Origin of the sequence: Luteimonas terrae, from assembly GCF_031457535.1 — a bacterium.
Taxonomy (GTDB): Bacteria; Pseudomonadota; Gammaproteobacteria; order Xanthomonadales; family Xanthomonadaceae; genus Luteimonas; species Luteimonas terrae_A.
Map to the genome: position 1 here is coordinate 115,343 of NZ_JAVDWO010000006.1, position 115,343 is coordinate 230,685.

At 67.4% G+C, this 115,343-nt stretch carries 97 protein-coding genes, 1 tRNA gene, 1 pseudogene and 1 riboswitch (2 of these 100 running past the window's edge); of the genes and pseudogenes, 59 read left to right on the top strand and 40 right to left on the bottom strand.

The features are described from left to right. Positions 1 to 2,359 carry the 3' portion of a transcription-repair coupling factor gene (mfd, locus tag J2W68_RS08685; protein WP_310234667.1) on the top strand. It extends 1,160 nt beyond the left edge of the window, so only the last 2,359 of its 3,519 coding nucleotides appear in the window; its start codon lies beyond the left edge, outside the window; its stop codon occupies positions 2,357 to 2,359. Positions 2,360 to 2,481: 122 nt separating this feature from the next. On the opposite strand, the gene J2W68_RS08690 is transcribed toward mfd, so the two are convergent. The 5 genes from J2W68_RS08690 to J2W68_RS08710 all read right to left on the bottom strand — a co-directional run bounded on the left by J2W68_RS08690 (position 2,482) and on the right by J2W68_RS08710 (position 13,003). Next, positions 2,482 to 3,840 carry an AcvB/VirJ family lysyl-phosphatidylglycerol hydrolase gene (locus tag J2W68_RS08690; RefSeq protein ID WP_310234670.1) on the bottom strand — a complete coding sequence of 453 codons (1,359 nt, stop codon included), beginning with the start codon at positions 3,838 to 3,840 and terminating at the stop codon, positions 2,482 to 2,484. After that, complete coding sequence (gene mprF / locus J2W68_RS08695) at positions 3,837 to 6,416, bottom strand: bifunctional lysylphosphatidylglycerol flippase/synthetase MprF (RefSeq protein ID WP_310234673.1); 2,580 nt, start codon at positions 6,414 to 6,416, stop codon at positions 3,837 to 3,839. The genes J2W68_RS08690 and mprF overlap by 4 nt, the downstream gene beginning before the upstream one ends. Before the next feature lie 267 nt (positions 6,417 to 6,683). After that, positions 6,684 to 7,172 (bottom strand): NUDIX hydrolase, encoded by a 489-nt coding sequence (locus tag J2W68_RS08700; protein ID WP_310234675.1) that lies wholly within the window; start codon positions 7,170 to 7,172, stop codon positions 6,684 to 6,686. A 60-nt stretch (positions 7,173 to 7,232) separates the two neighbouring features. After that, on the bottom strand, positions 7,233 to 10,568 hold the full coding sequence (locus J2W68_RS08705) for a PAS-domain containing protein (protein WP_310234677.1): 3,336 nt from the start codon (positions 10,566 to 10,568) through the stop codon (positions 7,233 to 7,235). A gap of 179 nt (positions 10,569 to 10,747) precedes the next feature. Continuing rightward, positions 10,748 to 13,003, bottom strand: a complete 2,256-nt coding sequence (locus J2W68_RS08710; RefSeq protein ID WP_310234679.1) for a TonB-dependent receptor — start codon at positions 13,001 to 13,003, stop codon at positions 10,748 to 10,750. 168 nt (positions 13,004 to 13,171) lie between these two features. On the opposite strand from J2W68_RS08710, the gene J2W68_RS08715 reads away from it, so the two are divergent. Next, positions 13,172 to 14,569 (top strand): GntP family permease, encoded by a 1,398-nt coding sequence (locus J2W68_RS08715; protein ID WP_310234682.1) that lies wholly within the window; start codon positions 13,172 to 13,174, stop codon positions 14,567 to 14,569. 12 nt (positions 14,570 to 14,581) lie between these two features. Here the strand turns inward: J2W68_RS08715 and trxC are convergent, their stop codons facing one another. From trxC to map, 6 genes are all read right to left on the bottom strand, one after another. After that, entirely contained in the window at positions 14,582 to 15,016 is a 435-nt protein-coding gene (gene trxC, locus J2W68_RS08720; RefSeq protein WP_310234684.1) for a thioredoxin TrxC, read from the bottom strand. 65 nt (positions 15,017 to 15,081) lie between these two features. Beyond that, entirely contained in the window at positions 15,082 to 16,218 is a 1,137-nt protein-coding gene (gene dapE, locus J2W68_RS08725) for a succinyl-diaminopimelate desuccinylase (RefSeq protein WP_310234685.1), read from the bottom strand. 107 nt (positions 16,219 to 16,325) lie between these two features. Then, entirely contained in the window at positions 16,326 to 16,685 is a 360-nt protein-coding gene (locus J2W68_RS08730; protein ID WP_310234688.1) for an arsenate reductase, read from the bottom strand. A gap of 5 nt (positions 16,686 to 16,690) precedes the next feature. After that, positions 16,691 to 17,620, bottom strand: a complete 930-nt coding sequence (gene dapD, locus J2W68_RS08735) for a 2,3,4,5-tetrahydropyridine-2,6-dicarboxylate N-succinyltransferase (RefSeq protein WP_310234691.1) — start codon at positions 17,618 to 17,620, stop codon at positions 16,691 to 16,693. Beyond that, on the bottom strand, positions 17,553 to 20,135 hold the full coding sequence (glnD, locus tag J2W68_RS08740) for a [protein-PII] uridylyltransferase (RefSeq protein WP_310234973.1): 2,583 nt from the start codon (positions 20,133 to 20,135) through the stop codon (positions 17,553 to 17,555). Before glnD ends, dapD begins: the two co-directional genes overlap by 68 nt. 49 nt (positions 20,136 to 20,184) lie before the next feature. Beyond that, complete coding sequence (gene map, locus J2W68_RS08745; protein ID WP_310234694.1) at positions 20,185 to 20,967, bottom strand: type I methionyl aminopeptidase; 783 nt, start codon at positions 20,965 to 20,967, stop codon at positions 20,185 to 20,187. Positions 20,968 to 21,529: 562 nt separating this feature from the next. On the opposite strand from map, the gene rpsB reads away from it, so the two are divergent. Together rpsB and tsf are read left to right on the top strand one after the other, a co-directional pair. Further along, positions 21,530 to 22,342 (top strand): 30S ribosomal protein S2, encoded by an 813-nt coding sequence (rpsB, locus tag J2W68_RS08750; RefSeq protein ID WP_310234697.1) that lies wholly within the window; start codon positions 21,530 to 21,532, stop codon positions 22,340 to 22,342. A 131-nt stretch (positions 22,343 to 22,473) separates the two neighbouring features. After that, positions 22,474 to 23,352 carry a translation elongation factor Ts gene (tsf, locus tag J2W68_RS08755; protein ID WP_310234700.1) on the top strand — a complete coding sequence of 293 codons (879 nt, stop codon included), beginning with the start codon at positions 22,474 to 22,476 and terminating at the stop codon, positions 23,350 to 23,352. 346 nt (positions 23,353 to 23,698) lie between these two features. Here the strand turns inward: tsf and galU are convergent, their stop codons facing one another. The 7 genes from galU to cmk form a co-directional block, all read right to left on the bottom strand. Beyond that, positions 23,699 to 24,601 (bottom strand): UTP--glucose-1-phosphate uridylyltransferase GalU, encoded by a 903-nt coding sequence (gene galU, locus J2W68_RS08760; protein WP_310234702.1) that lies wholly within the window; start codon positions 24,599 to 24,601, stop codon positions 23,699 to 23,701. Beyond that, positions 24,598 to 26,508, bottom strand: a complete 1,911-nt coding sequence (locus J2W68_RS08765; RefSeq protein ID WP_310234704.1) for a polysaccharide biosynthesis protein — start codon at positions 26,506 to 26,508, stop codon at positions 24,598 to 24,600. Before J2W68_RS08765 ends, galU begins: the two co-directional genes overlap by 4 nt. Before the next feature lie 12 nt (positions 26,509 to 26,520). Continuing rightward, entirely contained in the window at positions 26,521 to 27,498 is a 978-nt protein-coding gene (locus J2W68_RS08770) for an MraY family glycosyltransferase (protein WP_310234706.1), read from the bottom strand. A 24-nt stretch (positions 27,499 to 27,522) separates the two neighbouring features. Next, entirely contained in the window at positions 27,523 to 28,701 is a 1,179-nt protein-coding gene (gene lapB / locus J2W68_RS08775) for a lipopolysaccharide assembly protein LapB (RefSeq protein WP_310234709.1), read from the bottom strand. Positions 28,702 to 28,884: 183 nt separating this feature from the next. Then, positions 28,885 to 29,187, bottom strand: a complete 303-nt coding sequence (locus J2W68_RS08780) for an integration host factor subunit beta (protein WP_096009334.1) — start codon at positions 29,185 to 29,187, stop codon at positions 28,885 to 28,887. A gap of 63 nt (positions 29,188 to 29,250) precedes the next feature. After that, positions 29,251 to 30,939 (bottom strand): 30S ribosomal protein S1, encoded by a 1,689-nt coding sequence (gene rpsA, locus J2W68_RS08785; protein WP_310234711.1) that lies wholly within the window; start codon positions 30,937 to 30,939, stop codon positions 29,251 to 29,253. Between the two features lie 256 nt (positions 30,940 to 31,195). Continuing rightward, positions 31,196 to 31,873: a (d)CMP kinase gene (cmk, locus tag J2W68_RS08790; RefSeq protein WP_310154848.1), complete on the bottom strand. Its 678-nt coding sequence runs from the start codon at positions 31,871 to 31,873 to the stop codon at positions 31,196 to 31,198. A gap of 118 nt (positions 31,874 to 31,991) precedes the next feature. Between cmk and ykgO the strand changes: the two genes are divergently transcribed. The 6 genes from ykgO to J2W68_RS08820 all read left to right on the top strand — a co-directional run bounded on the left by ykgO (position 31,992) and on the right by J2W68_RS08820 (position 36,588). Continuing rightward, a complete protein-coding gene (gene ykgO / locus J2W68_RS08795; protein WP_005913193.1) occupies positions 31,992 to 32,117 on the top strand; it encodes a type B 50S ribosomal protein L36 in 126 nt (41 codons plus the stop codon). A gap of 181 nt (positions 32,118 to 32,298) precedes the next feature. After that, positions 32,299 to 32,640: a hypothetical protein gene (locus J2W68_RS08800; RefSeq protein WP_310234715.1), complete on the top strand. Its 342-nt coding sequence runs from the start codon at positions 32,299 to 32,301 to the stop codon at positions 32,638 to 32,640. Between the two features lie 4 nt (positions 32,641 to 32,644). Further along, positions 32,645 to 33,700 (top strand): agmatine deiminase family protein, encoded by a 1,056-nt coding sequence (locus J2W68_RS08805; protein WP_310234719.1) that lies wholly within the window; start codon positions 32,645 to 32,647, stop codon positions 33,698 to 33,700. Positions 33,701 to 33,914: 214 nt separating this feature from the next. Next, positions 33,915 to 34,817, top strand: a complete 903-nt coding sequence (locus tag J2W68_RS08810; protein ID WP_310154838.1) for a carbon-nitrogen hydrolase — start codon at positions 33,915 to 33,917, stop codon at positions 34,815 to 34,817. Between the two features lie 3 nt (positions 34,818 to 34,820). Further along, positions 34,821 to 35,351, top strand: a complete 531-nt coding sequence (locus J2W68_RS08815; RefSeq protein ID WP_310234722.1) for a GNAT family N-acetyltransferase — start codon at positions 34,821 to 34,823, stop codon at positions 35,349 to 35,351. Positions 35,352 to 35,355: 4 nt separating this feature from the next. Then, a complete protein-coding gene (locus J2W68_RS08820) occupies positions 35,356 to 36,588 on the top strand; it encodes a TraB/GumN family protein (RefSeq protein ID WP_310234724.1) in 1,233 nt (410 codons plus the stop codon). Between the two features lie 799 nt (positions 36,589 to 37,387). Here J2W68_RS08820 and J2W68_RS08825 read toward each other — a convergent pair. Genes J2W68_RS08825 through J2W68_RS08835 form a run of 3 tightly spaced genes read right to left on the bottom strand, consistent with a single transcriptional unit; the run spans position 37,388 to position 45,101 of the window. After that, positions 37,388 to 40,477 (bottom strand): efflux RND transporter permease subunit, encoded by a 3,090-nt coding sequence (locus J2W68_RS08825; protein WP_310234726.1) that lies wholly within the window; start codon positions 40,475 to 40,477, stop codon positions 37,388 to 37,390. After that, the gene (locus J2W68_RS08830) at positions 40,474 to 43,980 is read right to left on the bottom strand and encodes an efflux RND transporter permease subunit (protein ID WP_310234729.1); all 3,507 of its coding nucleotides are present in this window, start codon (positions 43,978 to 43,980) and stop codon (positions 40,474 to 40,476) included. Before J2W68_RS08830 ends, J2W68_RS08825 begins: the two co-directional genes overlap by 4 nt. After that, a complete protein-coding gene (locus J2W68_RS08835) occupies positions 43,980 to 45,101 on the bottom strand; it encodes an efflux RND transporter periplasmic adaptor subunit (protein WP_310234731.1) in 1,122 nt (373 codons plus the stop codon). Before J2W68_RS08835 ends, J2W68_RS08830 begins: the two co-directional genes overlap by 1 nt. Positions 45,102 to 45,364: 263 nt before the next feature. Here J2W68_RS08835 and J2W68_RS08840 point away from each other — a divergent pair, with 263 nt between their 5' ends. Continuing rightward, entirely contained in the window at positions 45,365 to 45,739 is a 375-nt protein-coding gene (locus J2W68_RS08840) for a c-type cytochrome (RefSeq protein WP_430539701.1), read from the top strand. Between the two features lie 8 nt (positions 45,740 to 45,747). Continuing rightward, positions 45,748 to 46,173, top strand: a complete 426-nt coding sequence (locus J2W68_RS08845; RefSeq protein WP_310234736.1) for a c-type cytochrome — start codon at positions 45,748 to 45,750, stop codon at positions 46,171 to 46,173. 960 nt (positions 46,174 to 47,133) lie between these two features. Here the strand turns inward: J2W68_RS08845 and J2W68_RS08850 are convergent. Next, complete coding sequence (locus J2W68_RS08850; protein WP_310234739.1) at positions 47,134 to 48,726, bottom strand: hypothetical protein; 1,593 nt, start codon at positions 48,724 to 48,726, stop codon at positions 47,134 to 47,136. A 28-nt stretch (positions 48,727 to 48,754) separates the two neighbouring features. Next, the gene (locus J2W68_RS08855; protein ID WP_310152951.1) at positions 48,755 to 49,348 is read right to left on the bottom strand and encodes an NfuA family Fe-S biogenesis protein; all 594 of its coding nucleotides are present in this window, start codon (positions 49,346 to 49,348) and stop codon (positions 48,755 to 48,757) included. 83 nt (positions 49,349 to 49,431) lie between these two features. Here J2W68_RS08855 and J2W68_RS08860 point away from each other — a divergent pair, with 83 nt between their 5' ends. Both J2W68_RS08860 and J2W68_RS08865 read left to right on the top strand, forming a co-directional pair. Next, positions 49,432 to 49,773 (top strand): 4a-hydroxytetrahydrobiopterin dehydratase, encoded by a 342-nt coding sequence (locus J2W68_RS08860; RefSeq protein WP_310234743.1) that lies wholly within the window; start codon positions 49,432 to 49,434, stop codon positions 49,771 to 49,773. Beyond that, positions 49,773 to 50,225, top strand: a complete 453-nt coding sequence (locus J2W68_RS08865; RefSeq protein WP_310234746.1) for an energy transducer TonB — start codon at positions 49,773 to 49,775, stop codon at positions 50,223 to 50,225. The genes J2W68_RS08860 and J2W68_RS08865 overlap by 1 nt, the downstream gene beginning before the upstream one ends. A gap of 18 nt (positions 50,226 to 50,243) precedes the next feature. On the opposite strand, the gene J2W68_RS08870 is transcribed toward J2W68_RS08865, so the two are convergent. Next, positions 50,244 to 51,209 (bottom strand): RluA family pseudouridine synthase, encoded by a 966-nt coding sequence (locus J2W68_RS08870; protein ID WP_310234749.1) that lies wholly within the window; start codon positions 51,207 to 51,209, stop codon positions 50,244 to 50,246. Positions 51,210 to 51,610: 401 nt separating this feature from the next. On the opposite strand from J2W68_RS08870, the gene J2W68_RS08875 reads away from it, so the two are divergent. Further along, entirely contained in the window at positions 51,611 to 54,859 is a 3,249-nt protein-coding gene (locus J2W68_RS08875; RefSeq protein ID WP_310234752.1) for an Rne/Rng family ribonuclease, read from the top strand. A 97-nt stretch (positions 54,860 to 54,956) separates the two neighbouring features. Here the strand turns inward: J2W68_RS08875 and J2W68_RS08880 are convergent, their stop codons facing one another. The 3 genes from J2W68_RS08880 to J2W68_RS08890 form a co-directional block, all read right to left on the bottom strand. Continuing rightward, entirely contained in the window at positions 54,957 to 55,604 is a 648-nt protein-coding gene (locus tag J2W68_RS08880; protein ID WP_310234754.1) for a response regulator, read from the bottom strand. Positions 55,605 to 55,694: 90 nt separating this feature from the next. After that, positions 55,695 to 56,288 carry an SCO family protein gene (locus J2W68_RS08885; RefSeq protein ID WP_310234757.1) on the bottom strand — a complete coding sequence of 198 codons (594 nt, stop codon included), beginning with the start codon at positions 56,286 to 56,288 and terminating at the stop codon, positions 55,695 to 55,697. Between the two features lie 95 nt (positions 56,289 to 56,383). Next, entirely contained in the window at positions 56,384 to 57,529 is a 1,146-nt protein-coding gene (locus tag J2W68_RS08890) for a pyridoxal phosphate-dependent aminotransferase (protein WP_310234759.1), read from the bottom strand. A 72-nt stretch (positions 57,530 to 57,601) separates the two neighbouring features. On the opposite strand from J2W68_RS08890, the gene J2W68_RS08895 reads away from it, so the two are divergent. From J2W68_RS08895 to J2W68_RS08955, 13 genes are all read left to right on the top strand, one after another. Next, positions 57,602 to 58,084, top strand: coding sequence for a DUF3293 domain-containing protein (locus tag J2W68_RS08895; RefSeq protein ID WP_310234761.1), 483 nt, complete (start codon positions 57,602 to 57,604; stop codon positions 58,082 to 58,084). Positions 58,085 to 58,159: 75 nt separating this feature from the next. Then, positions 58,160 to 58,801, top strand: coding sequence for a heme ABC exporter ATP-binding protein CcmA (gene ccmA / locus J2W68_RS08900; RefSeq protein WP_310234763.1), 642 nt, complete (start codon positions 58,160 to 58,162; stop codon positions 58,799 to 58,801). Continuing rightward, positions 58,798 to 59,484, top strand: a complete 687-nt coding sequence (gene ccmB, locus J2W68_RS08905) for a heme exporter protein CcmB (protein ID WP_232115139.1) — start codon at positions 58,798 to 58,800, stop codon at positions 59,482 to 59,484. The genes ccmA and ccmB overlap by 4 nt, the downstream gene beginning before the upstream one ends. Before the next feature lie 136 nt (positions 59,485 to 59,620). Continuing rightward, positions 59,621 to 60,379, top strand: coding sequence for a heme ABC transporter permease (locus tag J2W68_RS08910; RefSeq protein ID WP_310234767.1), 759 nt, complete (start codon positions 59,621 to 59,623; stop codon positions 60,377 to 60,379). Continuing rightward, positions 60,376 to 60,555 (top strand): heme exporter protein CcmD, encoded by a 180-nt coding sequence (gene ccmD / locus J2W68_RS08915; protein WP_310234770.1) that lies wholly within the window; start codon positions 60,376 to 60,378, stop codon positions 60,553 to 60,555. The genes J2W68_RS08910 and ccmD overlap by 4 nt, the downstream gene beginning before the upstream one ends. Beyond that, positions 60,552 to 61,034, top strand: coding sequence for a cytochrome c maturation protein CcmE (gene ccmE / locus J2W68_RS08920; protein WP_310152918.1), 483 nt, complete (start codon positions 60,552 to 60,554; stop codon positions 61,032 to 61,034). The genes ccmD and ccmE overlap by 4 nt, the downstream gene beginning before the upstream one ends. 36 nt (positions 61,035 to 61,070) lie before the next feature. After that, positions 61,071 to 62,996, top strand: a complete 1,926-nt coding sequence (locus J2W68_RS08925; RefSeq protein WP_310234772.1) for a heme lyase CcmF/NrfE family subunit — start codon at positions 61,071 to 61,073, stop codon at positions 62,994 to 62,996. Then, on the top strand, positions 62,993 to 63,550 hold the full coding sequence (locus tag J2W68_RS08930; RefSeq protein ID WP_310234774.1) for a DsbE family thiol:disulfide interchange protein: 558 nt from the start codon (positions 62,993 to 62,995) through the stop codon (positions 63,548 to 63,550). Before J2W68_RS08925 ends, J2W68_RS08930 begins: the two co-directional genes overlap by 4 nt. Further along, on the top strand, positions 63,547 to 63,990 hold the full coding sequence (locus tag J2W68_RS08935; RefSeq protein ID WP_310234776.1) for a cytochrome c-type biogenesis protein: 444 nt from the start codon (positions 63,547 to 63,549) through the stop codon (positions 63,988 to 63,990). The genes J2W68_RS08930 and J2W68_RS08935 overlap by 4 nt, the downstream gene beginning before the upstream one ends. Then, positions 63,990 to 65,000, top strand: a complete 1,011-nt coding sequence (locus J2W68_RS08940; RefSeq protein ID WP_310234778.1) for a tetratricopeptide repeat protein — start codon at positions 63,990 to 63,992, stop codon at positions 64,998 to 65,000. The genes J2W68_RS08935 and J2W68_RS08940 overlap by 1 nt, the downstream gene beginning before the upstream one ends. Positions 65,001 to 65,103: 103 nt before the next feature. Beyond that, a complete protein-coding gene (gene metX, locus J2W68_RS08945; protein ID WP_310234781.1) occupies positions 65,104 to 66,246 on the top strand; it encodes a homoserine O-acetyltransferase MetX in 1,143 nt (380 codons plus the stop codon). A gap of 27 nt (positions 66,247 to 66,273) precedes the next feature. Beyond that, positions 66,274 to 66,861, top strand: a complete 588-nt coding sequence (locus J2W68_RS08950; RefSeq protein ID WP_310234784.1) for a cysteine dioxygenase family protein — start codon at positions 66,274 to 66,276, stop codon at positions 66,859 to 66,861. A gap of 105 nt (positions 66,862 to 66,966) precedes the next feature. Then, positions 66,967 to 68,817, top strand: a complete 1,851-nt coding sequence (locus J2W68_RS08955; protein ID WP_310234785.1) for a DUF885 domain-containing protein — start codon at positions 66,967 to 66,969, stop codon at positions 68,815 to 68,817. A gap of 13 nt (positions 68,818 to 68,830) precedes the next feature. Here J2W68_RS08955 and J2W68_RS08960 read toward each other — a convergent pair whose 3' ends face one another. After that, a complete protein-coding gene (locus J2W68_RS08960) occupies positions 68,831 to 69,292 on the bottom strand; it encodes a hypothetical protein (RefSeq protein ID WP_310234787.1) in 462 nt (153 codons plus the stop codon). 202 nt (positions 69,293 to 69,494) lie between these two features. Here J2W68_RS08960 and J2W68_RS08965 point away from each other — a divergent pair. Both J2W68_RS08965 and J2W68_RS08970 read left to right on the top strand, forming a co-directional pair. Then, positions 69,495 to 69,580, top strand: a tRNA-Leu gene (locus J2W68_RS08965). Between the two features lie 107 nt (positions 69,581 to 69,687). After that, complete coding sequence (locus J2W68_RS08970) at positions 69,688 to 70,488, top strand: NRDE family protein (protein WP_310234789.1); 801 nt, start codon at positions 69,688 to 69,690, stop codon at positions 70,486 to 70,488. A gap of 144 nt (positions 70,489 to 70,632) precedes the next feature. Here J2W68_RS08970 and J2W68_RS08975 read toward each other — a convergent pair whose 3' ends face one another. The 6 genes from J2W68_RS08975 to J2W68_RS09000 form a co-directional block, all read right to left on the bottom strand. Further along, complete coding sequence (locus J2W68_RS08975) at positions 70,633 to 71,115, bottom strand: hypothetical protein (protein WP_310234791.1); 483 nt, start codon at positions 71,113 to 71,115, stop codon at positions 70,633 to 70,635. A gap of 212 nt (positions 71,116 to 71,327) precedes the next feature. Continuing rightward, positions 71,328 to 71,774: a hypothetical protein gene (locus tag J2W68_RS08980; protein ID WP_310234793.1), complete on the bottom strand. Its 447-nt coding sequence runs from the start codon at positions 71,772 to 71,774 to the stop codon at positions 71,328 to 71,330. Positions 71,775 to 71,776: 2 nt separating this feature from the next. Next, the gene (locus J2W68_RS08985) at positions 71,777 to 71,974 is read right to left on the bottom strand and encodes a PspC domain-containing protein (protein WP_310234795.1); all 198 of its coding nucleotides are present in this window, start codon (positions 71,972 to 71,974) and stop codon (positions 71,777 to 71,779) included. Between the two features lie 28 nt (positions 71,975 to 72,002). Further along, entirely contained in the window at positions 72,003 to 73,070 is a 1,068-nt protein-coding gene (phaC, locus tag J2W68_RS08990) for a class III poly(R)-hydroxyalkanoic acid synthase subunit PhaC (RefSeq protein WP_310234797.1), read from the bottom strand. Between the two features lie 2 nt (positions 73,071 to 73,072). Next, entirely contained in the window at positions 73,073 to 74,614 is a 1,542-nt protein-coding gene (phaE, locus tag J2W68_RS08995) for a class III poly(R)-hydroxyalkanoic acid synthase subunit PhaE (RefSeq protein ID WP_310234800.1), read from the bottom strand. A gap of 56 nt (positions 74,615 to 74,670) precedes the next feature. Continuing rightward, positions 74,671 to 75,291 (bottom strand): CDP-alcohol phosphatidyltransferase family protein, encoded by a 621-nt coding sequence (locus J2W68_RS09000; RefSeq protein WP_310152881.1) that lies wholly within the window; start codon positions 75,289 to 75,291, stop codon positions 74,671 to 74,673. A 119-nt stretch (positions 75,292 to 75,410) separates the two neighbouring features. Here J2W68_RS09000 and J2W68_RS09005 point away from each other — a divergent pair, with 119 nt between their 5' ends. The 7 genes from J2W68_RS09005 to J2W68_RS09035 are packed head-to-tail and all read left to right on the top strand — an operon-like array spanning position 75,411 to position 79,075. Continuing rightward, positions 75,411 to 76,265: an SPFH domain-containing protein gene (locus tag J2W68_RS09005; protein ID WP_310152878.1), complete on the top strand. Its 855-nt coding sequence runs from the start codon at positions 75,411 to 75,413 to the stop codon at positions 76,263 to 76,265. Further along, on the top strand, positions 76,265 to 76,606 hold the full coding sequence (locus J2W68_RS09010) for a hypothetical protein (protein WP_310234802.1): 342 nt from the start codon (positions 76,265 to 76,267) through the stop codon (positions 76,604 to 76,606). The genes J2W68_RS09005 and J2W68_RS09010 overlap by 1 nt, the downstream gene beginning before the upstream one ends. Continuing rightward, on the top strand, positions 76,603 to 76,794 hold the full coding sequence (locus tag J2W68_RS09015) for an Arc family DNA binding domain-containing protein (protein ID WP_310152873.1): 192 nt from the start codon (positions 76,603 to 76,605) through the stop codon (positions 76,792 to 76,794). Before J2W68_RS09010 ends, J2W68_RS09015 begins: the two co-directional genes overlap by 4 nt. Further along, positions 76,787 to 76,966: a DUF4177 domain-containing protein gene (locus J2W68_RS09020; RefSeq protein ID WP_310152870.1), complete on the top strand. Its 180-nt coding sequence runs from the start codon at positions 76,787 to 76,789 to the stop codon at positions 76,964 to 76,966. The genes J2W68_RS09015 and J2W68_RS09020 overlap by 8 nt, the downstream gene beginning before the upstream one ends. Continuing rightward, positions 76,963 to 77,790 carry a CPBP family glutamic-type intramembrane protease gene (locus tag J2W68_RS09025; protein ID WP_310234803.1) on the top strand — a complete coding sequence of 276 codons (828 nt, stop codon included), beginning with the start codon at positions 76,963 to 76,965 and terminating at the stop codon, positions 77,788 to 77,790. Before J2W68_RS09020 ends, J2W68_RS09025 begins: the two co-directional genes overlap by 4 nt. A gap of 54 nt (positions 77,791 to 77,844) precedes the next feature. Next, entirely contained in the window at positions 77,845 to 78,255 is a 411-nt protein-coding gene (locus J2W68_RS09030; protein ID WP_310234805.1) for a hypothetical protein, read from the top strand. 10 nt (positions 78,256 to 78,265) lie between these two features. Then, a complete protein-coding gene (locus tag J2W68_RS09035; RefSeq protein ID WP_310234807.1) occupies positions 78,266 to 79,075 on the top strand; it encodes a M15 family metallopeptidase in 810 nt (269 codons plus the stop codon). Positions 79,076 to 79,095: 20 nt separating this feature from the next. Here the strand turns inward: J2W68_RS09035 and J2W68_RS09040 are convergent, their stop codons facing one another. The 4 genes and pseudogenes from J2W68_RS09040 to J2W68_RS09055 form a co-directional block, all read right to left on the bottom strand. Beyond that, complete coding sequence (locus tag J2W68_RS09040) at positions 79,096 to 79,467, bottom strand: DUF423 domain-containing protein (RefSeq protein ID WP_310234810.1); 372 nt, start codon at positions 79,465 to 79,467, stop codon at positions 79,096 to 79,098. 242 nt (positions 79,468 to 79,709) lie between these two features. Next, positions 79,710 to 80,864: pseudogene (locus tag J2W68_RS09045) on the bottom strand (SRPBCC family protein); the annotation flags it as partial. A gap of 440 nt (positions 80,865 to 81,304) precedes the next feature. Beyond that, positions 81,305 to 81,946 carry a response regulator transcription factor gene (locus J2W68_RS09050; RefSeq protein ID WP_310234812.1) on the bottom strand — a complete coding sequence of 214 codons (642 nt, stop codon included), beginning with the start codon at positions 81,944 to 81,946 and terminating at the stop codon, positions 81,305 to 81,307. A 22-nt stretch (positions 81,947 to 81,968) separates the two neighbouring features. Continuing rightward, positions 81,969 to 83,168, bottom strand: coding sequence for a sensor histidine kinase (locus J2W68_RS09055; RefSeq protein WP_310234814.1), 1,200 nt, complete (start codon positions 83,166 to 83,168; stop codon positions 81,969 to 81,971). Positions 83,169 to 83,346: 178 nt separating this feature from the next. Between J2W68_RS09055 and J2W68_RS09060 the strand changes: the two genes are divergently transcribed. The 6 genes from J2W68_RS09060 (at position 83,347) to J2W68_RS09085 (ending at position 88,508) form a co-directional block, all read left to right on the top strand. After that, positions 83,347 to 83,940 (top strand): GNAT family N-acetyltransferase, encoded by a 594-nt coding sequence (locus J2W68_RS09060; RefSeq protein ID WP_310234816.1) that lies wholly within the window; start codon positions 83,347 to 83,349, stop codon positions 83,938 to 83,940. Continuing rightward, positions 83,940 to 84,725, top strand: coding sequence for a septum site-determining protein MinC (minC, locus tag J2W68_RS09065; RefSeq protein WP_310234820.1), 786 nt, complete (start codon positions 83,940 to 83,942; stop codon positions 84,723 to 84,725). Before J2W68_RS09060 ends, minC begins: the two co-directional genes overlap by 1 nt. A gap of 24 nt (positions 84,726 to 84,749) precedes the next feature. Continuing rightward, positions 84,750 to 85,559, top strand: coding sequence for a septum site-determining protein MinD (minD, locus tag J2W68_RS09070; protein ID WP_232137697.1), 810 nt, complete (start codon positions 84,750 to 84,752; stop codon positions 85,557 to 85,559). A gap of 2 nt (positions 85,560 to 85,561) precedes the next feature. After that, positions 85,562 to 85,825: a cell division topological specificity factor MinE gene (gene minE, locus J2W68_RS09075; RefSeq protein ID WP_310234822.1), complete on the top strand. Its 264-nt coding sequence runs from the start codon at positions 85,562 to 85,564 to the stop codon at positions 85,823 to 85,825. Positions 85,826 to 85,852: 27 nt separating this feature from the next. Further along, complete coding sequence (locus J2W68_RS09080; protein ID WP_310234976.1) at positions 85,853 to 86,332, top strand: hypothetical protein; 480 nt, start codon at positions 85,853 to 85,855, stop codon at positions 86,330 to 86,332. A gap of 148 nt (positions 86,333 to 86,480) precedes the next feature. Next, positions 86,481 to 88,508 carry a M2 family metallopeptidase gene (locus J2W68_RS09085; protein WP_310234825.1) on the top strand — a complete coding sequence of 676 codons (2,028 nt, stop codon included), beginning with the start codon at positions 86,481 to 86,483 and terminating at the stop codon, positions 88,506 to 88,508. A gap of 699 nt (positions 88,509 to 89,207) precedes the next feature. On the opposite strand, the gene J2W68_RS09090 is transcribed toward J2W68_RS09085, so the two are convergent. Next, entirely contained in the window at positions 89,208 to 90,443 is a 1,236-nt protein-coding gene (locus J2W68_RS09090) for a multidrug effflux MFS transporter (protein WP_310234827.1), read from the bottom strand. A gap of 363 nt (positions 90,444 to 90,806) precedes the next feature. Continuing rightward, positions 90,807 to 90,914: riboswitch (glycine riboswitch) on the top strand. A gap of 88 nt (positions 90,915 to 91,002) precedes the next feature. On the opposite strand from J2W68_RS09090, the gene gcvP reads away from it, so the two are divergent. Together gcvP and J2W68_RS09100 are read left to right on the top strand one after the other, a co-directional pair. Next, a complete protein-coding gene (gene gcvP, locus J2W68_RS09095) occupies positions 91,003 to 93,891 on the top strand; it encodes an aminomethyl-transferring glycine dehydrogenase (protein WP_430539697.1) in 2,889 nt (962 codons plus the stop codon). 195 nt (positions 93,892 to 94,086) lie between these two features. Then, entirely contained in the window at positions 94,087 to 96,144 is a 2,058-nt protein-coding gene (locus J2W68_RS09100) for a putative bifunctional diguanylate cyclase/phosphodiesterase (RefSeq protein WP_310234834.1), read from the top strand. Positions 96,145 to 96,548: 404 nt separating this feature from the next. Here the strand turns inward: J2W68_RS09100 and J2W68_RS09105 are convergent, their stop codons facing one another. After that, on the bottom strand, positions 96,549 to 99,509 hold the full coding sequence (locus J2W68_RS09105) for a bifunctional diguanylate cyclase/phosphodiesterase (RefSeq protein ID WP_310234837.1): 2,961 nt from the start codon (positions 99,507 to 99,509) through the stop codon (positions 96,549 to 96,551). Between the two features lie 227 nt (positions 99,510 to 99,736). On the opposite strand from J2W68_RS09105, the gene J2W68_RS09110 reads away from it, so the two are divergent. The 14 genes from J2W68_RS09110 to dnaE form a co-directional block, all read left to right on the top strand. Next, positions 99,737 to 100,018: a hypothetical protein gene (locus J2W68_RS09110; RefSeq protein ID WP_310234840.1), complete on the top strand. Its 282-nt coding sequence runs from the start codon at positions 99,737 to 99,739 to the stop codon at positions 100,016 to 100,018. 335 nt (positions 100,019 to 100,353) lie between these two features. Next, positions 100,354 to 101,082, top strand: coding sequence for a UMP kinase (gene pyrH / locus J2W68_RS09115; protein WP_310234843.1), 729 nt, complete (start codon positions 100,354 to 100,356; stop codon positions 101,080 to 101,082). A gap of 103 nt (positions 101,083 to 101,185) precedes the next feature. Next, entirely contained in the window at positions 101,186 to 101,743 is a 558-nt protein-coding gene (gene frr, locus J2W68_RS09120) for a ribosome recycling factor (protein ID WP_310234845.1), read from the top strand. A 19-nt stretch (positions 101,744 to 101,762) separates the two neighbouring features. Next, entirely contained in the window at positions 101,763 to 102,533 is a 771-nt protein-coding gene (gene uppS, locus J2W68_RS09125; protein ID WP_310234848.1) for a polyprenyl diphosphate synthase, read from the top strand. After that, positions 102,530 to 103,369, top strand: a complete 840-nt coding sequence (locus tag J2W68_RS09130; RefSeq protein WP_310234850.1) for a phosphatidate cytidylyltransferase — start codon at positions 102,530 to 102,532, stop codon at positions 103,367 to 103,369. Before uppS ends, J2W68_RS09130 begins: the two co-directional genes overlap by 4 nt. 43 nt (positions 103,370 to 103,412) lie before the next feature. Further along, positions 103,413 to 104,591 carry a 1-deoxy-D-xylulose-5-phosphate reductoisomerase gene (dxr, locus tag J2W68_RS09135; protein ID WP_310234853.1) on the top strand — a complete coding sequence of 393 codons (1,179 nt, stop codon included), beginning with the start codon at positions 103,413 to 103,415 and terminating at the stop codon, positions 104,589 to 104,591. A 9-nt stretch (positions 104,592 to 104,600) separates the two neighbouring features. Beyond that, on the top strand, positions 104,601 to 105,965 hold the full coding sequence (gene rseP / locus J2W68_RS09140) for an RIP metalloprotease RseP (protein WP_310234856.1): 1,365 nt from the start codon (positions 104,601 to 104,603) through the stop codon (positions 105,963 to 105,965). Positions 105,966 to 106,031: 66 nt separating this feature from the next. Next, positions 106,032 to 108,590, top strand: coding sequence for an outer membrane protein assembly factor BamA (gene bamA / locus J2W68_RS09145; protein WP_310234859.1), 2,559 nt, complete (start codon positions 106,032 to 106,034; stop codon positions 108,588 to 108,590). Between the two features lie 13 nt (positions 108,591 to 108,603). Continuing rightward, a complete protein-coding gene (lpxD, locus tag J2W68_RS09150) occupies positions 108,604 to 109,635 on the top strand; it encodes a UDP-3-O-(3-hydroxymyristoyl)glucosamine N-acyltransferase (RefSeq protein WP_310234861.1) in 1,032 nt (343 codons plus the stop codon). Then, the gene (gene fabZ, locus J2W68_RS09155; RefSeq protein WP_310234863.1) at positions 109,632 to 110,087 is read left to right on the top strand and encodes a 3-hydroxyacyl-ACP dehydratase FabZ; all 456 of its coding nucleotides are present in this window, start codon (positions 109,632 to 109,634) and stop codon (positions 110,085 to 110,087) included. The genes lpxD and fabZ overlap by 4 nt, the downstream gene beginning before the upstream one ends. Before the next feature lies 1 nt (position 110,088). Beyond that, positions 110,089 to 110,874 carry an acyl-ACP--UDP-N-acetylglucosamine O-acyltransferase gene (lpxA, locus tag J2W68_RS09160; protein ID WP_310234866.1) on the top strand — a complete coding sequence of 262 codons (786 nt, stop codon included), beginning with the start codon at positions 110,089 to 110,091 and terminating at the stop codon, positions 110,872 to 110,874. Positions 110,875 to 110,917: 43 nt separating this feature from the next. Continuing rightward, complete coding sequence (lpxB, locus tag J2W68_RS09165) at positions 110,918 to 112,177, top strand: lipid-A-disaccharide synthase (RefSeq protein ID WP_430539698.1); 1,260 nt, start codon at positions 110,918 to 110,920, stop codon at positions 112,175 to 112,177. Then, on the top strand, positions 112,174 to 112,815 hold the full coding sequence (gene rnhB / locus J2W68_RS09170) for a ribonuclease HII (RefSeq protein WP_310234873.1): 642 nt from the start codon (positions 112,174 to 112,176) through the stop codon (positions 112,813 to 112,815). The genes lpxB and rnhB overlap by 4 nt, the downstream gene beginning before the upstream one ends. Positions 112,816 to 113,043: 228 nt before the next feature. Further along, a protein-coding gene (gene dnaE, locus J2W68_RS09175; protein ID WP_310234876.1) for a DNA polymerase III subunit alpha crosses the window boundary here: on the top strand, positions 113,044 to 115,343 show its 5' portion. The gene runs 1,231 nt beyond the window's last position; the window shows 2,300 of its 3,531 coding nt (coding positions 1-2,300); its start codon is at positions 113,044 to 113,046; its stop codon lies off the right edge, out of view.

The following is a 115,343-nucleotide window of genomic DNA, read 5'->3' on the forward strand; positions in this document are numbered from 1 at the left end:
CGACCACACGCCGGCCGATGCGCTGGTGCGCTTCCTCGGCAGCTATCCGGGCCGCGTGCTGATCGCCGCCGATTCGGCGGGCCGCCGCGAAGCGCTGCTGGAAATCCTGCACGCGGGCAAGTTGCGGCCGTCGGTCCTGCAGGACTTCCCGACGTTCGTCGCCGATCGCGACGCGAAATTCGCGGTCGCGATCGCGCCGCTCGATAACGGCTTTGCGATCGATGCGCCGCAGCTGACGGCACTGACCGAGCGCCAGCTGTTTCCCGAGCGCGCCGCACAGCCGCGTCGCCGCAAACGTGCCGCGCGCGATCCGGAAAGCATCATCCGCGACCTCGGCGAACTCAGCGAAGGCGCGCCGATCGTGCACGAGGACCACGGCGTCGGCCGGTATCGCGGCCTCGTCGTGCTCGAAGCCGGCGGCCAGCCGGGCGAGTACCTCGACATCGAGTACGCCAAGGGCGACCGCCTGTACGTGCCGGTGTCGCAGCTGCATCTGGTCAACCGCTACTCGGGCGCGTCGCCGGAAACCGCGCCGCTGCATTCGCTCGGTGGCGAGGCCTGGACCAAGGCGCGCAAGAAGGCCACCGACAAGGTCCGCGACGTGGCTGCGGAACTGCTGGAAATCCAGGCCAAGCGCCAGGCGCGCGCCGGACTCGCGCTGGAAGTCGATCGCACGATGTACGAGCCATTCGCGGCCGCGTTCCCGTTCGAGGAAACGCCGGACCAGCACGCTGCGATCGAGGCAATGATCCGCGACCTCGGCTCCAGCCAGCCGATGGACCGCGTGGTCTGCGGCGACGTGGGCTTCGGCAAGACCGAAGTCGCGGTGCGCGCCGCGTTCGTCGCCGCCGCGGCCGGCAAGCAGGTCGCGGTGCTGGTGCCGACCACCCTGCTCGCCGAACAGCACTACCGCACGATGGCCGACCGCTTCGCCGACTGGCCGATCCGCGTCGAGGTGCTGTCACGCTTCAAGAGCACCAAGGAGATCAAGACCGAGATCGGCAAGATCGCCGACGGCACGCTCGACATCATCGTCGGTACGCACCGCTTGCTGCAGCCCGACGTGAAGTTCAAGGATCTGGGCCTGGTCATCGTCGACGAGGAGCAGCGCTTCGGCGTGCGCCAGAAGGAAGCGCTGAAAGCGCTGCGCGCGAACGTGCATCTGCTCACCCTGACCGCGACGCCGATCCCGCGCACGCTCAACATGGCGATGGCCGGCCTGCGCGATCTGTCGATCATCGCGACCCCGCCCGCGCATCGCCTCGCGGTGCAGACCTTCGTCGTGCCCTGGGACGACGCGCAGCTGCGCGAAGCCTTCCAGCGCGAACTCAGCCGCGGCGGCCAGGTGTATTTCCTGCACAACGATGTCGAGAGCATCGGCCGCATGCAGCGCGAGCTGGAAGAACTCGTGCCGGAAGCGCGCATCGGCATCGCCCATGGCCAGATGCCCGAGCGCGAGCTCGAGAAGGTGATGCTGGATTTCAACAAGCAGCGCTTCAACGTGCTGCTGTGTTCGACGATCATCGAGTCGGGCATCGACATCCCCAACGCCAATACCATCATCATCAATCGCGCCGACAAGTTCGGTCTCGCCCAGCTGCACCAGCTGCGTGGCCGCGTCGGTCGCTCGCACCATCGCGCCTACGCGTATCTGGTGATCCCCGACCAGCGTTCGATCAGCAGCGATGCGAAGAAGCGTCTGGAAGCGATCGCGTCGATGGACGAACTCGGCGCGGGCTTCACCCTGTCGACCCACGATCTGGAAATCCGCGGCGCCGGCGAACTGCTGGGCGAAGGCCAGAGCGGGCAGATGGCCGAGGTCGGTTTCAGCCTCTACACGGAGCTGCTGGAACGCGCGGTGCGCAGCATCAAGCAGGGCAAGCTGCCGGACATCGACGATGTGGACGCACGTGGCGCCGACATCGAGCTGCACGTGCCGGCCCTGATTCCCGAGGATTATCTGCCCGACGTGCACACGCGCCTGATGCTCTACAAGCGCATCAGCAGCGCGCGCGACATCGACAAGCTGCGCGAGCTGCAGGTCGAGATGATCGACCGCTTCGGCCTGCTGCCCGACCCCGCCAAGCATCTGTTCCAGATCGCCGACCTCAAGCTGCAGGCGACCGCGCTCGGCCTGCGCAAGCTGGATCTCGGCGACAAGGGTGGCCGCGTGCAGTTCGTCGAGAAGCCGAAGGTCGATCCGATGGCGGTGATCCGCCTGATCCAGGGGCAGCCAAAGCACTACAAGATGGATGGGCCCGACAAGCTGCGCATCACCCTGGAGTTGCCGGATGCGGAGACGCGCATCCAGGCCGCTCGCGGGTTACTGATCGCGCTGGCGCCTTCGAGCGCTGCCTGATCGGCGCGTGATCGGTTTCTGTAGGAGCGCGCTCGCGCGCGATCGGGCGCTACCGTTAATGCCGGATCGCGCGCAAGCGCGCTCCTACAGGTTCGTATCGAGCACTACTGGCTACGTGGCGCTCAGCGCGTCGATTCTTCTGCTGCCGACGCGCGGACACCCTCGCCGATCAGATCGGCAAGCCGCGCGTAGTCGCCGCCGAAGTGATGACCACCAGGCAAGGTGCGCACCGTGACGTGGCCCGGCGGCAACGAGGCGCAGGTCGCGTCGCTGTCGCCCTCGCCTTCGATGCACAACGTGCGGTCGGCCGACAGACGCAGCACTTCCGGCGCGATCTCCAGCGCATCGTCGTCGCCGGCCGACAGCCAGTTGCCGAGGTGGAACTCGAACGAGGCGCGCTTTCCCAGCCCCATCAACACGGTGTGTGCGACGGTCGCGCGCGTCGAGATCGGCAAGCGGTTGACCGCGAACGGCAACACGTCCGCGCCCTGCGAGTAGCCGATCAGCAGCACCCGCGGGCGCTGCCAGCGCATGGCGTACGCACGCACCACGCGGTCGAGATCACGGGCCAGTCCGTCGGGCGTCCGCGCAGACCAGAAATAGCGCAGTGAATCGAAACCGACGACCGGAATGCCGCGCGCGGCGAGCGCGGCAGCAACTTCTGCATCGAGGCCCGCCCAGCCACCGTCGCCGCTGAGCAGTACCGCGAACACCGGTTGCGCCGTGCCGGTTGTGGGCACTTCGACCAGCGGCAGATCACGCACGTCAGCCGGCGGCGGCGCAAGCTGCGTGCGTGCCGACGCGGTGGCGAATGCGCGCACGGCAGCGACCAGTGGCGGCACTTCATGACCATGCGCACGCACCGCGGCGCCGTTGATGGCGGCGACGAACGCCTGCAATTCCGGCAGTTCGCGCACATCGCCCAGTGCCAGCCACGGCGTCGCCAACGTTTGAACCGCCTGCAGTGCCACGGTTTTCTGCACCGGCGTCGATGCATTGAACAACGTGCCCGCACCCTTGCATGGCGGCTTACCGAGCGCGAGCGGCGGCAGCGCACCGCGTGTGATCACGCCGGCAAAGACGCCGCGATCCGCCTGCGCGGCCATCGCATAGCCGATCGCGGCGCCGTCGCCCTGCCCGACCAGCACAGGCGGCCGGTAATCCGGCAAGCGCGCGTAGCCCTGCAGCCAGTGCGACAGATTCTCGAGGTCGCCATCGGGAAATGCGCAGACGCCGGCGTCCTTGGCGAATGCGGCCTGCAGATGTTTCACGTCGATGGAGGCCACCAGCGCGCCTTCGCGCGCGAGCGCAGAAGCGGTCGCGGCGTCATGTCCTGTGCCGAGCAGCAGCACGGTATGCGTCGCCGGCTGCGCCGGGCGGGTCAGCGCGATGTCATGGAAGAAACCGTGACTGACCCGCTCCTGCGCAGCCGCAGGAAACCCGAACGACAACGCGAACACGCAGATCCACACCAGTCTCATTTCGACAGCACGCCGCGATAGCCACCGGCGATCAACGCCGCGGCATCGGCCAGCACCAGCAACGGCGCAACGCCACCGGGCGTGGCCAGATAGCGCGCATTCCACTGCGGATCGAACTTGTCCTTGAACGCGCGCAGACCGCGGAAGTTGTAGAAGTGCTCGCCGCGTGCGAACAGCAGCCGGCCCATGCGATGCCAGTTAGGCGCCAGTGCATGCGCGGCCATGCCCGACAGCGGCGCCATGCCGAGACCGAACTGCACATAGCCGGCGTCCGACAGGTACTGCAACACGCGCGCGAACAGGAAATCCATCGTGCCGGGCGGCGCATCGGGGAGATGCCGCATCAGGTCGATGCTGGCCTCGGCCTCGCCAGTCGCGGGATCGCCGGCAACGAGCAGGCTCGCGAAGGCGATGATCCGCTCGCCGTCACCCACCACCGCCACCGGATTACGCGCGATGTAGGCCGGATCGAACGCGCCGATCGAGAAGCGCTTCTCTGCAGCGCGATGTTCGCCGAGCCAGGCATCGGACACCGCGCGCATCGCCGGCAGCGCGGCCGGCACATCGACGGCGTCGATGATCGCGAAGGTCAGCCCTTCGCGCTCGGCGCGGTTCACCGCGGTGCGCAGATTGCCGCGGCGCTTGCCCTGCAGCGAGAAGCCTTTCAGCGGCACGCTGGCATACTCGCCGAGCTTGAACAGCCGCAGGCCGGCGTCGAGATACAGCGGCAGCGCGTCCTGACCGACCTGATAGAAACAGCCGCGCGCACCGGCATCGCGCGCGTGCTCGAGAAACCGCCAGACCAGCTCGGGCCAGGATTCGCGCGGGCCCACCGGATCGAACAGCGCGATCCACGAGCGGCCCTGGCGGCCGTACATCAGGAACGCATCACCGGCTTCCGAGAACAGCAGGTGCTTGTCACCGGTCAACACCAGACCCGCGTCGGCCTGCGACTGCATGCGCAGAATCGCCTGCGCCCGCGCGAGCTGCGCGGCATCGGGCAAGGGCGGTGCGGGCATGCCCGGCCGCACCAGCTGGCGCAGCGCCAGCACCAGGGCGACCACCGCGACCGCCACCATCGCGCGCAGCGAACGCGGCGCCTCGCCCGACACCGCGAACTGCCACCACAACTGGTGGCCGTAGGCGACATCGCGATAGGCGAAGAACAGCAGACCCGTGACCGCAACACAGATCACCGCCATCGCCAGCAGCCAGCCACCGGTGAACGGCACGGCGAGCAGCGACGCCCGACGCTTGAACGAACGCCGCGACGCCAGCAGTGCGAGCAGCAGGGCCGACAGCACGACGGCTTCGGTCAGTGCCAGTCCCTTGGGCAAGGCGAACAGCAGCGCGAGTGCGACCAGCACCACCGCGGCCCACCACGCCGCATCGAGCCGACGCAGCAACGCGCGGGCGACGAACAGCAGCAGCACGCCGATGATCGAACTCAGGAAATGCGCCGCCTCGACCAGCGGCAGCGGCAGCACCTGCAGGGCCTGCAACGCGCGACCGGTCGCCGGCGTCGCGCCGGAGACCAGCAGCATCACCGCCGCGACCAGCGTGGCGGCGGCGAGCACGCGTGGCGCGAGGCCGGACAGGAACCGTCGTGCCGGCGTCGCCAGCTGCCCGGTTTCGTGGGCGATCAGCACGCCCAGCGCGATCACCAGCGGCAATACGTAATAGACAAGCCGGTACAGCACCAGCGCACCCGCGAGTTCGCCCGCCGGCACGCTGCTGCCGAGCGCGACCAGCATTACCGCCTCGAACACGCCCAGGCCGCCGGGCACATGGCTGATGACGCCGATCACGACGGCCGCCGCATAAAAGCCGAGGAAGGTCGCAAAGCCGACCGCGCCCTCGGGCAGCAGCAGCCACAGCACGGCCGCCGCAGCGGTGATGTCGAGCACCGACAGCGCCAGCTGCGTCCACGCGAGCCTGGGCGACGGCAGCCGCAGACGCCCGATGCGATCGCGCACGTGGCACAGCGCCAGCACCACCAGCACCGCACCCATGGCCGACGCGCCGCAAATGGCGACTGCCCATGCCGGGAGATACAGCAGCGGCGCGAGCGCGGCGGCGTCCCACCACAGACCGGCGCCGCCGACTGCGCAGGCGCCGAGTCCGAACACCAGCGCATTGAAGACGATGGCCCGCGACACGGCGGCCGGCTCCACCCCGGCCGCGCCATAGAGCCGCATCCGCACTGCGCCACCGGTGAACACGCCGAGTCCGATGGTGTTGCTCAGCGCATAGCCGACGAAGGCGGTCTTGGCGATGGTGCGCGGCGGCACGCGGGCGCCGACATAGCGCAGCGCACTGGCGTCGTAACCGACCAGCGCGGCGAAGCTGACGGCGGTCGCCAGGACCGCGAGCGCGATCCGCACGCCGGGCGTGGCTTCCATCGCGGCGACGATGTCGTCATAGCGCAACCCGTGCCAGAAACTGCGCAGCGCGAACACCAGTAGCGTGCCGATGCCCAGCACGCCGGCGACGATCACGATCCGACGCAAGGCGTCGGCATGCGCGAGCACGCAGGCAGTCACTGCCTGCAGCGAACGTCGGGACGACACCGCCATGCGAACCCCTCGCCTGCGCCCCGGCACGATTGCGGGGCACGATGGCGGCGGAGCATACACCCAGCCGTGCTGGCGTCAGAGCGACCGCCATACGGCATTCAACGTGGAGATGGGGGATGCCGGCATGCCTGCGCCGTGGCCGCGGCCGCGGCGGTGGGCGCCCCCGTCACGCCGCATCACGCGCAAACGCACTCCCGCAGCGCCGGCCCCGCTACGGCGTGAGCGCTCAACCGACGTGCCGCACCGATTTCGGCGCGAAGCCGCGTCCTACAGCCGTGAGAACGACCACGACTGCATGCGTCCGCCGCGATAGGGCATCACCCCATGGAACGCGCGCGGATCTGCATCGAATACCAACGGCAGGAACTGGCGATCGCCTTCCCACAGCGGCAGATCGAGGATGCGGTCGACGTCGATCCACTCCAGCGTGCCTTCGGGGTTCGAGGTCATCGGCGTGCCCTGCCAGGCTTCGATGACGAACAGGAAGCCCAGCCAGTCCTCGCCGTGCTTGCCGAAACCCGGCCAGCTGATCGTGCCGCGCAGCGTCATCGCCTCGCAGGTGATGCCGGCCTCTTCCATGATTTCGCGGCGCATGCCGGCGACGACGTCCTCGTCCGGCTCGACCTTGCCGCCAAGGCCGTTGTACTTGCCGAGGTGATGATCACCGGGTCGCGCATTGCGATGGATCATCAGCACCTGACGGCGATCGGGCGAGAGCACGTAGCCGAGGGTGGCGACGATCGGGGTGTAAGGCATCGGGATGCGGTCGAGGACTTCGGAAGCCCACCATTGTAGCGAGCCGATCGTCTGCGGCCGTCAGCCGCGCATCGCGCGCATGCGATCCAGCACCGACTTCAACGCCAGCGGACGCACCGGCTTGGGCAGCAGTGACAGTCCGGTGGCGAGCGCATCGCTGCGCACCGCACCGGTGTCGTCGGCGCTGACGATCAACGTCGGACGCGCGCCGAAGCGCGCCGCCAGTCGCGCGTGCAGTGCGATGCCGGTGTCGCCATCGTCGAGGTGGTAGTCGAACACCCACAGGTCGGCCGCCGTCTGCGCCAGGGCACGCGCGGCCGCGTCGCCATCGGCGACCGCATCGACGCTGCAGCCCCAGCCGCGCAGCAACGTCGCCAGGGCCGCGAGCGCGGCGGCATCGTTGTCGACGACCAGCACGCGCGCGCCGGCCAGTCCCGCCCGGGTCGGCGGCGGTGCGACGCGATCGGCATGCGCGCCCGCGCCCGTGATCGCGAACACCGTCCCGTGCCCGGTGCGGCTGCGCAGCGCGATCGGTGCATGCAGGAGGTGCGCGATGCGGTCCGCGATCGCCAGCCCCAGACCGAGCCCCTGCCCCGCTGCGCCTTCGCCACGCCGGAACTCCTCGAAGATCATGGCCTGCTGCGCATCGGGAATGCCCGGGCCGGTGTCGTGCACCTCGACGCGCACCTGCCCGCCTACGCGCCGGACACCGATCAGCACGCCACCGCGCGGCGTATAGCGGACCGCATTGCCGAGGAAGTTCTGCAGCACGCGCCGCAGCAGTTGCGGATCGCTGTCGACCCAGGCGCGGCTGCGCACGTGGCGGAACGACAATCCGCGCTCGGCAGCGAGCGCGGCGAACTCGGAGGCCAGCGGTTCGAGCACCTCGGCCAGCGGAAACGCACGCGGTTGCGGCACGAGGCCGCCGGCCTCCAGCCGCGACATGTCGAACAGGCCGGTCAACAGATCGCTGGTCGAATCGAGCGCGCCGCGAATCTGCCGCAAGCGCGGTTCGACATCGCCCGGCAACTGCTGCGACAGCGCATCGGTGAACAGCTGCGCGGCGTGCAAGGGTTGCATCAGGTCGTGACCGACGGCGGTCAGGAAACGGGTCTTGGCGAGGTTTGCGCGCTCGGCTTCGCGGCGTGCCTGGTCGAGGCTGTCGGTGCGCTCGGCGACGCGCTGCTCCAGCGTCTCGTTCGACAGACGCAGTGCGTGTTCGGTGCGCCGGAACGCGGTGACGTCGGTGAAGGTCGCGACGAAGCCACCACCGGGCATCGTATTGCCGCGGATCTCGATGACCTGCCCAGCCGCAAGCGTGCGCTCGGCGACGTAGGGCGTGCCGGCGCGCATGTGGCGCAGGCGTTTGCCGACCTCGGCCTCGACGTCGACCGCCCCGATCAAGCCGCTGCCGACGTTGTGCCGTACCAGCGTCGCCACTTCAACGCCCACGCGCAGCAGCGAGGCCGGATAGCCGAACAGTTCCGCGTAGCGCGCATTCCAGGCGACGAGGCGCAACTGTTCGTCGACGACACTGATGCCCTGGGTCATGTTCTCCAGTGCGGCTTCGAGCACGCGCTGGTTGAAGCGCAGGTCCTGCGAGGCCTCGCCGACGATCGCGGCGACGGTGTCGAAATCTGGGCCGGCATCTCGGCGCGCGGCGTCCAGCAGCAGCCGCGCCGACGCTGCACCCAGCACTGCGGAAAGTTCGCGCTCCATCCGCGCCTGCACGCGTCGCGGTACCGGGCCCTGGGCGGGCGCGTCCTGCAGCAGCTCGTCGACGCGCGCGCTCGCCAGAAAACGCCGGCCGGCGCTCGCCAGGGTCTGCCGGCTCGCGCCGGGACGACGCCGACGCGCGGCCGCAGTGTCGGGCGAGTGGCGCAGCGACAGCAGCAGGGTCAGCGCGACGCCGACGAACAGGCTCGCACCGACCGCGCGCCCGAGCCGGCTCCAGCCGGTCAGTCCGAACAGGCCATCGGGCGACAACCACGCGAGCGTGACCGGCCAGGCCTGCAGCCAGGTCGACGCGTCGCCGACGAGCATGGGGACAAGCATCACCCAGGCCCAGGCGGCGAACGCCGCCAGCACGCCGACCAGCGCGGCGAACGGCGGCGTCTGTGGGCGCAGCACCGCGAAGCCGAGCGCCGGCACCAGCGTGGCCAGCGCCGAGAACGAGACCGCGCCGACATCGGCCAGCGCATCGTTGCCGCTGACCATGCGGCTATAGATCCAGCCGAGCAGCATGATCGCGACGATCACCCCACGCCGCAGCATCAGCAGCGCGCCGCGATGATCGTCGCCGTCCCCGCGCGACCATGCGCCGCGCAACAGGCCTGGCGCGAACCAGTGGTTGCCGATCATCAGGCTCAGCGTCAGCGTGCTGACGATGACCATGCCGGTCGCCGCACTCAGGCCGCCGAGGAATACCACCAGCGCGAGCCCTTCCTGCCCCATCGCCAGTGGCAGCGCGAGCGCGTACATGTCCGACGACACCGAATCGCCGAGCAACGCACTGCCCGCGCGCGCCAGCGGCAGCATCGGCAGCGCGATCAGCAGCAGGTACAGCGGAAAGCGCCAGCGCGCCGCACGCACATGCGATTCGTCGCGGCATTCCACGACACCGACATGGAACTGGTGCGGCATGATGCACATTGCCGCGGCGCCCAGCACCACGAGGGGCACGAATCCACTGGCGCCACCGACCGGCGGCGTGACGACAGGCGACGACGCGAGTTCGGGTAGACCGCGCAATCCGAACCAGACGAACAGGCCCAGCGCGAGCATCGCCGCGAGCTTGAACACCGACTCGAAGGCCATCGCCAGCACAAGGCCACGGTTGTGTCCCGCGGCGCTCGCGCGGCGCGTGCCGAACAGCATCGTGAACAGCGCCATCGCCAGCGCGACGTACAGCGCACTGTCCTGCCACGGCGCGACCACGTCCGCCAGCGCCTGCGGACGGCCGAGTAGCGTGGCGTAGCTCATCGCCACCGCCTTGAGCTGCAGCGCGATGTAGGGCACCAGACCCAAGGCGACGACCAGTGTCACCGTCGCCGCCAGCCAGGCATCACGCCCGAGTCGCGAGGCGATCAGATCCGCCAGTGAGGTCGCGTTGCTGTCGCGCGCCAGCCGCACCAAACGCAGCAGCACCGGCCAGGCCATCACGTGGAACAGGATGGCGCCGAGGAAGGTCGGCGGTAACGGCCAGCCGTAGCGGGCGGCCTGGGTGACCGTGCCGTAGAAGGTCCACGAGGTGCAGTGCACCGCGAGCGACAGCACGTAGATATCGCGCCAGCGCGAGCCGAGCGCATGGGGATGCCGCTCGCCGTACACGGCGACAGCGAACATCACGGCCAGCCACAGGGCGACCGCTGCGACAACGACGCCGACACTCAACACGTGCGTGCGTCCCCGATCGTGACCTGCGGAAGCTTCATGGTGCGTCTATCCCCCGGATCGCGGCGAGGATAGCGCAGCTTCCCCACGCATCACCCCGTAGGAGCGCCCTCGGGCGCGATGGGCACCGCGTAGCACCGCGTAGCACCCGATCGCGCGCAAGCGCGCTCCTGCAGAGGGGATCAGAAGTTGTAGCGCACCGACACATACCAGTTGCGCGGCCAACCGTAGTACGCGGTCTGGATGTTGCCGACGCTGGCGAACTCCTGGCCTTCGACCTTGTAGGTCTTGTCGGTCAGGTTGCGCACGCCGGCGCGCACCTGCCACACGTACTGCGGCGAATCCCAGACGCCGTAGGCGCCGACCAGGGTGTAGGCGTCCTGGCTGAGGTTGACGCGGTTGTCGACCGACAGCCAGGTATCGCTGCGATAGGACACGTCACCGCCCACGCTGATCTGGCCGCCGTTGGCGAGTGGAAAGCCGTGCTGCAGGGCCACGCGCGCGGTCCATTCCGGCGAGAACGGCACGTGGTCGTGATTGACGCTGGGATCGAAGCCCGGGAACGACGGATCGAGGCGGAAATCCTCGAAGGATTTGTACTGCGCATCGAGATAGCCGACCTGCGCGCTGAGCGTCGTGGTCTCGCCGAGCAGCGCCGTGCCTTCGAACTCGATGCCCTTGATCTCGAGCTCGGCGGCATTGAGCACCGGGAACGTGCCGACGTCCTGCGACACGCGCGCCTGGAAATCCTTGTACTCGCTCCAGAACGCGGCGACGCTGCCGCGCAGGCGGTTGTCGGACGAGCTGCCTTTCATGCCGAGCTCGTAGGTCCAGACAAACTCGGGATCGAAGTCAGGTGCAGCAGCGTCCGCGGCGCTGTTCGCACGGCCGTTGAAGCCGCCCGACTTGAAGCCGCGGTTCGCCGACACGTAGCCCATCAGATTGTCGGAGAATGCCTTCTGCAGGCTCACCGACGGTGTCCATGCGGTCCAGCTCTTCTTCGCGCTGAAGGCCACTGTTTCGCCGAGCGCGGTGAACGGCACGCCCCAGAATGTGCTGGTGCTGCGGTCGTAGTCCTTGGTGTCGCGCGTCCAGCGCAGGCCGGCGGCCAGCGTCCAGGTCGGCACGAATTCCCAGTTGGCATGGGCGAACGCGGCGATGCTCTCGGTGCTGAGGTCGTCGCCGATCGTGCGCAGGAACGAGATCGGCACGCCGGCGAACGCGAACAGGTCGTCGGCGTAGGCCTCCTGGTAGGACGGCACGTCCTCCTTCATGTAGTACACGCCGAACGTCGTCTGCAGGCTGCGGCCGTTGTCGAGCTGCAGCTGGAATTCCTGGCTGAACTGGTTCTGGTCCAGCGCGACCAGCACGTCGCCGAGTTCGAACTCGGACGCGTCGATGTCGATGAAGGAATTCGTTTCCAGCTCGCGGTACGAGGTGATGCTCTTGAACAGCGCGGCATCGCTGAGGTCCCACTCGGCGGCGAGCGATACACCGGAGTGCTTCAGCTCCTGGCCCTGGTCGGGGCGGAACGAGGTGCGCGCGGTGAAGTCGAACTCGCCGGTCGGCGCGGGCAGCAGGGTCACCGTGCCCAGCGCGAGGTCGGTCCGGCGCAGCGGCGCGGTCGGCTGGCCGAGCGACAGCGCGGCATCCTGCTTGGTGTGGTCGATCGACAACGTCGCGCGGAACGCGTCGGTCGGCTGGAACGCGATCTTGGCGCGCAGCGCGCGGGTGTCGTCGTCGTTGTAGTGGCGGCCGCTGTCGCGGTCGCGGATGAAGCCGTCGTGGTTGAGCCAGGCGCCGGCGATGCTCGCCGCGACGGTGTCGCTGAGCTGGCCGGACACGTAGAAACGGCCCTCGGCGCGGCCGTGGTCACCGCCGGTCAGCTCGACCGCGCCGCCGCTGTCGTCGAAGGGATTCTTGGTCGTGACCTTGATCGCGCCGCCGGTCGAGTTCTTGCCGTACAGCGTGCCTTGCGGGCCGCGCAGCACTTCGACCTGCTGCACGTCGAACAGCGAGAACAGTGCGCCGTTGATGCGCGAGTAGTAGACGTCGTCGACGTACAGGCCCACGCCGGGATCGAAGGTCTGCAGCGCGTCGGGCTGGCCGATACCGCGGATGAAGGCGTTGACGCTGTTGGCCGAGCCGCGGCCCTGCACGATGTTGAGGTTCGGTACGGCGCCCTGCAAGCCGTCGATGTTGTTGGCCTGCAGGTCTTTCAGCTGTTCCTCGCCGAAGGCGCTGACCGCAACCGGCACGTCCTGGATCGATTCGCTGCGGCGACGCGCGGTCACGGTGATCGCATCGAGCGTCGTGGCCGCGTTCGATTGCGCGGCGGTCGTCTGCGGCGCCGCCTGCTGGGCGTGGACCGTCGGCATTGCAAGACCGAGGCCGATGGCCAGACCGAGTGTCGAATACCGAGTCATGTTGCGCTTCATGTGTCCCCTCCCACGGGTCGCCAGGTCGTGCGGCACGCTGCCGCCCGACGGCAAGACTAGGGAGCGCACGCCGCGGGCGGCATCGTACCTTCGGCCAATAGCTGCGGCCGGCGGCGCTGCCGACACTGCCCACCCATCGGCCATCGGGCCGCCGCACCGTGGAAAGACATGGATTTCGTGATCGTGCTGGGCGCGCTGGTATTCCTGATGGTGGTCGCCTACCGCGGCTACAGCGTGATCCTGTTCGCACCGATCGCTGCAATGGGAGCAGTGCTGCTGACCGACCCCAGCCTGGTGGCGCCGATGTTCACCGGCCTGTTCATGGACAAGATGGTCGGCTTCCTGAAGCTGTATTTCCCTGTATTCCTGCTCGGCGCGGTGTTCGGCAAGCTGATCGAGATCTCGGGATTCTCGAAATCGATCGTCGCCGCGACCATCCGGCTGTTCGGGCCGAAGCAGGCGCTGATGTCGATCGTCGTGGTCTGCGCGCTGCTGACCTACGGCGGGGTCTCGCTGTTCGTGGTCGTGTTCGCGGTCTACCCCTTCGCCGCCGAGCTGTTCCGGCAGGGCGACATTCCCAAACGCCTGATCCCGGGCACGATCGCGCTCGGTGCGTTCACCTTCACGATGATGGCGCTGCCGGGGACGCCGCAGATCCAGAACATCATCCCGACCGCATTTTTCGGCACAGACTCCTGGGCCGCCCCTGTGCTGGGCACGCTCGGGTCGGTACTGATCTTCGCCACCGGCATGCTCTATCTGGAATGGCGCCGCCGCGCGGCGGCCGCTGCGGGCGAAGGCTACGGGGTGGACCTGCGCAACGAACCCGAACCATTCATCGGTGATCGCCTGGCACATCCCCTGGTCGCATTGCTGCCACTGCTGCTGGTGGGCATCGCCAATAAAGTGTTCACCATGGCGATTCCGCAGCTCTACGGCAGCAGCCATGCGTTCCCGTCGTCGGCCATGCAGGATGCGGTCCCGGTGGTGCAGGAGATCTCCCGCGTCGCGGCGATCTGGGCGGTCCAGGGGGCCTTGCTGGTGGGCATCGTCGCGGTGCTCGTGCTGGCATGGCGTCCGGTGCGGGCGAAGTTTGCCGAAGGCAGCCGCACGGCCGTGGCTGGGGCGCTGCTGGCATCGATGAACACCGCATCCGAGTACGGTTTCGGCGCCGTCATCGCGGCTCTGCCCGGCTTCCTGCTGGTCGCCAACTCGCTCAACTCGATCCCCGACCCGCTGGTCAACGAGGCGGTCACGGTCACCGCGCTGGCCGGCATCACCGGCTCGGCGTCGGGCGGCATGAGCATCGCGCTGGCCGCGATGGCCGAAAGTTTCATCGCCAACGCGCAGGCGGCGGGCATTCCGATGGAGGTGCTGCACCGGGTGGCGGCGATGGCCTCGGGCGGTATGGACACGCTGCCGCACAACGGCGCGGTGATCACCCTGCTCGCGGTCACCGGTCTCACGCATCGCCAGTCCTACAAGGACATCTTCGCGATCACGTTGATCAGCACCGCTGCGGTGTTCGCGGTGATCGCGCTGCACTACCTCACCGGCTGGGTCTGACGGCCGATCCGATCACCGCACCTGACGCGCGAACTGCACGATCGCCTGCTGCGACAGCGCGCCGGACTGGCGGGCGATCTCGCGCCCGCCCGCAAACAGCACCAGAGTCGGAATGCTGCGGATATGGAAGCGTCCGCCCAGCACCGGCTCGGCTTCGGTATCGACCTTGGCCAGCACGATCTGCGGCGTGAGCTGCGCAGCGGCCTGCTCGAACGCAGGCGCCATCGTCCGGCACGGCCCGCACCACGGCGCCCAGAAGTCCACCAGCACTGGCAGGTCCGACTGCAGCGCATGTGCGTCGAAGCTGCCCGCAGTCAACGCGATCGGGTGCGCCGGCAGCAACGCGGCATGGCAACGGCCGCAGGTCGGCGCTTCCGACAGACGTGCCTGCGGCACGCGATTGCGGGTGTGGCACTGCGGGCAGGCGACGATGGCGGTATCGGTCATGGGACGCTCCTCTGCACGCAGCTGCGCGCGGCGATGTCGACGTGGGAATGCCGCCTTCGGATCGCTCAGGCGGCGCCGGCCAGCAAACGCGTGACCAGCGCTTCATAGAGATCGGGCAGCGCCTCGAGATCGGCGACGCGGACGTGTTCGTCGACCTGGTGAATGCTGGCATTGACAGGTCCAATCTCGATGCACTGCGCGCCCAGCGGCGCGATGAAGCGTGCATCCGACGTGCCGCCGCCGGTGCTTTCCTCGGGCGGTACGCCGGCGAACGTGGTCAGCACTTCGCGTGCCGCGGCGCGCAGCGTGCCTTCCGGCGTGTAGAAGGGCTCACCGCTTCGGTGCCAGGCGAGCGTGTAGTCCAGACCGTGGCGATCCAGCAGCGCCGCAATCTCCGCTTCCAGCTTCGGCGCGTCCCAATGCGGCGTGTAACGCAGATTGAACTGCACGGTCGCAGTGCCGGGAATGACGTTGGTCGCGCCGGTGCCGGCGGCGATGTTGCTGATCTGCAGGCTGGTCGGTGGAAAGGATTCGAAGCCCTCGTCCCAGCGCCAGGCGACGAGTTCGGCCAACGCGGGCGCCGCGTCGTGGATCGGGTTGCGCGCCTTCTCCGGATACGCCACATGCCCCTGCACGCCACGCACCGTCAGCGTCGCCGACAGACTGCCGCGCCGACCCACGCGCAGCAGATCGCCGAGCGTCGCGGTCGAAGACGGCTCGCCCGTGATGCACCAGTCGATGCGCGTGCCGCGCTCGGCAAACGTCCGCGCGACGCGGCGCACACCGTCGATCGCCTCGCCTTCTTCGTCGGAGGTCAGCAGCAATGCGAGCGTGCCCACGTGGTCGGGATGCGCGGCGACGAATCGTTCGGCCGCGACTACGAACGCCGCGACGCCGCTTTTCATGTCCGCCGCGCCGCGCCCGTACAGCACGCCGTCGCGGATCTCGGGTTCAAAGGGCTTCGATGTCCACGCCTCGACGGGCCCGCTCGGCACGACATCCGTGTGGCCCAGCAGCACCAGCACCGGCGCGCCCTGCCCGTGCGTGGCCCAGAGATTGTCGACCTCGCCGTAGCGCAGCGACTCGATCGAAAAACCCGCCGCCTGCAGACGCGCGGCGATCAGCGCCTGGCAGCCGGCGTCGTCGGGCGTGACCGACTTGCGTGCGATCAGGTCGCGGGTGAGATCGAGGACGTCGGACATGGAACTCTCGTGTGGGGCCGCGCTCGCGCGCGAAGAGGCTTTGCCGGGAACGCACCCTCGCGCGCAAGCGCGCTCCTACAGGGCGACTCTGCCGCACGCCATCTGCATCAATCGATACCGAAGCGTTTCTTGAAGCCGTTGTCGCTGAAGCCCTGGCTGATCTCGCCGTCGTCGGTCACCACCAGCGGACGCCGGATCAGCTGCGGATACTCGCGCAGCAGCAGCTTCCACTCCGCATCGCTGGCCGCGGCCTTGCGGTTGTCCGGCAGCTGGCGCCAGGTCGTCGAGGACTTGTTGACCATCGCCTCGAAGCCACCGAGCTTGCCGGCCCATTCGATCAGCGTCTCCGGCGTCGGCTTGGCATCGCGATAGTCGATGAAGATGTATGCAACGCCGAAGCGGTCAAGCCACTTCAAGGCTTTCTTGCAGGTGTCGCAGTTCTTCAGGCCGTAGACGGTCGCGGGCATCGCGCTCAGTCCGCCAGGCCGCGCAGTAGCACGTTGACCGAGGTCTTGCTGCGCGTCTTCTCGTCGACCTGCTTGACGATCACCGCGCAATACAGCGAATGCGAACCGTCCTGGGCCGGCAGCTGGCCAGAGACGACGACACTGCCCGGCGGCACGTAGCCGTAGCTGACTTCGCCGGTCGCGCGGTTGTAGATCCGGGTCGACTGGCCGAGGAACACGCCCATGCCGATCACGCTGTGGTGGCCGACGACCACGCCTTCGACGACTTCCGAGCGCGCGCCGATAAAGCAGTGGTCCTCGATGATCGTCGGGCTGGCCTGCAGCGGTTCCAGCACGCCGCCGATACCGGCGCCGCCCGACAGATGCACGTGTTTGCCGATCTGCGCGCAACTGCCGACCGTCGCCCAGGTGTCGACCATCGTGCCCTCGCCGACGTAGGCGCCGATGTTGACGAAGCTCGGCATCAATACGACGTCGCGGCCGAAATACGTGCCGCGACGAACGGCAGCGCCCGGCACCACGCGGACGCCAGCGGCCTTGAATTTCGCTTCGTCGAAGCCGGCGAAACGCGGCTCGACCTTGTCCCAGAACGGCGCCGGCTGCGCGTCGACGATGGCCATGTCGTTGGTACGGAAATACAGCAGCACCGCCTTCTTCAGCCACTCGTTGACCTGCCAGCCGCCGTTGCCATCGGGCTGCGCGACGCGCAGTTCGCCCGACTCCAGCCCCTGCATCGCCTGCTCGACCGCCGGTTTGACGACATCAAAGATCTCGGCGGCGGTCAGTTCGGCGCGACGCGCGAACGCGTCCTCGATGGTGGTCTGCAGGGCTTGGGTCATGACGGGACTTCGTGGGGAAAACGGGGCGTTATCGTGCCACGTCGCCGTCGATCGAGGCGAGCAGCGCGGTGCGCAGCGCGTCGCGCGCATCTTCATCGAGCAGACGACCGGCGTTGTCGCTGAGACGGAACACGTCCTCGACGCGTTCGCCGAACGTCGCCACGCGCGCGTCGTGGACGCGCACGCCGTGCTGGCGCAGCTCGTGCGCAACGTCGGCCAACAGGCCGGGACGATCCGTGCAGACGAGACTGAAGACCGTATGGCGGCCATCCGCGCTGGTATTGAATTCGATGCGCGGCGGCACCCGGAAATGCCGCAGATGCCGCGGCTGCGCGCGGCGTGCGGGGCGCAGGTCCAGCGAGCCGGTCAATACCGTGGTGAGCGTGCGCTCGATCGCAGTGAGCTCGAGGCTCTGCCGCGTATCGGCCGGCAGCACCTGGAACACGTCGAAGATCGTGCCGCCCGGCCCGTCCAGCGCGCGCGCCTGCTGGATCACCAGACCGAGACGGTCGAGGGTGATGACGATGGCCGAGAACAGGCCGTCGCGATCCGGCGAATGTACGAAGACTTCCAGCGCCTGCGCGCCCGCGGCGAGCCGGCGTACGCGCACGACGACATCGCCGTCGATCGTGTCGCGCAGGCCCAGCGCCTGCCAGACCACCTGGTCGGCACGGCCGCGCAGGAAACTCTCCTGCGGAATCCGCGTGAACAACGCATCGGCCTCACTGTCGTTGACGCCATGCGCCGACAGCAGGCCGCGCGCGCGATCGCGCGCCTCGGCGATGCGCTCGACGGCGGCGACCGGATTCTCCAGACCGCGCCGCAGGGCCAGCCGTGTTGCGCTGCGCAGATCGGTCAGCAGCCGGTCCTTCCACGCATTCCAGAGTTTTGGCGAAGTGCCGGCGATGTCGGCGCAGGTCAGCAGGTAGAGGTAATCGAGGCGCTCGCGGTCGGCGACCTCGGTCGCAAATTTGTGGATCACTGCAGGATCGGAGATGTCGAGCTTCTGCGCGCTGGTCGACATCAGAAGATGACGCTTGACCAGCCATTCGACGAGCGCGGTATCGGGATCGCCCAGGCCGTGGCCTTCGCAGAACTCGCGCGCATCGACCGCGCCGAGTTCGGAATGGTCGCCGCCGCGGCCCTTGGCGATGTCATGGAACAGGCCGGCGATCAGCAGCAGTTCCGGCTTGCGCAGCTGCGGCCAGACTTCGTGCGCGCTGGAGAAGCGCTCGTCCGGTGCCTCCGACGCGAAACTGGCGATGTTGCGCAGCACCGCGAGCGTGTGCTGATCGACCGTGTAGACGTGAAATAGGTCGAACTGCATGCGCCCCGTGACGTTGGCGAACTCGGGAATCCACACACCCAGCACGCCCAGCCGCGCCATGCGTTCGAGCGTGCGCACCGGAATCGGCCCGCGTAGCAGGCCGAGGAACTGATCGCGCAGCTCGGTCGACGCATTGCGCCACGAGGGCAGCGCATGCAGCGATTCGGCCAGCGCGCGCGCGGTTTGCGAATGCAGACCCCGCAGTTCCTGATGATCGGCCCACATCGCGAACAGGTCGAACACGCGGGCGATGTCGCCGCCCGGCCAGACATCGTCGCGCGCGACCAGATAGCCGCGCTGGCTGCCGAACTCGGCATCGAGCGGCCGCAGCGTGCCCTCGCCTTCGATCTGCTCCTCGAACCGCTGCAGCAGGCGTTCGCTGATCCGCTGCACCACCGAGGCGCTGCGGTAGAACTCCTGCATCATCTTTTCGACCAGCCGGTTCTCGACAGGCGCGTCGTCCGCGGCCTCGACGTGATGCAACCGCGCGGCGAGCGCCTTCTGGTAGTCGAAACGCAGGCGCTCTTCGGCCTTACCGGCGACCAGATGCAGACCGAAACGCAGGCGCGACAGCGTGCGCCGTTCGCGCTCCAGCGTGGCGTGTTCGTCGACGCCGAGCTGGCCCAACGCGATCAGCTCTTCGGTGCCGTAGACGCCGAGCACGCGCCGCGCCATCCAGCGCAGGTTGTGCACGTCGCGCAGGCCGCCAGGCCCGTCCTTGATGTTGGGTTCGAGATTGTCGGCCGTGTCGCCGAAGCGCGCATGACGCATCTCGAGTTCGCGGCGCTTGGCGTGGAAGAAATCGTCCGCCGGCCAGACCCTGGTATCGGCGATCGCGTCCATCAACGCGCGGACCTCGCCGATATTGGCCAGCAGCGGCCGCGCTTCCAGCAGCGCCGTCAGCACGGTCACATCGTCGGCGGCGCGCGTGCATTCTTCGAAACTGCGCACCGCGTGGCCAACCGGCAGGCCGAAGTCCCACAGCAGCGCGAGCATGCGGCCCAGTGCTTCGGCGTGCTCGGTCTGCGCCTGCGATGTGGCAATAACCAGCAGATCGATGTCGGAATGCGGAAACAGCTCGCCACGGCCATATCCGCCGACCGCGAACAGCGCCAACGGCGCATCGCCCGGAATGCAGCGCGCCCAGGCCTTGCGCACCCAGCCATCGACCGCATTCGCCCGCGCAGCGAGCAAACGGTCGATGTGCTGGCCGGCGTCGAAGCCCTGGGCCAGGCGCGCGTCATGCGCGGCAAGCGCGGCACGCGCCTCCGCCACCCATGTCATGTCGTCGCTGTCGGCGCCGGGGACCTGGGGGGCGGTGCGCTCGGCCACGTCAGAGGAACGCGTCGTTGTCGTCGCCGGGGATACGGGTCAGCACGTCCACGCCATCGGCGGTGACGGCCACCGTGTGCTCCCACTGCGCCGACAGCTTCCGGTCCTTGGTGACGACGGTCCAGCCATCGGGCAGCACCTTGGTGAAGCGCGTGCCTTCGTTGATCATGGGCTCGATCGTGAAGGTCATGCCCTCCTTGAGCACGACGCCGGCGCCTGGCGTGCCGTAGTGCAGCACCTGCGGCTCGTCATGGTAGACCTTGCCGATGCCGTGGCCGCAGTACTCGCGCACCACGCTGAAACGCTCGCCTTCCGCGTATTTCTGGATCGCGTGACCGACGTCGCCGAGTGTCGCGCCCGGCTTGACCTCGCGGATCCCGCGCCACATCGCCTCGCGCGTCACCTCGACCAGGCGCCGCGCCATCACCGACGGCGTGCCGACGAAGTACATCCGGCTCGTATCACCATGCCAACCGTCCTTGATGACGGTGACGTCGATATTGATGATGTCGCCGTCCTTGAGGACCTTGGCGTCGTTCGGAATACCGTGGCAGATGACGTTGTTGGCCGAGATGCACGTCGTCTTGGGATAGCCCTTGTAGCCGACGTTCGCGGGAATCGCGCCCTGCACCCGGATGATGTGGTCGTAGCAGATGCGGTCCAGTTCCTCGGTCGTCACGCCCGGCTTCACATGCGGGGCGACGATCTGCAGCACCTCGGCCGCGAGCCGGCCGGCCACGCGCATCTTCTCGATTTCTTCGGGCGTCTTGGTGTGGATACTCATGACGGCATTATCGCCGAATTGAGTGCACGGGGGGCGACTGAGCGGTCAACATCCGCGATCTCCAGCAGAGCTTCGATCGCCTCAAACGGAAGGCCTCCGTATGACGCCCTCGTCAGCAGGCTCAAATCGCGCCGGCCCACCGTACGCATTTACTGCATGAATTTCCGGATGTACGCATCAATGGGGAGCTGTAGACGCGAGGCCTGCGGTCCGACATACGCAGTCCTCTTGCTGGAGCCACCCGCCCACCTCGTGCCGCATGCACGTTTCGCAAAGCAACAGTCCGGGCCGCGTCCGCATGCGCCCCCGGCACCAGGGGCCTGTCGCACCCACCCGCGATGACTGCTACACTTCCGCTGCTGTGCGGGGTGACCCGCCGCCGATGCCGGGCGTCACCGGCAAATACACACCTGCTGCAATGTCCCGTGCCGGGGTGCCTCGAATGAGGTTCGGTCACGGAGGCGGCAGGGAGGCCCAACCCCGGAACCATCGCCCCGCCCCCGTGCGGTGCAACCGCCCATACCCGACCGTGGCGGCCGGTTCCAATGCCAGGAGTTTCACCATGCCCCAGATCACCATGCGCCAGATGCTGGAAGCCGGCGTCCATTTCGGCCACCAGACGCGCTACTGGAATCCCAAGATGTCGCCGTACATCTTCGGTGCCCGCGGCAAGATCCACATCATCAACCTCGAGAAGACCGTTCCGCTGTTCAACGACGCGATGAACTTCATCTCGGGTATCGCGCAGAAGCGCGGCATGATCCTGTTCATCGGCACCAAGCGCAGCGCGCGCGAAGCGATCAAGGAAGAAGCCGAGCGTTGCGGCATGCCGTTCATGACCCAGCGCTGGCTCGGCGGCACGCTGACCAACTTCGCCACGGTGAAGAAGTCGGTGTCGCGCCTGAAGGAGCTGGAAGCGGCTGAAACCGACGGCACGTTCGAAAAGCTGGTCAAGCACGAAGTGCTGGGCCTGCGTCGCGAGCGCGACAAGCTGGAAGCCTCGCTCGGCGGCATCAAGGACATGAACCGCCTGCCCGACGCGCTGTTCGTCATCGACATCGGTCATGAAGACATCGCCATCAAGGAAGCCAAGAAGCTCGGCATTCCGGTGATCGCGGTCGTCGACACGAACTACGATCCGGCCCTGGTCGACTACGCCATTCCGGGTAACGACGACGCCATCCGCGCCGTGCAGTTGTACGCGAACGCCGCGGCCGACGCCGTGCTGGAAGGCAAGGCTGCGACGCCGAGCGCGGCGACCGTGCGTGAGGAAGAGTTCGTCGAAGGCGGCGAGAAGCCGGGCCGCGCACCGCGTGGCAAGAAAGCCGAAGAGGCTGCCCCGGCCGAAGCACCTGCAGCACCTGCGGCCGAGTAACCGCCGCGACATGCGGCCGTCCCATGCTGGACGGCCGCGCATCACGCCGTGCGCGGATGTTCGCGCTGTCAGCGTCGATCCCCTGAGGCGAGCCCTGGCTCGCCCGACAATCCCCGAATTCAGAGGTCCCAATGGAAATTACCGCTTCCCTGGTCAAGGAACTGCGCGAGCGCACCGGCGCCGGCATGATGGAGTGCAAGAAAGCGCTCAGCGAAACCGCAGGCAACATCGATGCCGCAGCCGAGGCGCTGCGCAAGTCGGGTCTGGCCAAGGCCGACAAGAAGGCTGATCGCGTCGCCGCCGAAGGCCGCATTGCGGCTGCCCAGAGCGACAGCGTCGCCGTGCTGGTCGAAATCAACTCCGAGACCGACTTCGTCGCCAAGGATGACAACTTCCTGCGCTTCACCGACGTCGTCGCCCAGACCGCACTGGCCTCCGGCGCAGCCGATGCCGACGCGCTGAAGGCCGCCAAGGTCGAGTCCGGCGAGACGATCGAGGAAACCCGCGCCGCGGTGATCTCCAAGGTCGGCGAGAACGTGCAGATCCGTCGCCTAGTCCGCGTCGAGAGCGCGAACAACGTCGCTGCGTACGTGCACGGTGGCCGCATCGGCGTGCTGGTCGAGCTCAAGGGCGGCGATGCCGACCTCGCCCGCGGCCTGGCGATGCACGTTGCCGCGATGAACCCGCCCTACAACAAGGCGAGCGACGTCCCGACGGATTTCGTTGAGAAGGAAAAGGAAATCGAACTGGCCAAGATGTCCGAGAAGGACAAGAGCAAGCCGGCCGACATCCTCGAGAAGATCATCAGCGGCAAGATGAGCAAGATCGTCAACGAGGTCACGCTGTACGGCCAGCCCTATGTGCTCGACACCGACAAGACCGTCGAAGCCGTGCTGAAGGCCGCAGGCGCCGAAGTCATCGGCTTCCAGCGCCTGGCCGTCGGCGAAGGCATCGAGAAGGTGGTCGAGGATTACGCCGCCGAAGTGATGAAGCAGGCCGGTCTGGCCTGATTCTCCTCGTCTGTCGACGCTGCGGCGTCGACAACGTCGGCTGATTGAAGAAGCGCGCCCGCAGGGGCGCGTTTTCTTTTTGGGCGTCGTCGAAACAGGGCTATGTAGATACGGGATCAGTCCGCACGTGGACTGCACGCCGTCCTCCCTCGTACTGACTGCCTTTGGTGCGCCACAACGTGACCCCAGCAGGGATATTTTCGCCCTTGCGAATCCAGGGCAACGCCAGCCAACAGACACGTTGGGCTCTTGTAGATAATTTCTCGCCGCACTCAGGCGCCCGCACAGACAGATACGAAAACGCCCGGCCAAAGCCGGGCGTTTCAAGCAACTCACGGAGCTTGCCCTACTCCAGTTCGCGAACTCCGAGCTCCTGAAGCGCGTTGCGCATCAGCACTGCGGCTGGCTCGCTGAGCTTCTCGTTATCGAGCGCGTAGCGGATCGTCGCCTCGATCAGTCCGAGATGCGTACCACAATCGAAGCGGACACCCTTGAACCGGTAGGCATGCACAGGTTGCTCGGCGAGCAGCGCCGCGATCGCGTCGGTCAACTGGATCTCCCCACCCGCGCCAGGCTTGGTGTTCTCGAGCAGTTCGAAGATGCGCCCGTCGAGCACGTATCGACCCACGACTGCCAGCGTACTCGGCGCGTCCTCCGGTCTGGGCTTCTCGACCATCGCATTGATGCGCCCATGGCGCCCCTCGAACGCATCCGTCGCAACGATGCCGTAGCTGGCCGTCTGTTCGCGCGCGACATCCTGCACGGCGATCATGCTCGCACCGGTCGCCTCGTGCGCATCCGCCATCTGTCGCAGCGCACCGGCGCCATTGCGGTTCCACAGCAGGTCGTCGGGCAGCATCACCGCAAACGGCTCGTCGCCGATGACCGCGCGCGCGCAGAGCACCGCGTGACCGAGACCACGCGCCTCGGGCTGCGTCACGAAGATCGCCTGCACCCCATCAGGCAGCGGGCGCCGGACCTTTTCCAGAAGTTCATGCTTGCCCGCCGCTTCCAGCCGGTCCTCAAGCTCATAGGCCTTGTCGAAGTAGTCGCCGATTGCGTGCTTGTAGCGATTGGTGACGAACACCAGCGTGTCGCAGCCTGCCTCGATCGCCTCGTCCACCGCGTACTGGATCAGGGGCCGGTCGACGATCGGCAGCATTTCCTTGGGGACTGTCTTGGTCGCCGGCAGGAAGCGCGTCCCGAGTCCTGCAACGGGAAACACTGCCTTGCGGATCCTCTGCGTCATGGTTGTCTCGCGTGTCGTGGTGGGAACGCGACAATCGTCGCACCTTCGTTGTGTGTAGATCGCGATTGCAACGGCGCGAATTCCGGCACTGCCTCCCGCAGCGCCGATGCCAGCTGCTCCAGGTCGTACCGGGCCACGCCATCGGACAGCTTTGTCAGCGCAGCCGCGAGTCGCTCCGCGTGCACCGTGCGCGCTTCTGCAAGCAGGATCTTGGGGTGCGTGGTGGGCCGATACCGCTCGTCCGCATGAAACAGCGTCTCATGCAACTTTTCGCCCGGACGCAGGCCCGAATACACGATGGCGATATCCTGATCGGGATGCTTGCCAGCGAGGCGGATCATCTGCTCGGCCAATAGGCGGATCGAGACGGGCTCGCCCATGTCCAGGGTGTAGACCGCCTGCGCCGAGCCGATGGCGACCGACTGCATGATCAGCTGGCAGGCCTCGGGAATCGTCATGAAGTAACGCGTGACTTCGGGATCGGTCACGGTCACTGGACCGCCGCGGCGGATCTGCTCCCGGAAAAGCGGGACCACGCTGCCAGCCGAATCGAGCACGTTGCCGAATCGCACGGTAATGAAATCGGTGGACGAACCGCCAGCCAGATCCTGACAGACCATTTCGGCGAGGCGCTTGGTCGCACCGAGCACGTTGACCGGGTCGACCGCCTTGTCGGTGGAGATCAAGACGAAGGTACCAACCGCATGCGCGATCGCCGCATTCGCAACCGCACGCGTCGAGAGCACGTTGTTGCGCACACCCTCGCGCAGCTGCGCCTCGAGCACCGGCACCTGCTTGTACGCCGCGGCATGGAAGACGGCGTCAGGCGCGGACAGGCGCATCGCATGGTCGATCACAGCCATATCGCCGCAATCACCAAGCACCGGAACCAGCGTGATTCTCGGAAAGTCGCGGCGTAGTTCGCTCTCGATCCTGGTCAGCGCCAGTTCGTCCATCTCCACCAGCGCAATCTGCGCAGTGCCATTGCGCGCGCACTGGCGGCACAACTCCGAACCGATCGATCCACCGGCGCCCGTCACCAGCACACTGCGCCCTCGGAAGCACGCACGGATCGCCTTCCAGTCCGGCATGACCGGCTTGCGACCGAGCAAGTCCTCGATCGCAACTTCTTTGAGCTCGCCGGGCAAGGAACGCCCTTCGAGCAGATCGTCGAGCTTGGGCACGGTGCGGAACGGGAGGCTCGTCCGCTCACACGCCTCGACGACCTTGCGCATCGCCGCAGCGTCGGCGGACGGCATCGCGATCACCAGCAGCTTGGCCGCTGTTTCCGGCGCGACCTGTTCGACATCGCGGATGCGACCCAGCACCGGCACGCCCTGCAGTTGGCTGCCGCGCAGCTTGGGCGCGTCATCGAGGAAGCCGACGGGATCGTAAGCGCCCGTGCGGCGCAGGTCGCGCACCAGCGTTTCGCCGGCCTGTCCGGCGCCCAGAATCAGAACCCGCACGGCGGACTGGCTGGTCCGCGTCATGCCGTGGTCCTTCCACGCGCGATACAGCAGCCGGGGCATGCCCAGCAACGCCGCCAGCAGCAATGGATAGGTGATCAGGACCGTCCGCGGGACCAAATCGAGCCGGTTATAGACAAACAGCACCAGCATGATTGTGAGCAGGCCCAGCACAGCAGCCTTCACGATGTTCATTAGATCGGGCACGCTGGCGAATCGCCACACACCGCGATACAGGCCGACGCGCCAGAAGATCAGGCCTTGCGCCAGCAGGATCAGCGCGATTTCGGCCGACCAGAACGTGAAGGGGGGCGCATTCTCCATGACCGAATGACGGAACTGGTGCAGGCCGATCCAGCACAGCCACACCATGGTCAAATCGTGCAGCACGACCGCCACACGCGGGCCCATCACGCCGATCCTGGCCTTGAGGTCAATCATCCAGTCGCTTCCCTACGACACGCGCATACGGCGCGCATGCCGGATACGGAAGGTGAGCCAGATGGTGACACCGAGCAGATACCACGTGGCGAAGGCTCCAATGATAACGGGGTGCGTCGCACCTGCCATCCAGATAGCGACAAGCGTCGAAGACAACGTCCAGGCGGCATAGCCACCTGTCACAACGGCATGGGCGTGCCCCGCCTGCACACACCGCTGGTACATATGCTGTACGTGCGGCGTCCACCACCGTTCGCCGCGGATGATGCGGGACAGCAATGTCAACGTCGCGTCAATCAAGAAGGGGCTGATCGGCAGAAGCCATACTAGTCCGCCAACGGGATCCGTCGCCGGCGACAGCGCAATCAGGCAGGCCACCAGGTATCCCAGAGCGCCGCTGCCAACGTCGCCGAGAAAGATCCGGCCCCTGGGAAAGTTGAACGGCAGGAAGCCCGCGCAGGCAGCTGCGGCAACGCAGGCCAGGAACGCGCCTTCGCCATGCATCCCGAGCAACAGAAAGCCCATCGCCACGAGGATCAACTGACTGGCTGCAAGTCCGTTGATCCCGTCCATGAAGTTCCAGACGTTGACCAGACCCAGCGCGAGCGCGAAAACCACGATCGCCCACCACAGGGGCTGCCCTGCCCACGCGACGCCGCACGCCAGGAGCGCGGCTGCGAAGATATGTATGGCCAGCCGGCCCCAAGGCGACAGTGGACGGTGATCGTCGATCCAGCCGATGGCCGCCACCAAGGCGAGGCCACAGGCGCCGAACAGGACGACCGGCGACAAGCGGGCGCCCGCGCAGCCCGACCAGATCATCAGCGGCAACACCACCGCTACGATGGCGATGCCGCCGCCGCGAGGGGTGGCGACCGTATGACTGCGCCGTTCGCCAGGCGCGTCGACCAGCTGACGGGAGAGCGCATAGCGTCGCGCGAGCGCGGTGAGCGCAACGGCCGCCAGAAATGCAGCAGCACACAAGGCCACTACAAGGTACGGAGATGCCGCCACTCAGACCACGGCGTAGTTGAGCAACGGCTTGATCGTGCCCCACTCCTTGCAACTTGGACACTGCCAATGGTGGCTGCGCGCGCCGAAGCCGCACTGCTTGCAGCGATAGCTGGGATTGCGCACCAGCAACTGCTCGGTGATCAGACGCAACTCCTGCAGTGTGCCGACGTGATCGACACCGTCGGCCAGCGTCAGATCGATCAGCGCCGCTTCGCCGCGCACGGAGGGTCGATCCTTGAGTTGCCGCGCGAGATAGGTCCGTGCCGCGCGCACGCCCTCTTCCTGCTCGACCAGCCGCGTCAGTGCCAGCACCGGCGCGACACCCTTGTAATGCTCGGTCATCTGCGACAGGAAGTTGCGCGCGCCTGGCACGTCGCCCACACGTTCATAGGCAGCCAGCAACGGCGCGAGAATCTCGGGCAGAAAATCAGTGTCGTGACGCGCGGCGCGTTCGAACGCACGGATCGCCGCGGCGTCGTTGCCGGCATCGATCTCGATACGCCCTTCCAGGATGCCGGCACGTACCGAGCCCGAATCCGCGGCGTACGCGCGCTGCACGGCGCTACGTGCGCCATCGATATCGCCGGCCGAACGCAGGCGGTCCGCAAGTTCGCATTCGAACTGCGAGATCAGTTTGCCCATCGGCTCGCCAGTCGCCGCCTCATAGCGCGTGGCGTTTTCGATCGCCTTCTGCCAGTCGCGCTCGGACTGGTAGATGCCGATCAGATGCCGCAATGCCTGAGGTGCCCGTTGATCGATCTGCGCCAGATCGGCGAACACCGTTTCTGCGCGATCAAGCAGGCCGGACTTCATGTAGTCCTCGCCCAGCGCAAGCAGCGCCTGCACCTTCTGCTGGTCGTTGAGGTCGGGGCGCTGCACCAGGCCCTGATGCAGGCGGATCGCACGATCGACTTCGCCGCGACGCCGGAACAGATGTCCGAGCGCGACTTGGGTTTCGAATGTGTCCTTGTCGAGTTCCGCGATATGCAGGAACAGTTCGATAGCCTTGTCGGGCTGCTCGTTGAGCAGGTAGTTCAGGCCGCGGAAATAGGTCGTCGACAGGCGGCTGACCTGGGTATCGCTGTGGCGCTCGCCGCCGCGGCGACCGATCACCCAGCCGCTCAGGGCCGCGATCGGCAGCAGCAGGAAGAACCAGAACCACTCGGTCACAAACGCCATGGATCACGCTCCATCGATGGATCGGCCGCGTACGCGCGACCCGGGCCGGCGATGGACATCAAAGCGCAGTGCGCGCCCCGCCGACGGTGCGTCGACGATCCTACCCGCTTGCCGATCCTGCACGCCAACCGTGCGGCAATCCGCACCGGGCGTGGAAAAAGAAAATGGGACCGCGGTGGGCGGTCAGTCTTCGGCCGGCATCGGCTGTACGTCGCTGACGCGATCGCGCAGTTCCTTGCCCGGCTTGAAATGCGGCACATGCTTGCCCGGAAGCGCGACGGCATCGCCGGTCTTCGGGTTGCGTCCGGTCCGCGGCGGACGGAAATGCAGCGAGAAGCTGCCGAAACCACGGACCTCGATCCGATCGCCGGCCGCCAATGCGCCGCCCATCATTTCGAGCATGGCCTTGACCGCTAGGTCGACGTCCTCGCCCTTGAGATGCGCCTGGCGCTGGGTCAGCAGTTCGATGAGTTCCGACTTCGTCATGTCTCGTTCTTGCGAATGCGACAACGCCGGCCCGGGACGAGCCCGGACCGGCGCCGCATGGGCTTACTCGCCCTTGTTGCCAAGCTGCTCGCGCAGCAGCGCGCCCAGCTTCGTGGTGCCGCTCGACGCTTCCGATGCCTGCTTGTTGTACTCAGCCAGGGTCTCGGCGGTTTCCGCCTCGTCCTTCGCCTTGATCGACAGCTGCAGGACGCGGGTCTTGCGATCGACGCCGAAGTACTTGGCCTCGATCTCCTGACCGACCTTCAGATGCTGGCTGGCGTCGTCGACGCGCTGGTCGCTGATGTCACGCGCCTGCACATAGCCTTCCACGCCTTCACCCAGATCGATCACGGCGCCCTTGGCATCGACTTCCTTGACGGTACCGGTGACCTTCGAACCGCGCGGCGTGGTCGCCATGAACTGACCCATCGGGTCCTGCTCAAGCTGCTTGACGCCCAGCGAGATGCGCTCGCGTTCCGGATCGACCGCCAGCACGACGGCCTCGACGGTGTCGCCCTTCTTGAACGCACGTGCCACGTCTTCGCCGGTGGAGTTCCACGCGATGTCCGACAGGTGGATCAGGCCGTCGATACCGCCGTCCAGGCCGATGAAGATGCCGAAGTCGGTGATCGACTTGATCTGGCCGTCGACCTTGTCGCCCTTCTTGTGGATGGCCGCGAAGGTCTCCCACGGGTTCGACGTGACCTGCTTGATACCGAGCGAGATGCGGCGACGCTCCTCGTCGACGTCGAGCACCATGACCTCGAGTTCGTCACCGACCTGCACCACCTTGGACGGGTTGACGTTCTTGTTGGTCCAGTCCATTTCGGACACGTGCACCAGGCCTTCGACGCCCGGCTCGATCTCGACGAACGCGCCGTAATCGGTGACGTTGGAGACCTTGCCGAACACGCGGGTGTTGGACGGGTAACGGCGGGCGATGTTGTCCCACGGATCCTCGCCCAGCTGCTTCAGGCCGAGGCTGACGCGGTTGCGCTCGCGGTCGTACTTCAGCACGCGTACGTCGAGCTCTGCGCCCACTTCCACGACTTCGGACGGATGGCGCACGCGCTTCCAGGCCATGTCGGTGATGTGCAGCAGGCCGTCGATGCCGCCGAGGTCCACGAACGCGCCGTAATCGGTCAGGTTCTTGACGACGCCCTTGAGCACCGCGCCCTCGACCAGCTTCTCCATCAACTGCTCGCGCTCTTCCGAATGCTCGCTCTCGACCACTGCGCGGCGCGAGACGACAACGTTGTTGCGCTTGCGGTCCAGCTTGATCAGCTTGAACTCGAGTTCCTTGCCTTCCAGGTACACCGGGTCGCGCACCGGGCGCACGTCCACCAGCGAACCCGGCAGGAACGCGCGGACGTCCTTGATGTCGACGGTGAAGCCGCCCTTGACCTTGCCACTGATGCGGCCGGTGATGGTCTCGTTCTTCTCGAGGGCTTCCTCGAGTTCGTCCCACACCATCGAGCGCTTGGCCTTCTCGCGCGACAGCACGGTCTCGCCGAAGCCGTTCTCGAGGGAATCCAGCGCCACCTTGACGGAGTCGCCGATGGCGATGTCGATCTCGCCGGCGTCGTTACGGAACTGCTCGATCGGCACGATGCCTTCCGACTTCAGGCCGGCGTTGATCACCACCACGTCGGTGCGCACGTCGACAACGATGCCGGTGACGATGGAGCCTGGCTTGAGCTTGGCCAGATTGGTCTGACTGGCTTCGAACAGTTCTGCGAATGATTCGGTCATTGGTAAATACCTGGTTGACTCAGACTGCGTGGCGGCGCCTTGTCAGCGCGGAGTGCCGGCAGTCCACCCGTTGGTCGGCCGTCGCGGGATTGCAGGGCCGTGAGTGTTGAGGTGAACGGACCGCCGGCTGGAAGGATCTCCGGACGGCGACATGGGTGCAGCGGTACAGCGATAAAACGTCACACTTTTCAACAACGCCGAAGCAGCCCGAAACGGACCACCCCGGCTTGCAACAAACGCCCGACCCCGGATCGGATCAGGCGTTGCGTGCAGGCAGTAATGAGAGCACCCGTTCGACGACAGCTTCGATGCCCTGACCAGTGGTGTCGATGCGGACGGCGTCTTCGGCCGGCCGCAACGGCGCCACCGCACGGTTGGCATCGCGGGCGTCGCGGGCGAGGATCTCGCGCAGCAGACCGTCCATTGTCACCGAAACCCCCTTGTTCTTCAACTGTTTATAGCGACGGTCCGCCCGCTCCTCCGCGCTCGCGGTGAGGAACACCTTCCAGCCTGCGTCGGGGAAGATCACCGTGCCCATGTCACGACCGTCGGCGACGAGGCCCGGGGCGACCCTGAATGCCCGTTGCCGGTCCTTGAGTGCAGCGCGGACCTCGGGAATCGCAGCGATAGCCGAGGCAGCCGCGCCGGCGGTTTCGGTCCGGAGTTCATCCGTGGCGTCGTGGCCGTTGACGAGCACGCGCAGCTCCTCGCCCCCTTCATCGAAGCCGATGGTCGTATCGAAGGTGCAGCGCACCAGCGCGCCGGCATCGTCGAGATCGAGGTCCGCCCAGCCGGCCGCGACGCCCACCGCGCGATAGAGCGCGCCTGAATCCAGATAATGCCAACCCAGCCGCTGCGCCACCGCACGGCTGATCGTGCCCTTGCCGGAACCCGAAGGCCCGTCGATCGTCAAAACCGGCACCGTCGCCGTCATCTGCATCTCCTGCGCCGGGGGCCATGTTCGCGAGCGAACGCCCAAGCGCTTGAATCGTGTGGGAAAGAGCAGCTAGAATAGCCGGCTTGCTGTTTGTATCCCATCCCAGAGGTTCACCATGAAGGTCCTGTCGTCCCTGAAGTCGGCGAAGACCCGCCACCGCGATTGCAAGGTTGTGCGTCGCCGCGGCAAGGTCTTCGTGATCTGCAAGTCCAACCCGCGCTTCAAGGCGCGTCAGCGCTAAGACGCGCTGCTGCCGCGCATGCGGCATGCACGCGAGAAAGGCCGCAGCGATGCGGCCTTTCTTCGTTTGCGGCGCTTCTCGTACCGCGTCGGCATCGTCGTCGCGCGAATTCTGATAAACAGGCGCGTGCGCCCTGTCGGCGCCCTCACCTCCATCGCTGTCCTGCCCAGGAGTCACCGCCATGTCGCGTTCCTTCGCTTCGATCCTCGCAGGCGCCGCGCTGAGCTGCGCACTGCTCGCCAGCCTGCCCGCCGCTGCGGACACCCTGCTCGTGGACCGCAGCAAACAGCCCGCAGGCGCTAACGTACCGACACGCGGCATGTCGATGGCGGATGTCGAAGCCCGCTTTGGCGTGCCGAGCGAGCGCTTGGACGCGCGTGGTGGCCAGAAGCGCCAGTGGCCGACGATTAACCGCTGGGTCTACCCCGCCTTCACCGTCTATTTCGAGCGGAACCGGGTCATCGACACCGTGGCCAACCGTGCCACGGCGTCGGAGATCGGCCCCAAGCCCGCCATTCGCTGAGCCCATGACCGAACACGCATTGCGCTTCCCCGCGGAGTGGGAACCCCAGTCCGCGATCCTGATCGCCTGGCCGAACGAAGACACCGACTGGGCCGCGCGCCTGGGCGAGGTCGAAGACACGTACATCGCACTGGTCGCGGCGATCACCCGTTTCCAGCCCGTCGTGATCTGCGTGCCGGACGAGGACATCCAGAGCTATGCCTACGTGCGCCTGGCATCGAATCGCATCGACATGGCGCGCGTGCGTTTCGTCGAAGCAGCGTACGACGACACCTGGCTGCGCGATTCCGGCCCGATCTCGCTGCGCCGTGGGGATGCCGCGTTTCTGCTCAACGATTTCCGCTTCACCGGCTGGGGCGGCAAGTTCGACGCAAGCCAGGACGATCTGCTGGTCGGTCATCTGCATGCTGCCGGGGTGTTCGCCGACGACGCGCGGCGACGCGAGATCGACTTCGCGCTCGAAGGCGGCGCGATTGAAACCGACGGTGCGGGCACGCTGCTGACGACCTGGCGCTGCCTGCACGAGCGGCATCCGGACGCATCGCGTGAAGTGTTGACCGCGAAGCTGTCCGACTGGCTCGCGCAGGATCGCGTGCTGTGGCTGGACCACGGCTATCTCGAAGGCGACGACACCGACGCGCATATCGACACCCTCGCCCGCTTCGCGCCGGGTGATGCGATCGTGTTCCAGGCCTGCGACGACGCCACCGATCCGCACTACGCCGAGCTCCAGGCGATGGCCGATGAAATCGCCGCGCTGCGCACCCGCGAGGGCGCGCCGTATCGGCTGTTCCCGCTGCCGTGGGCGCAGCCGGTGCTCGACAATGGGCGTCGTCTCGCCGCGAGCTATGCGAATTACTTGATCCTCAACGGCGCGGTGTTGATGCCGGCCTATGGCGATCCGGCAGACGACGCCGCAGCGGCCGTGCTCGCGCAAGCGCATCCGGGCCGCGAAATCGTGCAGGTGCCGTGCCGACCGCTGATCTGGCAGAACGGCAGTCTGCACTGCATCACCATGCAGTTGCCCGCCGGCCTGCTGCGGGACGCGCTGCCCGGCTGACGCCGGAAAAACGCCCGGCGTCGCGAGTCGGACCTCGGGTGTCGGCTCCGTCCATCCAGTGCCCGTCAGCGACTCCGGCGCGAGCTCCTGGCCCGAGGGCTGGCGTCGTACACGATGGATTGCATCGCGTGCGACGCCGCGTGGATCACCTCGTTTATCTGCCCGCACGCAGCGGCGCGTTAGCATTGTCGCAATCCTCCGAGGGTTCGAATCCATGTCCCGCAAGACCACGTTGCCTGTCGCGCTGATCCAGGAGCGCGCCGTCATCGACCAGGGCGCCGGCAATGCCGACGCCAACCTGTCGGTCATCGAAGCGCGCGTCGCCGAGGCCGCAAAACAGGGGGCGAGGCTTGTGCTGCTGCAGGAGCTGCACAACGGTGCCTACTTCTGCCAGCACGAATCCGTCGACGAATTCGATCTTGCAGAACCCATCCCCGGCCCGAGCACCGAGCGTCTCGCCGCGCTGGCGAAGCAGCACAAGGTGGTGCTGGTCAGCTCGCTGTTCGAGCGCCGCGCAGCGGGGCTGTACCACAACACCGGCGTGGTCTTCGACGCAGACGGCAGCACGGCGGGCAAGTACCGCAAGATGCACATCCCCGACGACCCTGGCTTCTACGAGAAGTTCTACTTCACGCCGGGCGACATCGGCTTCAAGCCGATCGACACCTCGGTCGGCCGGCTCGGCCTGCTGGTCTGCTGGGACCAGTGGTATCCCGAAGCTGCGCGGCTGATGGCGCTGGCAGGCGCGGACCTGCTGTTGTATCCGACCGCGATCGGCTGGGATCCGACCGACGTCGATGACGAGAAAAAGCGCCAGCGCGATGCCTGGATCCTCAGCCATCGCGGTCACGCGGTCGCGAACGGATTGCCGGTGCTGTCATGCAATCGCGTCGGCCACGAGCCGTCACCGATCGGCGCGTCAGGCATCGACTTCTGGGGCAACAGCCATGTGCTCGGCCCGCAGGGCGAGTTCCTCGCCGAGGCAGGGACCGACCCGACCATACTGAGCTGCGAAGTGGATCTGGGCCGCAGCGAACATGTGCGTCGCATCTGGCCGTTCCTGCGCGACCGTCGCATCGACGCCTATGGCGATCTGCTCAAGCGCTACATCGACTGACCCATGCCCCTCGAACTCCGCGACGCGGTCGAAACCGATTTCGACACCATCACCGCGCTCTACGCCCGCGAAGTCGCGGACGGCGTGGCGACCTACGAATACGACGCGCCCGATGTCGACGAGATGCGGCGCCGCTGGTTGACGATCACGTCGGCCGGCTATCCGTACATCGTCGCGATCCGCGATGGCGTGTTCGCCGGCTATGCCTACGCCGGCGGATTCCGCACCCGCATCGGCTACCGTTTCACGGTCGAGAGTTCGGTCTATGTCGAGCATGCACAGCATGGCCACGGCATCGGACGCGTGCTGATGGAACGGCTGATCGAGCTGTGCACGCAGCGTGGCTACCGGCAGATGATGGCGGTGATCGGCCCGCCGCTCGATGGCCCATCGGTGCAGTTCCACCAGAGGCTCGGTTTCGAGACCGTCGGCGTGCTGCCCGGCTCCGGCCGCAAGCACGGACGCTGGCTCGACACCATCCTGATGCAGCGCGCCCTCGGCGATGGCGCCGCCACTCCTCCCGAAGACGAATGATCCGATGACCGAACCGATGACCGGCGCGACGACGCCTACTGGCGCCACGTCCTGGCAGTCGCAGCCGCATGCGATCGTCGAGCGCGACGGTGTGCGCTACACCCTGCTCGGTACCGCACATGTGTCGCGGGTCAGCGTGGAGGCGGTCGAGGATGCGATCGGCAGCGGCGCGTTCGATGCGGTTGCGGTGGAACTCGACGCGCAGCGCTTGCAAGCGATCAGCGATCCCGACGCACTGGCCAAACTCAATCTGGTCGACGTGATCCGCAAGGGCCGCGTTGCGCTGTTCGCCGCCAATCTCGCGCTGGCCGCCTACCAGCGCCGCCTTGCCGAGCAACTCGGTATTGAACCCGGCGCTGAGCTCAAGCGCGCAGTCGCGCTGGCGAACGAACGCGATCTGCCGGTTGCGCTGATCGATCGCGATGTCGGCCTGACATTCAAGCGCGCGTCGAAGAAGCTCGGCTTCTTCGGCCGCTTGAAGCTGATCGGCAGCCTGCTCGGCGGACTGATGGCATCCGACGAACTCGGCGAAGACGAGATCGAGAAGCTCAAACAGGGCGACATGCTCGAATCAAGCTTCGGCGAATTCGCCAAGAGCAGCCCGCAGCTCTACGAGGCAATCATCGCCGAGCGCGATCGCTACATGGCCGCGAAGCTGCGCGAGCAGGCCGGGGATGCGCGCGAAGTGCTGGCCGTGGTCGGCGCCGGCCATCTCGCCGGTCTGGCGCGCCATCTCGCCAACGATGCCCAGGACCCCGCGGCGACACGTGCGGAACTCGAACACGCCCCCAAGGGCCAGAGCGTCCGCTGGGTCATGACCGCGATCACGCTGGCGATCGTGGCGATGATCGGCTGGGGCTATTACCAGGGCGGCGCCGAACTCGGCCGCCAGCTGGTGAAAGAATGGATCGTCATCACCGCCGGCTTCGCCGCACTCGGCGCACTGGCGGCGCTGTCGCATCCGCTCGGCATCCTCGGCGCCGCGATCATGGCGCCGCTGAAGCCGATCCGTCCGCCCGGGATCAACCCCGGACTGGTCAGCGGATTGATCGAGGCCTACATACGCAAGCCCGCGTACAACGATTTCCTTTCGCTGCGCGACGATGCCGGCACAGTGCGAGGCTGGTACCGCAACCGCGTCTCGCGCACGCTGTTGAGCTTCCTGCTCGCCAACGTCGGGTCGAGCATCGGGGTGTGGGTGGCGGGTTTGCGGATCGCCGGCAAGGTGCTTAGCTGACGCGCGATTTTGGCGATTGAGTGACGGCGGAAGGTTTAGGCGCCGCTCTATCGGAGCGCCTGGTCTTTGCAGGCGTGGGTTTGGTTTTTGGCTTCGCTGTTGCTGTTGCTGTTGCTGTTGCTTTGGCTTTGGCTTTGGCACTGGCACTGGCTCTTGATCTGAATCGAGCCGTAGAGCGAGCCGAGCACCGGAGCCTGGCGTGGCCGAAGAGCAGCCCATGTCTGAGCGCAGCGAGTTTGGGCTGCGTGCCGCGTCAGGCGAGGAGCACAGGGAACCGATGCGGCTCCATCGCATCGGCTCGCGTCCGGCGAAGGGACCTTTTGGTTCCTTTTGGGTCCATCCAAAAGGGACTCGCACGCGCAGCGGGCGAAAGCTCTGCACTTGCTGTTCGCTTCGAACCTTCGGCTTTGCCTCGACTTTAAATCGTTGGATTCGAGGCGATCCGACGAACTCGCCCGAAGGGCTGGAGATCAAGGACAGGGCTTCCGCGCTGTCGCGCGGCTTACTTTTGTCTTGGCAAAAGTAAGCAAAACCGTCTTCGCCGGACGCGATCCGCCGCGATACAGCCGCGGCGGTCCCCTGCGCTTCTCGGGCGACGGGGCACGCAGCCCAAACTCGCTGCGCTCAGACATGGGCTGCTCTTCGACCCCGCCGCCCTGCGATGCTCGGCTCGCTTTACGGCTCGATTGACGTCAACGGCTGAAAGCCAGAGCGAAATCAAAAACTAGAGCTAGATCAAAATCCAGAGCGAGGGTCAAAAAGATCCGGCGCCCGAGGGCGCCGGATACTGGAAGGCGTCTCAGCCTGCCGCAGCAGCAGGCTCGGCGTGCACACCCCGCGCCCGCCGGATCAGCCGTGCGGTGCCATGCCGCAGGTCGTCGAGGATCGCGTAGATCGTCGGCAGGAACAGCAGGCTGACCACGGTGGAGAACGCCAGACCGCCGGCCACCGCCCGCGCCATCGGCGAATACGCCAGGCCGCCGAGCACCACGGTGTCGCTGAGCGAGATCGGGATCATCGCCAGGATTGCCGTGCCCATCGTCATCAGGATCGGGCGCAGACGCTCGCGGCTGCCCTCGACCAGCGCCTCAAGACGCGGCATGCCGCGTCGCCTGAGATTGTTGATGTGCTCGACCATGATGATGCCGTTGTTCACCACGACGCCCATCAGCACCAGGATCCCGATGAAGGCCATCACTGTGAACGACGTGCCGGTGAGCCAGAACAGCCAGAACACGCCGAACACCGAGAACACCACGCAGCTCATGATCGCCGCCGGGAACAGCAGCGATTCGAACACTGCCGCCATCACCACGTAGATCATGATCACGGCGATCAGCAGGTTGAACACCATCTGCCGGCTGGCCTCGGCGTCATCCTCGAATCCGCTGCCGGAGAACGTGTAGCCGTAGCCAGCGGGAAACGCGACCGTCTCGAGTGTCTGCTCCAGCGCCTTGCGTGCATCAGGCATCGTGGTGTCGCCGGCGAGGTTAGCCTGCAGCGTCAGCGAGGTCTGGCGGTCGGCGCGGGTGATCCGGCTGGCCGACGGCTCCACGCGCATGTCGACCAGACTCGTCAGCGGCACGCTGCGCCCGTCGGGCGACCGCACCATGAAGCTGGCGATATCGGCTTCGTTGAACTGCTCGGCGCCCGCGAAGCGCACCCAGACCGGCACTTCTTCCTCACCACGGCGGAACTCGCGCAGCTGGCTGCCGCGCAGCGCCAGCCCGACGAAGCTCGACACCTGCTCGGCGCTGAAACCGAACGCGGCCGCGCGGTCGCGGTCGACGCGGATGGTGAGCTCCTGGTTGAGATCGCCGGCATCCACACGCACATCGCGCAGGGCTGGATTGGCGGCAAGCATCGGGATCACCCCGTCGGCGATCTCGCGCAGCACCTGGGTCGAGTCGCCGACGAGTTGCACCTGCACGCCCTGGCTGGCGCCACCGCCGCCACCGCCGCCCTGGCCCGAGCTCCCGCGGATGCCCACTTCCGCGCGCGCTGATTTGGGTAGCGCCGCACTGATCGCCTCGGTGAGCAGCTTGGTATCGCCGACCGAATCCTCGAAGGTGATCATCGTGCCCGAATCGCCGCCCTCGCCGAACCAGGAGTAGAGCTGCCGGATCCGGTAGGTTTCGCGGTTCTCGTCAAGAAAGGTTTCGAAACGGCGGACTTCGTCGGACCGCTGCTGCAGGTTATAGCTGCCCTTCCACTGGTAGTAGAGCTGGATCTCCTTGCCGCCGCTGCCGTCGCCGAACATGTCGAACTTGGTCTGGGTCATCGGCACCAGGCTGACCGCGACCATCAGCAGGATGCCGAATACGCTCCAGCCGCGGTGTTCCAGCGACCAGCGCAGCACGCGCGCATACCGGCGCTGCATGCGCGGGATCAGGCCATCGGGACGCGCCACGGCGGGCGGCGTCTTCATCCGCGCCGCCATCATCGGGATCAGGCTCACCGCGACCAGCCACGAGGCCAGCAGCGACACCGAGATGGTGATCGCCAGCTGGGACATGAAGATACTGATCTGGTTGGTTTCGCCGAGCAGATTGGGCACGAACACGATGCAGTGGCTCAGCGTGCCGGCCGACAGCGCGATCGCGACATGGCGCGTGCCCAGCACCGAGGCCAGCCAGGGCTGGTCGGGCATGCGCTCGCGTTCCTGGTAGATGCTCTCCACCACCACCACCGCGTTGTCGACCAGCATGCCGACTGCGAGCAGCAGCCCCATCAGCGACAGCACGTTGAGCGTGACGCCGAAGAAGTGCATGAAGCCGAGCGTGATGATGAAGCAGATCGGAATCGCCAGCGTCACCATCAGCGTCGATGGCCAGTGGCGCAGGAAGAAGTACAGCACGATGATCGACAGCACCAGGCCGATTGCGCCCGCCTCCACCAGTTCCGTCAACGACGAGGTGACCTCCTCGCCCATGTTCTGGGTGACCTTGACGTCGATGTCCTCGAGCCCCGGTTCGCTGCGCGCGCTGTCGACTTCCGCCAGTACGTTGCGTGCGACCTCGACGAGGTTCGCGTCGCGTTCCTTGTAGATTTCCAGCCCCACTGCCGCGCGTCCGTCGAGGCGACGGCCGTAATCCATGCGTTGCGGTCGCAGGCGGACATCAGCGACGTCCGACAGGCGCAGACCCTGCTGGTTGATGACCAGATCGCGCAACTGCTGCAGGTCGTCGACCTCGCCAATCGGCTGCACGCGCAGCCGCTGTCCGCCGTCGAGGATCTGCCCGGCAGAAACCGAGAAGTTCATCGCACGCAGACGGGTCGCCAGCGCGTTGAGTTCGATCCCGTGCGCGGTCAGCCGGTCGGGCTGGACCGCGATCTCGACCTCGTTCGGTGCCGCGCCGCTGATCTCCACGCGCGCCACGCCGGGCACGCGCTCGAGCCTGCGCTTGAGCTGGCGGTCGATGAGCTCGTAGCTGCCGGAGAGGTCGACGTTGGCCGCGAGCCGCAGCCGCAGCACCGGCTGATCGCTGGTCGAGAACTTCTGCACGAAATAGCGACGGAAATCGTCGGGCAGATCGCTGCGAATCGCGTCGATGCGCTCGCGTGCTTCCGACGCGCTGATCGTGATATCCCGGTCCCAGTCGCTGAACTCGAGAATCACGAACGCGCCATCCGCTGCCGCCTGCCCGCGCATGCGCTTGATGCCGCTCATCGTCGCCAGCGTCTCCTCTGCCGGCCGCAGCAGATTCTGCTCTGCCTCGGCCGGCGTGGCGCCGGTATAGGGCAACTGCACGAACAGGAACGGCGCCGAAATATCCGGCAGCGCTTCCAGCGGCAGGCGCACCGAGGCGATCAGCCCGATGACGACCATCGATACGAAACACATGATGGTCGTGACCGGACGCCGCAGACTCAGCTCGGCGATGCTCATATCGCGCTGACCTCCGCGTCGGGACGATCGGCAGCGGCGCCGAGGCGCGCGCGGCGGCCGCGTTCGGCGTAGTACGCATCGGACTTGCGGTCCAGCAGGTCGTAGACGACCGGGATCACCAGCAGCGTCAGGACGGTCGACACCGCGAGGCCGCCCATCACCACGATCGCCATCGGCGAGCGCACCTCGGCGCCATCACCGAAGGCGAGTGCCAGCGGGAGGAAGCCGAACAGCGTCGACAGCGTGGTCATGATGATCGGCCGCAGGCGCGAGCGTGCACCGTCGACCAACGCATCGCGCTTGGCCACGCCGGCCTCGCGCAGCTGGTTGACCTTGTCGATCAGGATGATCGCGTTTTTCACCACCAGACCGACCATCAGGATCAATCCGATGAAGGCCACGACGGAGATCGTGTTGCCGGTCAGCAGCAGTGCGCCGATCGCGCCGACCATCGCCAGCGGGATGGTGAACAGGATCACGAAGGGATGCAGCAGCGATTCGAACTGCGAGGCCATCACCAGATAGACCAGGAAGATCGCCAGCGCGAACGCCATCAGCAGAGACCGCATCGAGTCCGCGAGCTCCTCGCCCTGGCCGCCGATGTGCAGGCCGACTTCGGGGCCGAGCGGATTCTCCGCCACCATCTGCCGCACCTCATCCATCGCGGTGCCCAGATCGATCCCGCGCAGATTCGCCGAGACCACCGCCACACGCACCTGGTCGGCGCGATGGATCTCGCTCGGGCCCACGGTCGCCACCACATCGGCCACCGAATCGAGGCGCACCGGCGATGCGCTGCCCGGGTTGACGATCAGGTTGCGGATGCGGTCGACCGAATCGCGTTCGTTCTCCTGCGCGCGCACCAGCACGTCGATCTTGCGGTCGCGGAAGTTGTAGCGCGTGGCGACTTCGCCGCGCACCGCGCGCACCACCGCATCGGCGATCTGACGCGTGGTCAGGCCGAACGCGCCAGCGCGTTCCTGATCGAACACGATCTGGATCTCGGGAAAGCCCTGCTCCACGGTGCTCTTGACGTCGGCATAGTGCGGATTGGCCCGCAGCAGTTCGGTCATGCGCTGGCCGGCCCTGGCCAGACCTTCCAGATCCTGCCCGCGCAATTCGATTTCCAGCGGTGTCGAGAAACTGAAGACCTGCGGGCGGGCGAAGTCCACTGCGACACCGGGATACTGCTGCATCGTTTCGCGCAGGCGCTCGGTCTGCTGCGCTTCGAACTCGCGACTGCCGCCACCGCTCATCACGATGCTCAGCTTGCCGATGTTCTCCCCGCTCTCGGTCGGATTCGCGTCCAGCCGCGTACCGCTGCCGCTCACGCCGAACAGCAGTTCGACGCCGTCGTCGCCGGCGTGCGCCTGCTGCACCTCACGCATGATGCGATCGGTCTCGCGCAGCGGCGTGCCAGGCGGCAATTTGGCCGTCATCTCGAAGCGGTCCTGCGCCAGCTGCGGGATCAGATCGGTACCGAGCAGCGGCACCGCCAGTATGCTGACCAGGAACACCGCGGTCGCGATGCCCAGCACCAGCCATGGGCGCGCCAGCGCGGCCGGCAGCATTTTCAGATACCGGCGCTCGGCGCGGTTGTAGGGCGACATCGCCAGATCGCTGGCCCGGCCCATGACACGCCCGGTACCTCCCGATACGAAGCGCCACGCACGCACTACCGCCCAGGCGATGCCGAACAGTGCGCCGCGGACACCGGCGCCGATGCCACGACCGGTCGCCGCAATCGGCTTCTGCCAACGGCTTTCAGGATGCCACTGCGGATGCGGCGCTTCTTCCGGAAATGCCAGCGGCGGACGGCCCTTGAGCGAGGCCATCATCGGAATCAGCGTCAACGCCACGAACATCGACACACCGACCGCGATCGCGATCGTCATCGCCTGGTCGCGGAACAGCTGGCCGGCGATCCCTTCGACGAACACCAGCGGCAGGAACACCGCGATGATCGTCAACGTCGACGCAACGACGGCCATGCCGACTTCACGGGTGCCGGAGATCGCGGCCTCCAGAATTCCCAGCCCACGCTCGCGCGCCTTGGCGATGCTCTCGAGCACGACGATCGAATCGTCAATGACCAGGCCGGTCGCCAACGCCAGCCCGCCCAGCGACATGACATTGAGGCTCAGTCCCAGCTGATCCATGAAGAAGAACGTGGTGATGATCGAGATCGGCAGCGAGAGGCTGACCACCAGCGTGCTCCAGCCGTTGCGCAGGAACAGGAAGATGATCAGCACCGCTAGCGTGCCGCCGATCAACGCGTCGGTGCGCACGTCGTGGATCGCGGCCCGCACGAACTTCGACTGGTCGTCGACCACCGTCAGGGTCATGTCCGGCGGCAGTTCCTTGCGGATGACGTCCAGCCGCGCCTGTACCGCATCCGCGGTCGCCACAGTGTTCGCGTCGCCTTCCTTGTAGATCGCCAGCTCCACCGCTTCGGCGCCGCCGAGGCGGATGATGCTTTCGCGTTCTTTGAAGCCCTGCCGCACGGTGGCGACATCGCGCAGACGGATCGCGCGGCCAGCGCCGATCGTCGAACTGTCCGCGCCCGACGCGCTCTGCACCGATGCTGCTGCCGCCAGCACCGCCTGCGAACCGCTCGCGGCAGCGATCGCGGCCATCTGCTGCGCAGCGCTTGCGGCGCCGTCGTCACCGCCTGACTGCGTGGCGACGAGCATCTCGCCGATCTGCTCGACGCTCGAGAACTGGTTGACCGTACGCACGAGATAACGCTGCGTGCCCTGGTCGAGCCGCCCACCGGAGAGGTTGATGTTCTCCTGCTGCAGACGCTGGATGACGTTCTCGATCGGCAGACCGATCCGCGCCATCTGCTGCAGGTCGAGATCGACCTGCACCTCGTCCTCGAAACCACCGCCGACCTTGACCGCGGCCACACCGACGACGGGCTCGATCTTCTTCTTCAGATCGTCATCTGCGTAGCGACGCATGCGCGTCAGTTCGTCGACGGCGTCGCCCTTGTCGCCGGCGGTCAGCGCGAGGCGCAGGATCGGCTCGGTTGAGGGATTGAAACGCAGCAGCACAGGCGGCGTGACTTCGAGCGGCAACTGCAGCGTCTCGAGCTTGTCGCGCACTTCCAGACTCGCCTGGTCCATGTCGGTGCCCCAGGCGAACTCCAGCACCACGTCGCTCTGGCCGGTACGCGAGATCGAGCGCAGCTTGCGCACGCCCTTGACCACGCCGACGGCTTCTTCCACCGGCTCGCTGACCAGCGTCTCGATCTCCGACGGCGCCGCGCCGGTGTATTCGGTGCGCACGGTCAGCGTGGGATAGCTGAGGTCGGGCAGAAGGTTGACCTTGAGATTGGTCAGCGCGATCAGGCCGAACAGCATCATGCTGATCGCGACCATCCATACCGTCACCCGGCGACGCGTGGAGAACTCGACCAGATCGAACCGGCCGGACGGCGCGGCGTGCGGATCCAAGGCCGGGCCGTCGCCGGCAGGGCCGTCGTGCGGCGCGCCGGCCATTATTTCGCGTCGCTCTGGGCGTCGGCTGCCGCAGGCGCAGCCGCAACCGGCGCCTCACCGATCACCTGCACCGGGCTGCCCTCGCGCAGCGCGACCTTGCCGGCGGTGACCACCGGATCGCCGTCTTCCAGGCCGCTGCGGACTTCGATCAGGTTGCCGTCGACGTAGCCCAGCACCACCGGCACGCGCACCGCCTTGCCGTCGCGCACGGTGTACACCGCGGTCTCGTCACCCTCGTCGAGCAGCGCGCTGCGCGGGATCACCAGTGCATCGGTGCGCTGGTCGTAATCGATATGGATGCGGCCGAACATGCCGGCGCGCAGTGAATCGTTGCCGGCGAACGCGGTCACCACGCGAAACGTGCCGCTGCGCGATTCCACGATCGGCGCGACACGCTCGACCACACCTTCAAAGCTCTCGCCCGGCAGCGCATCGACTTGCAGACGCACCGGCTGGCCGCGCTTGAGCACGCGCAGCTCGCGTTCGGGCACGTTGAGCGTGGCCTCGATGCGCGCGTTGTCGACAATGCTGAAGATCGGCGTGTTGATCTGCACGAAATTGCCGGTGCGGATCATGCGCTGCGAGATCACGCCGGCGATCGGCGCGGTCACGGTGGTGTAGGACAGCTCAAGTTCCGCCATCTGGTGCTGGGCGCGCGCGGTGTCGAGATCGAACTTGATCTGGTCGAGATCATTGGCGCTGATCATCTGCTGGTCCACCAGCTGCTGCGCGCGGCGGTAGCTGTTCTCGAGCTTGCCCATCGTGGCGCGGCTCTGCAGCACGGCCAGGCGGGCGCGGTCCGGGTCAAGCCGCACCAGCGGCTGGCCGGCGCGGATGGTGTCGCCCTCTTCGACCAGCACCTCGAGCGCGATGCCCGAGGTCTTGGCGACCACATCGGCGCCGCGCGGCACTTCCAGCGCGGCCGTGCCGACGTAGCTGGCCGCCACACTGCGGCGCGCGACCGCCTCGGTCTCCACCGGGACGGGGGCCGGCGCGCTGTCGCCGGGCTTGGCCTGGGCATCGCCCCCGCCCTTGCATGCGGACAGACCAAGGGCGGCGGATACAAGGATGACGCCAGTCAGGACGCGTCCCGCGGACGCGAAAGCATGCAGTGTGGACATGTGGATTCGATTGACCCCTACGGTGTTGTAGCAAGGTATATCACCAGTGCATGACGTTGAATGCGCCATAGGTCATGGTGACCTCCGGTGGAGAGCGCCGCGGATGTTACGGCCCATTGGGTTTGCGCCCCGCCCGTGGCTATACTGGCCCGGTTGTGCACCGGTTCATGCAGGATGTTCTGCCTGCTACCGGTGCAGTCACGCTTCCCAGACAGCACTTTCAGCCATTCAGGATTGCGGATAACTCGATGACGCGACTGCTGATGCTCGCCGCCTGCTTTGCCCTCGCCACGCCCGCCCTGAGTGCGTCCGCGCAGGATGCGGCTGCGCCTGCTGCACCTGCTGCGCCTGCCGCCGATGCGCCGACCACCAATGCGCCGCTGACCGGCAATGCCGAAACCGGCCGGGCACTGACCTATACCTGTCAGGGGTGCCACGGCGTCGACGGCTACCGCAACGTCTATCCGCACTACCACGTGCCGAAGATCGGCGGCCAATCGCCCGAATACCTGGTCAACGCCCTGCACGAATACAAGCGCGGTACCCGCCGTCACCCGACGATGCAGGCACAGGCGCAGAGCTTCACCGACCAGGACATCGCCGATATCGCCGCCTTCCTTTCGGAGCTGACCAAGTGAGCGGCGCGATGATCCGGCAGATCCGCGCCCTGCCCGTGCTCGTGCTCGCCGGCCTGCTGGCCGCCTGCGACGGCCAGTCGCACGATCCCGAAGCCCAGCCCGCACGCAGCTCGTCCGCAGGTCTGCCGTCCGGCACCACCGAAGCCGGCGAACAGGCTGCCAACGTCAAGAGCGCAGCCACCGGCCAGACCTGCATCGACTGCCACGGCGCCGGCGGCAACGAACCGATCGATCCGACCTATCCCAAGATCGGTGGCCAGTTCCGCGACTACCTCGCCCATTCGCTGCAGGCCTACCGCGACGGCGACCGCGAACACGCGCTGATGTCGCAGCAGGCGACGGGTCTGAGCGATCAGCAGATCGCCGATCTCGCCGCGTACTTTGCGGCGCAGCCGAGCCAGCTGCGCGATCTGCGCGGGGCGCACGACCGCTGAGCAGGTTTGGCGGCGCGTGCGCGCGCCGCCCGAAGACCCATGCCCGCTGTTTCGGCGGACGAGCAACTGTAGTTCTCTAAGGCCTAACTCTTCTTTCAAATCAATTTGCTCCGGCTAGGCTTCGGCCTGGCCTGCGCGTCGTGCCTCGGTTTTGTGCGTCCGGTTTTTGCTGTTGCCTCGACTTCGACTTCGACTTCGACTTCGACTTCGGCTCTGGCTCTGGCTCTGGCTCTGGCTTTGGCTTTGGCTTTGGCTTTGGCTTTGGCTTTGGCTTTCAGCCTTTGACGTCAATCGAGCCGTAAAGCGAGCCGAGCACCGGAGCCTGGCGCGGCCGAAGAGCAGCCCATGTCTGAGCGCAGCGAGTTTGGGCTGCGTGCCGCGTCAGGTGAGGAGCACAGGGAACCGATGCGGCTTCATCGCATCGGCTCGCGTCCGGCGAAGGGACCTTTTGGTTCCTTTTGGGTCCATCCAAAAGGGACTCGCACGCGCAGCGGGCGAAAGCCCTGCACTTGCTTACGCTTCTTCGCTCGTCGCTTTGCGACCTTGATGTTCCGAGAAAAAAAGAATCAACCGCAGCAGCGAAGATCAAAGACAGGGCTTCCGCGCTGTCGCGCGGCTTACTTTTGTCTTGGCAAAAGTAAGCAAAACCGTCTTCGCCGGACGCGATCCACCGCGATACAGCCGCGGCGGTCCCCTGCGCTTCTCGGTCGACGGGGCACGCAGCCCAAACTCGCTGCGCTCAGACATGGGCTGCTCTTCGACCCCGCCGCCCTGCGATGCTCGGCTCGCTTTACGGCTCGATTGACGTCAAAAGCTGGAGTCAAGCCAAGCCAAAGCCGCGGCAAAAGCAGAAACGAACGGCGGAGCAAAGTCCATGGACTCTCGCCTACGCGGGAGTGGCGATGGCAGAGCGACACGCGCACAGGAGGCACGACTACACAGGCGCCGCGCCTGGATCAATCAGCCGCCAAGACTCTCCTGATCTTCTTGAAGCTCCGGCTTCCATGGCACATCCGGCGGTGGCCGGCCGTCGGTCTCCACATCCTGCATGTTCGGATCGGTGATGCCGCAGCCGCCGCCGAATGCCAGCAGCGCGACATTGCACTGGATGGTCTTGCTCGTCCCTGGAATCGGGATCAGTACGGTCTTGATGCTACGCCGCACCCACTCCTCGAGCAGGGTTTCGCTGGGCGTCCAGAAACGGTCGAAACTCGTGGGCTCATAGTCGGTCGGCGGTCGCTTGAGCCAGGTCCCTTCGCGATCGATGCGGGCGAAATCTTCGGTGATCGTGCCCGGTGGCAGGCCGCCGCCCACGCGGCCGTCGCCGGCGAGGCGTGGGCGGCCATCGGCGCCGATCAGGCCGGATGGACTGCCAGGCGGGCCACCCGCACGCGCGCTCGTCCCATCGCCCCAGTCGTCGCCGGCGCGCGCCGACGGCGCAGCGCCCGGCGGCATGCCCGGACGCGAACCTGCACCCGCGGTTGTGCTCGGGGTGGGCGTCCGCGCGCCAGGCGGAGACGGCGTCGGTGGCCGTGGCGACGGCGTCGCCGCGACGGGGGGTGCGGGGACCGGTGACTCGGGTGCCTCTGCCTGGGCCGGCGCTTCGCGCATCGGCACCGCGCGTTCGCGGGCAACCACGTCCGCGACTTGCCGGGTCGGCACCTCGGGTGCATCGACCGCGATCGAAGGCAAGGCGCGCGTCGGCAGGCGCAGCGACTCGCTCGGCTGCGGCACGCTGCGGTCGCGGACTTCGACCTCGACCTCGCGCCGCTGCGCGGTGACTTCAGCCAGAGGCGCAGGGGCGCGCAGCGCCGGAATCTCGACGGCCTGCAACTGCGCCTCGGGCACCTGGCGGTCGCGCAACGCGACCTCGGGCGCGGCGCCTGGACGTGGTGGCGGCAGGGTGAAGTCGATGTCCGGTACCGGTGTCTGCGTAACCTGCAGCACCTGCGCCGTTGGCTCGACCGGCTCGGTCGCGACCACGGCGTCCTGGACGGCGGAGGTGTCCTGGGGCGCGGACGGTTCCGCCGGCGTGGGTGTCGATGTCGAAGCAGGTGGCACCTGCAGGGCCGCTGCCGGAACCGGCTCGCCGGCGTCGCCGGCGCCCGCATCCTCTGGCGTGCCGTCCCCGATGAAAACGGCCTGCACCACATGCGCCTCGCCCTGCGCCGCTGGCGCCGGCGCAAGAAAGTGAGCCTGGGTCAGCAACAGCAGTCCGCCGACCCAAAGCACCTGCACCAGCAACGCGAGCGCCATCGACACGCGCTTCGGGCCGCGATGCTCGCGCGGCTCGGGCTCCCAACGTGGATGCAACAGGCTGGCCCAAGCAGCCAGCGCACTCGCTGGCACAAGACCCTTGCGCCGCGGTGGCACCGGTCGCGCGACGAGCACGGCGACAATCGCCTCGGCGGTCGCGCCACGCACGGCACCGACACGTACGCGCATGGTGTCGAACCAGCGCGTCCAACCGGCGGGAAATCCTTCGGGCGCGTCCTCCGGCCGGATCGAACGGCGCCGGCGCAGCACGTCGATCAGGTCGGCAGCAGTGAACATCCGGGGACGGCCGCCGGCTGCGGTGGGATCAGGCCGCGTCGCGCGGCATGTAGGGCGCGTCGCCAGTGTCGTGATCGGTCGCATCGCGAACCGCGGTCACGCCCGGCGCCTTTTCCATCAGCGTCTTTTCGATGCCCTGCTTGAGCGTGACATCGACCAGACCGCAGCCGTGGCAACCGCCGCCAAACCGCAGCACGACGACACCTTCGGCCGTCACTTCCTGCACGCTGACGTGGCCACGGTGCTGGGCGAGCTGCGGATTGACCTCCTGCTCGACCACCCAGCGCACGCGCTCGACCAGCGACGCGGCTTCCGGTGGCGCCTCGCCCTTGATCTTGGGGGCGCGGATCTGCAGTTGCCCGCCGGTGGCGCGCGCCTCGTAATCGATCTCGGCGCCGTCGAGATACGGCACGCTCGGCGCATCGAGCCACAGCGTAAAGCCTTCGCAATCGATCGCCCACTCGTCGCCCTGCAGGTCATCGCTGCCCGCGAACTCCAGGCGTACATCCGCGCGCGGCGTGCCGGCATGCACGGCCGACAGCCGCACACCGAGGCCGGGTAGCGTCTCGCGCTCGATCAGCTTGCGGAAATGCGTCTGCGCGGTTTCGGAGATGTTGATCATGCGGCGTATTCTAGCGGGCCTGCGACCGCGCAAGCGCCGGTCGCCGTCTGCCGCATGAACGGCCCTCGACAGGAGATTCCACGATGTCCGACCTCATTCCACTCAGCGATGCCCACTGCGTTCCCCGCCGCGGCGACGAGCACCGTCTGGCCGAAGCCCGCGTCCGCGAACTGCTGCCGCAGGTGGCCGGCTGGACGCTGGCCGAAGACGGCCAGGCGCTGACCCGCACCTTCCGCTTCGACGACTACCACCGCACGATGGCCTTCGTGAACGCACTGGCCTTCATCGCCCACCGCGAAGACCACCACCCGGACCTCGGCGTGCACTACGACCGGGTCGAAGTCCGGTATTCGACCCACGACGTCGGCGGCCTGTCCGAGAACGACTTCATCTGCGCGGCCAAGGCCGATCGGCTGGTGGCCTGATGCCGCCTCTGCCGACCACCGCCCCTGTCCGCTCGACGCCGCAGGCCCAGGCCTCCCGGTCGGCGAGGTGGCGTACTGTCGGAGTCGCCGCCGCGCTGTGCCTGACGAGCGCGGCATCCGCCAACGGGGGCGCAGTGCCCGCCTCCGGCACGCATGCAGGGCCGGCCGCGGCGAGCTACGGCGCCTCGATCGACATCCGGAGCAAGAACACCCAGCCGGCGCGCTATCCGCGGGAGGCGGCGCAGGCAGGTATCACCGGCACGGTGATCGTGCAGGTCGAGGTGGATGCCCAAGGCGCACTGCAGACCGTCTCGGTCGAGAAGAGCAGCGGCAGTCCCGCGCTCGATACCGCCGCGATCGAGGCTGCGCGCCGCTGGACCTATGGCCCCGCCATGCATGAAGGCGCACCAACGGCCGGCCGGGTGCGCATACCGGTGGACTTTCACCTGTGACGGCCTGATCGGACCGGCTCAGCGGAGCCGGTCGAGCGCCTCGCGCAGGTCATCGGCCAGCGGCGCATTGAGCACATAGGCTTCGCCGTCGTCGAGCGTGAACTCCAGTGACGCGGCGTGCAGAAACAGGCGTCGCAGGCCGATCTGCTCGCGCATGCGCTTGTTGACCTCGACATCGCCGTATTTGTCGTCGCCGGCGACCGGATGGCCGATGTGCTGGGCGTGGACGCGGATTTGATGGGTCCGGCCTGTTTCGATCCGGACCTCGCAGTAGGACTGCCCGCCGCGCCGCTCGAGTACGCCGAAATGGCTCAGCGAGACCTTGCCCTGCGGATTGACCTGGACATGGCGCTCGCCGCCCTGGCGCAAACCGACGTGCAGCGGCGCGTCGACGCTCATGGTGCCGTCGGGCATGCGCCCGGCCAGCAACGTGAGGTAGCGCTTGCGGATGCCGGCGCCGTGGTCCTCGCGCAACAACGCCTGCAGTTGGGTCAGCGCCGACCGCTTCTTCGACAGCACCATCAGGCCCGAAGTGTCGCGATCCAGCCGGTGGACGAGTTCCAGCGACTGGTTCGGCCGCAGCGCGCGCAGGGTTTCGATGACTCCGAAGCTGATGCCACTGCCGCCGTGACTGGCGATGCCGCTGGGCTTGCTGATCGCCAGCAGGCGGGCGTCCTCGAACACGATGCTCGCGTCCATCGCCGCCAGCAGGCCCTTCGAGGGGGTGCCGGCCTCGCCCGGCACCTCCAGCCGCACGGGTGGCACACGCACCTCGTCCCCGGCCTCGAGCTTGCGCTCGGCCTTGGCGCGGCCGCCGTTCACGCGGACCTGCCCGCTGCGCACGACCTTGTAGATGATCGACCTCGGCGCGCCCTTGAGCAGGCCGAGGAGAAAATTGTCGAGGCGTTGGCCGTCACGATCGTCCGGAACCCGGACCAGTCGCACGCCACCGCCGCCGGCTGGGCCGGGGCTGTTGTCAGTCATCGTCGCCTGTTTATCTGGTACACTCGGGCCGCGATCTAAGGTGCTGATTTCTTTGGAAGAACACGGGCCAAAAGCCCACCTTGCAAAGGCTTCCGGACAGTGCGCGGCCACCGCCCCAGGGGCGGCCATGTTAGCGGCTGTACGGCAGCACCGGCCATCGCCCGATGCCTGGCATCGGCGCTGAACACGTCCCGCGTGACGTCCGCGACCGCCAAACCACCGGTCGCGAGCGGTCCGCGGCCTGCAATACCCAGACAATTTAAGAGCGCTCCCGCGGCCCACCGTGGTGTCGTAGCGCTGGACAATCCGGTTCGTCGCTGCGCGTGCGCGGCGGCTTCAGGCTTCATCCAGGCGAAACGCCCCGGCGTTCCGCGCGTGAGAGCGCGCAAGGAAACGCAACCATGAAGCGCATGCTGATCAACGCGACGCAGGCAGAAGAACTGCGCGTCGCCATCGTTGATGGCCAGTCCCTGTACGACATCGACATCGAACAGCCGTCCAGGGAACAGAAGAAGTCCAACATCTACAAGGGCCGCATCACCCGCATCGAGCCCTCTCTCGAAGCCGCGTTCGTCGAGTACGGCGCCGCCCGCCACGGCTTCCTGCCGCTGAAGGAAGTTTCCCGCGACTACTTCCAGGCCGGGGTCGACCCGAACAAGGGCACGATCAAGGAACTGCTGCGTGAAGGCCAGGAAGTGGTCGTGCAGGTCGACAAGGAAGAGCGTGGCAACAAGGGCGCGGCCCTGACCACGTTCATCTCGCTGGCCGGCCGCTATATGGTGCTGATGCCGAACTCGCCGACCGCCGGTGGCGTGTCGCGCCGGATCGAAGGCGAGGACCGCGCCGAGTTGAAGAAGGCGATGGACGCGCTCGACATCCCGGACGAGATGGGCGTGATCATCCGCACCGCCGGCGTCGGCCGTGACGCCGAAGAACTGCAGTGGGATCTCGACTATCTGCTGAGCATCTGGCGCGCGATCGCCGAAGCCGCGCTGAGCAAGCCCTCGCCATTCCTGATCTACCAGGAATCGCGGCTGATCACCCGCGCGCTGCGTGACTACATGCGCGCCGACATCACCGAGATCCTGATCGATACCCCGGAGATGTATGCCGAGGCGAAGGAGTTCGTCGAGCAGGTGATGCCGCACAACCTGCGCAAGCTCAAGCACTACACCGACGACGTGCCGCTGTTCAACCGCTACCAGATCGAGTCGCAGATCGAGAGCGCCTACGAGCGCACCGTGCGTTTGCCGTCCGGCGGCGCGCTGGTCATTGACCAGACCGAAGCCCTGACCGCGATCGACGTGAACTCCGCCCGCGCCACCAAGGGCGGCGACATCGAAGAGACCGCGTTCAACACCAACCTCGAAGCGGCCGAGGAAGTGGCCCGGCAGCTGCGCCTGCGTGACCTGGGCGGCCTGGTGGTCATCGACTTCATCGACATGTCGTCGAACAAGCACCAGCGCGACGTCGAGAACAAGCTGCAGAACGCGCTCAAGTACGATCGCGCCCGCGTCCAGCAGAACAAGATCTCGAAATTCGGCCTGCTGGAGATGTCGCGCCAGCGCCTGCGCGCCTCGCTCGGCGAGTCCAGCCAGATCGTCTGCCCGCGTTGCGAAGGCCACGGCCGCATGCGCAGCATCGAGTCGCTGTCGCTGTCGATCATCCGCGTCGCCGAAGAGCACGCGATGAAGGACAACACCGGTCAGGTGCTGGTGCAGGCCCCGGTCGAGATCGCGAACTACCTGCTCAACGAGAAGCGCAGCGCGCTCGAGGAAATCGAGAAGCGCCACACCGCGCCGATCATCATCGTCGCCGACGAGCAGCTGCACACGCCGCATTACGAGGTCTCTCGCATCCGCGAGAACGAGCTTGGCGAGGAGACCGCCCGTCCGAGCTACCAGCGCGGCACGCCGCGTCGCGTCGCCACGATCGCACTGAGCAAGAACAACCTCAACGTGCCGCCGCCGGCCGTCACCAATGTGCGCCCGACGCAGCCTGCGCCGGTGCGTGAGCCGAAGCCGGAAGCCGCAGCGCCTGCACCGGCGCCGGTGGCCGCGCCGCCGCCGGCACCAGCGCCCGTGGCACCGGTCGCGACCGGTGGCGTCATGGGTTGGCTGAAAGCCCTGTTCGCACCGCCTGCGCCTGCAAAGCCGGCCGCGCCCGCGCAGCACGAGCGCGCGTCGCGCACCGATGGCGGTCCGCGTGGCGAGAACCGCGGCGACCGCAATGACCGGGGCGGCCGCAACGGTGGCCAGCGCCGCGATCGTCGCGGTGGCCGTCAGGGTCAGAGTGGATCGAACGCGGCACCCGTCGCCAACGAGACGAAGGCTGCAGCGGCTGCACAACCGGGCCGCGACGATACGCAGCGTGAGACGCGTCGCGAGCCTGCGGCTGTCGCCGATACCGGCGCCCGCAAGGAGCGCCAGCAGGAACGTCGCCAGCGTCAGAAGCAACGTGGGCCGCGCCAGAAGACCGAAGGTGAAGTGACCGAGGCACAGGCGGCGATCGCCGTCGCTGCGCCAGTCGCTGGAGCGTCGATCGATGCGCCCCGCCCCTCCCAGCCCGACGCCGAGCAGACGGCGCCAGCGACCGCGACCGACAACACGTCTGTCGTGGCCGCCCCGCAGACTGCTCCGCGGCATGAGGCAGCGGCTCGGCATGTCGACGCGGATGCGGACGACGCCAGCGACCTGAGCGACGTCAACGCGTCCGATGCGGACGGCAATGGCGACGCGGGTGACGATGACGGCAGCAATGCCCGTCGCCGTCGCGGTCGTCGCGGTGGTCGCCGCCGTCGTCGTGGCAAGGCCGGTGACGGCACTGCCGGCGACGAGACCTCGCTCGACAGTGATGAGGCGGGCGATGACGACACGGTGCCTGCGACCGGTCACGGCCAGCCGGAGTTCGACTTCGACGACCTGCCCGCACCTGCGGCGAAGCCGGCGAACGAACCGCGCGCGGCCACGCCGCAGGACACCCGCCCTGCCGTGGCAGCCGCCGGAGTCGTCGCGAGCACGATGACGCAGGCCTCGAGCGAACCTGCGTCGCCCGCCGTTGAAACGGCTGCGCCTGCGCAGCAGTTCGACAGCGCTCCCGTTGCGCCGGCACCTGTCGCCGCCGAGGCACCGAGGCCCGCGTTCGAAAGCGCGCCACCTGCGGAGCTGCAGCATGTGCCGCCGCCGGCCGCTGAGCCGCCCCACGCGGTGATGCAGTCGGTGCAGGATCCGGCGCCCGCCGAACTCGCAGCGGACGATGCCCGGAGCGCGGTGGATGCGATCGAGGCGGTGGACCAGCCGTCCCGTGCCGAGCCCAGCGTCGCGGCCCAGGCCCCGGCAGCGTCGGTGATCGACGAGGACCCCGCAGCCGCGCAGGCCGACGCCACCCCGCGTGCGCCCGTATCGCAGGGTCTCTTCGACACGCCTGCACCTGCTGTCGCGCAGGTCGACGAAGTGCCTGCGGCCGAGCATGAAGCGGCCAGCGTCACGGCGCCGGAGAATGCACCCGTGACGGACGAAACGGTCGCGCAAGCCGACTCGGCTTTCGATGACGCCGCGCCGGAAGAGTCCGACCTTGTGGACGACGAGGACGAACCGGAGTCGGACTACAGGACCGACCCACGCGCGCGGCCGCGTCCCACCGACGCCTGAGGCTTTCCGCCACGTCATCACGAAAAACCCCGGCCTCGGCCGGGGTTTTTTCTTGGACGTTGTGGCCGGTTGTCCTGCCAAGCCGGCGGGCCCGGCGCTAGATCGCGAGCTCCACCGGCGCGACGCGGTACTGGCTCGCCAGTCGCGCCAGCGCGATGGAATCCTGGATCTGCAGTTTTTCGAACAGGCGCGACTTGTGCGTATTGACGGTCTTCGCACTGAGACTCAGGCGCCGCGCAATATCCTCCTGCCGCAACCCCTGCAGCAGCAGCATCGCCACTTCCATCTCCCGCGGCGACAGCGCATCGAAGGGCGTCTCGTTACCACCGATGCCCGACAGCGCCAGGTTCTGCGCGATGTTGCTCGCCAGATACCGGCGCCCCCGGGCCACGTCGCGCACCGCGCGTACCAGTTCGGCGGCGTTGCCGCCCTTGCCCACATAGCCTGAGGCGCCAGCTTCGATCATCCGGCGCGGCATCGGCCCGTCTTCGAGGATCGAGACCACGATCACCCGCGTTTCAGGCTGCCCGCGCACAACGCGCTCGGTGACCTCAAGGCCACTCACCCCCGGCAGATGCAGGTCGCACAACACGATATCGGGCTTGAGCCTGCGGATCAGCGGCAAGGCCTCCTCGCCGCTCTCGGCTTCCCCCACCACTTCGATGTCCGCTTCGCTGGCAAGAATCATGCGCATGCCGGTGCGGACAAGTGCATGGTCATCGACCATGAACACGCGAATCGTCATCCCTGTCTTCTCCCTTCCCATGCCACCCCTGCGCCTGAGGCTACGCTGCGCGGGAGATGAATCGCAAGTCGGAAAAAGCTGACTCCGCGGTCAGCCCGCGGCCTGCGCGGGCGTCATCGCCAGGCGGATGTCGTCGACCATCGCATCGACGGGCTGGTCGTACTGGAATGCGAGGCGCAAACGGCCGTCGGGACCGATGAGGTAGTTCACCATCGTGTGGTCCATCGCATACGACGAACTCGTCGGCACTTCCCGATAGGTCACGCGGAACGACTGCGCCGCGAGCCGGGTCTGCATGTCGTCGCCACGCAGGGCGACGATGTCGCCGCCGAACGCGCCGACGTATTGCGCGAGGATTTCGCCGGTATCGCGTTTCGGGTCGACGGTGACGAACACGATCTGCAGCCGCTCGCCGTCCTCGCCCAGTGCACGGCGGATCTGCGAGGCCTTCAGCAGGCTGGTCGGACAGACCTCGGGACAATGGGTATAGCCGAATGACAGCAGCACGTAACGCCCGCGAAAATCACCCAGGCCGCGCGGCTGGCCCTGCGTGTCCTCCAGATCGAGACTGCGGCCGTAGGACACGCCCGTCAGATCGGTGCCGGTATACGGACCTGCCGGCGGCGCGCTGCAAGCTGCAAGCAACATGGCGGACACGGCGATGGTGGCGAGGCGGAAGGACACGTCGGACAGTCGGTCGGATGCAAGGCGCCGGATGCGCAGCTGACAAGTCTAGCGACCCGTCGCTGAAGGTCCGCCGCGACCGAACGTCGCAGTGCTCAGAGCGTCTGCAGGCGCTCGATCGCTGCAGCCAGGGTCGCCTCGTTCTTCGCAAAACACAGCCGCGCGAGGCGCTGGCCGGCCGGCGGCGTTGCATAGAACGGCGACAGCGGGATCGCGGCGACGCCCTTCTCGATCGTCAGCCAGCGACAGAACTCGGCATCGTCGAGATCGCTGACCGCCGAATAGTCGACCAACTGGAAGTAACCTCCCGGCACCGGCAGACACTTCAGCCGCGTGGTCGCGAGCTGCGCGGCGAACGCGTCGCGCTTGGCCTGGTAGAACGCGCCAAGCTGCTCGTAGTGCTCGGGTTCCGCCCGCAGCATCTGGGCGAACGCATGCTGCGCCGGCGCGAACGTGCAGAACACGTTGTACTGGTGCACCTTGCGGAACTCCGCGCTCAGTGCGGGCGGCGCGATGCAGTAGCCGAGCTTCCAGCCGGTGCAGTGGTAGGTCTTGCCGAAACTCGACACGACGAACGTCCGCTCGCGCAGTTCCGGCCAGCACAGCGCCGATTCGTGACGCGCGCCGTCGAACACGATGTGCTCGTAGACCTCGTCCGACAACAGGTAGATGCCGGTGCCCCGCAGCAGTTCGGCGATCGCCTGCATGTCGGCCGCAGCGAACATCGCGCCGGACGGGTTGTGCGGGCTGTTGACGATCAACATCCGCGTCTTCGGGGTGACCGCATCGCGCACGCGCTGCCAGTCGGGGGCGAATGTCGCCGGATCCAGCGGCACGTGCACAGCCACCGCGCCGGCCAGTTCGATCGCCGGCTCGTAGCTGTCGTAGGCGGGGTCGAGCACGATGACCTCCTCACCCGCGCGCACCACCGCGTGGATCGCATTGAACACCGCCTCGGTGGCGCCGCTCGTGACGGTGATCTCCGCGTCGGCGTCGGGCAGATGTCCGTAGACGCGTTCGGTCTTCTCCGCGATCGCCTGCCGCAGCGCCGGGATCCCCGTCATCGGCGCATACTGGTTGTGGCCGGCCTGCATCGCTGCTGCGAGCACGTCGACCAGGCGTTGCGGCACGGGGAAATCCGGAAAGCCCTGCCCGAGGTTGACGGCGCCGTGTTCGGCCGCCAGCTGCGACATGACGGTGAAGATCGTGGTGCCGACCCTGGGGAGTTTGGTCCGGATCATCGCCTGCATGCCGTTGGGGGATCTAAGGGGCCACGAGTGTACGGACGCGGACAACGGGGATAAACCGCCGCCATGAACAACCAGCATCCCATCGACGACACCCGCCTGATCGCGCTGTTGCATGCCTATCTCGACGCCCGGTATCGCTGGCAGCATCGCGACGACTGGCACGACATCGTGATCGGACTGCCGACGCCGGGCCTGGACCTGCGCTATCCCGACGCCGCCGGCTATGGCCTCGTGTCGGCATGGAATCCGAAGTCGGTACCGCGTTCGCCGACCGAGAACCGCCGCTCGGACAAGGCCCTTGAAGCGGAGCTGAGCGCACTCGGCCTGCCGCACATGCCCGCCTTCGCCAGTGCCACCGACCGCAGCTGGCGCGAGCCGAGCTGGATCGTGTTCGGCATGGAAGCCGACGCCTTCGACGCACTCGCCCAGCGCTACGGCCAGCTCGGCACGCTGTGGTGGCCGCGCGAGACCTCGGTACGCCTGCGCATGTACGCCACGCGGCCAGCGGGCCTCGAAGGCGACCAGCACGTCGACTGGCTGCGCTGACGCAAACCCGGCCGCTGCGGATAGGATGACCGCGCGGTCGTCCGGGCCGCGCACCCACGGGCCCATCGCCGCCGCATGTCCGAATCCGCTGCCGTCCCACCGCTGCTCGCCGCACGCGGTCTGTGCTTCCTGCGCGACGAGCGGCCGGTATTCGGACCGCTCGATTTCGATGTCGCATCCGGCGAAGCCTTGCTCGTGCAGGGCGGCAACGGCGCGGGCAAGACCACACTGCTGCGCGTGCTGGCCGGTCTGCTGGAAGCCGACAGCGGCACGGTCGAAGTCAGCGGGACGCCGGTCGCGCGTGCGATGCGCGCCGGCGTGATGGCCTATCTGGGCCACCTGCCCGGGCTGAAGGCCGATCTCGACGCAGTCGAGAATCTCGATTTCCTCGCCCATCTGCAGGGACGGCGCGTCAGCCAGAGCGCCGAACGCGCGCTGGCGCTGGTCGGACTCGCCGCGCAGGCGCACCTGCTGGTGCGGCAGATGTCGGCCGGACAGAAGAAGCGCCTGTCGCTGGCGCGGCTGTGGATGTCGCCGGCGCCGTTGTGGCTGCTCGACGAGCCCTACGCCAACCTCGACCTGCAGGGCATCGAACTGGTCAACCGCATGGTCCGTGCCCAGCTCGAAGACGGTGGCGCGGCCCTTGTGACCACGCACGGCGCCTACGCCGCGCCGCCGGTACGCACCCGCGAACTGCGGCTGGACGCGGCCGCATGAGCGCGACACCGACCCTACCCGGCAGCGCGGCGGCGCTGATCGCCCGCGATCTGCGCCTGCTGTGGCGCAGGCGCGGCGATGCGCTGCAGCCCGCGCTGTTCGCGTTGCTGGTCGTGGTGCTATTCGCACTGGCGCTTGGCAACGAGCCTGCAACGTTGCGGGCAGTAGCACCCGGCGTGCTGTGGGTCGCGGCGGTGCTGGCGGGCCTGCTCGCCCTCGACACGCTGTTCCGCGGCGACGCCGAGGACGGCTCACTCGAACAGTGGATGCTCAGCCCCGTGCCGTTGGCCTGGCTGGTGCTGGTGCGTACCGCGGTGCACTGGGCGACGACGACGCTGCCATTGCTGGTTGCCACCCCGCTGCTGGCCGAACTGCTGGGTCTGCCGCGCGCGCAGTTGCCGGTGCTGCTGGCCGGCCTCGCGCTGGGCACGCCGCTGCTGAGCCTGCTCGGCGCGGTGGTCGCGGCGCTGACCATCGGCATGCGCCGTTCCGGTATCCTGCTGGCACTGTTGGCCCTGCCCCTGTACGTTCCGGTGCTGGTGTTCGGTGCCGGCAGCGTCGCGATCGCGGCGCAGGGGCATGATCCCTCCGGCGGGCTGTTGCTGCTCGCCGCGGGCCTTGCCGCCGCGCTCGTGCTGGCGCCCGTCGCTGCGGCGACCGCCATCCGCATCGCACTCAATTGACCGGCCCCGCGACGGGTCTGGAGGGCCCCGTCGCCGACGTGCAATCCGTCCCGCAACGCCGCGCCACGCCCGCGACCGCATGTCCGTCATGCGCGCGCCGAGACCGCAAGCCCGCCACGCCCGCACGCCTCGCCGAATGAATCCTGTCCTTCGCTGGTTCCATCAACTCGGATCGCCCCCCACCTTCGACCGCTTCGCGCGGCGCTGGGCGCCGTGGGCCTTCGGCCTCGGCTTGGCAACGATGGCCGTCGGCCTGTACGGCGCGCTGTACGTGGTGCCGGCCGATTACCAGCAGGGCGACAGCTTTCGCATCCTCTACATCCATGTGCCGAGCGCGTGGATGAGCCTGGCCGTGTTCGCGGCCATGGCGATCTACGCCGCGATCGCACTCGTCTGGCGGATCAAGCTCTGCGAAATCCTCGCGATGGCCTGCGCGCCGATCGGCGCCGCGTTCACCGTGATCACGCTCGCCACCGGGTCGATCTGGGGCCGGCCGATGTGGGGCACCTGGTGGGACTGGGACCCGCGCCTGACCACCGAGCTGATCCTGCTGTTCCTGTATCTGGGCGTGATCGGCCTGTATCACGCGATCGAGGACCGCCGCACCGCTGCACGCGCGGCCGGGCTGCTGGCGATCGTCGGTGTCGTGCTGCTGCCGGTGATCCGCTATTCCGTGGTGTGGTGGGACTCGCTGCACCAGGGCCAGACGATCCGCGTGTTCGGCGAATCGAGCATCGACGGCAGCATGCTGTGGCCGCTGTTGTGGATGGTAGTCGGCACCAAGTTCTGGTTCGTCGGCTCGCTGCTGGCGCGCGCGCGGGCCGACAACCTGCGCCGCGAAGCCGGCAAGGACTGGGTGCGGGCGCTGGCCGCACCGATCGGAGACCGTGCATGACCTATATCGAATACGTCGTCGCCGCCTACGCGGTGTTCGCCGCCGTGCTGGCCTGGGATTTCGTGGCGCCGCGCATCCGCACCGCGCACCTGCTGCGCGCGGTGCGTCTGGTGGCCGCGCGTCGGGCCGCGGCGATCACCGTGGCAGCTGATGACGCCGCGGAGCTGCGCCGATGAATCCGGTCCGTCGCCGCCGCCTGCTGTTCGTGGTCGCGATCGTCGCGGCCAGCGCGCTGTCGATGACGCTGATCGCGTTCGCCCTGCAGCGCAATGTGTCCTATCTCTACACGCCGCACGAAGTGCTGGGCGGCATCGCCGGCGCCGCGGTGTCCTCGGGCGAAGCGCGGTTCCGGCTGGGCGGCATGGTGGCCGGCGACTCGTTCTCGCGCGCCGAAGGCTCGATGGAAGCGCGCTTCCGGGTCACCGACGGCGATGCCGAACTGCCGGTGCGTTACACCGGTCTGCTGCCGGATCTGTTCCGGGAACACCAGGCGGTGATCGCGACCGGGCGCATGGACGGCGACACGTTCGTCGCCGAGCAGGTGCTCGCGCGTCACGATGAGACCTATGTGCCCAAGGAAGTCGCCGACAAGATGGGCTTGGCGCACGACCGGCACGGCATCGTGACGCCAGCCGACACGGACGCCGCGCAGTGATCGAAGTGGTGCGTGGCGCGCATGCCGGAGTCGCCGATGCTGCCTGAGATCGGCCAGATCGCCCTGCTGCTGGCGCTGGTCGCAGCCTTGCTGCAGACGGTGCTGCCGTTGCTGGGCGCGCATCGCGGTCTCGCGCCCTGGATGGCAACCGCGCGTCCCGCCGCGTACGCGCACTGGGCGCTGACGTTGATCGCGTGGGCGATCCTGACGGCCGCATTCGTGCAACAGGATTTCTCGGTGCGCTACGTCGCCGAGAACTCCAACTCGCTGTTGCCGATGGTCTACCGCTTCACCGCGGTCTGGGGCGGCCACGAAGGTTCGCTGCTGCTGTGGGTGTTCGTGCTGGCGTGCTGGAACGCAGCGGTCGCGTGGTTCTCGCGCTCGCTGCCGGATGTGGTGCTGGCGCGCGTGCTTAGCGTAATGGGCATGGTGTGCCTGGGCTTTCTCGCCTTCCTGATCTTCACCAGCAACCCGTTTGAACGCATCCTGCCGATGCCGCTCGAAGGTCGAGATCTGAACCCGCTGCTGCAGGATCCGGGGATGATCGTGCACCCGCCGATGCTCTACATCGGCTACTCGGGTTTCATGGTGCCGTTCGCGTTCGCGATCGCCGCGTTGCTCGACGGCAAGGTCGACGCGCACTGGCTGCGCTGGACGCGGCCCTGGACCAACGTGTCGTGGGCGTTCCTGACGATCGGCATCGCGCTCGGTTCGTGGTGGGCGTACTACGAACTCGGCTGGGGCGGCTGGTGGTTCTGGGATCCGGTCGAGAACGCGAGCTTCATGCCGTGGCTCGCAGGCGCGGCGCTGATCCATTCCCAGGCCGTCACCGAAAAACGCGGCAGCTTCCACGGCTGGACGCTGCTGCTAGCGATCGCGACGTTCTCGCTGTCGCTGCTGGGCGCGTTCCTGGTGCGCTCGGGCGTGCTGACCAGCGTGCACAGCTTCGCCGCTGACCCCACGCGCGGACTTTTCATCCTGGTGTTCCTCGGCCTCGTCGTCGGCGGATCGCTGCTGCTCTACGCGCTGCGCGCGCCCGATGGCCGCGACGGCAAGCCCTTCGCCGCGACCTCGCGCGAAACGTTGCTGCTCGCGAACAATCTGCTGCTGGTCGCGGCCTGCGCGATGGTGCTGCTGGGCACGCTGTATCCGCTGCTGGCCGATGCGCTGAATCTGGGGAAGATTTCGGTCGGCCCGCCCTACTTCGGCCTGCTGTTCCTGCTGCTGATGGCGCCGCTGATACTGCTGTTGCCGTTCGGTCCGCTGACACGCTGGCAGAACGAAGACATGAAGCGCCCGCTGCGCATGCTGCTGCCGTGGGCGGCACTCGCGCTGATCGCGGCGACCCTCGCGTTCTTCACCGCGCCGCAGGGGCCGTGGAAGGTCGCGATGGGCGTGGCGGGTGCCGTTTGGGTGGCCGGCGGCACCGCACGGTTCGTGTGGACGCGCCTGCGCGCGCCGGGCGGCCGCATGGGCGCGGAGATGACCGGCATGGTGCTCGGACATCTGGGCATCTCGGTGTTCCTGGTCGGCGCGCTGCTGGTGGAAGGTCTCAACGTGCAGCGTGAAGTTGCGCTGCTGCCGGGCCAGTCGCTGGAAGTCGGACGCGATGCGTTCGTGCTCGACAGCGTGGCGCATCACGTCGGCCCGAACTACGAATCCGATCGCGGCACGGTGCGCATGCTGCGGGGCGACCGGCTGGTGACTACGCTGCATCCCGAGAAGCGCACCTACGCCAGCGGCGGCCAGGTGATGACCGAGACGGCGATCCGTCCCGGCGCCTTGCGCGATGTCTATGTCGCGCTCGGCGAACCCCTGGGCGGTGGCGCCTGGGCGCTGCGCGTACACGTCAAACCTTTCGTGCGCTGGGTCTGGGCAGGGGCGCTTCTGATGGCGCTGGGCGGTTTCGTCACCGCCGCAGACCGCCGCTTCCGTCGGCCGCGCCGGGAGAAGACCGCATGAGCGCGCCCCGCGCCTCGCGCGCACGTTGGCTGCCGCTGGCCGCCTTCGGCGTGATCCTCGCGCTGCTGGCCGCGGGTGTGTGGCTGAGCCGCAATCCCGATCGTGACGCCCTGCCCTCGCCGTTGATCGGAAAACCCGCGCCCGCGTTCCGCCTGCCGGTGCTCGGTGCACCCGACCAGTTGGTCACGCAGGACGACCTGCGCGGCGCCCCGTATCTGCTCAACGTCTGGGGCAGCTGGTGCCCGGGCTGCCGCGAAGAACACGCAGTGGTCAACGCATTCGCCGGGACCGGCCGCGTACGCGTGGTGGGCTTCAACTGGAAGGACGAACCCGACGACGCGACGCGCTGGCTCGCGCAGTTCGGCAATCCCTACGACCTCGTGCTCGCCGATTACGACGGCAAGGCCGCAATCGACTGGGGCATCTACGGCGCGCCGGAAACCTTCCTCGTCGATGGCGACGGCACGATTCTGTGGAAGCATGTCGGTCCGATGACCGAGGCGACCATCCGCGAACAGCTCATGCCGCACGTCGAACGACTGGAGGCTCTGTGAGCCGCGCCCTGTTGCTCGCGTTGCTGCTGTGTCTGGCCTGGCCGCAGGCGGCGCACGCGCAGGTCGCGGTCGACGCCGCGCCGCTGCGCTTCGAGGACATGGCCGAGGAACGACGCTTCCACCGCCTCGTCGCCGAACTGCGCTGCGTGATGTGCCAGAACCAGTCGCTGGCCGATTCCAATGCGCAGATCGCCCACGACCTGCGCCGTGAAGTGCTGACGCTGATGCGCCAGGGCAACGACGATGCGGCGATCAAGGCGCATCTGGTCGCGCGCTACGGCGAATTCGTGCTGTATCGCCCGCAGGTCGGCCCATCGACGTGGCTGCTGTGGTTCGGACCGCTGCTGCTGCTTGGCGCCGGAGGCCTGGTGATCTGGCGCGTCGTCGCCTCGCGCCGACAGGCCGCGCCGTTACCACCCGACGATACGGAGACGTGGTGATGCTGCTGTTCGTCGTGCTCGCGATCGTGCTGACGCTGGCGACCGTGGTCGCCCTGACCTGGGGATTGCGCCGGGGCGCGTCACGGGTCGCGCTCGCGGTGACCCTGCTGGTGCCGGTGCTCGTGGCCGGCATGTACATGCTGGTCGGCACGCCACAGGCGCTCGATCCCGCCGAGCTTGCAGCACCCGATTCACTCGACGATGCGATCGCGCGGCTGGAAACCGATCTGCAGCGCGATCCACGTCAGCCCGAAGGCTGGCTGCTGCTGGGCCGCGCGTATGCGGGACTCGAACGCTTCGATGACGCGCGCGACGCGATCGCACGCGCGGCGAAACTCATGCCCGAGGACGACGCCGTACAGGTCGAAGCTGCCCAGGCCAGCGCACGCGCGGCGCCGGATCGGCGCTTCGATGCCGCCGCGGTGCAGACACTGCGCGATGTGCTCGCGCGCACTCCCGACCATCAGCATGCGCGCTGGTATCTGGGTATCGCCCAGCGCCAGGCCGGCGACGACGCCGGCGCGGTGGCGACGTGGACGCCGTTGCTGCCGCTGCTCGATGGCGCCGCTGCCGACGCGCTGCGCACACAGATCGCAGTCGCGCGCACCGCTGCCGGCATGCCGGCGGACACCGCATCGCAGACCACAGAAGTGGCGCCCGCCGGCGCACATTCGGTGCGCGTCCGCGTGCGACTCGATCCTGCTGTCGCCACCCTGCCCGGCGACGCGACGGTGTTCGTCATCGCCCGCCAACCCGGCGGCCCGCCGATGCCGGTCGCCGTACAGCGCCACCCGGTCTCCGCGCTGCCGCTGGACATCGTGCTGGGGGACGGCGACAGCCCGATGCCGACGCAACCGCTCTCCGCGCTCGATGCGGTTGAGATCGTCGCGCGCATCTCGCGCAGTGGCGATGCGTCGCGTAGCGAGGGCGATTTCGAATCCGCGCCGGTGCGGGTGAAGCTGCCGACGGACGCGCCGGTCGACGTGACTGTCAGCGCGACGCGGCCTTGAAACCCGCGCTTGGTTGCCCTCTTCCCGGTGCAACCGTGATCATGGCCGTCCTCCTCTGCCCCGGACTCCGGGTAATCGCGCGCAAGCGCGCTCCTACAGCACGATGACCGAATTCATCCCACCGGGCAGCCGGTTTGTCGATCTGCCCTCGCCGTTTCCGATGAAGCGCGGGGGCGCGCTGCGTGGCGCGCGCATGGCCTTCGAGACCTGGGGCACGCTCGACGCCGCGCGCGGCAACGCGATTCTGATCGTCACTGGCCTCTCGCCCGATGCGCACGCCGCCAGCCACGCCGACGACGCCACCCCCGGCTGGTGGGAAGCGATGCTCGGCCCGGGCAAACCGATCGACACCGATCGCTGGTTCGTGGTCTGCGTGAACTCGCTCGGCAGTTGCAAGGGCTCGACCGGCCCGGCATCGACCGATCCGGATACCGGTGCGCCGTACCGGCTTGCGTTCCCGGAACTGTCGATCGAGGACGGCGCCGATGCGGCCGCGCATGTCGTCGCGTCGCTCGGCATCGAGCGCCTCGCCTGCGTGATCGGCAATTCGATGGGCGGCATGACCGCACTCGCGCTGCTCGCGCGGTTTCCGGGGCTCGCACGCACCCACATCAACATCTGCGGCGCGGCGCGTGCGCTGCCGTTCTCGATCGCGATCCGTTCGCTGCAGCGCGAGGCGATCCGCCTCGACCCGATGTGGCAGAACGGTGCCTACACCGAAGCGGCGTACCCCGAAAGCGGCATGCGCATGGCGCGCAAGCTCGGCGTGATCACCTATCGCTCCGCGCTGGAATGGGACGGGCGTTTCGGTCGCGTGCGCCTCGAATCGGACCGCCGCGAGGACGACGAGCCGTTCGGCCTCGAATTCGAAGTCGAGAGCTACCTCGAAGGTCATGCGCGTCGCTTTGTGCGCCGCTTCGATCCCAACTGCTATCTCTATCTCAGCCGTTCGATGGACTGGTTCGACATTGGCGAAAGCTGCGGTGGCAGCACCGACGACGGACTGGCGAAACTGCGCATCGAACGGGCGCTCGCGATCGGCGTGCACACCGATATCCTGTTCCCGCTGCAGCAGCAACAGCAGATTGCCGACGGCCTACGCGCCGGCGGCGTCGACGCGACGTTCCTGCCGCTGGAATCGCCGCAGGGCCACGATGCCTTCCTGGTCGACATCGCGCGTTTTGGCCCGGCGGTCGCGGACTTCCTTGCTGCACTGCCGCCTGCAACCGCCAGTGCTGCGGGCTAGACTGCAGCGATGCGTTTCGAATCCACTGTGACCGATCAACCTGATATCCCCTTCGCGGGTCGCGAGCGCCTGATCGCAGCGGTCGATGCCGCCGTCGCGGCCGGTGACGATCATGCCGTCACCAGTGCGCTACGCAGCGCCATGTGCGCCTTGATTCGCGATCCCGCAGTCGAGTTGCCGGCCTGCACGCAATTACCGGTCGACGGCCATTACGCGCGCCGGGAGCTCTACCGCAGCCCGGCGCACGGCTACAGCGTCGTCGCGATGACCTGGGCGCCGGGTCAGGGCACGCCGATCCACGATCATGACGGCCTGTGGTGCGTGGAAGGCATCTGGCGGGGCGCATTGGAAATCGCCCAGTACGAACTGCTCGAATCCGAAGGCGAGCGCTTCCGGTTCCGCGCGGCCTCGGGCATGCAGGCCGGTGTCGGCAGCGCCGGCAGCCTGATTCCACCGCACGAGTACCACACGATCCGCAACGCGAGCCAGGATGCGGTCGCCGTGTCGCTGCACGTGTACCAGGCGCCGATCGTGCATTGCGCGCGCTTCCGTCCAGAAGCGGACGATTGGTATCTGCGTTACGACGCCTCGCTGGTGGTCGACACCGTCGACTGAGCATCGCGCGCCTCGCATCCGCGTGAACGTGAACAGGGAGGCGCATCCTGCGACCCCAGCCGCTACAGTGACCCGGCTCCTCCCGCTGCTTCTCCGTCGAGGCCGATGACCCGATCGCTGCTGACCGCCTCTCTGGCGATGTTGCTTGCCGCCTGCGGCCAGTCTCCCGACGTGCCCGATGCCGACGGTCGCGCCGTCGATGCGCTGGTCGACGCGCAGTTCGATGCGTTTCTCGCCACCGATCCCGAGGCCATGACTGTGCTCGGCATCGACAACCCGGATTCGCGGCTCGCCGCCGGCCGGCTGACCGATGCCTCGCTGGTCCGTCGCGCCGAACTGCGCGATACGCTCGCAGCCAATCTCGCCGCACTCGACGACATCGACGACGACGCGTTCGCACCGCAGCAGCAACGCACGCTGGAGATGGCCCGCTGGTTCTATCGCAGCCAGGCCGATCTGCTCGGCTTCGACTGGTCGCCGGCGTGGCTGCCGCTGGGCACCAACCTCTACGCGGTCGATCAGCTGTCGAGCATCCCGATGTCGCTGCCGGGCTTCTTCGAGAGCGCGCAGCCTGTCACCGGCGCGGCTGAAGCCCGCAATTACGTCGCGCGCCTGCATGCGGTGGCGACGAAGCTCGATCAGGTGCGCGACAACCTCGATCTGCAGGCGCGCCACGGTGTCGTGCCGCCGCGCATCGCGCTCGAAGGCGCGGCGCTGCAGATCCGCGATCTGGTGCGCGTCGGTGTCGACGCCAGTCCGTTCGTGCGGGCCTTCGCGCGCAAGCTCGACGGCGCGCAGGGCATCGACGCCGCACTGCGCGAGGAACTGCTGCGCGATGCGCGCAGCGCGATCGAGGACGCCACGTTGCCGGCCTATGCGCGGCTGCTCGCCCGCATCGAAGCCGCCATCGCCACGCAGGATGCCGACAACGGCGTCTGGGCGCTGCCCGATGGCGCCGACTATTACGCTGCCGCGCTCCGCTGGAATACCGGCGTCGGCATCGATGCGACCCAGTTACACGCCCTCGGCCACGACGAGGTCAGCCGCATCCGCGGCGAGATGGCTGCAATCGTCCGCGACCGCCTGCCGTTGAGCGACATCGACACGCCGCCCGGCGACACCGGCGTGGACGCGGCGAAAGCTGCCGACGCGGGCGTATCGGACGAAGACCGCGAAGCCCTGCGTGCGTTGGTCCAGGCGCGCCTGGATGCGATCGAAGACCGCCTTCCCGGCTACTTCAGCGCACTGCCGACCCAGCCGCTCGACGTCCAGCTGGCCCCGTCCGGTACCAGCGGCACGGCAGCCGTCTACTACATCCCGCCCGGCGGTGACGTCCGCCCCGGCACGCTGATGATCGATGTCGCGCAGGTGCGCGCCCTGCCCGAAGGCGGCTTGCCGACGCTGATCTATCACAACGGTCTGCCGGGCCACCATCTGCAGGTCGGCCTGGCCCAGGCGCAGGTCGCACTGCCGCGGCTGCGGCGCAGCCTCGCTCCGACCGCGTTCACCGAGGGCTGGGCGATGTATGCCGAGCGTCTCGCGGTCGAAATGGGCGTCTACGACGATGATCCCCAGGGCGACCTCGGCCGCTTGCGCGCCGAACTGGTCCACGCCGCCAGACTGGTCGTGGATACCGGTCTGCATTCCGAGCGCTGGAGCCTGGCGCAGGCGCAAGCCTATCTACGCGATGTCGCGGGCATGAGCGAGGCGCAGGCGCGTACCGAAGCGCAGCGCCAGCTGGTGCGTCCGGGTCGCGCATGCGCGCACACGGTCGGCCTGCATACCCTGCTCGCACTGCGCAGTCATGCGCGTCAATCGCTGAAGACGCGTTTCGACCTGCGCGCCTTCCATGGCGTGCTGCTGGACAATGGCGCTCTCCCGCTGGATGTAGTTTCGCGCGCGGTCGATGCGTGGATCGCGGCATCGAAGACCGAGGACGCAGGCGGGGCCGGCTGACCAGCCCCGGGTGTCAGTCGGACACGAGCTGTTCGACCTCGATCCGCAGCGTGCGGCCGCCCTCGATCAACCAGGCGCGACCTTCAACGACGATGCCCTCGCCCACGTGCGCTTTCTCGACAAGCCCCTCCTCGACAGCGCCGCCCGACGCAGCATCAAATCGGACCTGTTCGGGCATCCGCGACACCGGTTGCGGCACGTCGGGACGCAGCGCAGCTGCTTGCCCTTCGACGTTCGACACCATGTAGCCGTTCGGGCACGGCGCGCGCACGCAGCGGATATTGCTCAGGTGCACGCGGAAGACGCCTTCGGCCAATTGCACCTGGCCGTTCGGCTGCGACGGTATGGTATTCGCGCCAGCGGGCACCGCGATCTCGCGTTCGGCGACCGGCTCGGCATCGACGGCACGCGCCCCCGGCTGGCTTGCGCATGCGGCCGCGCCGAGCGGCAGTATCACCGCGAGCAGAACACGCATCCGACGCACGCGCGCAGTCGACGTGCGCGATCGCGCAGGCATCCAGGCCGCTGACGGATGCGGCGTTTTTCGATCGTGCATGTCCCCTCCCGGGCTCCCGGCCCTGCGCCGGCACGCGCATGATGCCGACCCGCATGTTTGGAGAACGCAAAGACGCCGGGATTCAGGCCGCGGCGCGCTTCCGCTATACTCCCGCGTCCGTGCCGGAGTGGCGGAATGGTAGACGCAGCGGACTCAAAATCCGCCGCCCTTAAAAGCGTGCGGGTTCGAGTCCCGCCTCCGGTACCAGTCGACGGCCCGCGCATGCGGGCCGTTGCCGTTTCTGGGCCGTCGAAACGCCGCCGATCCGCGCGGGCCTCGCGTCACGCATCGAACTGCTCGGCTAGCATGTCCGCATGTGCCTGATCGCCATCGCATGGAAGACCCGTCCCGACCTGCCGCTCGCATTGATCGCCAATCGCGACGAATTCCACGCGCGGCCGAGCGCCCCTGCTGCATTCGATCCGCAGCATGCCGACGTCTACGGCGGCCGCGACCTCGTACAGGGCGGCAGCTGGTTGCTGGCCTCGTCGCGACGCCGTCTGGCGGCCGTCACCAACGTTCGCGCAGGCGCTGCGCCGGAAACGACTGCATTGTCGCGGGGTTGGCTGGTGCGCGATTTCGTGCGCGGGAATGCATCAGCGGCCACCTTCGCCCACCGCCTGTCGGAGATAGCGCAGGACTACGGCCGCTTCAATCTGCTGGTGTGGGATGGCGATGCGCTGTGGTTCGCCAGCAACCATCCGCGCTTCGATGCCGCGCCGGTTGCGCCGGGTCTGCATGCGATGTCGAACGGCGCCTTCGACGCGCCATGGCCAAAGAGCACTGCGGCGACGCTGACGCTGGCGGACTGGCTGGACACGACTGCGCCCAGTACATCGCTTGCGTCGATCGACGCTGTAGCGCTGGAGCCATTGTTCGCCGGGCTACGTGACACGCGAACCGCGCCGGATACTGCCTTGCCCGATACGGGCGTCGGGCTCGCGCTGGAGCGGCGGCTGTCCCCCGCATTCATCGAAGATCCCCGGTATGGGACGCGGTGCAGCAGTGTCGTGCTGGTGGATCAGGACGGCGTGTTCCTCAGCGAGCGGCGCTTCGATGCTGCGGGTGAGGCAATCGATACCTCGCACCAGCGGTTGAAGACGCGAACACCGTAAAGCCCGACCTCCTGGCGCAAGTTCTCGATCGCACCAACTCCGGCGGTACGTGTGCCTCCAAGGCGCAACGCCCCGCGTGTGGGCGCGGGGCTGCCAATGCGCGCAGATCACGTGCCATCGAGCATGCCGATGACGTCGGCGACCTCAGTTCGACGTCGCCTCGCACCGCACCGGCGCATCGTTCTCCAGCGCCTGCTCCCAGCCATTGGGACTGCGCGTGGCGACGGTATTGTTGATGCAGCTTTCGCTCTCGCCCGCCTGGCGGGCGGTCATTGGACCCGACAGTCGACGCCCGGCATCGCTGGCAGGTGATGCGGTCGCCGATGGCGCGGCCGCGCTGTCGGGCTCGGCAAGCATGGCCGCATCTGGATTCGGTGGCGCGACGACAGGCGCAGGTGGCGCGACCTGTTCCGGCACCACAGGCGCGGGTTCGACCGGCGCGGCCATCTCGACGGGCGCTGTGTTCACCGACGCCGCCACCTGCTCTTCAATCGCAGGCGGCACGTCGTCGAAGCGGTCCCGCAACATGCCGCCGATGGCATCGGCAACCAGGTTGCCGACCATCACCGCGAGCGCGATCGGCAGAAAGAAGGCCCAGGGGGATACGGCTTCACGGTCGTAGCGCATGGTTGGCTCCAGAAACCTCGGGGACACACCCGGCATGTCGGCAGACCGGATAGGCGAAGCACGAGTCTGCCGGATTTCCGCGACCAGCCGCGTTTTCCCTAGGGGAGCGCCAATGGGGCTGGACCCGCGCTTTCCGGTCTTGCCGCCACGCTGGGCACACCGCGCCGGACCGCTATCGAGCCGTCAACATCATCGCACGCCCGCCGACATGATCAAGGACGCGGCCACGGCCACCAGCCGCGACCGGTCAGTGCATAGCGATCCGCCGCGCGCTCGAACCGGTTACGCACGCTCACGCCACCGAACAGCAGATACAGCGGCAGGAACAACGGTCCGAGCACCATGTACTGGTAGACGTGTGCGCGCTCGTGGTCGGCGAGCCAGATCGGCGCATCTTCGCACCACGCAGCGCGATGCGCGTAGGTCGTGCAGCGCACGTCGAGTGAATCGCCGGTGTGCAGGATCACGTTGCCGAAGGTGATCGCCCCGCCCGGCCCCCAGGGCCAGCAGTCGAACACCAGGGCGAGATCGGCACGTCGCCAGCGGCAGTGGGCGCCAAACGGCAGGCCCGCCAAGCCGCCGACGAGTCCGATCAACGTATTGGGCAGCGTCCACACCGCGCCGAGCACCAGCGCTGCGCCGCGGAGCGCCGGGCGCATGCTCAGCCCTCGCCTTCCGGCATCAGCATCCATAGCAGCAGATAGACGAGGAGTCCGGGAAACGCGGCCGACACCACCGAAACGATCACGAACAACGCGCGCACCACGGTCGGATTCCAGTCGAAGCGCCGGGCAATGCCGCCGGCGACGCCCGCGAGCACACGATCCTCCCGCGTACGGCTCAAGGTGGGCGACGACATCAGCGCCTGCGCCTGAGGTGTGGGCGCGTCATGCGCGCTGCGCCAGCCAGTCGTGGATCGCCGACGGCACCTGGGTCTGCGCGCGTCCCGACACATAGATGCCGATGTGCCCGCCGCGGAACGACAGTTCCGAATAGTCCTGCGTGCCGACGAGCCCGCGCAGTGCGCGCGACGCGTCCGGCGGCACCAGATGATCCTGCTCGGCGAAGATGTTGAGTACCGGCATCTCGACCAGCCCCAGATGCACTTCGCGCTCGCCGATGACGATGCCGCCGTTGACGAAGCCGTTCCCCTGGTAGAACTGCTTGATGTACTGGCGGAAGGTTTCGCCGGCCTGGTCGGGCGAATCGAAGATCCACTTTTCCATGCGCAGAAAATCTTCCAGCGCCGGCGCGTCGTCGAGGATGTCGACCACGCCCACGTACTTCTGCACCAGCAGGCGCCATGGCTTCAGCGTCAGGTAGCAGGCATTCATCATGTCGGCCGGCACGTTGCCGAGCGTGTCGACGAACAGGTCGACATCGAGATCGCGCGTCCAGTGCGCGAGCATGTTGTCGCCCGTGTGGAAATCCACAGGCGTGACCATCGTGATCAGATTGCGCACGCGCTCGGGATGCAGCGCGGCGTAGCTCAGTGCGAACGTGCCGCCCTGGCAGATGCCGAGCAGATTGATTGAATCGAGCCCCGAGCTGCGACGCAGATGATCCACCGCGCCGCCGAGGAACCGTTCGATGTAGTCCTCGAGCATCAGGAAGCGGTCGGAGCGGTCTGGATATCCCCAGTCAAGGATGTAGACATCCTCGCCGCGCTCCAGCAGACCCTTCACGATCGAACGGTTGTGCTGCAGGTCGATCATGTACGGCCGGTTGACGAGCGCATAGGCGATCAACAACGGCACGCGCGCGGTCGGCGCCTTTTCACCAATGAAGCGGTATAGCACGACCTTGCCGTCGCGCCAGACCTCCTGCTTCGTGGTCGCGCCGTAATCGAAATCACCCACTTCGCGCAGCGTACGCAGGCTGGCGCCGAGCTTCTGCTGGACGCGCGCGGCCTCGTCTGCGAGGCGGTCGGGCGTGATGTGCAGTGGTCCGGCCATGATCAACGCTTCCCTTTACGCGGCGTCCCGCGCTTGCCCTGCAGCGGCTCGGGCGCCAGCGGAATCGGCGAGATGAAACCGAGGTTGGGCAGACTGCCGACGCGGGTCGGTGTCCGCGCGGCCTTGCGCGACGCGCGGGCGGGCGCAGCCGCGGCGCTTTTATTGCGACGCGCAGCGCGTGTGCCGCGCGAAACCGCCTTTGTGGCAGCAGCTGGACTGCGACGACGGGATGCAGGACGCGGCGTCGCTGCGGTATCGGACTTCGCAACCGCTGTCTTCGCCGGCGCCTTTTTCGCTGCCGCTTTCTTCGCCGCAGCCGTTTTCCGAGAAGGCTTGCTCGCGACCGATTGCCTGCGCACGGCTTTGTCGGTCGCGGCGGTCCTCGACGCTGTCGTGCGCGCTGCCGTCTTCTTCGCCGGGGCGTTCCTGGCAGGTGTCTTCTTTGCCGCCGCTTTCTTCGCGGGCGCCTTCTTCTTCGCAGAAGCGGTCGGCGCAGCACGCGTCACGGCCGCGGTTGCTCCGCTGGAGGCGGCCTCCGGCGTCACGACGCGGGTCGGGCCGGCGGGACGCCGCGGCGGTGCATCCGACGTGGTCACTGCCTGCACACCTGCACCGTCCACCACATCGAGACGGTCACGCAGACGGCGCAGTGCGCGCTCGAGATCGGCAATCTTGCGATGCGCGCCATCGAGTTCGGTGCGGGTGGGCAGATCCAGCACGCGGCAGGCCTGCTCGACCTCGCGCTGCACGGCCTGACGCAGACGCATCTGGCCGCCGACCATGTCGGCATAGGCCTTGCGGAACGCAGGTGACAGCGCGACCTCGGCATAGGCCTCCTCGGCCGCATCGATCCACAGATCGAACAGCGCGCGCGCGGTCTCGATCGGTGTGGCCGGATCGCGCGCAGCGAGTTTGCGCTCGAAGATGCCGAACGCGGCCGTAGAGGCCTGCATCAGCAGCGTCTGGTAGTCCTGCTGGCTGCGCTGGTACTCGGCGAACGCACGGCCGAGGTGCTGCCAGCGCTCCTGGTGTTCGCGCGTCAGGCCGAAGGTCGGCAGCGCGAACGCATCGCGCCCACCGTTGCCCATCGCCTGGCTTGCACCCGCCGCGTCGAGCCAGGACTTGAGCCGCTGCAGCCACGTCTCCCAGCCTTCGATGCCCGGCCCCTGCAGGCCGCCGAACATCTTGCCGACGGGATTGCCGCCCATCGCCTCGCGCCATGCTGCGCTGATCGCTTCGGGCGAAGCCTCGCGCCCGACGAATCCAGCCGCGACGCGCTGCATCTGCTCGAGCCAGGGCCCGGCCATCGACTGGAACTGCCGGAGTGCATCGGTGCCGGCATCAGGGGCCTGCGCGCCCTTGAACCATTGCGAGGGGTCACCCCAAGGCGCAGCGCCCGCGCTCGAAGGCGCGGCGCCCATCGGATTCCACTCGTTGCCCGGCATCGTGCGCTGCAAGGCATCGCGCCAGGTGTCCCAGTAACGGCGCGCAAGGCGCTCCAGATCCGCGGCCTGCGCGTCTGGTCCCTGTCCCATGTTGAACATCGTCGACTCCTGCGAACCGCATTCGATCATAACAACGCCTTGCGACGCCGGCTGTTTCAGAACTTCGGAATGCGCAGGGTCTTGCTGACCATCATCGCGCCGGACGCGGCGAACACCAGCACCAGCGGATGCAGCAGCCACGGACCAAGGCGGATCTCGCCCAGCCACAGCGCATCGCCGATCCGGCCCTGCCAGGCGGCAACTGCGAGCAGGATCACCAGCAGCAGACTCGACGGAATCGGCGTGCCCTCGAAGAACTTCACCTTGTCGCTGCCCTGCGAGAGGGTCTCGGCGGTCACGTTGTAGCGCGCCAGGCGACTGACGCCGCAGCAGACGAAACCGGCGAGCACCAGCACGTCCCAGCCGCCCTGCATACCGCAGGCGTAGGCCAGCGCGGCCGGTGCGACGCCGAACGAGATCACGTCGGCCAAGGAGTCGAGTTCCCGGCCCAGGGTGGAAGCGACCTTGCGCCAGCGCGCGACACGGCCGTCTAGCGCATCGAACACGAACGCCAACGGAATCAGCGCCATGCCGACCAGCAGATCGCGCGCGCTTCCATCCTGCAGATAGCGCATCGCCGCGAACACCGCAGCTGTGCCGCAGAACGCATTGCCCAGCGTGAACCAGTCGGCCAGCTGGAAGTCGCGGAGCATCGAGAAGTGGCGGGGTCGGGACATCGGAACTCCGAGGGCAATGGCGTGTGGCGATGGTGCCGGTTCGACGCCCGTGGTTGCGTGACGTTGACAAGAAGATATCAATTCGATATCAAATATCTAACCACTCCGAGGATACCGCGATGCACGAGAACCCGATCCGCTCCCTGCCCGGCATTCCGGTGCTGCTGGCCCAGCTGCTCCTGCTCGCCGCCTGCGCGGTGGTACTGGTGGGCAGCGGCGGGGGTCCGCTGGCGATCTTCGCCATCCTCGCGGCGCTCGCCACCGCGTTCACGTTGATCGGCCATTACATGGTCGAACCCAACCAGGCGGCGGTACTGAGCCTGTTCGGCAAGTATGTCGGCACCGTCAAGGACGCCGGGCTGCGCTGGAACAATCCCTTCCTGACCAAGAAGAAAGTGTCTTTGCGCGTGCGCAACTTCGAGAGCGGCCGGCTCAAGGTCAACGAACTCGAAGGCAGCCCGATCGAGATCGCCGCAGTCATCGTCTGGCGCGTCGTCGATTCCGCCGAAGCGGTGTTCAACGTCGACGACTACGAAAGCTTCGTGCACATCCAGTCCGAGGCGGCGTTGCGTGCCATGGCGACCACCTACCCCTACGACCAGCACGAAGACGACCAGATCTCGCTGCGCAGCCACCCCACCGAGATCTCCGATCGCCTGAAGGAACATCTGGACGAGCGGCTGACCGCGGCCGGTGTCGATGTGCTCGACGCGCGGATCAGCCATCTCGCCTATGCACCGGAAATCGCCCACGCGATGCTGCAGCGGCAACAGGCGAACGCGGTCATCGCCGCGCGCACGCGCATCGTGGCCGGCGCGGTCGGCATGGTCGAGATGGCGCTGGCGGAACTGGACAAGAGCGGCGTGGTCACGCTGGACGAGGAGCGCAAGGCGGCGATGGTCAGCAATCTGCTGGTCGTACTGTGCAGCGATCGCGGCACCCAGCCGATCGTCAATACCGGCTCGCTGTACTGATGGCCGCACATCACATTGCGGCGCTGGTGTTCGCATTGATGGCGGTCCCGGCTTTCGTCTCGGCACGGTGGCTGGCGCAGGGTCGCCTGCCGCTGTCGAGCGGCAGCGGCGGCATGACCGTGCGCGACAAGGCGGTGCTCGACGACAAGCTCGCGCGGCTGCTGCGGATGATCGGCCTGGCGATGCTGGCCACCGCACTCGGCCTCGCGTTGTGGGGCGACCAGGAACGCCGCGTGCTGGCGCTGATCGGGGTGATGTTCGTCGCGGTCAACGGCCTTGCCGCCGTCTGCATCTTCACTGTCGCCAGCGCAAAGCGGCGCGCTCGCGGAGGCGGCAGGTGAGCGAGAAGAAGGCCTATCCGCTGCGCATCAATGCCGAGATCCTCGCGGCGGTGCAGCGCTGGGCCGACGACGACCTGCGCAGTGCGAACGCGCAGATCGAATACCTGCTGCGCGATGCACTGCGGCGCGCAGGCCGCATCCCCACCGCGACCGGCGGTGGACCTTCCAAGGAGACAGACCATGAGTGAGCGCTGGCAGTACAAGGTGCACGAGATCAAGCCCGGATTTCTGGGTGCCATCAAGGCACCGCAGATCGAGGAGAGCCTGCAGACCCTGGGCCTGCAGGGCTGGGAACTGGTGAACGTGGTGCATCTGAGCGCGATGGTGCCCACGCTGCTGTTCCTGAAGCGCCGCGCATGAGCGGTGCCATGCGCCTGCCGCGTCCGCGCCAGGACCTGCGCATCGCGGTCCTGCTCGCGGCGGCGGCCGCCGTCGCAACACTCGCGGTCATTCCGTATCTGCTGCAGATCGACTCCGGCCGCATGACGGGCGGCGGCGCGATCGCCCTGCCCGCGCTGGTCGCGATCCAGGCAATGTCGATGTTCATTCTCTGTGCGCTGCTGGCCTGGGCCGGGCTGCGCATGGGCCATCGCGTCGGACTCGGCGCACCGCTGCTCCAGTATTGGGTCAGCCGGCATGGAGACACACACATCCGTGATCGCAAACCCTGGCAGGCGATCGGACTCGGCATCGCCGCCGCACTCGCGATCCTTGCGCTGTCGCGGGCGCTCGATCCACTGCTGCTGCCGGCGACGGATGTCGAGATGACAGATATCGCGGGTGCGCGCAGTGCGCTGTACGGCCTGATGGCCTCGTTCTACGGCGGCCTCGTCGAGGAACTGCAGTTGCGCCTGTTCCTGATGACGCTGATCGCGTGGGTCGCGACCTGGCTGCTGCACCGGCGCGCCGGCTTCGATGGCGCCCTGTCGCCGCGCGTGGCATGGGCGGCGATCCTGATCGCCGCACTGCTGTTCGGGCTGGGCCATCTGCAGACGGCGTCGATGGTCTGGGGCCTGGAGGCCGGCGTCGTCGTGCGCACGCTGCTGCTCAACGGCATCGGCGGCGCCGTGTTCGGCTGGCTGTACTGGAAACGCGGTTTCGAGATGGCCGTGTTGTCCCATTTCGCAGCCGATCTCGTGCTGCACGCACTCGTGCCACTGCTGCTACCGCAAGGGGTGCTTTAGCAGGGCACGCTTCAAGCAGGCCCCATTCTGGATGCTGGAAGCAGGCACCCGATCATGCGTATCCGCCCCCTGCTGCTCGCCGCCCTGCTCTGCGCCAGCACGGGCAGCGCGATTGCCCAGACCGCGACCACCGACGCCGAAGCCACCCCCCACCGCATGCTCGACCAGCTGGACGCCGGCGATTACGCCGCGGTCACGGCGACGTTCTACCCGCAGATGACCGCCGCACTCAGCGCCGACGCCCTGCGACAGGTGCAGACGCAGATCGAAGCCGCCGGCCCGGTCACGTCACGCGACGCGCCACGGGGCACACAGCTACAGGGCATGACGGTCGTGGTCACGCGCGTCCATCGCGCGCAGGCGAGTCTGATGCGACCGTCGCGCTCGACGCCGAAGGTCGCGTGGCCGGCCTGCACTTCGCGCCGGTCGCCGCGACACCCTGACGGCAGGTACCGGCGCCGCTAAGCTGCATGGCATGCACGCCAAGCCGTCGTCCCGCTTCCTGTTCAACACGCCCGACATCGAACTCTGGCCCGCGGCGCTGTTGCGTGCGCGCAGCAACCGCGATGCACGCGTGCTGTCGCGCGCGACACAGGTGCTGCGACGCAAATGCGATGGCGCGTATCTCGCCGCGGTCCTGCCGGACGGGGTCATCGGCCTGATGCCTCGCTGGCAGCGGGAGGCCGGCATCGATGGCGCGCTGGATCTGCTCGACGCCGGCGCGGTGTACGCATCTGGGGCGGCCGCACCGGATCTGCCGTTGTCACAGGTCGAAGCCCGGCTCGAGACCCTCGGTCTCGACGCCGACGACTACGCCGGGCGCACTGGCCTCGGTCTGGTCGCCGAACCGGCATGGCTGGCGTTTGCCGGCTTCGACCGCTATCGCCGGCCGTTGTGGTTGGAGACTGGGACCGCCCGCGCCTGGCAGGGGCTGCGTGCGGCAGCTGCGCGCGACGACGTCGCACTCGACGCGGTGTCAGGCTATCGCAGCCACGATTACCAACTGGGCATCTTCGATCGCAAACGCGCGCGGGGCCTGTCGCTCGACGCGATCCTCGCGGTCAATGCCGCGCCCGGTTACAGCGAACATCACTCCGGCTGCGCGTTGGATATCAGCGCGCCGGGCGAGCCGCCCGCTGAAGACACCTTCGAGAAGACCGCGGCATTCGAGTGGCTCACGCGCCACGCCGCCGATCACGGCTTCACGATGAGTTACCCGCGCGACAATCCGCACGGCATCGTCTACGAACCTTGGCACTGGCGTTACCGGGCCGCCGTCGACTGACTCAGCCTTGCGCTGAGCGATCAGCGCCGCACTGCGGCCACAGCCTGCAACAGCCAGCCCAGCATCGTCAGCATGCCGCCCCACGGGGCGAAGAACGAGGGTCCGCCGAACAGATGGCGCGACACCAGTGCGCCAGCGAACAGCAGCGTGCCGATCAGCAATGCGACCAGCGAGGCCAGTTCGAGCGTGCCGCGCACGGCGCGACCCAACACCACCAGCACGATGCCATGGCCGAACGCGAACACCGCCGCGGTCTGCAGTGCCGCGCGCGCATCGCCGTCGACGGCGTGCGATGCGTAGGCCGACAGGCCCACCGACAAGCCGGCCAGCAGTGCGCCGACAGCAACCAGCGCGCCGACATTCCGTGAACCACGCGGGGACCCGACTCGCATTGCCATCTCCATTCATTGCAGCCAGCGCTGCGGCGGACCGCAATGCCATGAAACCACGGCTCTGAAACGACACACGCCGCATCCCGGAGGATGCGGCGTGTGCGTTGTTCAAGCGGCGCGGTGGACTGCGCTTACTCGGCCGGTGCAGCCTCGGGCGCTTCGGCAGCCTCAGCCGGAGCCGGGGCTTCTGCCGGGACCGGCGGCGCGGCCGGCGCCGCGGCGGCAGGCGCCGCATTGGGGTCACGCAGCGTCCAGAACACCTCGAACTCGCCGTTCTCGGTGAACGCGGTATCGATGCCGTTGAGATAGTTCTCGTACGGACGATCGGTCACTTCGTAACCCTGCGTCAGGGCCCAGGCACGCACCGCATTGCGGACGTTGTCCAGCTCGGCCATGAAGCCCTTGTAGTTCGCCTTGGCGACGCGGGCGCGCGGCAGGAACACCGCCTTGACCGGGCCCAGCAGTTCCAGGCCGGTGAGCTCGACGGCATCGGTGGTCGATGCGGCGACCGGCGGCGCGGCAGCAGTCTCGTCACCCTCGCCTTCGGCAGCAGCCGCCGGTGCGGCAGGCACGGCCGGACCGGTGCCCCGCTTGCGGACCGGCATGCCGATATCGAAGGTATAGGTCTCACGACCCAGCTCGGTGGTGATGATGCGCAGCGGACCGGCGGCCTCAAGATTGTTGGCGGCCATGGTGCGGTTGATCCACTCCACGTTGGCCTTCATCGAATCCTGGATGACCTGGTTGTTGCGCTCGACGGCACCTGCGGCGACGACCAGCAGGTTCTCGGCCGGGCGGTCGGCAGCGGTCAGGTTGGCCAGCGTGCTGCCTTCGGCGCGGTAGTCGACGTTGGGCACGGCGGCCAGCATGTTGGTCAGGCGACCCAGGCCCAGCTTGATGCCGTCACCGACGTTGCGGCTGACGTACAGACCAGCAAAGCGACCCAGCAGATCCCAGCCGTAATCGACGCTGTAGGTCTGCGTGATCTCGATGTTTCGGTTGTTGCGACCGGTCGGCTTCAACGTGAAGGTGGTCGTCTTGTTGTTGCCGCGCGTCGGGTTCTCGACCGCGTAGACCACGCGGGTACCCGGCTCGGATTCGGTGATCTCCCAGCTGCCGTCGCCGACACGCTTGAGGGTGGAGCTGTAATCGATGCGGGCACCGACACCAGCCTCTGGACCGGAGACCTTGAGTTCGGCGTTCGGGTCGTAGGCGGTGACCGGCGACCAGTCCTTGAAGCGGAGCACGCTGTTGAGCGTGTCGAACACGATCGTCTGGCGGCGGTTGGTTTCCGCTGATTCGGTCAAGGTGCGGCTGGAGGGAAGCAGTACGGCCACCACGAGAAACAGCACGGCGACGATGACGCAGGAAATCAGCAGTTCGAGCAGACGGGTCATTCAGAGTTCTCCAGGACCAAATCCGGCCTGAGGCGGCACAGACCGGCAATCGTACCAAGTTGCGTGTTACCGAGCGAGTCTATTCAAGCATCGATGCGAGGGCCTGCCCGGTGTACCGGATGCGCGCCCGCGAATGCCCCGTCGCGCCAGGGTCGGCACATTCAGCAAGTCGGTGTCGGCATCCGGTGAAGCATCCATGACGTAGGCGTGGCAGCAGACTCTGCCTGGCCCGCAGCTGGAGACCGTCTGCCAATCCGCACGCCTTTCGCGTGGCGGGCGGAGTTGCGCTCAGAACAGCTGTAGTTCGAAGACCTTGAGCACGGCGCGGATGCGGTCGCGCACGCCAAGCTTGGACAGGGTGAGAAACGTCTGCTCGCGAACCGCACGTTCGCAGGCGTTTCGAACGCCCGCTGCGTTGCAGCGGGCCGGCCATCCTGCCGTCAGACCAGTTGCAATTCGAAGGCCTTAAGTACGGCACGGGTGCGGTCACGTACGCCGAGCTTGGACAGGATGTTCGACACGTGGTTCTTGATCGTGCCTTCAGCCACGCCCAGCGAATTGGCAATTTCCTTGTTCGAAAAGCCGCCCGCCATCAGCCGAAGGATTTCGGTTTCGCGATCGGTCAGCGGGTCCGGCTTGTCAAGACTGACAAACTCGTTGCGCATCTGCTCCAGGCCAGTCAGCAGACGCTGGGTCACGGCCGGCTGCACCAGCGAGCCACCGCCGGCGACGGTGCGGATGGCGCCGACCAGCTGGTCGAGCGACACGTCCTTGAGCAGATACCCCTTGGCGCCAGCCTTGAGGCCCGCCAGCACCAACTGGTCGTCGTCGAAGGTGGTCAGGATGATCGTCGGCGGCAACGTGCCTGCGCGCGACAGCGCCTGGATCGCCTCCAGCCCCGACATCGCCGGCATGCGCATGTCCATCAGCACGACGTCGGGCTTGACCTGCGGAATCGTCTCGACCGCCTGCTTGCCGTCGGAGGCCTCGGCGATCACCTCGATCCCGCCATCGAGCGCGAGCAGCGAACGGATGCCCTGGCGGACCAGGGTCTGGTCGTCGACCAGACAGACTCGAATCATGGTGTGTCCCCTCGATGCGGATTCATGCCGGCGCCTGCGCCCTGCCCCGCCGCGCAGCATCGCGCAGCCCGGTCGCATCCGCCAGCGGCAGTTCCAGCTTCAGCACGAAGCCCCGCTCGGGGGCGGTTTCCACCTGCAGGGTGCCGCCATAGGCTGCGAGGCGCTCGCGCATGCCGGTCAGCCCATTGCCGATGCGCGCCGCCTCGGCGCCGCGTCCATCGTCGCGTGCGTCGACGCGGATCGTGTCCCGGTCCTGGCTGTAGCGCAGGCGCAGCAGGCTGGCGCCGGAATGGCGCACGGCATTGGTGATGATTTCCTGCGTGCAACGCAGCAGCACGTGGGCGCGCTCGGGATCGTCGACGACGAACTGCACCGGCAACTGCATGTCCACCTGCAGACTGGGTACATGCTCGGCCAGCGGCAGTAGGGTCGCGCGCATGTCGATCGCATCATCGTCGCGCAGCTGGCTCACCGCCTCGCGTACATCGCTGAGCAGCAACTTGGCCAGCGTCTGCGCCTGCCCCACGTGTTCCTGTGCCTGGCCGCTGGCGAGATGGCTGGCGATCTCCAGATTGAGGCTCAGCGCGGTGAGGTGATGGCCGAGCAGGTCATGCAGTTCGCGCGAGATGCGGGTGCGCTCGTTGACACGCACGCTTTCGGCCAGCAGCGCGCGGGTGGCGCGCAGTTCGGCGTTGAGCCTGCGCTGTTCTTCGCGCGCCTGCGCCTGCTGGTGCGCGACGAAGCCGGTAACGAAGGCGAAGCCAGTGAAACCGACGTACAGCGCCGCCTGCAGCGCCGCTTCAACCCAGGTGAAGTCCCAGCCGCGTACATAGACCGGCACGATCACGAACTCGCAGGCCACCAGCAGCGCCACCCCCACCCACAGCGGCAGCAGCCACGGCAATACGCAGGCCACCACCATCAACAGGATGCTGCCGAGGCCACTCTGGCTGTAATAACTGATGCCGATCGCGCTGCCTGCCAGCAGCACCACCAACAGGTGATCGAATGCGCCGATACGGCGCTCGCCGAGCCCGCGGGTCAGCCAGGCATAGCTAAGTCCAAAGACAGCCCAGGCGATCCACGCCAGCCCCATGCGCGCGCCGCCGGCCAATTGCTCGACCTGCGCCAGCGACAGCATCAACAGCGGCAGGCCGATCACCGCCCAGGTGAATAGACCGGCGACGCGCAGCAGACGGTTGTGGTTCAGATCACGGAGCATGCCGGCATGTTAGGCGCATGTCCGCGCTTGCGGACGGGCCTGAAGTCATGCCGCCAGCATCGCGCCCGGTCGCCCGATGGTCCCCGGCATGCAATAATCCGGCCCTGTGCGACGCGCAGCGGCAGGAGCGCCGCACCCGGTCGTCTCGCGCGTCCATCGGTAGTCTCTGGAGTCTGGAATGTCGATCGTCGTCCGCGACGTGCATGCGCACGAGCTGGATTCCATCCTCGAACTCAACAACGCCGCCGGTCCCTCGATCCTGCCGCTGGATGCGGCCCGCCTCCGCCGCCTGCATGACACCGCGGAATACTTCCGGGTCGCCGAGCGCGATTCGGCGATGGTCGGATTCCTGATCGGCTTCGGTGCCGGCAGCGGTCATGACAGCAGCAACTACAGCTGGTTCGAGTCGCACTATTCCGATTTCTTCTATATCGACCGCGTCGTGGTCGCCAGCCGTCGTCGTGGCGGCGGTGTGGGCCGTGCGTTCTACGCCGACGTGCAGAGTTACGCCGAGGTCCGCCATCCGTTGCTGGCCTGCGAGGTGTTCCTCGAGCACGACAACGATCCGGTGCGCCTGTTCCATGGCAGCTTCGGCTTTCGCGAGGTCGGTCAGCATGTGATGCCCGGCAGCGGCATCCGTGCCTCGATGTTGGTCAAGGACATGTGCAGCTATGCATGGGTCCGCGAGACCTATGGCGGCACGCTGCCTGATGAACCCTGGCTGGGCCGCCCCCGCGTGCCTGTCCGCACCACCGAGGAGACGAAAGCCTGATGGCGTCCCGCCCTGCCCCCGCCACCGATTTCGAACCGGCCGGCGAACTGAAGATCGGCCAGGTGGGCATCGCCAACCTGCGCGTGCGCACCCTCGATGTCACCCGCCTGGCCGAGGAAATGCGCAGCCGTGTCACGCGCGCGCCCAAGCTCTTCGACCGCGCCGCTGTGATCCTTGATTTCGGCGGGCTGGCCGAACTGCCCGACAAGACCACGGCGCAGGCCCTGATCGACGCGCTACGCGACGCCGGCGCGCTGCCGGTGGCGCTGGCCTGGGGCAGCCCGGCCAATGCCTCGCTCGCCGAGGCGCTGGACCTGCCGGTGCTGTCGAAGTTCCGCGCCCAGTACGAAAACGCCGACGCGGTGACTGCGCCCGCACCGCCGCGTGCGGCGGCCGTGCCGGAGCCGGCCGCAGCGCCGCCGGCCGCAAAGGCGGCACCTGCCGCCGCAGTCGCGGAACCGGGTCTGGTGCAGGCGTCAGCGGTGCGCTCGGGACAACAGCTGTATGCCCAGAACCGCGACCTCACCGTGCTGTCCTCGGTCGGTGCCGGCGCCGAGGTCATCGCTGACGGTTCCATCCATATTTACGGTCCGCTGCGCGGCCGTGCACTGGCAGGCGCACAGGGCAGTCCGACTGCGCGTATCTTCTGCCGCAGTTTCCACGCCGAACTGGTCGCAGTAGCGGGCCATTACAAAGTGCTGGACGATATCCCCCGCGAACTCCATGGCAAGGCCGTCCAGGTCTGGCTGGAGCATGACGAATTGAAGATCGCCGCACTCGAGTGACGGCGACATACCAGGAGATGTGTTTTGGCTGAAATCATCGTAGTCACCTCGGGCAAGGGCGGCGTCGGCAAGACCACCAGCAGCGCGAGCATCGCCATCGGCCTCGCCCGTCAGGGCAAGCGCACGGCGGTCGTGGACTTCGACGTGGGCCTGCGCAACCTCGACCTGATCATGGGCTGCGAGCGCCGCGTGGTGTACGACCTGGTCAACGTGGTGCAGGGCGAAGCCTCGCTCAAGCAGGCGCTGATCAAGGACAAGCGGTTCGACAATCTCTACGTGCTGGCCGCGTCGCAGACCCGCGACAAGGACGCGCTGACCACCGAAGGCGTGGAGCGCGTGCTCAAGGAACTCGCCGATGACGGCTTCGAGTACATCGTCTGTGACTCGCCCGCGGGCATCGAGAAGGGCGCGTTCCTGGCGATGTATTTCGCCGACCGCGCCGTCGTGGTCGTCAACCCGGAAGTCTCGTCGGTGCGCGACTCCGACCGCGTCATCGGCCTGCTGCAGTCCAAGACCCGCCGCGCCGAGAACGGCGAGCGTGTGCAGGAACACCTGCTGCTCACCCGCTACAGCCCGGCGCGCGTGGAGACCGGCGAAATGCTGTCGATCACCGACGTGGAGGAAGTGCTGGGCCTGAAGACGATCGGCGTGATTCCCGAATCCGGCGATGTGCTCAATGCGTCCAACAAGGGCGAGCCGGTGATCCTGTCGGCCGAGTCGAACGCAGGCCAGGCCTACGACGACGCGGTTGCACGCCTGCTGGGCCAGGAGCGCCCGATGCGCTTCACCACCACCGACAAGAAGGGCTTCTTCAGCAAGCTGTTCGGAGGCTGATCATGGGTATGTTCGATTTCCTCAAGCCGAAGAAGAACACTGCCTCGATCGCGAAGGACCGATTGCGCATCATCGTGGCGCAGGAACGGAACAATCGCGGCGCTCCCGACTACCTGCCGCTGCTGCAGCGCGAGCTGCTCGAAGTGATCCGCAAGTACGTCAGCATCGACGTCGACGCCGTCAAGGTGGATCTGGTCAAGGACGGCGACCACGACGTGCTGGACATCTCGGTCGCCCTGCCCGAAGAGCGTCAAGCCACCGCCTGAGCAGCTCCGGTGGATACGCAACGCACGATCGACGCGCCGGACACGGTCGGACCTGTGCTGTGTCTGGCCGACATCGGCTTCGACGCGCCGGCCGCCCTGCTCGCCGCTTACGGACTGACCCTGCATCGCGTGCCCGACGGCGCGCCGATTCCGGGCAGTTACTGGGGCGCACCGGAGGCCGGCATCATCGGCGTCGACGTGCATGCGCGTGGCGACACGCCGGTGCATTCGCTGCTGCACGAGGCCGGTCATCTGATCGTGCTGCCGCCCGAGTGTCGCGCCGCGGTGCATACCGACGCGACCGATTCGGTCGAGGAAGAAGACGCGACCTGCTATCTGCAGATCGTGCTCGCCGACGCGCTGCCGGGTGTCGGCCGTGATCGCCTGATGGCGGACATGGACACCTGGGGCTACACCTTCCGCCTCGGCTCGACGCGTGCGTGGTTCGAGCAGGACGCGGAAGATGCGCGCGCGTGGCTGCTCGCGCGGGATCTGCTGCCCTTGTAGGCGTGGCGCATGGCCGCGACGGGACACTTCCGGTGACGCCCCTCGCGCCCAGGACCGCTCTTGCATGCACTTTCCTGCGTTCGATTCACTTGCGAGCATCCAGCCACCGCACTAGCCTCCCGGTTCCCATGCTGACCGGAAGCTGTCCGTGAAGAAGTCCCACACCACCCTGCTCGCCCTTGCCGTGGCCGCGAGCCTGACGCTCGCCGGCTGCAACCGTTCCGAATCGCCCGATACCTCTGCGTCGGCAGGCGGCACTGCTGCGCCGGCAGGCGAGACCGCCGACCAGTTCATCGCCCGCGTCAACGAGGAAGTCAGGACGCTGATGCCGGAGCTGACCGCCTCGCAGTGGCTGTCGGCGACCTACATCAACGACGACAGCCAGTTGCTGGCCGCGAAGTACAACGAGCGCTACCTCGCCCAGCTCAACAGCTGGATCGAGCAGGCCCGGAAGTTCGAAGGCCAGCAGATGTCGCCCGAGACCGCGCGCGCGATCAACCTGCTCAAGCTCGGCGCGTCGATGCCGCCGCCGCGCAATCCCGAACACCTCGCCGAACTGACGACGCTCGCCTCGAAGATGGAGGGCACCTACGGCAAGGGCGCGTACTGCACCGGCGAAGGCGAGGCGCGCCAGTGCCGTCAGCTCGGCCAGCTCGAAGATGTGCTGCGCAGCAGCCGCGACTACGACGCACAGCTCGACGCCTGGCAGGGCTGGCACACCATCGCCCAGCCGATGCGCGGCGACTACACGCGCTTCGTTGAACTGGTCAACGAAGGCGCGCGGGATCTCGGTTTTGCCGACGCCGGCGAAGCCTGGCGCTCGGGCTACGACATGCCGCCGGCCGAACTCGCCGCCGAGACCGATCGATTGTGGAACCAGGTCAAGCCGCTGTACGAGCAGCTGCACTGCTACACGCGCACGCGCCTGGAAGCGCGTTATCCCGGACGCGGCACCGTCGACGGCGGCCTGCTGCCGGCGCATCTGATGGGCAACATGTGGCAGCAGGACTGGGGCAACCTCTGGGACGTGCTGCAGCCCTATCCCAACGCGGGTGATCTCGACATCACCGGCGCGCTGGAGAAGAACTACCAGGCACAACTCAACGAGCGGATGGTCAAGGAGAACGCACTGATCGATTCCGATCGCCGCGCCGACATCGCGCACGCAGCCCAGATCGACAACGCCAAGCGCATGAACGAGCGCGCGCAGGATTTCTACACATCGCTCGGCATGCCCGCGCTGCCCGCGAGCTTCTGGACCAACACCCAGTTCGTGAAGCCGCGCGACCGCGACGTGGTCTGCCACGCCAGCGCCTGGGATATGGGGATCCAGATCGACGGCCAGCCGGACGTGCGCGCCAAGATGTGCACCAAGCCGAACGAGGAAGACTTCACGACGATCTACCACGAGCTGGGCCACGTCTATTACTACCTCGCCTACAACGGCCGGCCGCCGCTGTTCCAGTCGGGCGCGCACGACGGCTTCCACGAGGCGATCGGCGACACCATCGTGCTGTCGATGACGCCGCAGTACCTGCAGTCGATCGGCCTGGTCGGCGAGCAGCAGCAGACCCAGGAATCGCTGGTCAACTCGCAGATGCGCATGGCGCTGGCGAAGGTGTCGTTCCTGCCGTTCGGCCTGATGATCGACCGCTGGCGCTGGGGCGTGTTCGACGGCTCGATCACGCCGGAGACCTACAACAGCGCGTGGTGGTCGCTCAAGGCGCAGTATCAGGGCGTCGCCCCGGCGACCGCGCGCGGCGAAGAGTTCTTCGACGCCGGTGCCAAGTACCACGTGCCGGGCAATACGCCGTACACGCGTTACTTCCTGTCGCACGTGCTGCAGTTCCAGTTCTACAAGGCGCTGTGCGATGCGTCCGGCCACACCGGCCCGTTGAACGAGTGCAGCTTCTACGGCAACAAGGCGGCCGGTGAGAAGTTCTGGGCAATGCTCGAGAAGGGCAACAGCCAGCCGTGGCAGCAGACGCTGAAGGAATTGACCGGCGGCGAACAGATGGACGCCGCGCCAGTGCTCGAATACTTCGCCCCTCTGCAGACCTGGCTCACCCAGCAGAACGAAGGCAAGACCTGCGGCTGGACCGCGCCGGCCACCGCGCAGTCGCCGGCCTCTGCTCCTGCCGCGCAGCCGGCGACGGAGACGCCCGCGCAGGGCTGATCCAGCGCACACATGGAGCAGGAGGGGCCGGCTTTGCCGGCCCTTCTTTTCTGTCGTCTTTGACGCTTGCGAGTAGAGCCCCTACTCCGGAAACACATCGGCGTATCTGCAGCCGCCGCTTTCACCTCGGCCAAGGCTCCTGCCCTGACTCGGGCGCACCCACTTTGTGTCCGACCCGGCAAAGCATCACGGGCGCTTCCCCACTCACGCAGCGTGCCGCGCAAGCCGACCGACTCGCCCATGGCGCGCTGGGCGCGGCCACTGCCCGCCAGTTCGCTTTCCTGATCTGTTGAATTAGGTTTTCTGCGATGAGCGGCGCTTTCGCATTCGCGCGCAGATCAAAATGGATTCCGGCTTTCGCCGGAATGACGGACTCAAAGACGGCACTGACCGCCGCTGAGCGCGCCGAAACGCTTTCTGTCCGAAGAAGCGGAACACGCAGAACACTCGCGCGGGGCTTCAGCCGGGTGCTGCGGAGAGCGGGCCAGGGGTGGCCTGCGGCGGCGAGTCAGCCAAGAGTGAGCGCGACCGCATGCGCAGCGCCGGCGCGCAGTCGTTGCGGACGCATGGCGCGCTGCGCCGGGCCGGAGGAGCGCCGCGTCGTGGCACGTGCTGACCGAGCCGAATAACAATTCCCGGCTGGAGTTCCGCTGTTTCCGAAGCCAAGAAGCTTCATCGACAAGGTCAGACGCTTGTCTCTCACATCTGGTCTGTCGGCTCCATCGAAGCCGCGTTCTTCGGACACGCGGGCACACGCGGGCTACGGGCGAGCTCCCATCGCCAGAACATCCAGCCGACCAGCATGAACGCTGCCGATGTCACCGCGAGCAGCAGCGGCTGATGGCTGACCAGCGGCGACAGCAGTCCGGCGACTGCGGCATTGAGCACCAGACCGGTGAACGCCTGCAGCGACGAGGCCGACCCACGCTGACGCGGATACATGTCGAGGATGGCGAGCGTGAGAATCGGAAACGTCAGCGCGATGCCGAAGGAATTGAGTATCGCCGGCATCACCGCCCATGGAATCGCGGGCTGGTCGACGAGCAGGTTGTAGGCGAGGTTCAAGGCCATGGCGACGCCGCTGCAGGCGAAGCCGATATTCGCCAGCCGCGTGCCGGTGATGCGCCCCGCCGCGCGCCCGGACACCCAGGAGCCGAGCATCATGCCGCTGATCATCGGCACGAAGAACCAGCCGAACTGGCGCTCGTTGAGCCCGAGCACATCGACGACGAAGACCGGCGTCGAGGCGATGTACAGAAACAGCGCCGAGAAATTGAACGCACCCGCGGCGGCAATGCGCTGGAAGCGGCTGTTGACGACGATGGCCACGTAATCGCGCAGCAGCCGGCGCGGTGCCAGCGAGATCCGGTGTTCACGTGGATGCGTCTCCGGCAGCCACAGCCAGGTGACCACCAGCAACATCAGCGAGAACGCGACCAGGAACCAGAAGATCAGCGGCCACCGCCCCCAGCCCAGCAGCCAGCCGCCGATGATCGGCGCGATGGCGGGCGCGATGCTGAAGATCATCATAACCTGGCTCATCAACCGCTGCGCATCGTCGCCCTGCAGCACATCGCGGATCACCGCGCGGCCGACGATCAGGCCCACGCCTGCCGACAAGCCCTGCAGTGCGCGGAACGCGAGCAGCGTGGTCAGATCGGTCGACAGCGCACAGCCCACCGACGCCAGCACGAAGACCGCCAGGCCGCCGAGGATCACCGCGCGACGACCGATCGCATCCGACAGCGGCCCGTGCACGATGCTCATCAACGCGTAGGCGATCAGATACACCGCGATGGTCTGCTGCATTGAGGCCGGGTCGGCATCCAGATCGCCGCGCATCGCCGGGAACGCCGGGAAGATGGTGTCGATCGAGAACGGGCCGAACATCGCCAAGCCTGCCAGCAACAGGGCCAGCGTCCGGATCGACGGCATGCGCGGCTGCCTCATGCGCGCACCCGCCGGGCCCGCGCGACACAGCACAAAGCAGTCGTTTCAGAGGGCGCCGCACTGAGCGCAGCGGCGGAACAACATGGGTCGGACATCAGGGGCACCAGCAGAGATCCGCATTCACGGACCGGGCGCGGCGCAGACGCCGCGAGAAGCGCGACATCATAGGCCGGCCGACGCGCACGCCCCGGCAACGGCGCGTTCCGTCCGGGCGCCACGGCACGCGCGGGCGCGCGGAGTGGCCGGTATACTGCGCCCCGTATGCAGTGGGAGAAGCGGGCGCTCGTTGTGAGCGTCCCTGCCGTAGGCGCAACCGCCCGGAATCGCTCAGGCCCAGTACCGCTGCAGCGGCAACACTCTGGAGAGACCGGAGGCCCGTGAAGGGCGCACCCGGCGCCGAAGGGGCACGAAGCGCGCTGCTTCCAAACTCTCAGGCAAAAGGACAGAGGGGCACGCGGAAGACCGGCGGTCTTCGGCCATCGTCGTCCAGAGCGGATCGACGTGGGCATGCGCCGGCATTCCTTGAGCCCCGCCCTTTTTTCGGATGCCCGCCATGACCGCTTCGACCCTGCGCGACCTCGAACACCATTCGGCCTTCGTCGAGCGCCACATCGGCCCGAACGATGCCGAGATCGCCCACATGCTCGGCGTGGTCGGCCACGACTCGCTCGATGCAATGACCGACGCGATCGTGCCGGGCAAGATCGCCTCGCGCAGCCCGCTGGCATTGCCCGACGCGATGACCGAAGTCGAGGCGCTGGCGAAGATCCGCGGCGTGGCGAAGCAGAACACGGTGCTGCGCAGCGTGATCGGCCAGGGCTATTACGGCACCCACACGCCGAACGTCATCCTGCGCAACATCCTCGAGAACCCCGCCTGGTACACGGCGTACACGCCCTACCAGGCGGAAATCTCACAGGGCCGCATGGAAGCGCTGATCAACTTCCAGACCATGGTCACCGACCTGACCGGCATGGACATCGCCAATGCCTCGCTGCTCGACGAGGCGACCGCCGCCGCCGAAGCGATGACGCTGGCGAAGCGTTCGGCGAAGTCGAAGTCCAACGTGTTCTTCGTCGCCGACGACGTGCATCCGCAGACGCTCGACGTGCTGCGCACGCGCGCCGACGGCCTCGGCATCGAACTGCTGATCGGCCCAGCGGACGACGCCAAAGACGCCGACACCTACGGCGTGTTGCTGCAGTACCCGAACACCTTCGGCCGCATCGAGGATCACTCGGCGGTCGCCGACGCAGTGCACGCGCGCGGTGGCGTCGTCGCGGTCGCGACCGACCTGCTTGCGCTGACCCTGATCCAAGCCCCGGGCCGCTGGGGCGCCGACATCGTCGTGGGCAACTCGCAGCGCTTCGGCGTGCCGTTCGGCTTCGGCGGCCCGCACGCCGGCTTCATGGCCTGCCGCGATGCCTACAAGCGCTCGATGCCGGGCCGCCTGATCGGCGTGTCGGTCGACGCGGCCGGCAACCAGGCCTATCGCCTGACGCTGCAGACGCGCGAGCAGCACATCCGCCGCGAGAAGGCGACGTCGAACATCTGCACCGCACAGGTGCTGCTGGCGGTGATGGCGTCGATGTACGCCGTCTACCACGGCCCAGATGGCCTGACCCGCATCGCCCGCCGCACGCACCGCTTCGCGTCGATCCTCGCCGCCGCGCTCGGCAAGGCCGGCGTCACGGTCGGCGATGCGTTCTTCGACACGCTGCACGTGACTGGCGTCGACGCCGATGCACTGCACGCCAAGGCGCGCGATGCCGGCTTCAACCTGCGCGCGATCGACGGCGCGTCGGTCGGCATCAGCCTCGACGAGACCACGACGCGCGATGAAGTGGTCGCCCTGGCGAAGCTGTTCGACGCGGACGCCGACATCGAAGCACTCGACGCTGCGACCGCCGATGCGCTGCCGACGGCGCTCGCGCGCGACACAAAATTCATGACCCATCCGGTGTTCAACACCCACCACAGCGAACACGAACTGCTGCGCTATATGCGCACCCTGGCTGATCGCGACCTGGCGATGGACCGCACGATGATCCCGCTGGGCTCGTGCACGATGAAGCTCAACGCGACCGCCGAGATGATTCCGGTCACGTGGCCCGAGTTCGCCAACATTCATCCGCTGGCGCCGGCCGACCAGACCTCGGGCTACACCGAGCTGATCGACGGCCTGGAAGCGATGCTGGTCGAGATCACCGGCTACGATGCGGTGAGCTTCCAGCCCAACTCCGGCGCGCAGGGCGAGTTCGCCGGCCTGCTCGCGATCCGCGCCTACCAGCAGGCGCAGGGCCAGGGCCATCGCGACATCTGCCTGATTCCCGAATCCGCGCATGGCACCAATCCCGCATCCGCGCAGATGGTCGGCATGACCGTGGTCGTGACCCGCTGCGACAAGGACGGCAACGTCGACATCGACGACATCCGCGCCAAGGCCGAGAAATACTCCGATCGCCTGGCCGCGCTGATGATCACCTACCCGTCCACGCACGGCGTGTTCGAGGAGGACGTGGTCGCGATCTGCGACATCGTCCACCAGCACGGCGGCCAGGTGTACACCGACGGCGCCAACATGAACGCCCTCGTCGGCGTGGCCAAGCCGGGCAAGTGGGGCTCCGACGTCAGTCATCTGAACCTGCACAAGACCTTCTGCATTCCACACGGCGGCGGCGGCCCGGGCGTCGGCCCATGCGCGGTCAAGTCGCACCTGGCGCCCTACCTGCCGCGCGCGCTCGGCGGCGACGGCGCGGTCGGCATGGTGTCGGCGGCGACCTTCGGCTCGGCCTCGATCCTGCCGATCAGCTGGATGTACATCGCGATGATGGGCGCCGACGGCCTGCGCCGCGCCACCCAGGTCGCGCTGCTCAACGCCAACTACGTGGCCAAGCGCCTGGCGCCGCACTACCCGACGCTCTACACCGGCCGCAACGATCTCGTCGCGCACGAGTGCATCCTCGACCTGCGCCCGATCAAGGACGCGACCGGCATCAGCGCCGAGGACGTGGCCAAGCGTCTGATCGACTTCGGCTTCCATGCGCCGACGCTGAGCTTCCCGGTCAGCGGCACGCTGATGGTCGAACCGACCGAAAGCGAGTCGCTGCACGAACTCGATCGTTTCATCGACGCGATGATCCAGATCCGTGACGAGATCCGCGCGATCGAGGACGGCCGCCTGGACGCTGCGGACAATCCGCTCAAGCACGCGCCGCACACGGCGATGCAGGTCACCGCCAGCGAGTGGACCCACGCCTACCCGCGCGAACTGGCCGCATTCCCGCTCGCGACGCTGCGCCACACCAAGTACTGGCCGCCGGTCGCGCGTGTCGACAACGTGCACGGCGACAAGAACGTGTTCTGCAGCTGCATCCCGATCGGCTCGGCCGAGGACGAGCCCGAGGCCTTCAGCGAGCCGGACGTCGTCTGAATTTTGACGTCGGGACCGGCGCGCGGCCGGGACATCCGCTGACTGCGTCACAAACTGACCCGGCCTTATGGCCGGGTCTTGTGTTTGCGGCGTTCGTTCATGGAAAGGCCGCCACGTACCGAACACCGACCTGGCTGAAGCTTGGCACGGCGGTTGCTATCGAGGTGCAGCCCCCCGCCCTTCCCCGGTCCAGTCATGCTCGTCGGTACCTACAACCCACTGCTCGTGGTCATCTCCTATGTCGTCGCGGCGTTCGCGTCCTATGTCGCCCTCGACATGGCCGGCCGCATCGCCGCGAGCGACGGCTGGGCATCGCGCAGCTGGCTGATCGGCGGCGCAGTCGCGATGGGCTTCGGCATCTGGTCGATGCACTTCCTGGGCATGCTCGCGTTCGAGTTGCCGATCCCGCAGGGATACGATCTGGCGGTGACGCTGTACTCGCTGCTGATCGCGATCTGCAGTTCCGCCTATGCGCTCCACGTGATCTCCGCACGCCACCTGCCCATGCGCACGCTCGGCGTCGCCGCGCTCATCCTGGGCGCGGGCATCGCTGCGATGCACTACGTCGGCATGGGCGCCATGCGCATGCAGCCCGGCATCGATTACCACCCGGGCTGGTTCGCGCTGTCGGTCCTGATCGCCATCGTCGCGGCCGGCGCAGCGCTGTGGATCGCGTTCTCGCTGCGCCGGGAAGGTGCGGGCGTGACGCGTGCACGCGGCCTGGCGGCACTGGTGATGGGCGTGGCGGTGGTCGGTATGCACTACACGGGTATGGCTGCGGCGCGCTTTCCAGAAGGCAGCATTTGCGGGGCCGCGATTGCCGGCGGCATCTCGCCGCAATGGCTTGCAAGCCTGGTCGGTGCGACGACGTTCGCGATCCTGGGCATGGCGCTGACGACTTCGATCCTGGACCGGCGCATGCAGGAGCGCACTGCGCTGCTCAGTCATTCGCTGAAAAAAGCCAACCAGGAGCTCACCTATCTCGCGCTGCACGACAATCTGACCAAGCTGCCCAACCGCCTCCTGCTCGAGGACCGCCTCGAACACGCGATCCGTCGCGCGGTGCGCAACGGCCACCGGTTCGCGCTGCTTTTCGTCGATCTCGACGGATTCAAGGCGGTCAACGATGCCTATGGCCATCCGGTCGGCGACCGTCTGCTGCTGCAGGTCGCGCGGCATCTCGCCGCCGAGATCCGCGCGGAGGACACACTCGCGCGGCTGGGCGGAGACGAGTTCGTCGTGCTCGCCGACATCCGGGACCCCGGCGATGCCGCGTCGCTCGCCGACAAGCTGCTGCAGACGGTGGCGATGCCGGTGCAGATCGAGGGCGGCGACCTCCACGTGACCGGCAGCATCGGTATCGCGATCTTCGGCGCCGACGGCGCCAGCGCGCGCGAACTGATGGCGAACGCAGACGCCGCGATGTACTCGGCCAAGGACCAGGGTCGCAACGCCTACTGTTTTTTCGAGCCATCGATGAATCGCGGTGCCCACGCCGAGCTCGCCCTGATCCAGGATCTGCGCCGGGCGCTGGCGCTGAACCAGTTCACGCTCAACTACCAGCCCAAACTGCGCGCGCCCGACGGCCCGCTGATCGGCGTCGAAGCGTTGCTGCGCTGGCACCATCCCGAGCGCGGACTGGTGATGCCGGACACGTTCATCCCCCTGGCCGAGAAGACCGGACTGATCCTCGAGATCGGCCGCTGGGTCATCAACGAGGGCTGCCGTCAGTTGATGGAATGGCGGGCGGCGGGTCGCACCGTGCCGACTGTCTCGGTGAACCTGTCGGCCACCCAGTTCCGCTCGCCGGGCCTGCTCGGCAAGATCAAGGAGGCACTCGCACGCCACGGCATGCCGCCGTCGTCGCTGGTGCTGGAAATCACCGAATCGACCGCGATGCACGACCCCGAAGCGAGTCTGGTAATCCTGCAGCGCTTGTCGGCGCTCGGCGTGCAGATCTCGATCGACGATTTCGGCACCGGCTATTCCAGCCTGCTGTACCTCAAGCGGTTGCCGGCCAGCGAACTCAAGATCGATCGCGCGTTCGTCAAGGATCTGGTCGCCGGCAGCGAGGACGCCGCGATCGTCTCGGCAATCATCGCGCTCGGCCGCACGCTGAACCTGTCGGTGATCGCCGAGGGTGTGGAAACCGAAGCGCAGCAGCGCCTGCTGACCGAACTGGGATGCACATCGCTGCAGGGCTTCCATTTCGGAATGCCGGGCGACGCGGCGGCGATCGGCTTGCGTCTCTGACGTCGGAGGCGAGCAACCGCGCCCGCCCCCTGCGCACAGGCTGCTCCGTTGCCTGCGTGCGGCCCTGCGTGCCCGCGACCGGTGGATTTGCCGCCCGTAGCAGCGGGGTGCATGGCCGTATCCACCAGCACGCCCTCGCGCTTGCCGACAATGCCGTCTACGGTGACTGTCGACGCGCGCGAGGGATGCGCAGACCAGGCTGGCAGCGAGGGCAGGACCGCCACGGCGAAATCCGACGGATGCGCCGCGTCCAGAGGCCGCAGTTGCAGATCCGCGCGCTCACCCCGTGCGAGCGATCCGGCGTCGTCCTCCGCCCGCGGTACACCCGACCCGCGCTATCCGCTCGCGTGCAGGCACGCCGCGCGCGCGGTGAGGCCCGCGCCCAGGCCACCTCCGATCACCGGTCAGCCGATGACGCGGGTGTCTGTCGCCATTGCATCGAGCAAGGCGTCCATCGGCATCGGTCGCCCGAGGTGGTAACCCTGCGCCTGATCGCAGCCATGCGCACGCAACCAGTCGAGCTGCCGCGCATCCTCGACACCCTCGGCGATGACCGTCAGGCCCAGGCCATGCCCCAGCGCGATCATCGCGCGACAGATCGCGGCGCTGCGCGGGTCGCGGGTGACGTCGTCCACGAACGCCCGGTCGATCTTCAGATGATCGAGCGGCAGCTCGCGCAGATAGGCCATGCTGGAGAAGCCGGTTCCGAAGTCGTCGATCGACAGACACAGGCCCTCGCTGCGCAAGGTGCCCATCAACGCGCGCACGTCGTCGGGGTGGCGCAGCAGCACGCTTTCGGTCAATTCCAGATGCAGTGCGCGCGGCGGCAGCGCATGACGCTCGAACAGGTGCCGGATCGACTCCGGACACATGCCCGACTCGAACTGCACGGCCGAGACATTGACCGCGATCGCCACATCCCCGTGACCGGCCGCCTTCAGGCGCGCATGCATGCGCGCGGCTTCCTCCAGCACCCAGCCGCCGATCGGCACGATCAGGCCGGACTCCTCGCACAGCGGAATGAACTGGGCGGGCGGCGTATAGCTGCCATCGGCGTGACGCCAGCGCAGCAGTGCCTCGATCGCGGCGACGCTGCCGTCGCACAGGCGGTGGATGGGCTGGAAATGCAGTTCGAACTCGCCGCGCTCGTGCGCCTGCCGCAATTGCCGCACCATCGCCAGCCGGGCCGACGCCTGCTCGGCCATCGCGGCGCTGTAGCGGACGAGCTGCAGGTGCTCGCGACGCGCATGCAGCGCGGCCAGCGCGGCGTGGCCGATGACCTTTTCCGCGCCGCCCTCCTCGCAGGGCCCGCTGGCGAGCCCGATCCACGCTTCCAGGATGAAGGTGCCGCCCTCGGCCTCGACCGGCAGGCCAATCGCATCCAGCAACGCCGCGACCATCGCATCCAGCTCACGGGGGTCAAGCGCTGCGACGACGAAAGTCTCGGAAGGCATGTAGCCGCAGGTGCCAAAGCGCTGGGCGACCTGATTGAAGCGCCCCGCGGCCGCGCACAGGATGTTCTCGCCGGCGCGGCGGCCCAGCGTGGGTGCGATCAGTTCGAGATCGCGCAATTGCACGCAGGCGATCGCGAACCCCGCGCCGCCATCGGCAGCGCAATGCGAATCGAGCCGGTCCGCGAGTGCGGCGAGCGTCAGCATGCCGGTGGTCGGGTCATGGTCTGCGCGCCAGGCGAGGTCTCGCTCGTAGCTCATGCGCGCGCTGATGTCCTCGGCCAGCACAAGCCGCGCAGGCCGACCATCGAGCTCGATGGTGCGCGCGTGCACGCGCACCTCGATATGCCGCGCATCGCGTGTCCTCAGCGTCCACGGGCGCGCCTGCGCGTCATCTCCGCCTCCGGGCACCAGTGCCTCCCGGCCGGCGGCCTGATCCTCGGGCGCGAGCAGTTCGGTGGCCGTCATGTGCAGCAGGTCTTCGCGGCTGTAGCCGTAGGTCTCCACCGCAGCCTCATTGACTGCCAGAAAACCCAGGTCTTCGAGGTCGTACACCCAGGCGGGCAAGGGATTGCGTTCGAAGATGTGCCGGAACTGCAGTTCGGCGCGTGCAATGCGCTGCTGCGCGTCGCGTTGCTCGGTCACGTCGAGCGCGGTGCCGGTCATCACCGGCTCTTCGCCGTCGCCGACGATTGCGCCGCGCACCTTGAGCCAGCGCACTTGACCGCCGGGCAACGACACGCGGTATTCCTGCTCGAAGGGCTGGCCATCGGTCTGCGAGACTTCCAGCTCGGCCGCGACCCGTGCCCGGTCGGCGTCATGGATGCGGTCGATGAATGTCTGGGCAGGGATCAGGTCTCCGCCACCTTCGAGCCCGTACAGCGCAGCCATCTCCTTGGTCGCACGGACACGGCCGGTACGCGGAAACAGGCGCCAGACGCCGGTGCCCGAAGCGAGCTGCGCCTGCTGGAGCCACTCAGCCTGCGCTTCGAGCTCCGCCATCAGCGCCTCGCGCGCGCCCTCGTCCCTGCGCGCGCGGCGCACAACCGCAGCGAGCACCAGCCAGTACATCAGCGCCAGCACCAATGCACAGAACGCGTAGATCCGCCATTGCGCCAGCGCTTCATGCAGCCCGATTCCAGCACTGACGACGAAGGGAAACGCGCTGGTATTGCTGAAGGTCACCATACGTTCGACGCCGTCGAGCGGGCTGATCAACTGCTGGCTGAAACGGCCTCCGACGTGCAGTGCATCCTTGGGGAGTTCGACCTGCCTGCCGATATGCGGGCCGGCTTGACCGAAGCGCGCCACGACGGTGCCGTCCTGCGTGAAGATCGTCGCGCTGCCGTCCCGCCCGGTGTCGAGCGCACTGACCATGCTGTCGAGCTCGCCGGTACGGAACATCGCCACCACCCACCCGCCCTCACGCAGCGGCACCGCAAGCGGTAGCAGCCAGCCCCGATCTGTCGGCAGCAGCGGCCCGGCGGACAGCGGTGCATCGGTCGGTTCCAGGGTCTGGAGCCATGCGGTGAGACGCCCGTCGACGCCCGCATCGGGAACGCTGTCCGCATCGAAGCGCAGGATGTCGTCGAGTTCATCATGACGGTCGACCACACCCTGGATCCAGGCATCGAGCCCCGACGTCCCCTGCGCAAGCGCCTCCGCGTCCACAGCCTGTGCGGCGAGGACGCCCACCATCGCCCGCTGGATGTTGCGCAGTTCGTAATGCAGCAGGCGATCCACGCCCGATGCCAACGCCATGCTCTGCCGCGAGGCTCCGTCCAGTCGCGCCTGCCGGTCCAGCAGCACCAGCGCGCACAGCCCTACGGTGATGGCAATCCCGAGCCAGATGCCCATGTTGCGCATCGCGCGCACGGATCGAAGTCGCCGCACGCGCTTGGCTGTGGCGTCCATCCCGGATCTGTCGGTCTTCCGCAACGCTGTGACTCGTGCACTTCCAGAAGCCTCAGCATGCCGTGGCAGGGGCCGAACGCGTCATTGAGAAAATTCTGAAAGGACGTTTCGAACTTGTTTTTGCAGCCAGCGCTGACGCGCTGTGCGGGCATGTGCCTGCCATGTTCACAGCATCTGGGCAGAGGCTGCGCCAGGTTTGAATGCCCGCATCATGAGACTCCGCAGCCATGACCTCCAAGACAACCAAGTCCGCCACCGCTCCCGATCAGGCCCAGCAAGCCGACCATGTCGCAGTCAACGATCGGAAGGCGTCCCGCGGCGACGACTACGCCGATGACAACAACCGCTCTGCAGAGGGCAACGATGCCGCGTTGATCTCCGGACCAAGCTTCGAGCGCCGCGTTCATGCCGACGGCACGGTCGAGGAAGTGCCACGGGAAGTGGACGGCGATGACGCCGATTCTGATGCGGCGCAGACTTCCGGTTCGAACACGCCAGGTCGCTCGTAAGACCCGCAAGCGGCGCGCACGCAAGACGCCAATCGCGCCGGGCCTACGGGAGGCAGTGCTTCCGCTTCGACGCGGCCCGCTGCGCGACGACGTATGCCGGTACTACGTCTGTCATGCCCGTCGATTCACACGGGCACCGCCCGCACACCGCCCCGCCCGGAACGCAATGCGGCTGCGGCGTCCGGCGATCGGCGCGCCCAGGTTAAGGAACGCCCCGATCCGGCAACGTCATTGCCCCGCCCCCGGCATACAGAACGGAAACCTGACATCAGGTTCGCGCACGGCCCGCGGCGATCCCCTAGAATCCGCACCGTCCTCGCCCCCGGAGTCACCGCATGTCGTCTGCCCCTCTCGCCTACCGCCGCGTCCTGCTCAAGTTGTCCGGCGAGGCCCTGATGGGCGACGAGGATTACGGGATCGATCCCAAGGTCATTGGGCGGCTGGCCGATGAGGTGATCGAAGCGCAGAAGGCCGGCGCCGAGGTGGGTCTGGTCATCGGCGGCGGCAACATCTTCCGCGGCGCAGGCCTGGCTGCGGCCGGCATGGACCGGGTGACCGGCGACCAGATGGGCATGCTCGCGACCGTGATCAATGCGCTCGCCATGCAGGACGCACTGGAGAAGCGCGGCGCGCGCGCGCGCGTCATGAGCGCGATCAAGATCAACGATGTCTGCGAGGACTACATCCGCCGCCGCGCGATCCGTCATCTGGAAAAGGGCCGCATCGCGATCTTCGCCGCCGGTGTCGGCAGCCCGTTCTTCACCACCGACTCGGGCGCCGCGCTGCGCGGCATCGAGATCGGCGCGGACCTGTTGCTGAAGGCGACCAAGGTCGATGGTGTCTATGACGCCGACCCGAAGAAGGTGCCGGATGCGAAGCGCTACGACCGCCTGACCTACGATGAAGTCCTGCGCCAGGGGCTCGAGGTCATGGACACTGCGGCATTCGCGCTCGCGCGCGACTCGGATCTGCCGCTGCGCATCTTCGACATGAGCCAGGCCGGCGTACTGCTGCGCATCCTGCGCGGTGAGCCGATCGGCACGCTGGTGCAGGGCCGCGGCTGAGCCCCTCCTGCGCGGCCCTGCGCCGCGCTGCGGCATCACCCGGCCCCGTCGTCGGCCCCGGACGCTTATAATCGTCCGATTCGCACACGGACCGGGGCTGCCCATGCTCAACGACATCAAGAAAGACACCCAGACCCGCATGGCCAAGAGCGTCGAGGCGCTCAAGCACACGCTGGTCAAGGTACGGACCGGGCGCGCGTCCACCGCCCTGGTCGACAACATCAAGGTCAACTACCACGGTTCGGACATGCCGCTGAACCAGGTCGCCAGCGTGGTGGTGTCCGATGCCCGCTCGCTGATGATCACGCCGTGGGAAAAGCAGATCGTCGGCGCGATCGAGAAGGCGATTCTCGGCTCCGACCTCGGTCTGACTCCGAATACCGCTGGCACCACGATCCGGCTCAACCTGCCTGCGCTGACCGAAGAGCGTCGCCGCGACCTGTCCAAGGTCGTGCACAGCGAGGGCGAGGACAGCAAGGTCGCCATCCGCAACATCCGCCGCGATGCCAACCAGCAGATCAAGGAACTTCTCAAGGAGAAGCTGATCTCCGAGGACGACGAGCGCCGCAGCGAGGACGAGATCCAGAAGATCACCGACGCGGCGATCAAGGACGTCGACGAGGTGGTCAAGACCAAGGAACAGGAACTGATGTCGGTCTGACGGCCTGGCCGCGGTCCGCATGAACGCTCCGATTCCGACCGGGACCGTCCCGCGCCATATCGCCGTCATCATGGATGGCAACGGGCGCTGGGCGGCGCGCCGCAAGCGCCCACGTGCGATCGGCCATCGCGCCGGCGCACGCACGGTCAATCTCTGCATCGATTTCTGCCTCGAACGCGGCGTCGGCGTACTCACCCTGTTCGCGTTTTCCAGCGAGAACTGGGGCCGCCCCGACGAAGAAGTTGGTGCGCTGATGAAGCTCTTTCTCGGCGCCCTCGACCGTGAGGTTGGAGAGTTGCATCGCCGCGGCGTGCGATTGCGCTTCATCGGTGAGCGCGGGCGTTTCAGCGACGCCATCCGGGGTCGCATGGCGGCGGCCGAAAGGCTGACCGCCGGCAATACGCGCCTGACGCTGGCGGTTGCGGCAAGTTACGGCGGGCGCCAGGACATCGCGCAGGCCGCTCGTTCGCTGGCCGAGGATGTCGCGGCCGGTCGGCTGCGCCCCGATCAGATCGATGAGGCCGCGCTCGGTGCTCGCGTGGCGCTGGCCGATCTGCCGGCACCGGATCTCTTCATCCGGACCGGCGGCGACCTGCGCATCAGCAATTTCCTGTTGTGGCAGCTTGCCTACACCGAGCTGTGGTTCACCGAGACCTTGTGGCCCGAACTCGGGGTCGCGGAACTCGAGCAGGCGCTACAGGTCTACGCTTCGCGCGAGCGACGCTTCGGGCTGACGGGCGAGCAGATCGCCTTCGCACAGGACGCACCGCCCGGGGAGGGCCACCCATGACATCGACCCGCATCCTCGCGGCCCTGCTGATGGCGCCCGTTGCCATCGCCGCCGTGCTGCTGCTCAACACACCCTGGATGGCCGCCGTCTCGGCGATCATTTTCCTCACCGCATTGTGGGAATGGCTGCGGCTGAGCGACATCGACGACACGCTGGCACGCACCGCGCTGCTGGCGCTGAACCTGTTGCTGATGGTGGCGATCGTTTGGGCCTCGGCGACCGGCGGCGGTTCGCTGGTGCTGCTGAAGATCCTCGCGATGATCGGCGTCGGCTGGTGGCTGCTGGCGACGCTGTGGCTGCGTCATTACGATTTCGCCTCCGATCACGACACCAAGGCCCGTGTGTTCAAGCTCGCCGCTGGCACGCTGGCGGTGATCCCGGCCTGGGCCGCGCTGTGCGTGATCCACGCCGGCGAAAACGGCGGTCACGGCAACCGCTGGCTGCTACTGGCCCTGGCGATCGTCTGGGCCACCGATACCGGCGCGTATTTCGCGGGTCGCAAGTTCGGCAAGCGCAAGCTCGCGCCGCGCATCAGCCCCAACAAGACCGTTGAAGGCCTGGCGGGTGGCGTCGTCGCCGGCGTGATCGTCGCGGTGGCCTTCGCACCGCTGGCAGGCGCGACCGTCGCGCAACTGCCCCTGGTCGCGCTGGTCGCGGTGCTGACCGTGCTGGCTTCGGTCGTCGGTGATCTGTTCGAAAGCCTGCTCAAGCGGCATGTCGGCGCCAAGGATTCGGGCACCCTGATTCCCGGTCACGGCGGCGTGCTCGACCGCCTTGACAGCGTGCTGGCCGCGCTGCCGGTGTTCGCGTTCGGCCAGATCTGGCTCGGCTTCTGACGATGCAGTCCGTATTCGTGTGCCGCGGCCGGACGTGCCGCGCATGATCCGCAAGGTCGCGGTTTTCGGTGCCACCGGCTCGATCGGCACCTCGGCGCTGGATGTCATCGACCGGCATCCCGATCGCCTGCGCGCGAGCGTGCTGGCGGCAGGCCGGAACGTCGATGCCCTGGTCGCGCTGTGCGTGGCGCATCGGCCGGATCATGCTGTGATTGCCGATCCGACGCTGCTCGACGCACTGGCGGCTGCATTGCGCGACGCCAAACTCGACACCACGCCCCACGCCGGCATGCCCGCACTCGATGCGCTCGCCAGCGATGCGGGCGCCTGCGACACCGTCGTCGCCGCGATCGTCGGCGCGGCCGGGCTCGACTCCACGCTCGCCGCGCTGCGCGCCGGCAAGCGCGTGCTGCTGGCCAACAAGGAATCGCTGGTGCTGGCCGGCGCGCTGATGATGCAGGCCGCACGCGATGCGGGCGCCACCATCGTGCCGATCGACAGCGAGCACAACGCGATCCATCAATGCCTGCCAGCCGACGGTGACTGCAGCGGCGTTGCGCGCATCATCCTGACCGCATCCGGTGGCCCGTTCCGCGGTCGCGACCGCGCATCGCTCGCCAACGTGACGCCGGCGCAGGCGGTCGCGCATCCAAAGTGGTCGATGGGACCGAAGATCTCGGTCGACTCCGCCACGCTGATGAACAAGGGACTGGAACTGATCGAGGCGCACCATCTATTCGCGATGCCGGTCGAGCGCCTCGACGTGCTGGTGCACCCACAGAGCCTGGTGCACTCCTTCGTCGAGTTCATCGACGGTTCCACCCTGGCGCAGCTCGGATTGCCCGACATGCGCACCGCGCTCGCCGTCGGGCTTGGATATCCGGATCGCATCGCCTCCGGCGTAGCAGGCCTGGATCTGCTCCGCCACGGCCGCCTCGATTTCGAGGCGCCGGATACCGACGCATTTCCCTGCCTCGCGCTGGCACGCGGCGCATTGGCGGCGGGCGGCACCGCGCCTGCGCTGCTGAACGCGGCGAACGAGGTGGCGGTTTCAGCCTTTCTTCAGGGGCAACTGCGTTTTCTAGCCATTCCCACGCTGGTCGAGCACGTGCTCGACACGCTTCCCGCCGCCGACGCGGCGTCGCTGGCCGTGCTGTGCGATGCCGACGCGCGCGCGCGCAGTGCCGCCACGCAGGCGATCGACTCCGGTGCCATCCATTGAGCAAGCGTGATGTCTGAATTTTTCGGCTCGGTGTGGTGGCTGATCGTGAGCCTCGGCGTGCTGGTGACCTTCCACGAGTTCGGCCACTACTGGGTCGCGCGCCGGTGCGGCGTGCGCGTGCTGCGGTTCTCGGTCGGGTTCGGTCGCGCGCTGTGGTCGCGCCGCGGCAAGGACGGCACGGTCTACCAGATCGCGATGATCCCGCTGGGCGGCTACGTCAAGATGCTCGACGAGCGCGAGAGCCCAGTGCCGGAAGCCGACGCGCACGAGGCATTCAATCGCGCGTCGGTGTGGAAGCGGATCGCCATCGTCGCCGCTGGCCCGATCGCCAACCTGATCCTGTGCGTCGCCCTGCTGTGGGCGATGTTTGTGATCGGACGCCCCGATTACGCGCCCGTCGTCGGCCAGGCCAGCGGCATCGCCGAAACCTCGGGGCTGCGCGCGGGCGACCATATCGATGCGGTCGGTGATCGCGAGACGCCGACGTGGATGGAGGTGCAGCTGGCACTGCTGCCCGCTGCACTCGACCGGGAGGACGTCACGCTGCGCGTGACCGACGAACGCGACCGCGCAGTCGTTCGCGAACTGCGGCTGTCCGAGTTGCCCGAAGGCTTCGACCAGCGGCGCATCACGCCCGCGATCGGCCTGTGGCCGCGGCATCTGCTGCTGCCCGCGGTCGTGGGCAGCGTCGAACCGGGTTCCGCGGCATGGGGCGTGCTGGCCGAAGGCGACCGGCTGACCGCCATCGACGGCAGCCAGGTGCGCGTGTTCGAAGACATCGGGCCGCTGGTGCAGACGCTCGGCGACCGCGGCGGCCAGGCGATGGTCGAGGTGGAACGCGACGGCGAACGCCTGGCGCTGGAAATGACGCCCAAGCGCATGGAACTGCCCGACGGAAGGGGCGAATACTGGGCCTTCGGCATCGCGCCGCCCCGCAACCAACCGTTGCCGCCGAAAGACGCGATGCAGCAATACGGCGTGTTGGCGTCGATACCGGCGGCGTTCCATGAAGTCGGCCACCTGACCGGTCAACTGGTCGGCATGATCGGCCGCGCCTTCAGCGGCCGGGTGGCCATCGAGAACACCGTCGCGGGCCCGATCACGATCGCCCGCGCCGCCAATACCTATGCCGGTCAGGGGCCTGCGTGGTACCTGACGATCCTCGCCCTGCTGTCGCTGAGCCTGGCGATCCTGAACCTCCTCCCCATCCCGCTGCTGGATGGGGGACACCTGTTGTATTACCTTATCGAGTTGGTCAAAGGCAGCCCGGTCAGCGAGCGCGCGATGGTGGCCGGGCAATATGTCGGCTTGGCCCTGCTGGCCAGCCTGATGGGCCTGGCGTTCTACAACGACATCCTCCAACTCGTGCGCTGACACCTGCCCGACCCGGATTCCGCCGCGCACACCGCGCCGGAACCACTCCCCTACCCGGATTCAAAGATGACGCGAATGCCTGACCGCCGACTGCTTGCCCTCGCCCTCGCCACGGTGATCGCCGCGCCGGCATGGGCCCAGACGGCCGCGAACGCACCTGTCGCCGCGCCGGCGCCCGCTGCCCTGCCCCCCCTGGCCCCCGCGAGCGCCAGCAGCTTCACCGTCAGCGACATCCGCGTCGATGGACTGCAGCGCATCGGTGCGGGCACGGTATTCACCTACCTCCCGGTCGAACGTGGCGACACGGTCAACTCGACCCGCATCAGCGATGCGGTACGCGCGCTGTACCGCACCGGCTTCTTCGAGGACATCCAGGTCGCGCGCCAGGGCGACATCCTTGTGTTCACGGTCACCGAGCGGCCGGCGATCAACCGCCTGACGCTGACCGGCAACAAGGACATCAAGACCGAAGACCTGACCAAGGGCCTGACCGAGATCGGCCTGTCCGAAGGCGAGACCTTCGACCGCCTCGACCTCGACCGGGTGACCCAGGAGCTGGTGCGCCAGTACAACAACCGCGGCAAGTACAACGTCAAGATCACCCCGACCGTCTCGCGCCTCGACCGCAACCGCGTCGACATCGCGATCAACGTCGAAGAAGGCAAGGCGGCCAAGATCCGGCACATCAATATCGTCGGCAACGAGATCTACGACCTCGATACGCTGACCGACAACTGGGAATCGGGCGAGTCCAACTGGCTCAGCTGGTACCGCCGCGACGACCAGTATTCGCGCGAGAAGCTCGAGGGCGACCGCGAGAAGCTGCACAACTTCTACCTCGACCGCGGCTACATCGATTTCAGCGAGGACAGCGTCCAGGTGTCGATCAGCCCCGACAAGGCCGACATGTTCATCACCGCCGGCATCACCGAAGGCGAGATCTACAAGGTGTCGGATGTGCAGATCACCGGCAGCACGGTGCTGCCGAAGGAAGAGATCGAAAGCCGCGTCTTCGTACAGAAGGACCAGGTGTTCTCGCGCGCGCTGCTGGAGCTGAGCTCCGATGCGATCGTCGCCACGCTCGGCAACATCGGCTATGCGTTCGCGCAGGTGAATCCGATTCCGGAGGTCGACCGCGAGAACCGCACCGTTGCGATCAATCTGCAGGTCGTGCCGGGGCCGCGCGTGCAGGTGCGCCGCGTCCAGTTCAAGGGCAACAGCCGTACCTCGGACGAAGTGATGCGCCGCGAAATGCGCCAGTTCGAGGGCAGCTGGTATTCGCAGGCCGCGGTAGACCGCTCCAAGGTCCGCCTGCAGCGCCTGGGTTACTTCGAGTCCGGCAGCGTCAATGTCGAAAGCCAGCCCGTGCCCGGCAGCAACGATGAAGTCGATGTGGTGTTCAGCGTCACCGAGACCACCTCGGGCAGCTTCGTGTTCGGTCTCGGCTATTCGCAGCTCGCCGGTGTCACCACGTCCGTGCAGCTGTCGCAGAACAACTTCCTTGGCAGCGGCAACCGGGTATCGGTGGAAGCGCAGCGCAACGTGTACCTGCAGCGCTATTCGTTCTCCTTCATGAATCCGTACTTCACCGACGGCGGCATGTCGCTGGGGTACAACCTGTGGTGGCGCGAATTCGACAACTCCGAGTTCAACACTGCGCAGTATTCGTCCACCAGCGCCGCGGCGCAGACGGTGCTCGGTATCCCGCTGACCGAGAACGACTCGATCTCGCTGCTGCTCGGTATCGACCGCAACCAGATCTTCACTTTCCGTGGCAGCTCGCCGGAATCGATCGTCGACTATGTCGACGCGTTCGGCTCGCGCACCTTCCACGCCTGGCGCAGCGAGCTGGCATGGGCGCGCGACACCCGCAACGACTACCTGCAGCCGACGCGCGGCATGATGCAGCGCGTGTCGCTCGAGACCACCCTGCCTGGGTCAAGCGCTGAGTACTACAAGCTCAACTACGAGATCTCGAAGTACTGGCCGATCAATCGCCACCTGGTGCTCAACACGCGCGCCGAGCTCGGCTACGGCGACAGCTACGGCAGCGACATCGTACGCAACGTGTGCTTCACCGGGCCGACTTTTGTAGACAGCAATGGTGACGGCACCGTCGATACCCAGGTGCCGGGGGCTCCTCCGAGCGACCCCTGCGACCTCACGTCGAACGACTACATTCGCACGATCACTGCCAGCGGCCTGCCGTTCTATGAGAACTTCTATGCGGGCGGCCCGCGTTCCGTGCGCGGTTTCCGCGACAACACGCTGGGCCCGCGTGAAGCGGCGTTCAACAGCTCGTTCCTGCAGCCCATCGGCGGCGCGGTCAAGACGATCGGCTCGGCGGAAATGTTCTTCCCGTCGCTGATCAAGTCCCCGGCCGCGCGCATCTCGGCGTTCGTCGACTTCGGCAACGTCTACAAGGATGTCGACAGCTGGGATGCGAAAGAACTGCGAGCCTCTGCAGGCGTCGCCCTGATGTGGCGCGCGCCTGTTGGCCCAATCTCGATCAGCTATTCCTATCCGCTGCGTCAGCAGAAGGAAGTGCGCGGCGGATCGGGTGAGCTGATCAAGCAGGGCGACGAAGTCGAGCGTCTGCAGTTCACCTTCGGCGGTGCGTTCTGATCCAGCGCGACCGATGACCGACACGCAGCAGCCCCGCCATACCGCCGAAGCGCTCGCGCAGCGCTTCGGCCTGGTCGTCCACGGTGCCTCGGACACTCCGGTGTCCGGAGTTGCGACGCTCGCCGGCGCCACGCGCGACCAGCTCGCGTTCCTGTCCAACCCGCGTTATCGCCCCCAGCTCGCCGACACCCGGGCCGGCATCGTGGTGCTGCGCGAGGCGGATGCGGACGGCTACGCCGGCACTGCGCTGATCGCGAAAGATCCCTACGTTGCCTACGCGAAGATCGCCGCGCTGTTCGAACCGGCCAGCGATGCGCCCGTCGGCGTGCATGCGTCGGCAGTCGTCGATCCGGGTGCGCAGGTCCATGCCTCGGCATCGATCGGCCCGCACGTCAGCATCGGCGCGCGCAGCGTGATCGGTGCGGGCGCGACCATCGGCGCGGGCTGCGTGATCGGCGAGGACTGCGTGGTCGGCGACGGCAGTCATCTGATCGCCCGCGTGACCCTGGTCAAGCGCGTTCGCCTCGGCGCTCGCGTCACCATCCATCCCGGCGCAGTGCTGGGATCCGAAGGCTTCGGCCTGGCGATGGATGCCGGGCGCTGGATCAACGTGCCGCAACTGGGCGGCGTGGTGGTCGGCGACGATTGCGACATCGGCGCCAACACGACCATTGACCGCGGCGCGCTCGAAGACACCACGCTGGCCGAAGGCGTGCGTCTCGACAATTTGATCCAGATCGGACACAACGTGCGCATCGGTGCGCATACCGCGATCGCGGGCTGCGTCGGCATCGCCGGCAGCACGAAGATCGGCAGTTACTGCCTGCTGGCAGGCAAGGTCGGGGTCGCCGGCCATCTCGAAATCTGTGACAAGGTCGTCGTCCACGCGATGACGATGGTGTCCGCATCCATCACCGAGCCCGGCGAGTATTCCGCCGGCATTCCCGCCCAGCCCACACGCGAGTGGCGGAAGAATGCCGTCCGGATCCGTCAGCTCGATTCGCTCGCGCGCCGCGTCACGGCGCTCGGGAAGGGGGAACCATGACAGACCCGATCACGTTGCCGATCTATATCGACGGCGTCCACAAGCTACTGCCGCACCGCTATCCTTTTCTCCTCGTCGACCGCGTCGTCGAGTTCGAGCACGGCAAGCGCGTGCTCTGCTACAAGAACGTCTCGGCGAACGAAGAATTCTTCCAGGGCCATTTTCCCGGGCAGCCGGTGATGCCGGGCGTGCTCGTCGTCGAGGCGATGGCGCAAGCCGGGGGCATCCTCACGCATCTGACCAAGGGCAAGGACTGCGAAGGCAACCTGTCGTACTTGGTCAAGGTCGATGCGGCGAAGTTCTCGCGCATGGTGGTGCCGGGCGATCGTCTCGAACTCGAGGTCACGATCAAGCGCGAGATCCGCAACATGACCATGTACAGCGGCATCGCGCGCGTGGATGGCGAACAGGCGGCCTGCGCGGAGATCCTCTGCGCCGAGGTTCCGCGCTGACATGGGCGCTGCGCAGGTCCATCCCAGCGCGGTCGTCGATCCTGGCGCGAGGCTGGGCGAGGACGTGTGCATCGGTGCGTTCACACTGATCGGACCGGACGTCGAGATCGGCGCGGGCACCACGGTCGGCCCGCATTGCAGCATCCATGGCCCGACACGCATCGGCCGTGAGAATCACATCCATGGCCACGCTGCAATCGGCGGCGAGCCGCAGGACAAGAAGTTCGCCGGGGAACGCGCGGAGCTGGTGATCGGCGATCGCAACACGATCCGCGAATTCGTCACGATCAACCGCGGTACCGGCGAGGGCGGCGGCATCACCCGCGTCGGCGACGACAACTGGCTCCTCGCCTACACGCATGTCGCGCACGACTGCGTTGTCGGCGACCGCTGCGTGTTTTCCAACAACGCCACGCTGGCCGGCCACGTCACCGTCGGCGACCATGTGATCCTCAGCGGTTTTGTCGGCATCCACCAGTTCTGCCGGATCGGCGCGCACGCGTTCATCGGCATGGGCGCGTTCGTCAACGGCGATGTGCCGCCGTTCGTGATGGTGGCGCAGGACGGCTATGGCCGGCCGCGCGGCATCAATGCCGAAGGTCTGAAGCGTCGCGGCTTCGATTCCGCGCGCACGTCGGCGATCAAGCGCGCCTACCGCGCCTTGTATGTCTCGGGTGATTCGCTGGCCGATGCGCGCGTGCGGCTGGAAGAGATGGCGCAGGGCAGCGAAGACGTGCGTGCGTTTCTCGATTTCATTGATGCAGGCGATCGTCCGCTGTTGCGTTGAGGCCGGGATCGGGAATTCGGGATTGGGGATTCGAAGAGGCACAATGCCGCTATCCGAACCCGTGCGTTGTCTTGCTGTGTCGAACCCCGAATCCCAAATCAGAAATCCCCTAGTCAGCGCCCCGCTCCGCGTGGCGCTCGTCGCCGGCGAAGCGTCCGGCGATCTGCTCGGCGCCGGACTGATCGAACAGCTGCGCGCGCGCTATCCGGATGCGATCTTCACAGGCGTAGGCGGCGATGCGATGCGCGCGGCGGGCATGGAGACGTGGCACGACGCCTCCGAACTCGCGGTCATGGGCCTGTCGGAGGTTCTGCGGCATCTGCCGCGCCTGCTGACGCTGCGCAGGACGCTGCGCGCGCGCCTGCTCGCCTGGCGCCCGGACGTGTTCATCGGCATCGACGCGCCGGACTTCAATCTCGGTCTGGAGCGCACGCTCAAGGATCGCGGCATCCACACCGTGCATTACGTCAGCCCGTCGATCTGGGCCTGGCGACAGGGGCGCGCGGCGAAGATCGGGCGCAGCGCGGATCTCGTACTCTGCCTGTTCCCGATGGAGCCGCCGATCTATGCGACGCATGGTGTCGACGCGCGCTTTGTCGGCCATCCGCTGGCGGAGATGCTGGCGCTTGAACCCGACCGCGCAGCGGCGCGCGATGCGCTTGGACTGCCGCATGACGCACCCGTGCTCGCGGTCCTGCCGGGCTCGCGCCTCGGTGAGATCGGACGGCTCGGCGAGGTTTTCCTCGACGCTGCCACTCGGGTGGCCAGCGCCCAGCCCGGCCTGCGTATCGTCGTGCCGGCCGCGAACGCAGGTTGCCGCGTCGCGATCGACGCACTGCTCGCACAGCCACGTTTTTCCATGCTCGATGTGCACGTGCTCGACGGCCAGGCGCGCGCCGCGATGGTCGCCAGCGATGTCGTGCTGCTCGCCTCCGGCACCGCGACGCTGGAAGCCTTGCTGGCCAAACGCCCGATGGTCGTCGGCTATCGCATCGCGCCGAGTACCGCCTTCCTCGTGCGTCTCTTCAAGTTGATGCAGGTCGACCGCTTCTCGCTGCCCAACGTGCTGGCCGGACGCACGATCGCGCCGGAGTTCATGCAGGAAGACTGCACGCCCGAGAATCTCTCCGCTGCGGTGCTGCACTGGTTCCGCGGTCCAGCTGCTGCCGATGCCTTGCAGCCGGTCTATCGCGATCTGCATCTGCAACTGCGCCAGGGGGCGTCGGCAACTGCGGCCGACGCCGTCGCGCGGTTGGCGCTGCCGGTTCTGCCGGCGCCTGCCGCACCGGACCAGACACCATGACCCGTCGCCTGCGTATCGCCGGTGTCGACGAGGCCGGGCGTGGCCCGCTCGCCGGACCGGTCGTGGTCGCGGCGGTGATCCTGCATCCCAAGCGCCCGATCGACGGCCTCGACGACTCCAAGAAGTTGACCGAGAAGCGCCGCGAAGCGCTGTATCCGCAGATTGTCGAGCGTGCGCTCGCATGGCGGGTCGAGTTCGTCGATGTCGACGAGATCGATCGCATCAACATTTTTCAAGCGACGATGGTCGGCATGGCGCGTGCCGTCCAGGCGCTGGCGCCCGCGGCCGAGCGCGTGCTGATCGACGGCAATCGCCTGCCGCGCGGCCTGCCCTGCCCGGCGCGCGCGATCATCGGCGGCGATGCGCTCGAGCAATCGATCATGGCGGCGTCCATCCTCGCCAAGGTGGCCCGTGACCGCGCAATGGTCGAACTGCATGCGCAGTTCCCCGATTACGGCTTCGACCGGCACAAGGGCTACAGCGCGCCGACCCACCTCGCCGCGCTGCTCGCGCACGGGCCTTGCGTGCATCATCGTCGCAGCTTCGCGCCAGTGGCGCGCTTGCTGCCCCAGGCCATGTCGGATGCCATCGTCGAACCCGCGACCGCGGATCTGTTCGCCGAGCCGTTGCCGGCCTGATATCCGGACGTGGGATGGGCGAGCGCAGCGAACCCGTCACGCAGCACCTGCAGGCGCGCCATCCGACGGGTCACGCGGCGCTCTGCCAGCCCGAAAGTGGCGCTGGATGAACCGTTTCCGGTCGGCCACCACGCACCCGCCGCGCCAGAGCGCGACCCGCCCCCTGTCAAGCCTTGTCCGGCCTACGCCCCGGCCCTAACCTGACCCTCCGGTTGCCACGCCCCCGCAATGTCAGCGCGCTTCGCCCATCTCCACGTCCACAGCGAGTACTCGCTCTCCGATTCGACGATCCGGATCAAGGAGCTGGTCAAACGCTGCGCCGCGCTCGACCAGCCGTCGGTGGCGCTGACCGATCGCAACAATCTGTTTGCGCTGGTGAAGTTCTACAAGGCGGCGGAAGGCGCGGGCATCAAGCCGGTGATGGGCGCCGACATCTCGCTGGCCGAAGGCGACGAACCGGCGTCGACGCTGACCCTGCTGTGCCGCGACCACGATGGGTATCTGTCGCTCTCGCGACTGTTGACGCGCGCCTGGCTGGAAGGCCACCGCACCGATGGTGTTGTCGTGCGTCCGGAGTGGTTGCGCGAGGCCAACACCGGCCTGTTCGCGATCGCCGGCCGTCACGGCCCCGCAGCAAAACTGCTGGCCGGCGGACGCGACGATCTCGCGCGGCAGTGGTACACGCAATGGCGCGAAGTGTTCGACGATCGCCTGTTCCTGCAGCTCACCCGCTGCGGCTTCGACGACGAGACCGTGCACAACGCGCTCGCGCTGCAGGTGTCCTCCGATCTGTCGCTGCCGGTGATCGCCGGCAACGACGTGCGTTTCCTCGATGCCGAAGGCTTCGACGCGCACGAAGCCCGCGTATGCATCTCCACCGGCCGGGTTCTCGACGATCCGCGTCGCCCGAAGCTCTACACACGCGAGCAGTACCTGAAGTCGGCCGACGAGATGGCCGCGCTGTTTTCCGATGTGCCCGACGCGATCGACAACACGCTCGCGCTCTCGCAGCGCTGCAATCTCGAGCTGCGCTTGGGCACTTACTACCTGCCGGCCTATCCGGTGCCGGACGAGCACACGCTCGACACCTGGATCCGCGCGCAGTCGCACGAGGGTCTGGTCGAGCGTCTGGCCAAGTATCCGATCGCGCCAGGGCATACGCGCGAAAGCTATATCGAGCGTCTCAACATCGAGCTCGACGTCATCTGCAAGATGGGCTTCCCGGGCTACTTCCTGATCGTCTCGGACTTCATCAAATGGGCCAAGGAGCACGACATTCCGGTCGGCCCGGGACGTGGTTCCGGCGCCGGCTCGCTGGTCGCCTGGGCGCTGAAGATCACCGACATCGATCCGCTGCCCTACGACCTGCTGTTCGAGCGCTTTCTCAACCCCGAACGCGTGTCGATGCCCGACTTCGACATCGACTTCTGCATGGACCGTCGCGACGAGGTCATCGACTACGTCGCCGCGAAGTACGGCCGCGACCGCGTCAGCCAGATCATCACCTACGGCACCATGGCAGCGAAGGCCGTGGTGCGCGATACCGGCCGCGTGCTCGGCTATCCCTACGGCATGGTCGACGGCATTTCCAAGCTGGTGCCGCCGACGCTGGGCATCGGTCTGGAGGACGCGCTGGGGCGCACCGACAAGTCGCGCAGCGACGATGCTTGGCGGTCCGACGAACTGATCGCGCGCTACAACGACGAGGACGACGTCCACGATCTGCTCGATCTCGCCCTGCAGCTCGAGGATCTGACCCGCAACGCCGGCAAGCACGCCGGCGGCGTGGTCATCGCGCCCTCGCCGCTCAGCGATTTCTGCCCGCTGTACGCGGAACACGACGAAGGCAACCTTGGCCGCAACCCGGTCACCCAGTTCGACAAGGACGATGTCGAGACGATCGGCCTGGTGAAGTTCGACTTCCTCGGCCTGCGCACGCTCACGATCATCGACTGGGCGGTGAAGGCGATCAACGCGCGCCGCGCCGCGGCCGGCGAAGATCCGCTGGATATCGCCGCGCTGCCGCTCGACGACGTCGAGAGCTACAAGCTGTTCGCGCGCGGCGACACGGTCGCGGTGTTCCAGTTCGAATCGCGCGGCATGCGCGAGCTGCTCAAGCGCGCCCAGCCCGACACCTTCGAGGACATCATCGCGCTCGCCGCGCTGTTCCGGCCCGGCCCGCTGGGTTCGGGGATGGACAAGGAATGGGTCGACCGCAAGCACGGCCGCACGGACGTGAGCTATCCGCATCCGTCGCTGGAGCCGGTGCTCTCGCCGACCTACGGCGTCATCGTCTACCAGGAACAGGTGATGCAGATCGCCCAGGTCCTGGCCGGCTATTCGCTGGGCGGCGCCGACCTGCTGCGGCGCGCGATGGGCAAGAAGAAGGCCGAGGAGATGGCCAAGGAGCGCGCCAAGTTCGAGGCGGGCTCGGCCGAGAACGGCGTGGACCCGCGGGTTGCGACGCAGATCTTCGACCTGATGGAGAAGTTCGCCGAGTACGGCTTCAACAAGTCGCATTCGGCCGC

Bases quoted from the DNA above. Each gene is read 5' to 3' on its own strand.
- J2W68_RS08690 (WP_310234670.1), bottom strand. From the start codon at position 3,840: ATGAGACTGGTGTGGATCTGCGTGTTCGCGTTGTCGTTCGGGTTTCCT.
- mprF (WP_310234673.1), bottom strand. From the start codon at position 6,416: ATGGCGGTGTCGTCCCGACGTTCGCTGCAGGCAGTGACTGCCTGCGTG.
- J2W68_RS08700 (WP_310234675.1), bottom strand. From the start codon at position 7,172: ATGCCTTACACCCCGATCGTCGCCACCCTCGGCTACGTGCTCTCGCCC.
- J2W68_RS08710 (WP_310234679.1), bottom strand. From the start codon at position 13,003: ATGAAGCGCAACATGACTCGGTATTCGACACTCGGTCTGGCCATCGGC.
- J2W68_RS08715 (WP_310234682.1), top strand. From the start codon at position 13,172: ATGGATTTCGTGATCGTGCTGGGCGCGCTGGTATTCCTGATGGTGGTC.
- trxC (WP_310234684.1), bottom strand. From the start codon at position 15,016: ATGACCGATACCGCCATCGTCGCCTGCCCGCAGTGCCACACCCGCAAT.
- dapE (WP_310234685.1), bottom strand. From the start codon at position 16,218: ATGTCCGACGTCCTCGATCTCACCCGCGACCTGATCGCACGCAAGTCG.
- J2W68_RS08730 (WP_310234688.1), bottom strand. From the start codon at position 16,685: ATGCCCGCGACCGTCTACGGCCTGAAGAACTGCGACACCTGCAAGAAA.
- dapD (WP_310234691.1), bottom strand. From the start codon at position 17,620: ATGAAGATGCGCGCGACGCGCTGCGCACCGCGCTGCTCGCCTCGATCG.
- glnD (WP_310234973.1), bottom strand. From the start codon at position 20,135: ATGACATGGGTGGCGGAGGCGCGTGCCGCGCTTGCCGCGCATGACGCG.
- map (WP_310234694.1), bottom strand. From the start codon at position 20,967: ATGAGTATCCACACCAAGACGCCCGAAGAAATCGAGAAGATGCGCGTG.
- rpsB (WP_310234697.1), top strand. From the start codon at position 21,530: ATGCCCCAGATCACCATGCGCCAGATGCTGGAAGCCGGCGTCCATTTC.
- tsf (WP_310234700.1), top strand. From the start codon at position 22,474: ATGGAAATTACCGCTTCCCTGGTCAAGGAACTGCGCGAGCGCACCGGC.
- galU (WP_310234702.1), bottom strand. From the start codon at position 24,601: ATGACGCAGAGGATCCGCAAGGCAGTGTTTCCCGTTGCAGGACTCGGG.
- J2W68_RS08765 (WP_310234704.1), bottom strand. From the start codon at position 26,508: ATGATTGACCTCAAGGCCAGGATCGGCGTGATGGGCCCGCGTGTGGCG.
- lapB (WP_310234709.1), bottom strand. From the start codon at position 28,701: ATGGCGTTTGTGACCGAGTGGTTCTGGTTCTTCCTGCTGCTGCCGATC.
- J2W68_RS08780 (WP_096009334.1), bottom strand. From the start codon at position 29,187: ATGACGAAGTCGGAACTCATCGAACTGCTGACCCAGCGCCAGGCGCAT.
- rpsA (WP_310234711.1), bottom strand. From the start codon at position 30,939: ATGACCGAATCATTCGCAGAACTGTTCGAAGCCAGTCAGACCAATCTG.
- cmk (WP_310154848.1), bottom strand. From the start codon at position 31,873: ATGACGGCGACGGTGCCGGTTTTGACGATCGACGGGCCTTCGGGTTCC.
- ykgO (WP_005913193.1), top strand. From the start codon at position 31,992: ATGAAGGTCCTGTCGTCCCTGAAGTCGGCGAAGACCCGCCACCGCGAT.
- J2W68_RS08800 (WP_310234715.1), top strand. From the start codon at position 32,299: ATGTCGCGTTCCTTCGCTTCGATCCTCGCAGGCGCCGCGCTGAGCTGC.
- J2W68_RS08805 (WP_310234719.1), top strand. From the start codon at position 32,645: ATGACCGAACACGCATTGCGCTTCCCCGCGGAGTGGGAACCCCAGTCC.
- J2W68_RS08810 (WP_310154838.1), top strand. From the start codon at position 33,915: ATGTCCCGCAAGACCACGTTGCCTGTCGCGCTGATCCAGGAGCGCGCC.
- J2W68_RS08815 (WP_310234722.1), top strand. From the start codon at position 34,821: ATGCCCCTCGAACTCCGCGACGCGGTCGAAACCGATTTCGACACCATC.
- J2W68_RS08820 (WP_310234724.1), top strand. From the start codon at position 35,356: ATGACCGAACCGATGACCGGCGCGACGACGCCTACTGGCGCCACGTCC.
- J2W68_RS08825 (WP_310234726.1), bottom strand. From the start codon at position 40,477: ATGAGCATCGCCGAGCTGAGTCTGCGGCGTCCGGTCACGACCATCATG.
- J2W68_RS08830 (WP_310234729.1), bottom strand. From the start codon at position 43,980: ATGGCCGGCGCGCCGCACGACGGCCCTGCCGGCGACGGCCCGGCCTTG.
- J2W68_RS08835 (WP_310234731.1), bottom strand. From the start codon at position 45,101: ATGTCCACACTGCATGCTTTCGCGTCCGCGGGACGCGTCCTGACTGGC.
- J2W68_RS08840 (WP_430539701.1), top strand. From the start codon at position 45,365: ATGCTCGCCGCCTGCTTTGCCCTCGCCACGCCCGCCCTGAGTGCGTCC.
- J2W68_RS08845 (WP_310234736.1), top strand. From the start codon at position 45,748: ATGATCCGGCAGATCCGCGCCCTGCCCGTGCTCGTGCTCGCCGGCCTG.
- J2W68_RS08850 (WP_310234739.1), bottom strand. From the start codon at position 48,726: ATGTTCACTGCTGCCGACCTGATCGACGTGCTGCGCCGGCGCCGTTCG.
- J2W68_RS08855 (WP_310152951.1), bottom strand. From the start codon at position 49,348: ATGATCAACATCTCCGAAACCGCGCAGACGCATTTCCGCAAGCTGATC.
- J2W68_RS08860 (WP_310234743.1), top strand. From the start codon at position 49,432: ATGTCCGACCTCATTCCACTCAGCGATGCCCACTGCGTTCCCCGCCGC.
- J2W68_RS08865 (WP_310234746.1), top strand. From the start codon at position 49,773: ATGCCGCCTCTGCCGACCACCGCCCCTGTCCGCTCGACGCCGCAGGCC.
- J2W68_RS08870 (WP_310234749.1), bottom strand. From the start codon at position 51,209: ATGACTGACAACAGCCCCGGCCCAGCCGGCGGCGGTGGCGTGCGACTG.
- J2W68_RS08875 (WP_310234752.1), top strand. From the start codon at position 51,611: ATGAAGCGCATGCTGATCAACGCGACGCAGGCAGAAGAACTGCGCGTC.
- J2W68_RS08880 (WP_310234754.1), bottom strand. From the start codon at position 55,604: ATGACGATTCGCGTGTTCATGGTCGATGACCATGCACTTGTCCGCACC.
- J2W68_RS08890 (WP_310234759.1), bottom strand. From the start codon at position 57,529: ATGATCCGGACCAAACTCCCCAGGGTCGGCACCACGATCTTCACCGTC.
- J2W68_RS08895 (WP_310234761.1), top strand. From the start codon at position 57,602: ATGAACAACCAGCATCCCATCGACGACACCCGCCTGATCGCGCTGTTG.
- ccmA (WP_310234763.1), top strand. From the start codon at position 58,160: ATGTCCGAATCCGCTGCCGTCCCACCGCTGCTCGCCGCACGCGGTCTG.
- ccmB (WP_232115139.1), top strand. From the start codon at position 58,798: ATGAGCGCGACACCGACCCTACCCGGCAGCGCGGCGGCGCTGATCGCC.
- J2W68_RS08910 (WP_310234767.1), top strand. From the start codon at position 59,621: ATGAATCCTGTCCTTCGCTGGTTCCATCAACTCGGATCGCCCCCCACC.
- ccmD (WP_310234770.1), top strand. From the start codon at position 60,376: ATGACCTATATCGAATACGTCGTCGCCGCCTACGCGGTGTTCGCCGCC.
- ccmE (WP_310152918.1), top strand. From the start codon at position 60,552: ATGAATCCGGTCCGTCGCCGCCGCCTGCTGTTCGTGGTCGCGATCGTC.
- J2W68_RS08925 (WP_310234772.1), top strand. From the start codon at position 61,071: ATGCTGCCTGAGATCGGCCAGATCGCCCTGCTGCTGGCGCTGGTCGCA.
- J2W68_RS08930 (WP_310234774.1), top strand. From the start codon at position 62,993: ATGAGCGCGCCCCGCGCCTCGCGCGCACGTTGGCTGCCGCTGGCCGCC.
- J2W68_RS08940 (WP_310234778.1), top strand. From the start codon at position 63,990: ATGCTGCTGTTCGTCGTGCTCGCGATCGTGCTGACGCTGGCGACCGTG.
- metX (WP_310234781.1), top strand. From the start codon at position 65,104: ATGACCGAATTCATCCCACCGGGCAGCCGGTTTGTCGATCTGCCCTCG.
- J2W68_RS08955 (WP_310234785.1), top strand. From the start codon at position 66,967: ATGACCCGATCGCTGCTGACCGCCTCTCTGGCGATGTTGCTTGCCGCC.
- J2W68_RS08960 (WP_310234787.1), bottom strand. From the start codon at position 69,292: ATGCGTGTTCTGCTCGCGGTGATACTGCCGCTCGGCGCGGCCGCATGC.
- J2W68_RS08970 (WP_310234789.1), top strand. From the start codon at position 69,688: ATGTGCCTGATCGCCATCGCATGGAAGACCCGTCCCGACCTGCCGCTC.
- J2W68_RS08975 (WP_310234791.1), bottom strand. From the start codon at position 71,115: ATGCGCTACGACCGTGAAGCCGTATCCCCCTGGGCCTTCTTTCTGCCG.
- J2W68_RS08980 (WP_310234793.1), bottom strand. From the start codon at position 71,774: ATGCGCCCGGCGCTCCGCGGCGCAGCGCTGGTGCTCGGCGCGGTGTGG.
- J2W68_RS08985 (WP_310234795.1), bottom strand. From the start codon at position 71,974: ATGTCGTCGCCCACCTTGAGCCGTACGCGGGAGGATCGTGTGCTCGCG.
- phaC (WP_310234797.1), bottom strand. From the start codon at position 73,070: ATGGCCGGACCACTGCACATCACGCCCGACCGCCTCGCAGACGAGGCC.
- phaE (WP_310234800.1), bottom strand. From the start codon at position 74,614: ATGTTCAACATGGGACAGGGACCAGACGCGCAGGCCGCGGATCTGGAG.
- J2W68_RS09000 (WP_310152881.1), bottom strand. From the start codon at position 75,291: ATGTCCCGACCCCGCCACTTCTCGATGCTCCGCGACTTCCAGCTGGCC.
- J2W68_RS09005 (WP_310152878.1), top strand. From the start codon at position 75,411: ATGCACGAGAACCCGATCCGCTCCCTGCCCGGCATTCCGGTGCTGCTG.
- J2W68_RS09010 (WP_310234802.1), top strand. From the start codon at position 76,265: ATGGCCGCACATCACATTGCGGCGCTGGTGTTCGCATTGATGGCGGTC.
- J2W68_RS09020 (WP_310152870.1), top strand. From the start codon at position 76,787: ATGAGTGAGCGCTGGCAGTACAAGGTGCACGAGATCAAGCCCGGATTT.
- J2W68_RS09025 (WP_310234803.1), top strand. From the start codon at position 76,963: ATGAGCGGTGCCATGCGCCTGCCGCGTCCGCGCCAGGACCTGCGCATC.
- J2W68_RS09030 (WP_310234805.1), top strand. From the start codon at position 77,845: ATGCGTATCCGCCCCCTGCTGCTCGCCGCCCTGCTCTGCGCCAGCACG.
- J2W68_RS09035 (WP_310234807.1), top strand. From the start codon at position 78,266: ATGCACGCCAAGCCGTCGTCCCGCTTCCTGTTCAACACGCCCGACATC.
- J2W68_RS09040 (WP_310234810.1), bottom strand. From the start codon at position 79,467: ATGCGAGTCGGGTCCCCGCGTGGTTCACGGAATGTCGGCGCGCTGGTT.
- J2W68_RS09050 (WP_310234812.1), bottom strand. From the start codon at position 81,946: ATGATTCGAGTCTGTCTGGTCGACGACCAGACCCTGGTCCGCCAGGGC.
- J2W68_RS09055 (WP_310234814.1), bottom strand. From the start codon at position 83,168: ATGCTCCGTGATCTGAACCACAACCGTCTGCTGCGCGTCGCCGGTCTA.
- J2W68_RS09060 (WP_310234816.1), top strand. From the start codon at position 83,347: ATGTCGATCGTCGTCCGCGACGTGCATGCGCACGAGCTGGATTCCATC.
- minC (WP_310234820.1), top strand. From the start codon at position 83,940: ATGGCGTCCCGCCCTGCCCCCGCCACCGATTTCGAACCGGCCGGCGAA.
- minE (WP_310234822.1), top strand. From the start codon at position 85,562: ATGGGTATGTTCGATTTCCTCAAGCCGAAGAAGAACACTGCCTCGATC.
- J2W68_RS09090 (WP_310234827.1), bottom strand. From the start codon at position 90,443: ATGCCGTCGATCCGGACGCTGGCCCTGTTGCTGGCAGGCTTGGCGATG.
- gcvP (WP_430539697.1), top strand. From the start codon at position 91,003: ATGCCCGCCATGACCGCTTCGACCCTGCGCGACCTCGAACACCATTCG.
- J2W68_RS09100 (WP_310234834.1), top strand. From the start codon at position 94,087: ATGCTCGTCGGTACCTACAACCCACTGCTCGTGGTCATCTCCTATGTC.
- J2W68_RS09105 (WP_310234837.1), bottom strand. From the start codon at position 99,509: ATGGACGCCACAGCCAAGCGCGTGCGGCGACTTCGATCCGTGCGCGCG.
- J2W68_RS09110 (WP_310234840.1), top strand. From the start codon at position 99,737: ATGACCTCCAAGACAACCAAGTCCGCCACCGCTCCCGATCAGGCCCAG.
- pyrH (WP_310234843.1), top strand. From the start codon at position 100,354: ATGTCGTCTGCCCCTCTCGCCTACCGCCGCGTCCTGCTCAAGTTGTCC.
- frr (WP_310234845.1), top strand. From the start codon at position 101,186: ATGCTCAACGACATCAAGAAAGACACCCAGACCCGCATGGCCAAGAGC.
- uppS (WP_310234848.1), top strand. From the start codon at position 101,763: ATGAACGCTCCGATTCCGACCGGGACCGTCCCGCGCCATATCGCCGTC.
- J2W68_RS09130 (WP_310234850.1), top strand. From the start codon at position 102,530: ATGACATCGACCCGCATCCTCGCGGCCCTGCTGATGGCGCCCGTTGCC.
- dxr (WP_310234853.1), top strand. From the start codon at position 103,413: ATGATCCGCAAGGTCGCGGTTTTCGGTGCCACCGGCTCGATCGGCACC.
- rseP (WP_310234856.1), top strand. From the start codon at position 104,601: ATGTCTGAATTTTTCGGCTCGGTGTGGTGGCTGATCGTGAGCCTCGGC.
- bamA (WP_310234859.1), top strand. From the start codon at position 106,032: ATGACGCGAATGCCTGACCGCCGACTGCTTGCCCTCGCCCTCGCCACG.
- lpxD (WP_310234861.1), top strand. From the start codon at position 108,604: ATGACCGACACGCAGCAGCCCCGCCATACCGCCGAAGCGCTCGCGCAG.
- fabZ (WP_310234863.1), top strand. From the start codon at position 109,632: ATGACAGACCCGATCACGTTGCCGATCTATATCGACGGCGTCCACAAG.
- lpxA (WP_310234866.1), top strand. From the start codon at position 110,089: ATGGGCGCTGCGCAGGTCCATCCCAGCGCGGTCGTCGATCCTGGCGCG.
- lpxB (WP_430539698.1), top strand. From the start codon at position 110,918: ATGCCGCTATCCGAACCCGTGCGTTGTCTTGCTGTGTCGAACCCCGAA.
- rnhB (WP_310234873.1), top strand. From the start codon at position 112,174: ATGACCCGTCGCCTGCGTATCGCCGGTGTCGACGAGGCCGGGCGTGGC.